General features: G+C 60.4%; 78 protein-coding genes and 10 pseudogenes. 36 read left to right on the forward strand and 52 right to left on the reverse strand.

Features of this window, described 5'->3' with window-relative positions:
• The first annotated feature begins 888 nt into the window (after nucleotides 1–888).
• Entirely contained in the window at nucleotides 889–1,200 is a 312-nt protein-coding gene (locus NKH93_RS24800) for a DUF736 domain-containing protein (RefSeq protein ID WP_352922510.1), read from the forward strand.
• An 86-nt stretch (nucleotides 1,201–1,286) separates the two neighbouring features.
• Here NKH93_RS24800 and NKH93_RS24805 read toward each other — a convergent pair whose 3' ends face one another.
• The 3 genes from NKH93_RS24805 to NKH93_RS24815 form a co-directional block, all read right to left on the reverse strand.
• The gene (locus tag NKH93_RS24805; protein WP_352542837.1) at nucleotides 1,287–1,820 is read right to left on the reverse strand and encodes a Ros/MucR family transcriptional regulator; all 534 of its coding nucleotides are present in this window, start codon (nucleotides 1,818–1,820) and stop codon (nucleotides 1,287–1,289) included.
• A 324-nt stretch (nucleotides 1,821–2,144) separates the two neighbouring features.
• Entirely contained in the window at nucleotides 2,145–2,915 is a 771-nt protein-coding gene (locus tag NKH93_RS24810; protein WP_502896492.1) for a transposase, read from the reverse strand.
• Nucleotides 2,916–3,007: 92 nt separating this feature from the next.
• The gene (locus NKH93_RS24815) at nucleotides 3,008–3,316 is read right to left on the reverse strand and encodes a hypothetical protein (protein WP_352972464.1); all 309 of its coding nucleotides are present in this window, start codon (nucleotides 3,314–3,316) and stop codon (nucleotides 3,008–3,010) included.
• A 479-nt stretch (nucleotides 3,317–3,795) separates the two neighbouring features.
• On the opposite strand from NKH93_RS24815, the gene NKH93_RS24820 reads away from it, so the two are divergent.
• Complete coding sequence (locus tag NKH93_RS24820; protein WP_352972467.1) at nucleotides 3,796–5,916, forward strand: DUF3363 domain-containing protein; 2,121 nt, start codon at nucleotides 3,796–3,798, stop codon at nucleotides 5,914–5,916.
• A 234-nt stretch (nucleotides 5,917–6,150) separates the two neighbouring features.
• Here the strand turns inward: NKH93_RS24820 and NKH93_RS24825 are convergent, their stop codons facing one another.
• Nucleotides 6,151–6,414 (reverse strand): helix-turn-helix domain-containing protein, encoded by a 264-nt coding sequence (locus NKH93_RS24825; protein WP_352922508.1) that lies wholly within the window; start codon nucleotides 6,412–6,414, stop codon nucleotides 6,151–6,153.
• 124 nt (nucleotides 6,415–6,538) lie between these two features.
• On the opposite strand from NKH93_RS24825, the gene NKH93_RS24830 reads away from it, so the two are divergent.
• A complete protein-coding gene (locus NKH93_RS24830) occupies nucleotides 6,539–7,237 on the forward strand; it encodes a hypothetical protein (protein ID WP_352922506.1) in 699 nt (232 codons plus the stop codon).
• A gap of 94 nt (nucleotides 7,238–7,331) precedes the next feature.
• On the opposite strand, the gene NKH93_RS24835 is transcribed toward NKH93_RS24830, so the two are convergent.
• From NKH93_RS24835 to NKH93_RS24905, 15 genes and pseudogenes are all read right to left on the reverse strand, one after another.
• Complete coding sequence (locus NKH93_RS24835; protein WP_352616336.1) at nucleotides 7,332–8,060, reverse strand: hypothetical protein; 729 nt, start codon at nucleotides 8,058–8,060, stop codon at nucleotides 7,332–7,334.
• 208 nt (nucleotides 8,061–8,268) lie between these two features.
• Nucleotides 8,269–8,463: pseudogene (locus NKH93_RS24840) on the reverse strand (hypothetical protein); the annotation flags it as partial.
• A 127-nt stretch (nucleotides 8,464–8,590) separates the two neighbouring features.
• Nucleotides 8,591–8,936 (reverse strand): annotated as a pseudogene (locus NKH93_RS24845) (ATP-binding cassette domain-containing protein); the annotation flags it as partial.
• A 7-nt stretch (nucleotides 8,937–8,943) separates the two neighbouring features.
• Entirely contained in the window at nucleotides 8,944–9,963 is a 1,020-nt protein-coding gene (locus tag NKH93_RS24850) for an ROK family protein (protein WP_352922502.1), read from the reverse strand.
• Complete coding sequence (locus NKH93_RS24855; protein WP_352922500.1) at nucleotides 9,963–10,685, reverse strand: ribulose-phosphate 3-epimerase; 723 nt, start codon at nucleotides 10,683–10,685, stop codon at nucleotides 9,963–9,965. The genes NKH93_RS24850 and NKH93_RS24855 overlap by 1 nt, the downstream gene beginning before the upstream one ends.
• Entirely contained in the window at nucleotides 10,682–11,509 is an 828-nt protein-coding gene (locus NKH93_RS24860) for an alpha/beta fold hydrolase (protein WP_352922498.1), read from the reverse strand. Before NKH93_RS24860 ends, NKH93_RS24855 begins: the two co-directional genes overlap by 4 nt.
• Nucleotides 11,509–12,327, reverse strand: coding sequence for a sugar phosphate isomerase/epimerase family protein (locus NKH93_RS24865; RefSeq protein ID WP_352685814.1), 819 nt, complete (start codon nucleotides 12,325–12,327; stop codon nucleotides 11,509–11,511). Before NKH93_RS24865 ends, NKH93_RS24860 begins: the two co-directional genes overlap by 1 nt.
• Nucleotides 12,327–13,403: a Gfo/Idh/MocA family protein gene (locus NKH93_RS24870; protein WP_352972473.1), complete on the reverse strand. Its 1,077-nt coding sequence runs from the start codon at nucleotides 13,401–13,403 to the stop codon at nucleotides 12,327–12,329. The genes NKH93_RS24865 and NKH93_RS24870 overlap by 1 nt, the downstream gene beginning before the upstream one ends.
• 4 nt (nucleotides 13,404–13,407) lie before the next feature.
• The gene (locus tag NKH93_RS24875) at nucleotides 13,408–14,229 is read right to left on the reverse strand and encodes a sugar phosphate isomerase/epimerase family protein (RefSeq protein ID WP_352922496.1); all 822 of its coding nucleotides are present in this window, start codon (nucleotides 14,227–14,229) and stop codon (nucleotides 13,408–13,410) included.
• 188 nt (nucleotides 14,230–14,417) lie between these two features.
• Entirely contained in the window at nucleotides 14,418–15,260 is an 843-nt protein-coding gene (locus NKH93_RS24880) for a carbohydrate ABC transporter permease (protein WP_352922494.1), read from the reverse strand.
• A 5-nt stretch (nucleotides 15,261–15,265) separates the two neighbouring features.
• Complete coding sequence (locus NKH93_RS24885; RefSeq protein WP_352922492.1) at nucleotides 15,266–16,162, reverse strand: carbohydrate ABC transporter permease; 897 nt, start codon at nucleotides 16,160–16,162, stop codon at nucleotides 15,266–15,268.
• A gap of 139 nt (nucleotides 16,163–16,301) precedes the next feature.
• Nucleotides 16,302–17,549, reverse strand: a complete 1,248-nt coding sequence (locus NKH93_RS24890; RefSeq protein WP_352922490.1) for an ABC transporter substrate-binding protein — start codon at nucleotides 17,547–17,549, stop codon at nucleotides 16,302–16,304.
• Nucleotides 17,550–17,669: 120 nt separating this feature from the next.
• Nucleotides 17,670–18,815, reverse strand: coding sequence for an ABC transporter ATP-binding protein (locus NKH93_RS24895; RefSeq protein WP_352773594.1), 1,146 nt, complete (start codon nucleotides 18,813–18,815; stop codon nucleotides 17,670–17,672).
• 90 nt (nucleotides 18,816–18,905) lie between these two features.
• On the reverse strand, nucleotides 18,906–19,856 hold the full coding sequence (locus NKH93_RS24900; RefSeq protein WP_352972477.1) for a PfkB family carbohydrate kinase: 951 nt from the start codon (nucleotides 19,854–19,856) through the stop codon (nucleotides 18,906–18,908).
• A 3-nt stretch (nucleotides 19,857–19,859) separates the two neighbouring features.
• Nucleotides 19,860–20,660, reverse strand: a complete 801-nt coding sequence (locus NKH93_RS24905) for a beta/alpha barrel domain-containing protein (RefSeq protein ID WP_352685801.1) — start codon at nucleotides 20,658–20,660, stop codon at nucleotides 19,860–19,862.
• A gap of 162 nt (nucleotides 20,661–20,822) precedes the next feature.
• Between NKH93_RS24905 and NKH93_RS24910 the strand changes: the two genes are divergently transcribed.
• From NKH93_RS24910 to NKH93_RS24920, 3 genes are all read left to right on the forward strand, one after another.
• On the forward strand, nucleotides 20,823–21,584 hold the full coding sequence (locus NKH93_RS24910) for a DeoR/GlpR family DNA-binding transcription regulator (protein WP_352501408.1): 762 nt from the start codon (nucleotides 20,823–20,825) through the stop codon (nucleotides 21,582–21,584).
• 253 nt (nucleotides 21,585–21,837) lie between these two features.
• Nucleotides 21,838–22,986, forward strand: coding sequence for a Gfo/Idh/MocA family protein (locus NKH93_RS24915; RefSeq protein ID WP_352819272.1), 1,149 nt, complete (start codon nucleotides 21,838–21,840; stop codon nucleotides 22,984–22,986).
• A gap of 18 nt (nucleotides 22,987–23,004) precedes the next feature.
• A complete protein-coding gene (locus NKH93_RS24920) occupies nucleotides 23,005–23,991 on the forward strand; it encodes an alpha/beta hydrolase (protein ID WP_352922540.1) in 987 nt (328 codons plus the stop codon).
• Here NKH93_RS24920 and NKH93_RS24925 read toward each other — a convergent pair.
• On the reverse strand, nucleotides 23,979–25,001 hold the full coding sequence (locus NKH93_RS24925) for a LacI family DNA-binding transcriptional regulator (RefSeq protein ID WP_352819297.1): 1,023 nt from the start codon (nucleotides 24,999–25,001) through the stop codon (nucleotides 23,979–23,981). The genes NKH93_RS24920 and NKH93_RS24925 overlap by 13 nt on opposite strands.
• Nucleotides 25,002–25,265: 264 nt before the next feature.
• On the opposite strand from NKH93_RS24925, the gene NKH93_RS24930 reads away from it, so the two are divergent.
• Together NKH93_RS24930 and NKH93_RS24935 are read left to right on the forward strand one after the other, a co-directional pair.
• Nucleotides 25,266–26,216: a sugar kinase gene (locus NKH93_RS24930; RefSeq protein WP_352773587.1), complete on the forward strand. Its 951-nt coding sequence runs from the start codon at nucleotides 25,266–25,268 to the stop codon at nucleotides 26,214–26,216.
• Nucleotides 26,217–26,224: 8 nt separating this feature from the next.
• The gene (locus NKH93_RS24935) at nucleotides 26,225–27,514 is read left to right on the forward strand and encodes a D-tagatose-bisphosphate aldolase, class II, non-catalytic subunit (protein ID WP_352922483.1); all 1,290 of its coding nucleotides are present in this window, start codon (nucleotides 26,225–26,227) and stop codon (nucleotides 27,512–27,514) included.
• Between the two features lie 57 nt (nucleotides 27,515–27,571).
• Here NKH93_RS24935 and NKH93_RS24940 read toward each other — a convergent pair whose 3' ends face one another.
• The gene (locus tag NKH93_RS24940) at nucleotides 27,572–28,948 is read right to left on the reverse strand and encodes a tyrosine-type recombinase/integrase (protein ID WP_352972480.1); all 1,377 of its coding nucleotides are present in this window, start codon (nucleotides 28,946–28,948) and stop codon (nucleotides 27,572–27,574) included.
• Nucleotides 28,949–28,959: 11 nt separating this feature from the next.
• Complete coding sequence (locus NKH93_RS24945; protein WP_352972580.1) at nucleotides 28,960–29,208, reverse strand: hypothetical protein; 249 nt, start codon at nucleotides 29,206–29,208, stop codon at nucleotides 28,960–28,962.
• A gap of 656 nt (nucleotides 29,209–29,864) precedes the next feature.
• On the opposite strand from NKH93_RS24945, the gene NKH93_RS24950 reads away from it, so the two are divergent.
• Nucleotides 29,865–30,086 carry a hypothetical protein gene (locus tag NKH93_RS24950; protein ID WP_352972482.1) on the forward strand — a complete coding sequence of 74 codons (222 nt, stop codon included), beginning with the start codon at nucleotides 29,865–29,867 and terminating at the stop codon, nucleotides 30,084–30,086.
• A gap of 138 nt (nucleotides 30,087–30,224) precedes the next feature.
• Nucleotides 30,225–30,608 (forward strand): hypothetical protein, encoded by a 384-nt coding sequence (locus tag NKH93_RS24955; RefSeq protein ID WP_352972484.1) that lies wholly within the window; start codon nucleotides 30,225–30,227, stop codon nucleotides 30,606–30,608.
• Between the two features lie 218 nt (nucleotides 30,609–30,826).
• On the opposite strand, the pseudogene NKH93_RS24960 reads toward NKH93_RS24955, so the two are convergent.
• The 5 genes and pseudogenes from NKH93_RS24960 to NKH93_RS24980 all read right to left on the reverse strand — a co-directional run.
• Nucleotides 30,827–31,000 (reverse strand): annotated as a pseudogene (locus tag NKH93_RS24960) (transposase domain-containing protein); the annotation flags it as partial.
• Nucleotides 31,001–31,110: 110 nt separating this feature from the next.
• A pseudogene (locus NKH93_RS24965) lies at nucleotides 31,111–34,556 on the reverse strand (type I restriction endonuclease subunit R); the annotation flags it as partial.
• A gap of 276 nt (nucleotides 34,557–34,832) precedes the next feature.
• Nucleotides 34,833–36,035 carry a restriction endonuclease subunit S gene (locus NKH93_RS24970; RefSeq protein ID WP_352972486.1) on the reverse strand — a complete coding sequence of 401 codons (1,203 nt, stop codon included), beginning with the start codon at nucleotides 36,033–36,035 and terminating at the stop codon, nucleotides 34,833–34,835.
• Complete coding sequence (locus NKH93_RS24975; protein ID WP_352972582.1) at nucleotides 36,028–37,476, reverse strand: type I restriction-modification system subunit M; 1,449 nt, start codon at nucleotides 37,474–37,476, stop codon at nucleotides 36,028–36,030. Before NKH93_RS24975 ends, NKH93_RS24970 begins: the two co-directional genes overlap by 8 nt.
• A pseudogene (locus NKH93_RS24980) lies at nucleotides 37,364–37,663 on the reverse strand (N-6 DNA methylase); the annotation flags it as partial. The gene NKH93_RS24975 and the pseudogene NKH93_RS24980, both read right to left, overlap by 113 nt.
• A gap of 23 nt (nucleotides 37,664–37,686) precedes the next feature.
• Between NKH93_RS24980 and NKH93_RS24985 the strand changes: the two are divergent.
• A complete protein-coding gene (locus tag NKH93_RS24985; protein WP_352972585.1) occupies nucleotides 37,687–38,874 on the forward strand; it encodes an MFS transporter in 1,188 nt (395 codons plus the stop codon).
• A 51-nt stretch (nucleotides 38,875–38,925) separates the two neighbouring features.
• Here NKH93_RS24985 and tnpC (NKH93_RS24990) read toward each other — a convergent pair.
• From tnpC (NKH93_RS24990) to NKH93_RS25015, 6 genes and pseudogenes are all read right to left on the reverse strand, one after another.
• A pseudogene (gene tnpC / locus NKH93_RS24990) lies at nucleotides 38,926–40,585 on the reverse strand (IS66 family transposase).
• A gap of 44 nt (nucleotides 40,586–40,629) precedes the next feature.
• Nucleotides 40,630–40,974 carry an IS66 family insertion sequence element accessory protein TnpB gene (gene tnpB / locus NKH93_RS24995; protein WP_352972488.1) on the reverse strand — a complete coding sequence of 115 codons (345 nt, stop codon included), beginning with the start codon at nucleotides 40,972–40,974 and terminating at the stop codon, nucleotides 40,630–40,632.
• Nucleotides 40,971–41,477, reverse strand: a complete 507-nt coding sequence (locus NKH93_RS25000; RefSeq protein WP_352972490.1) for a transposase — start codon at nucleotides 41,475–41,477, stop codon at nucleotides 40,971–40,973. The genes tnpB (NKH93_RS24995) and NKH93_RS25000 overlap by 4 nt, the downstream gene beginning before the upstream one ends.
• A 179-nt stretch (nucleotides 41,478–41,656) precedes the next feature.
• Nucleotides 41,657–42,691 carry an ABC transporter permease gene (locus tag NKH93_RS25005; RefSeq protein WP_352972492.1) on the reverse strand — a complete coding sequence of 345 codons (1,035 nt, stop codon included), beginning with the start codon at nucleotides 42,689–42,691 and terminating at the stop codon, nucleotides 41,657–41,659.
• 13 nt (nucleotides 42,692–42,704) lie between these two features.
• Nucleotides 42,705–44,222, reverse strand: coding sequence for a sugar ABC transporter ATP-binding protein (locus tag NKH93_RS25010; RefSeq protein ID WP_352972494.1), 1,518 nt, complete (start codon nucleotides 44,220–44,222; stop codon nucleotides 42,705–42,707).
• 73 nt (nucleotides 44,223–44,295) lie between these two features.
• On the reverse strand, nucleotides 44,296–45,318 hold the full coding sequence (locus tag NKH93_RS25015; protein ID WP_352972496.1) for a sugar ABC transporter substrate-binding protein: 1,023 nt from the start codon (nucleotides 45,316–45,318) through the stop codon (nucleotides 44,296–44,298).
• 947 nt (nucleotides 45,319–46,265) lie between these two features.
• Between NKH93_RS25015 and NKH93_RS25020 the strand changes: the two are divergent.
• The 3 genes and pseudogenes from NKH93_RS25020 to NKH93_RS25030 all read left to right on the forward strand — a co-directional run bounded on the left by NKH93_RS25020 (nucleotide 46,266) and on the right by NKH93_RS25030 (nucleotide 48,744).
• Nucleotides 46,266–47,418, forward strand: a pseudogene (locus tag NKH93_RS25020) (IS110 family RNA-guided transposase).
• Nucleotides 47,419–47,966: 548 nt separating this feature from the next.
• Nucleotides 47,967–48,293 (forward strand): DUF736 domain-containing protein, encoded by a 327-nt coding sequence (locus NKH93_RS25025; RefSeq protein ID WP_352972499.1) that lies wholly within the window; start codon nucleotides 47,967–47,969, stop codon nucleotides 48,291–48,293.
• A gap of 141 nt (nucleotides 48,294–48,434) precedes the next feature.
• A pseudogene (locus tag NKH93_RS25030) lies at nucleotides 48,435–48,744 on the forward strand (DUF736 domain-containing protein).
• A gap of 9 nt (nucleotides 48,745–48,753) precedes the next feature.
• On the opposite strand, the gene NKH93_RS25035 reads toward NKH93_RS25030, so the two are convergent.
• Nucleotides 48,754–49,290, reverse strand: coding sequence for a Ros/MucR family transcriptional regulator (locus NKH93_RS25035; RefSeq protein ID WP_352972501.1), 537 nt, complete (start codon nucleotides 49,288–49,290; stop codon nucleotides 48,754–48,756).
• 156 nt (nucleotides 49,291–49,446) lie between these two features.
• Here NKH93_RS25035 and NKH93_RS25040 point away from each other — a divergent pair, with 156 nt between their 5' ends.
• Nucleotides 49,447–49,860, forward strand: coding sequence for a hypothetical protein (locus NKH93_RS25040; RefSeq protein ID WP_352972503.1), 414 nt, complete (start codon nucleotides 49,447–49,449; stop codon nucleotides 49,858–49,860).
• Between the two features lie 18 nt (nucleotides 49,861–49,878).
• On the opposite strand, the gene NKH93_RS25045 is transcribed toward NKH93_RS25040, so the two are convergent.
• A complete protein-coding gene (locus tag NKH93_RS25045) occupies nucleotides 49,879–50,790 on the reverse strand; it encodes a LysR family transcriptional regulator (protein ID WP_352972506.1) in 912 nt (303 codons plus the stop codon).
• A 99-nt stretch (nucleotides 50,791–50,889) separates the two neighbouring features.
• Here NKH93_RS25045 and NKH93_RS25050 point away from each other — a divergent pair, with 99 nt between their 5' ends.
• Complete coding sequence (locus NKH93_RS25050) at nucleotides 50,890–51,651, forward strand: SDR family NAD(P)-dependent oxidoreductase (protein ID WP_352972508.1); 762 nt, start codon at nucleotides 50,890–50,892, stop codon at nucleotides 51,649–51,651.
• Here the strand turns inward: NKH93_RS25050 and tnpB (NKH93_RS25055) are convergent.
• The 3 genes from tnpB (NKH93_RS25055) to tnpA (NKH93_RS25065) form a co-directional block, all read right to left on the reverse strand.
• Nucleotides 51,648–51,824: an IS66 family insertion sequence element accessory protein TnpB gene (tnpB, locus tag NKH93_RS25055; protein ID WP_352972510.1), complete on the reverse strand. Its 177-nt coding sequence runs from the start codon at nucleotides 51,822–51,824 to the stop codon at nucleotides 51,648–51,650. The two genes, NKH93_RS25050 and tnpB (NKH93_RS25055), sit on opposite strands and share 4 nt — an antisense overlap.
• 156 nt (nucleotides 51,825–51,980) lie before the next feature.
• A complete protein-coding gene (locus NKH93_RS25060) occupies nucleotides 51,981–52,328 on the reverse strand; it encodes a transposase (RefSeq protein WP_352972513.1) in 348 nt (115 codons plus the stop codon).
• 182 nt (nucleotides 52,329–52,510) lie between these two features.
• The gene (gene tnpA / locus NKH93_RS25065; RefSeq protein WP_352972515.1) at nucleotides 52,511–52,849 is read right to left on the reverse strand and encodes an IS66 family insertion sequence element accessory protein TnpA; all 339 of its coding nucleotides are present in this window, start codon (nucleotides 52,847–52,849) and stop codon (nucleotides 52,511–52,513) included.
• A gap of 373 nt (nucleotides 52,850–53,222) precedes the next feature.
• Between tnpA (NKH93_RS25065) and NKH93_RS25070 the strand changes: the two genes are divergently transcribed.
• Nucleotides 53,223–55,340: a DUF3363 domain-containing protein gene (locus tag NKH93_RS25070; protein ID WP_352972517.1), complete on the forward strand. Its 2,118-nt coding sequence runs from the start codon at nucleotides 53,223–53,225 to the stop codon at nucleotides 55,338–55,340.
• A 271-nt stretch (nucleotides 55,341–55,611) separates the two neighbouring features.
• Here the strand turns inward: NKH93_RS25070 and NKH93_RS25075 are convergent, their stop codons facing one another.
• Entirely contained in the window at nucleotides 55,612–55,860 is a 249-nt protein-coding gene (locus tag NKH93_RS25075; RefSeq protein ID WP_352617894.1) for a helix-turn-helix domain-containing protein, read from the reverse strand.
• 148 nt (nucleotides 55,861–56,008) lie between these two features.
• Here NKH93_RS25075 and NKH93_RS25080 point away from each other — a divergent pair, with 148 nt between their 5' ends.
• From NKH93_RS25080 to NKH93_RS25110, 7 genes are all read left to right on the forward strand, one after another.
• Nucleotides 56,009–56,728 carry a hypothetical protein gene (locus NKH93_RS25080; protein ID WP_352972520.1) on the forward strand — a complete coding sequence of 240 codons (720 nt, stop codon included), beginning with the start codon at nucleotides 56,009–56,011 and terminating at the stop codon, nucleotides 56,726–56,728.
• Nucleotides 56,729–57,162: 434 nt separating this feature from the next.
• On the forward strand, nucleotides 57,163–57,774 hold the full coding sequence (locus tag NKH93_RS25085; RefSeq protein WP_352972522.1) for a DUF6946 family protein: 612 nt from the start codon (nucleotides 57,163–57,165) through the stop codon (nucleotides 57,772–57,774).
• Between the two features lie 6 nt (nucleotides 57,775–57,780).
• Nucleotides 57,781–58,269, forward strand: coding sequence for a hypothetical protein (locus NKH93_RS25090; RefSeq protein WP_352972524.1), 489 nt, complete (start codon nucleotides 57,781–57,783; stop codon nucleotides 58,267–58,269).
• 37 nt (nucleotides 58,270–58,306) lie between these two features.
• Entirely contained in the window at nucleotides 58,307–58,888 is a 582-nt protein-coding gene (locus NKH93_RS25095) for a PH domain-containing protein (protein ID WP_352972526.1), read from the forward strand.
• Nucleotides 58,885–59,367 carry a hypothetical protein gene (locus NKH93_RS25100; RefSeq protein WP_352972529.1) on the forward strand — a complete coding sequence of 161 codons (483 nt, stop codon included), beginning with the start codon at nucleotides 58,885–58,887 and terminating at the stop codon, nucleotides 59,365–59,367. The genes NKH93_RS25095 and NKH93_RS25100 overlap by 4 nt, the downstream gene beginning before the upstream one ends.
• Nucleotides 59,368–59,503: 136 nt before the next feature.
• Nucleotides 59,504–59,731 (forward strand): hypothetical protein, encoded by a 228-nt coding sequence (locus NKH93_RS25105; protein ID WP_352972531.1) that lies wholly within the window; start codon nucleotides 59,504–59,506, stop codon nucleotides 59,729–59,731.
• Nucleotides 59,732–59,778: 47 nt separating this feature from the next.
• Nucleotides 59,779–61,473 (forward strand): RecQ family ATP-dependent DNA helicase, encoded by a 1,695-nt coding sequence (locus tag NKH93_RS25110; protein ID WP_352972533.1) that lies wholly within the window; start codon nucleotides 59,779–59,781, stop codon nucleotides 61,471–61,473.
• 5 nt (nucleotides 61,474–61,478) lie between these two features.
• Here the strand turns inward: NKH93_RS25110 and NKH93_RS25115 are convergent, their stop codons facing one another.
• A complete protein-coding gene (locus tag NKH93_RS25115) occupies nucleotides 61,479–62,024 on the reverse strand; it encodes a hypothetical protein (protein WP_352972535.1) in 546 nt (181 codons plus the stop codon).
• Between the two features lie 248 nt (nucleotides 62,025–62,272).
• Between NKH93_RS25115 and NKH93_RS25120 the strand changes: the two are divergent.
• Both NKH93_RS25120 and NKH93_RS25125 read left to right on the forward strand, forming a co-directional pair.
• Nucleotides 62,273–62,929 (forward strand): annotated as a pseudogene (locus NKH93_RS25120) (pyruvate formate lyase family protein); the annotation flags it as partial.
• Nucleotides 62,929–63,315, forward strand: coding sequence for a hypothetical protein (locus tag NKH93_RS25125; RefSeq protein WP_352972537.1), 387 nt, complete (start codon nucleotides 62,929–62,931; stop codon nucleotides 63,313–63,315). The pseudogene NKH93_RS25120 and the gene NKH93_RS25125, both read left to right, overlap by 1 nt.
• A gap of 155 nt (nucleotides 63,316–63,470) precedes the next feature.
• Here NKH93_RS25125 and NKH93_RS34350 read toward each other — a convergent pair whose 3' ends face one another.
• Nucleotides 63,471–63,638 (reverse strand): phage integrase central domain-containing protein, encoded by a 168-nt coding sequence (locus NKH93_RS34350; RefSeq protein WP_502896493.1) that lies wholly within the window; start codon nucleotides 63,636–63,638, stop codon nucleotides 63,471–63,473.
• Nucleotides 63,639–64,127: 489 nt separating this feature from the next.
• Here NKH93_RS34350 and NKH93_RS25130 point away from each other — a divergent pair, with 489 nt between their 5' ends.
• Nucleotides 64,128–64,985 (forward strand): protein-L-isoaspartate O-methyltransferase family protein, encoded by an 858-nt coding sequence (locus NKH93_RS25130; protein WP_352972539.1) that lies wholly within the window; start codon nucleotides 64,128–64,130, stop codon nucleotides 64,983–64,985.
• Between the two features lie 86 nt (nucleotides 64,986–65,071).
• On the opposite strand, the gene NKH93_RS25135 is transcribed toward NKH93_RS25130, so the two are convergent.
• Nucleotides 65,072–65,404, reverse strand: a complete 333-nt coding sequence (locus NKH93_RS25135) for an SDR family oxidoreductase (protein ID WP_352972596.1) — start codon at nucleotides 65,402–65,404, stop codon at nucleotides 65,072–65,074.
• A gap of 58 nt (nucleotides 65,405–65,462) precedes the next feature.
• On the opposite strand from NKH93_RS25135, the gene NKH93_RS25140 reads away from it, so the two are divergent.
• Nucleotides 65,463–66,032, forward strand: a complete 570-nt coding sequence (locus NKH93_RS25140) for a TetR/AcrR family transcriptional regulator (protein WP_352972541.1) — start codon at nucleotides 65,463–65,465, stop codon at nucleotides 66,030–66,032.
• 48 nt (nucleotides 66,033–66,080) lie between these two features.
• On the forward strand, nucleotides 66,081–66,998 hold the full coding sequence (locus tag NKH93_RS25145) for an oxidoreductase (RefSeq protein ID WP_352972543.1): 918 nt from the start codon (nucleotides 66,081–66,083) through the stop codon (nucleotides 66,996–66,998).
• Nucleotides 66,999–67,679: 681 nt separating this feature from the next.
• On the opposite strand, the gene NKH93_RS25150 is transcribed toward NKH93_RS25145, so the two are convergent.
• The 4 genes from NKH93_RS25150 to NKH93_RS25165 form a co-directional block, all read right to left on the reverse strand.
• Nucleotides 67,680–70,979 carry a UvrD-helicase domain-containing protein gene (locus NKH93_RS25150; RefSeq protein WP_352972546.1) on the reverse strand — a complete coding sequence of 1,100 codons (3,300 nt, stop codon included), beginning with the start codon at nucleotides 70,977–70,979 and terminating at the stop codon, nucleotides 67,680–67,682.
• Nucleotides 70,976–73,663: a PD-(D/E)XK nuclease family protein gene (locus NKH93_RS25155; RefSeq protein ID WP_352972549.1), complete on the reverse strand. Its 2,688-nt coding sequence runs from the start codon at nucleotides 73,661–73,663 to the stop codon at nucleotides 70,976–70,978. Before NKH93_RS25155 ends, NKH93_RS25150 begins: the two co-directional genes overlap by 4 nt.
• A 292-nt stretch (nucleotides 73,664–73,955) precedes the next feature.
• Nucleotides 73,956–74,468, reverse strand: coding sequence for a hypothetical protein (locus tag NKH93_RS25160; RefSeq protein WP_352972552.1), 513 nt, complete (start codon nucleotides 74,466–74,468; stop codon nucleotides 73,956–73,958).
• A gap of 890 nt (nucleotides 74,469–75,358) precedes the next feature.
• Entirely contained in the window at nucleotides 75,359–75,937 is a 579-nt protein-coding gene (locus tag NKH93_RS25165; protein ID WP_352972554.1) for a hypothetical protein, read from the reverse strand.
• A gap of 800 nt (nucleotides 75,938–76,737) precedes the next feature.
• Between NKH93_RS25165 and tnpA (NKH93_RS25170) the strand changes: the two genes are divergently transcribed.
• The 3 genes from tnpA (NKH93_RS25170) to tnpC (NKH93_RS25180) all read left to right on the forward strand — a co-directional run bounded on the left by tnpA (NKH93_RS25170) (nucleotide 76,738) and on the right by tnpC (NKH93_RS25180) (nucleotide 79,093).
• A complete protein-coding gene (gene tnpA, locus NKH93_RS25170; protein ID WP_352614538.1) occupies nucleotides 76,738–77,139 on the forward strand; it encodes an IS66-like element accessory protein TnpA in 402 nt (133 codons plus the stop codon).
• Entirely contained in the window at nucleotides 77,136–77,492 is a 357-nt protein-coding gene (gene tnpB, locus NKH93_RS25175; protein WP_352614510.1) for an IS66 family insertion sequence element accessory protein TnpB, read from the forward strand. Before tnpA (NKH93_RS25170) ends, tnpB (NKH93_RS25175) begins: the two co-directional genes overlap by 4 nt.
• A gap of 68 nt (nucleotides 77,493–77,560) precedes the next feature.
• Nucleotides 77,561–79,093, forward strand: coding sequence for an IS66 family transposase (tnpC, locus tag NKH93_RS25180; RefSeq protein WP_352614508.1), 1,533 nt, complete (start codon nucleotides 77,561–77,563; stop codon nucleotides 79,091–79,093).
• Between the two features lie 291 nt (nucleotides 79,094–79,384).
• On the opposite strand, the pseudogene NKH93_RS25185 reads toward tnpC (NKH93_RS25180), so the two are convergent.
• A pseudogene (locus NKH93_RS25185) lies at nucleotides 79,385–80,017 on the reverse strand (IS110 family RNA-guided transposase); the annotation flags it as partial.
• 150 nt (nucleotides 80,018–80,167) lie between these two features.
• Here NKH93_RS25185 and tnpA (NKH93_RS25190) point away from each other — a divergent pair.
• From tnpA (NKH93_RS25190) to NKH93_RS25205, 4 genes are all read left to right on the forward strand, one after another.
• On the forward strand, nucleotides 80,168–80,536 hold the full coding sequence (tnpA, locus tag NKH93_RS25190; protein ID WP_352614506.1) for an IS66-like element accessory protein TnpA: 369 nt from the start codon (nucleotides 80,168–80,170) through the stop codon (nucleotides 80,534–80,536).
• Nucleotides 80,533–81,567, forward strand: coding sequence for an IS66 family transposase (gene tnpC, locus NKH93_RS25195; protein WP_352972558.1), 1,035 nt, complete (start codon nucleotides 80,533–80,535; stop codon nucleotides 81,565–81,567). The genes tnpA (NKH93_RS25190) and tnpC (NKH93_RS25195) overlap by 4 nt, the downstream gene beginning before the upstream one ends.
• Nucleotides 81,522–81,863, forward strand: a complete 342-nt coding sequence (locus tag NKH93_RS25200; protein ID WP_352972560.1) for an IS66 family transposase — start codon at nucleotides 81,522–81,524, stop codon at nucleotides 81,861–81,863. The genes tnpC (NKH93_RS25195) and NKH93_RS25200 overlap by 46 nt, the downstream gene beginning before the upstream one ends.
• 67 nt (nucleotides 81,864–81,930) lie before the next feature.
• Nucleotides 81,931–82,407 carry a YcxB family protein gene (locus NKH93_RS25205; protein ID WP_352972562.1) on the forward strand — a complete coding sequence of 159 codons (477 nt, stop codon included), beginning with the start codon at nucleotides 81,931–81,933 and terminating at the stop codon, nucleotides 82,405–82,407.
• A gap of 87 nt (nucleotides 82,408–82,494) precedes the next feature.
• Here the strand turns inward: NKH93_RS25205 and NKH93_RS25210 are convergent, their stop codons facing one another.
• The 5 genes from NKH93_RS25210 to NKH93_RS25230 form a co-directional block, all read right to left on the reverse strand.
• On the reverse strand, nucleotides 82,495–87,684 hold the full coding sequence (locus tag NKH93_RS25210) for a hypothetical protein (RefSeq protein ID WP_352972564.1): 5,190 nt from the start codon (nucleotides 87,682–87,684) through the stop codon (nucleotides 82,495–82,497).
• On the reverse strand, nucleotides 87,681–95,417 hold the full coding sequence (locus NKH93_RS25215; RefSeq protein ID WP_352972567.1) for a hypothetical protein: 7,737 nt from the start codon (nucleotides 95,415–95,417) through the stop codon (nucleotides 87,681–87,683). Before NKH93_RS25215 ends, NKH93_RS25210 begins: the two co-directional genes overlap by 4 nt.
• Nucleotides 95,418–95,460: 43 nt before the next feature.
• Entirely contained in the window at nucleotides 95,461–97,173 is a 1,713-nt protein-coding gene (locus NKH93_RS25220; RefSeq protein WP_352972569.1) for an ABC transporter substrate-binding protein, read from the reverse strand.
• Between the two features lie 572 nt (nucleotides 97,174–97,745).
• Entirely contained in the window at nucleotides 97,746–98,324 is a 579-nt protein-coding gene (locus NKH93_RS25225; protein WP_352972571.1) for a DUF922 domain-containing protein, read from the reverse strand.
• Between the two features lie 86 nt (nucleotides 98,325–98,410).
• A complete protein-coding gene (locus NKH93_RS25230) occupies nucleotides 98,411–99,010 on the reverse strand; it encodes a M35 family metallo-endopeptidase (protein WP_352972573.1) in 600 nt (199 codons plus the stop codon).
• Nucleotides 99,011–99,602: the final 592 nt, after the last annotated feature.

Below are 99,602 nucleotides of genomic sequence, written 5' to 3' on the forward strand. Positions count from 1 at the left end.
GCCATGCTCTGCTCGAGCCGAACGACGCTCAACGCGAGCGCGACGACCGGTTCTTGATCTCTACCTCAACCGCAGGCGCCCCTCCCGCGCAGCGGGTTCGTTCTCCGGCCCCAAAATATCGAGACGTTCGTACATCGGCGCACTGCGTCAGCAAGTGGCGCGTTGTGCCGTTTGGAATGGATGCCTTGGGGCAAGATCGCTGATCAATATAGGGTCAAGCAGCATAGGATTGCAGTCTGGAACGCGGATTTCGGATCATTGACGAAGCATAAGGCAAATGAGCCGCCGATGGAGAAATGGCTTTGGCCATCGCTCGCACAAATACAATCTGTACCAGAGCGTGGCCGCCCACTCGCAATGGAGCGCGTCACCCACCTCCTGAACTGAACTGAACTGATCCGGTCCGCCCAGCTTCACGGCGCGGCCCAGCTCCGCTCGCCGGCCATCTTGGCGCGGGTACCTGGAGCGGCATCATCATTCTCATGGTTGAGGTGTGGGTTAGCTGTATTGACCGCCAAAGCGCTCATGACAGGGCTGGGAAGCGGGTGACTGATCGCGGTCGCCGTTGTGACTGTCTGTCCATCCTAGCTACGCCCATGGCGCCCTCGAATGGATTGGGTCTGACCGAAGACCGTTTTCGCTTGGCTCAACCTCGATCGTCTTCCCGCAACGACGGCGCTTCGTTTTCTTCCCCTGGCCGTACCACCCCACCCGGCACACCTGGCGGGGACCCCGGTTTGCGTCCATTCCTCGCGGCCCAAGAAAGTCTCGCGGCGCCGTCTTCCACTTCGTTTCAGCTGCTTTGGGTGCGGCCCGATCGCCCCCGGTCTCAAGACCACCATCGAGGCCGCGATAGGCGCGGCCCGAGAAACAGAAGGAACCATCACAATGGCGACGATCGGCACATTCTCCCGCACCGCGAACGGCTTCTCCGGCTCAGTCAAAACCCTGAACCTCAACGTCAAGTCGGTGACGTTCACGCCAGCCGAAGGCGACAATGAAAAAGGTCCGGACTTCCGCATCTTCGCCGGCGCCATCGAGTTCGGGGCGGCATGGAAGAAGACCTCGCGCGAGGGCCGCGACTACCACTCGGTCAAGCTCGACGATCCGAGCTTCCCCGCTCCGATCTATGCGAGCCTGGTCGAGACCGCCACCGAGGGCGAGTTGTCGCTCATCTGGTCCCGCCGCACCGCACAGTGATCCGACTAAACACGCAGCCCCGCGCAAGGCGGGGCTTCGCCATGGTTCAGGTCCTACAGCGTGGCACGTCCGCCAGCTGCAGCACGCTACGCTTTGACGGGTGTCTTGCGCGCCTTCTTCACCGGCGACTTGACTGCCCTTGCGGCTGTTGTCGCTGCTGCCGCGCGAGCAGCTCGTTTTGGTTTTTCTGCCGCAGCTGTTTCTGGCGCTGCCGCCTTGCGTCCCAGGCCTATTGATTTCGCCAGGGCCGAGCGGGTGGCCGCGTAGTTCGGCGCTACCATCGGATAGTCGGAGGGCAGGTTCCATTTCTGCCGGTATTCGTCCGGACTCAGATTGTAATGCGTTCCGATATGCCGCTTCAAGGATTTGAACTTTTTCCCGTCTTCCAGGCATATGATGAAATCAGGTGACACTGACTTCTTGATCGACACCGCCGGCTCCAGCTTGGCTGCGGTCGCAGCCACAGGTCTGCCGATCCCTTGCAAAGCGACATAGACATCCCCGATCAACTTCGACAACTCGCCGACCGGCAGCGGATTGTTCGAAACGTAGGCGGAAACGATGTCGGCGGTGATTGATACGAGATCAGCCTGGTCGCTTGGGTCTGGAGAAACGGTCATCGAGTTTTCCTCTTGTCTGACGGCTCTAATAGCGCGCGTTGAAACGGATGGGCTGTTTATTGCCAATCAGGCAAATAATTCGTTTTTCCGCAACAAACCTCATTCGTCGCAAATATCAAGCCGGCAAGCTTTCGCTTCCATCGTTCTGCCCGGCTGCGGACAGAGTTGCTGATAAACCGGTGAAAGCTGCTGCACCGCAGATCGAGCGATGAACATGCGCGTACAATCTTTATCCTCTCGGCACTTGGCGGCGCGGTCCTCCTCGCGGCGGCGGCGGTGAATTGGAGCTTCGGGCGCAATTCATCTGGAACGCGTCGGCGACGTTCAAGTTGCCTGAACCTGTTCGGGCCAACGGGTCCGGCAGGCACATTTCGGGCGGCGTGGCGCTACATCTAAACCGCGCCTGGGTATAGTCGAGGATCTCGCTAATGCTCTCGCAGATGCTGGGCAGGGTGCCGCCGCAACAACGCGCGGCGGATGATCGGGCAGCGGCCCGCGCTTTGGTTGCGCTTTTCCGGGTTCGCTACGGCGCGGAGTGATGGTCGCGCCTTCGCTGATATCGCGTTCGATGTGGTCGGGGTCCATTGCGCTCGGAATCCGAGAAGGGATCCATCTTTCAGCTGCTCCTGGATCAGTATGGCGAGCCCGTCGAGCCTCTTGACGGTCGGTATGACCGAGCGCCAGATGCATCTTCACACCCGCCGCAACGACGATCATGATGCGTTCTCCCTTACCGCGAGATGCCGCTTGACTGCATCCGCATTGCTGCCGACGGACGCAAAGACGCGCCGCCCGTTGTCCAGTCGGACTGCCACCATGCCGTCCGGCGGCCGCACGAGATTGCACAGGGGAGCCGTCGCCGGCGTTCGTTTTTTCGCCCCATGGATGAGCGCAACAGTTGCCAATTGCGGCGTCTTGCGAGCGGTCAGGCCGAAACTCGACACGCCAGCGGAAGGCCGTGCTGGTGGCGACTCCATGGCGGCGGCAAACCTCCGCCACACTGACGCCGGGCTTCTCCGTCTCCTGCACAATCGCCTGCTTCTGCGCGTCGCTGAAGCGGCGCCGGTCCGACCGCCCGTCAACCCGCAGTCTCAAGCGATTGGCGCCGCACGCAATCAGCGCTGCTTAATTGAGCCCGGGCACTCGGATGCAACAGAGATCGCCAGTCCACTTCGAATTCGAATTCCTCAAGACGAGCGCGCCATTTGCGCAGCGCATGGGGGCGAAAGCCCGAGCGCCACGGCATATTCGGCAGGCCCCAATCCGCTCCAGTTCATCGCCTCCACATGCATGCCCCAGAACGCCTGCAGGGCAAATCGGATCGTGTCCGTACGCACGCTGTAGCAGTAGCGGCGCGGGCTCTTGCGTCGCTTCGGCGGCCCTTTCTTGCCCCGCTTTTGCGGCTTTCCCCGGCGCAATTTCCGCAGATATTCCGCACGTTTGCGCCGATCTTCCGCGCTCACCAGATGACGCACCCACAGCTTGAAAGTCGTCATCGAAAGCTTGCGCCGGCGGCAATATTCCTCCACCTCAAAACGGCCCCCGATACCAGGTCGCGACATGCGTCGACCAGTACGAGTTGTCGGCCTTGTCCCAGGAACGTCGAGGCACCGCCGAAGATCCTCCTCGATAAGAAGGAACCCCACACGTTGCGAGATTGCACTAGGTGTGCAGGATCCGGACGGTTACAGAGTGCGGAGAGGGCAGCAAGATAAAGCGAGCTGGCGCTCGCCTCGCTTCGCTCGTAAGTGCTTGTCTGCACATTGTTTTTCCTGCCCGTGCCGACCTCAGGCAGAATGACGTGAGGTGCGGGGCTGACAGGCTATGGCTATGCTGTTGATCCGAAACGCAAAACTATCGTGCCGCAGCGATGTGCGATCCGCCATTCTTCGCCGCAGCAAGTCTTTGCGCGCCGTAGCACGCTCTGCGCTCCGGCCATCTTGAAGCACCAAATCCGACTCCCGATGCTGTCGTCATGGCAGCTCGTGACAGCGACAGATTCGAGGTTCGCACCGGCCGGATGCGGCATGGTGGCGCGCCGGTCAATTCACGGACGCTGCCCTTCGTACGCCAGGTCGAGATTGCCATCCGCAAGCAAGGCGGCAATCCCAATCGCATCGGCGCAAGCAGGAGCGACGGAAAGGGGAGTGGCCGCTTCAACGCCCGGGGCCGCGGCGGCAAGGTGGCGGCAGATTTGCCAAAGGCCAGCGGCGGCTGGCGGCAGGACGAGAGCGGGGTCCGTTTTCGCTCCCGCCGCGTCGTGGTGAAGGCGCGCGTCGTCAAGTTGCCAGGACGAGGCAAGGGGACCACCGGGCGCGGCCAAAAGTTTGTGACGACGAGCAAGGCCGTCGATGCGCATCTGCGCTATCTCCAGCGCGACGGCGTGACCAGGGATGGCGAGAAGGGCAGGGTGTACTCGGCCTTCGACGACGAGCCCGACGGCAAGGCCTTCGTCGAGCGCGGGCGCGGCGACCGACATCAATTCCGTTTCATCGTCGCACCGGAGGATGCCGCCGAGATGGAAGACCTGCGCTCCTTCACCCGCGATCTCATGCGGCAGATGGAAGCCGACCTCAACACGCGACTCGACTGGATCGCCGTCGACCATCACAACACCGGCCATCCACACACCCACATCCTGGTGCGCGGCATCACCGGCGACGGCAAGATCCTGAACATCGCCGGCGACTACATCGCCCATGGCATCCGCCATCGGGCAACCGAGCTGGTGGAACGGGAACTCGGGCTGCAAAGCGAGATCGAAGTCGCCCGCAAGCTGGCCAACGAGGTGGACGCAGAACGGCTGACAAGACTCGACCGCATGCTGATCGCCGAACAGCAGGAGCACGATCTTGTCGACCTCCGTCCCAATGCCAGCGACAGCTACACCATTTCCAGCAACCGCTATCTGCTGATCGATAGGGCGAAGACACTGCAACACTTCGGCCTGGCCAACGAGATCGAGCCCGGCCGATGGGTGATCTCTGACCGAGCCGAAAGCACGCTGCGGGCACTTGGCGAGCGCAACGACATCATCAAGACCATGCACCGGGCACTCGAGGAGCACGGCCTCGCCGATGAGCGGGGCGCGGCTCAATATGTCATGCACCGGCAGACCATCACCGAACCGGTCGTCGGCCGTGTGCTCGCCAAGGGCCTTGCCGGCGACGAGATGAGCGATAAGCTGTCGCTCGTCATCGATGGCGTCGACGGACGCACCCATTATGTCGAGACCGCGGATGCGGCAAAGCTGGAAGACATTCAGCGCGGCCATATCGTGGCACTCGAACCGATCCTGCCGAAGGAGGGGCCGCGTGCGGCCGACCGCAACATCAGTGTCGTGGCGGGCGAGGATGGCATCTATCGCCCGAGCAGACATCTGGAGGCAATCCGCGAGGCATTTTTGGAGCAGGGCAAGGACCCGGAAGCCTTCGTCCGCTTCCATGTCCGCCGTCTCGAAGCGCTGCGCCGGGCCGGCCATGTCGAGCGCATCGACGACGACCACTGGCGCATTCCGGAAAACTTGCCCGAGCGCGGCATCGCCTATGATGCCCGCAGCCGCGGAAAGGACTTCTCCGTCCGCGTGCTTTCGACGCTCGATCTTGACGCGCAGATCGGCAGCGACGGCGCCACCTGGCTCGACCGGGAGCTTGTGGCCAAAACCCCTGTGCCGCTGGTCCGGTCAGGCTTCGGTTTCGACGCCGACAACGCCCTCGACAGACGGGCCACCCAGCTCGTCAGGATGGGCCATGCCGAACGCGACGCGGCGAGCGGGACGATCACCTTCTCGCGCGACCTTGTAGCCACGCTGGCGCGCCAGGAGGTCGCGCGCGTCGGCAAGGAAATGGCCGCTGCGCGCGGCCTTACCTTCGTGCCCGTACAGCCCGGCAACCATATCGGCGGCACGCTGCTTGGCTCGGTCGGTCTTGCCAGCGGGCGCTTCGCCATGCTGGACGATGGTCTCGGGTTTCAGCTCGTTCCGTGGCAGCCAATGCTGGAGAAGCGCATCGGCCAGCACATCACCGGGCTCGTGCAAAACAGCGGCGGCATCGACTGGAGCTTCGGCAGAAAACGCGGGGTCGGAATCGGGATGTGAGGAATGCTCGCGCCGCAAAATGCGCAGGTGGGGCGAGAGCCGTAATTCAGATCTGCCGGAGAATGAACTGTGTCTCGACCGCGCGTGCGTCGATTGTTCCCAACTTGGGCACTCACTCGTATCAGGTCTCCCGCGACGACCCACAAACGCGCCGCTCCATAGGGCGGACACATCTGCGCCACTTTCCCTGTCCCTGTACGCCTTTGCGAAAGGGAGCCGGTCCATACAAAAGGATCACAGTTTGCCTTTTGCATCGTCTGATCGACGCGCCAGGCGAACGCCAGCACCGCCGCCGTTTTCCGGAATGAATTCGACACCGGCAGCTTCTAATGCTGCAGTTAGCGCCTCTAGAGTGGTCTGCCTCGAAGCCGTTTGGGCATTCTCAATTCTGACGAGCGTGCGAACGTTTATCCCGGATGCGTTGGCCAGATCCTCTCTCGTCCAGTCAATTAAGGCTCTCGCTGCACGAAGCTGGTGGGCCGATATGTCCTTTTTCATGACATTCTTCTTGTTTAAAGTCACAAAAAGTGACATATCAGGAGGGCAACAGAGTCGGCCGCACGAGGTGCTGGTAACACCCTGAGCGGCCTGACCACCACCCAAGCTGATTGGAGCTCGGATCATGGCTGATTCCGACAATACCACGACTCTGCCGTTCGTCACCCGCAGGAGAGTGCTTGCGGGAACAGTGGCGGCAACCACCGCGTGGACCCTTGAAGGGAACGCGTTTGCTGGCGAGGCCAGGATGACGAATGTGCCCCCCGACCCAGCGCTGGCGCTTTGGCGGGAATGGGAGACAACCCACAAGCTGACCGAGCGGCTTTGCCGCAAGCAGCAGCGCCTGGAGACGAGGCTTGTCTCGAACGTCGGCTTTCCTTGCGCAACCGTGTGCCTGCCCGAGGGTGAGGATGTGACGGTCCACTCGATCGAGGCGCTCAATGAAGTGCTCGGCAAGCGCCCGGACACAGCGGATCTCCGGGAAAAGGCCGAAGCTGACCTCGCGGCGCATAAGGCACGCTGGGACACGGCTGCGGAGGAGGGCGGCTATGCTGCGGCCCTTCGAGCTGAGCGCGAGGCTGCCAATCGGGCGCAGGATCTGATGCAAGCGCTCTCAACGACGCCTGCCACGAGTGTCGCTGGCGTGGCGGGCAAGCTCGATGCCGTGTTGCGCGAGGGTGAGGCCTGGGTGGAATGCTCCGAGTTCCCTGGCCGCAAATCCGTTCGGCGCTCAGCGATCTGGTACGGATCGCCCAGCAGACGACTGACGACGAACCGCCCGCACCTGGCGGGCTGGCACCCGTCTCCGCGAGAAACGGCTTAAGAGCCGGTTGGCCTCGTAACGGCGGCTTGCTTGACTGAGATACGCGGCTGATCTCTTCCGGTCGAGTGGCTGCGCGGAAATAAGCCACCCATTTTCATGACTTACGTCGTGGCAGGCCATTTTGTTTTGGGACGCAATTCTCGGGGAGCGGCTGTCTTTTGCAGAATTGGGGATCGGTGAAATCCAACTCTTCGACTGAGCCGGTGATCAAGCCCCAACTGCGCTGCCGATCGATCGGGACTTCATAAAAGTCGTCGCCGCCATGCTTGAAAGCCTCATCCTCCAGCGCGACGGCTACGCCCATTTCCCGGAGATATTGCTTCTTCTCCAGGTGAGCATTGGCTAGAACTTTGGCAACCCTCTTGGCGGACTTTATTTGAGTGAAGGTCCTGTCGCCATTTGAGTACAGGACGGCTTGTCCCTTGTGGACCGCGATAAAGTTGCGGTCGCTGTTGAGCCTTTTGACGCCACCAGCAAGGAACAAGGGGCAGGCAGACAGGCAGTTGGCTTCTTCGAATCGACCTTGGCCGTCAATCTCTGGCATCGTGCGACAGACCGAGGCTTTGTCTTTGCAAACTACCGGTGAAGTCCCAATAGCGATTGTCAGCTTGTTCTTTCTCGCGATCCTGCCGAGTTCCTGGGCGGACTGACGGTCACCACCATTCGATGCCAAGACGATGGGCAGGTGAACTGCGCCGAGGCTCTTCAGCAGCTTGCGCAAAGCCGATGGGGACGAGGTTTCAATCGAACCTGCAGCGTAGATCCACGCAGGGCAGGTTGGTTCACATGCGGGGTCCGAGTTCCGGATCACCTGGAAGGTCATGACAGTATCCGGGGCCCATGCCAGTGCCGGCATCTTCGGCAGTGCTGCAAAAAAGGCCACAGTCAAGAGCACAGCACGGCAGAGAGATCGAAAGAAAAGCAAAGCCGCCCCCCGGAAGCATTGTTAGAGAGCAATGAGGTGAACGTTGCACGATGTCAACTCGGTCGATTCATCCGTCGCTCGCGCGCCGTTTTTCCGAGCCAAAGGAAGCTGTGATTGCGGCGGCATATATGCCGGTGTTGACATTCGTGTCGCCCGCCTCGACCCGTTGCAGGGTCGAGCGCGAGGTACAGGCGCGCTCGCCACCCGCGCCATTGGGAGCCGCCGCCGGGCATCGTGGATATTCGCTCCCAGCCTGTGCAGGGCGTCTGACCGCGGCCGGAGGATTGTTGGGAGTGGGCATTGACACCTTTGCACTACTGATTACGCCTTAAGACTCTTGAGATGGACATTCTCGCAAACGGCTACCGATCCGCGCGTTGTCGATCCTCCGCAGAGCGCAGGCTGCGGTCAGGAGCCACCATTCCGGATACGTCGGCCGCCTCCTTCACCTTGCGCTCCCGCTCCTGCGGCGGCACCCCAGCGATCTTCAGTGCGAAGCCCCCTATTCTCGGCCAAGCTCATATGCGGATAGGCCGCATAGGAATGGAACACCATGGCCAGCCCACGCGCGGACGGGTCGATGTCGTTGGCGCGCACGCCGTCGATCATGAGGTCGCCTGCGCTGATCCTTTCCAGCCCGGCGATCATGCGCGGCAGCGTGGACTTCCCTCAACCGGACGGGTCGACGAAGACGATGAATTCGCGGTCCTCGACGTCGAGGTCGATGCCCTTGATGATCTCGGCGGCTCCATAGGATTTGCGCGCGCCGCGCAGCTTGAGCTCAGCCTTGGCTTGCCTCCCTGGCGCCGGTTGTCGTCTCCTCGTTCTGCACCATCGCCAGCGCCGTGCCGGGCTCGCCCTCCCATAGGATCAGGCTCGCCGCGCCGACTAGGCCCGCCCGGTCGCCAAGTTCGGCCGGAACGATCGGCACGTCGCGATAGGCTTGCATGGCGCGGTGCTCGACGGTCGCCCTGATGGTCGGTGCCAGGAGGTCGAAGCCGTTGGAAAGGCCGCCGCCCATGACGATCAGGTCGGGCGAGTAGAGATGCAGGAGGTTGGTGAAGCCGATGCCCAGCCACCGCGCCTCGGCCTCGACCAGTGGGCGAGCCGCCACATCACCCGCCCGCGCGGCCTCGACGACGTGTCGCGCCGAGACGTCGCCATTGTTGGACAGCCGCCGGAGCAGCGAGCCGTCGCCCGGCGCGGTCAGCCGTGTCGCCCGGCGTCCGAGCGCCGTACCGGAGGCGACCGCCTCGAAGCAGCCGACGGCGCCGCAGAAGCAGCGGTCGCCTTCGCCGGTGATGGTCATGTGGCCGATCTCGGCCGCCAGCCCGCGCCTGCCGTGATAGATGTGGCCGTCGGCGATGACGCCGCCGCCAATGCCGGTCGACACGGTCACGAATACCAGCGATCCGGTGCCGCGGCCGGCGCCGAAGCGCCATTCGCCGAGGGCCGCCGCATTGGCGTCGTTCTCCAGCCGCACCGGCAGGCCGAACTGCCGGCTGAGGATGTCGATCAGCGGCACATTGTGCCAGCCGGCCAGGGTCGGCGGCCCGATGACGATGCCCGCCTTGGGATCGAGCGGCCCCGGCGCGCACATGCCGATGCCGACCACCTTTGCCCGCGGATGCTCCGCCAGCAGGGTGCCTGCCAGCGCGATGATCTGGCCGATCACCGCCTCCGATCCCGCGGCTGCCATCGTCGGTGCCGAAACCCGGGCGATGACATCACCGCTGCGTTCGACGAGCGCGCCGCGCAGCTCCGTGCCGCCGAGATCGAAGGCAAGCGCAAGCGTGCTCATCAGGCGGCGACCTTCAGTCCGTGCAGCCAGGCCATGCGCTGCGCAAGGTCGGGATCGCCGAAGGCAAGCGAGCCCAGCACAACCGTCTCGGCGCCGGCGGCGCGCAGCAGCGGCACTGTCTCGTGGCGGATGCCGCCATCGGCGGCAAGCACGATGTCGGCCTCACGGCCGGCCTTCCGCATCAGCGCGCGTGCCTCGATCAGGCGCGGGCAGGCCTGATCGGACAGGCTCTGCCCTTTGACGCCGATGGAGGTGCCGAGCAGCGTCACGAACGCCACTTCAGGCAGGAAAGGCGTGACGACGCTGACAGGCGTTTCCAGCCTGAGCACCACGCCGGCTTCGGCGCCAAGCTCATGCGCCAGCCGCACGGCGCGAAGCCCCGCTTCACCATTCTCGGCATGCACGCTGATCAGGTCGGCGCCGGCCTCGATGAGCTGCCGCGTCTGCTCCTCGACGATTTCGGCCTCGACCATCAGATGAACATGGATCGGCCTGGTCGTCAGCTTGGCGATTCGTGCCACCAGATCCGGAAAGAACAGGAAGCCGGGGGTGAAGCGGGCGTCGGCGACGTCGACGTGATGCAGATCGGCATGGGCCTCGATGCGCTTCAGGTCGCGCTCCATATTGGCGAGATCGGCCGACCACAGCGAGAATTCGCCGAGCAGCCGGTTGCGCGGCAGAGCGGCTATCGCGGCGGGGCCTGAGAGAGATTTGCTGGTCATGACGGAATGAGGCTCCGGACGTTCGAGTGGGCGTGAAGGAAGGCCGAGATCTCGGCGTGTAATTCGGTGAAATGGCTGGCGCTGTCGAGCGCCTTGGGGGTGATCTCGGCGAAGATCGCATTGGGGATGACTGCGGCGAGCGTATAGGCGGCCGACAGCGGGTGGACCGCGTCGCTGGCGTTGCCAATGGCCAGCGTCGGGATGCGCAGGGCGGCGGCGTCGCGCTCGGAAATCCCGGGCCCGTCGGCGGCGATGTTGGCGAGCACCTGCGCAAAGGCGTGGGCGTCCGGCCGGTCGAAATAGCCGAACAGCGAGGACAGGTTGTCGGGCGCCTCGCGGTAAAGCCGCGTCGCCGTCTCGGATTGCGCGAAGATACTCCGCGCGCTCTCGGCGCCACGGTCGAGGATGAGTTCGGCGACCTCGGTTATAGGCTGCATGTTCACCGGTGCTGCCGTGAACGTCCACGCCGGCCGCACCAGCACCATCGCGGCGACGCGGTCGGGATGGCGGCAGGCGAGGCGGAGCGCGATCGCGGCACCCATCGAGACGCCGCCGGCAACGAAGCGGTCGAGGCCGGCCTGGTCGGCGGCCGCGAGCACATCGTCGGCGAACATCTCGAACGAAAATGGCCGTCGCTCGCCAAGGCCGGAGCCGCCATGGCCGCGGCATTCGAGCGTGATGCGACGAAAGCCTGTGGGGAAGGTCTGCGCAACCTGCGCCTCGCCGCCACCCAGCCCGTGCTGAACGACGACCGCCAGCCCGTCGCCCGTATCGGAAACCCGAAGCGCGGCGCCATCGCGGAGCAGGATCGTCGGGCGCGCCATCACAGCAGCCCCTTGAGGAAACGGGCGACGCCGGGCGCTTCCCCGGCCGAAAGCCCATGCGTCACCAACGGCCCGTCGAAACCTGTCGCCTTCAGCCGGGCGATGAAGTCGGCGAAGTCGACGACGCCTTGCCCGGCGGTGGCAAACCGGCCGTCGGCGAAACGGTCCTTGGCATGGGCCATGGCGACATGGCTTGCCGTGCGCTCGACTGCAGCCGCAACCATGGCGCGCGCCTGCGCGGCATCCGCCTGTTCGAACAGGTTTGCCGGATCGAGCACGATGCGCAGCCGCTTCGAACCCATCTCGGCGATGAGCCGCATCGCGTCAGGAGCGGAGGTGACGATATTGGTCTGTTCGGGCTCGATCCCAAGATTGACACCGTGACGCTCGGCGAGTTCGAGCGCCTTTTCCATCTCGACCGCCATGTCGGTCCATGCCGAGGGATCGGCATTGTCAGGATGGTGCGCCCATTGGTCGTCACGATTGCGCGTTCCGGTGCAGAGCGTGACGAGCGGCGTGGAAAGCCTTGCGGCGGCTTCGATCACCATCGCCAGCCGACGCAAGCCATCGTCGCGTACCTGCTTGTCCGGATGCGCCATGTTGTAGGTGCCGGACAGCGCCACGAGACCGACGCCGGAGCTGTCGACTGCGGCATTGATTGCCCAGATCGCCGCTGCGGGAACATCATCCGGCATCGATGGCAGGCCGGCGCATGCGAGATTGAATTGGGTGACCGCAAAACCCGCGTCACGGACCGACGCCAGCACGCCGGCCGGCTCGCTGCCCGGGAAGGTCTTGGCGAACACCCCGATCTGCATCAGACCGCTCCCGTCACGCCAGCAATCTCGACGCGTTCGCCGCTCTCGACCGAGCGCGCGATCGCCACCATGGCGCGGATTGAGGCGAGCCCGTCGTCGACATTGGCGCCGGGCATCGGCTTGCCGTCGAGCACCGTCTCAGCGAGGCCTTCGAGCTGGCGGCGGAAGAAATGGCCGTCTGCGCCAAGCGGCTTGCGCGACGTCGCATCCTTCTCATGGAAGATGTCGACCTCGCTTGCGCGGAAATACCAGGGATTGAAGGTCTTCGCGATCACCGAGCCGTTTTCGCCATAGAGCTGGAAACCTTCATGCCAGTCCATGCGCACGGCAACCGTGAGGTCGAGATGGCCGAGCGCGCCATTGGCGAACTCGGTCTCGACGAACCAGCAATAGGCGCCGAATTTCTCGTTGAGGCGGGCTCGTACAGCGGTGATCTCGCCGCACAGGAAGCGCGCCGTGTCGACGAGATGCGAGCCATGCGCCAGCATGAAGTATTGCCTGAGATCGGCCTTCGGATTGCCGGCCGGCTTCCTCGCCAGCTTGCTGGTAATGGGCAGAGGTTGGATCGCGTCGGTGTTGGTGTAGCGATGGGTGGAATCGCAATACCAGGCCTTCAGCGCCAGGATCTCGCCCATCTCGTCGCGCACGAAATCGCGCGCCGCTTCGAGAGCCGGGTCGAAGCGCTTCATGTGGCCGACCTGCAGCACCTTGCCGGAGCGCTTGACCGCGTCGGCAAGCTTCTGGCCTTCCTCGACCGAGACGCCGATCGGCTTTTCGCAGAGAACGTGCTTGCCCGCCTCGAGCGCCTTGATCGACATCGGCACGTGATAGGCGTCCGAGGTGGCGACGATCACCGCCTCCAGCGCAGGGTCGGCGAGCATCGCGTCATAGTCGCCATACATCTTCTGCGGCTCGTAGGTCGCGCCCATACGTGCAAGCAGATCGGGTGCTGCGTCGCAGATCGCGTAGAGATCGGCATTGCTCGCCTTCACGCAGGATTCCAGATGCGCGAATTGAGCGATCGGCCCGCAGCCGAGCACACCGACACGAAGACGACGGTCTTTCTTGCGGATCATCGTCTCAGGCTCCGTAGCCGCGCATGGTCTGGCGGTTGGTCTTGACCGCGCCGGCCGGATCGGCGGCGGCGGTCTCGGACTCTTCCTCCAGCACCAGCCAGCCATTGAAGTTGGGTGCCGCACTGGCGATCTCGATCACCTTCGCGGTGTCGCAGACGCCCTTGCCGAGCATCGCCCAGGTGCCGCTCGCATCGACATCCTTCAGGTGCACGTAGCAGATGCGATCGCGATAGGTGGTGAGCGTGTCGGCCATATCCTTGTGGCCGCGCAGGATGTGACCGGTGTCCGGCACCCAGCCGACCAGCGAGGCATCGAGCAGCCCGAAGATGCGGTCGCAATCGGGGCGGTCGTAGAGCAGCGTGCTGTGATGCGAGCTCGGGTGCACCGCGACCTGGACGCCGGCCCTGCGGCCGAGTTCACCAGCCTTGTTGTAGACCTCGGCCGCAATGGCGAACTTGTCGTCGCGCGGACCGTCCGACACGACGGTGGCCGAGCCCATGGACACCATCGCGCCCGGAAAGGCGGCGGCGAAATCGATCCAGCGCTTGGCGGTCTCGAGGTCGGCGCCGATCTTCTCCTTGAGTGTGAAGCCGCTGTCCGAACCGAACGCGAAGGAGACCAGCGTCAGGCCGGATGTCTTCAGCGCCGCAGCGAACTCCGCCGGCTTGCCGGCATAGCGGCCGATCATCGTATCGGTGATCTCGATGCCGGCATAGCCGCCATCGGCGATCGCTTTGAGCAGGTCGTCGGGGCCGCCGGCAAAACGGTCTCCGAGCATTTCCCAGGTGAAGGTCTGGCAGCCGACTTTGAGGTCTTTCACGTTCATCCTTTCATTCCTTGATTCCACCTGCATAGGCCCTTCGATGATGTGGCGCTGGAAGAACGGCTCCAGCACGATCAGCGGCGCTATGACGACGCTTGAGGCCGCGGCGATATCGCCTGCCAGCAGAGAAGGTCCAATCCATCGATTTCGATGCGCGGCCTACTCCATCAGTTCTCTGTGGGAGGGACATCCTACTTGACCGAGCCGGCGGTCATACCGGCGAGGAAGAACCTCTGGGCAACGAGGTAGATGAGCAAGAGCGGTAGCGAGCCGAGCACGCTCATCGCCATCATCTGGTTCCATTCGAAGGCGTGCTGCCCCATCAACAGCTGGATGCCGATCGGGACGGTGCGCATGGACGTTGACTTCGTCAGCGTCAGCGCAAACAGAAATTCGTTCCAGCACAACAGGAAGGTGTAGACCGACGTCGCCACGATACCAGGCAGTGAAATCGGGACGATCACCCGCCAGAGCGCCGTCCAGCTGCTGCCGCCGTCGACAGCCACCGCTTCATCGAGATCGCGGGGCAAGGTGTTCAGATATCCCGTCATCAGCAGGATCGCGTAGGGCAGCGTAAATACCAGGTAAGTCAGGATAAGTGCGACGTAGGTGTCGAAGATGCCATACGAGACGACAAGCCCGAAGAAGGGGATCAAAAGCGTGATCGGCGGGATCGTCTGCGTGCTGATGATGAGCGTGTTGAGGCTGCCCTTGCCGCGGAAATTGAAACGGCTGAATCCATAGGCCGCCAGCAAGGCGATCAGCACCGTCAGCACTGTCACCGCTCCGGCCACGAAGTAGCTGTTGAAGAAGAAGCGCAGCTTTACCGGGTCGCCAAGGATGGCCGCATATGCTTCCAGCGTGAAGGCCTTCGGCAGGACGGTTGGTGGCAGGGCAAAGATTTCGGTATTCGACTTGAACGAGCTGCTCAGCATCCAGTAGATCGGGAAGGCCGCGAAAAAGAGCCCTGCAGCAAGCGCAACATGGAGCGCGACGGTGATCAGCCTGTCTTTCGGCGAGTGCCTTTTCCTCATGGTGACTACCGAGCCTTTTGATAGCGGATGTAGAACAGCGTCAGGCCGAGGGAGATCAGCAGGATGACCACGGCGCTCGCCGAAGCCTGCGACAGGTTGTAGCTCGAAAACGCCAGCTTGTACGTGTAGGTGCTGAGGACCTCGGTCGAATAGATCGGACCGCCGCCCGTCGTTATCCAGATCAATGGAAAGACCTGCATGGTCCAGATGAAGTCGAGCAGCGAGATGCTGATGATGATCGGCATCAGCTGCGGGATCGTGATGAAGATCAGCTTCTGGTAGGCCTTCGCCCCGTCGATATCGGCGGCCTCGTAGAAATCCTTGGGAATGCCCTGCAAGCCTGCGAGCAGGCTGACCATGAAAAGCGGGTAGCCCGCCCAGATATTGGCGAAGGTGACGGCGTGCAGCGCGGTCTCGGGCGAGGAAAACCACTCGACCTTGGAACCGATGATGCCCATCTGCATGAGAACGCTGTTCACGACACCGTTCGGCTCGAGCAGGAGGCGCCAGATCACGGCGATAATCACCGCGGTGAACAGCCAGGGCAGAATGTAGAGCACGCGCAGGATATTGCGCAGCGTCGGATTGACGCGGTCGCTGTTCAGCATGAGCGCGAAGATCATGCCGATGGTCATGTGGAAAACCACACTCATGCATGTGAAGTAGAACGTGTGCCACAGCGAAGCCCAGAACACGGGGTCGTCGAAGATCGCCTGGTAGTGTTTCAGTCCGGCAAAGGACGGGTCACGACGCAGCACCGCGCTGTTCTGGAACGAGTAGGCAATCACCGTCACCATCGGCAGCAGCATCAGAAGCCCGATTATGAGCAGCGAGGGCGACAGATAGAGGTAGGGTGCGACCGCTCGTTTCAGCTTGTGGTGGGAGCGCTTTTGCCGGGTCATGTGCCAACCTTGGGATAGGCCTTCAGCGAGAAGGTAAGCTTCGGAAACAGGTCCATCTCAAATTGCCGATCCGTTGTTGCCGGGTGGCCTGCCCGAAGTCAGGCCACCCGGTCGAACATAGCAAACGGGAACAGGCCGATCAGAATTTCGCCATCCAGCCCTTCTGAGCGGTGGCTGCAGCTTGTTCCGGAGACTGCTCGCCGGCGAGCATCTTCTGGGCTTGAACGTCGAACTGGGTCATCAGGTCTTCAGCCACCGGCAGGCCCGTGAACTCATTGGCGAGATAACCGGTCTTGAAGATTTCGAAAGCCTTGCCGAAAGCTTTGTCCGAGGTCACGAAATCGGGTTTGGCGTTGACGTTGCCCGGGAAGGCGTTTGCAAGCGACACGAGCTTGGCGTTCACCTTTTCACTCATTAGATATTGAACGAGTTTCCAGGCTTCCTCCTGATGTTTCGAGGCAGCAGAGATACCGATGCCCCAGGAGGCATAGGGAAGGCCGCGCTTGCCGGTATAGTTTTCTACGACCGGGACCGGGATGAGGTCGAAATTCAGCTTGGGGTTGCGTTTGCGGATGAGGTTCACATGCGCGAGCGAGTCGATCATCATCCCGACGCGGTCGTTGACGAATTCCTCGACCTTTTCCTGCTCGGTCTTGGTGGCGATGCCGGGCGAGACGGTGCCGGCGTCGTTCAGTGATTTGACGAAGGTGAGCATATCCACCACCGGCTTGCCCTCGAGAGCGGGCTTGCCGTTCGCCATCATCGACTGACCCGAAGCCCAAACCCAAGACATCATGTCGTTCTGGACGCCGGATGGCGTTTGCAGCGACAGGGGCAACACCCAGCCATACTGGTTCTTGTCGGCGTGCGTCATCTTCTTGGCGGCTTCGAGAAACTCCGCACGGGTCGACGGCAGCTTGGTCACGCCTGCCTGGGCGGCGAGGTCCAAATTCACGAAGACCGGATAGACGAAGGAAGCCACGGGAAACATCACCGCCTTGCCGTCCACCTTGATGATGTCCGCGACCTGGCTCTTGTCGAAACCACTCGCATCCATCATCGGATTCATGTCGGCGAGTGCGTTCTGCGCATTCAGATTGTTCACCCAGGCGCCGTCGAGACCGACGACGTCGCTGAGCGTTCCGGTTGCGGCACCCACCGAGATCTGGTCTCGCGTGGTCGCGTAGGGGCCGCTGACCAATGTCACCTTGATTCCGGGGTTTGCGGCCTCGAAGTCATCCATGATTGCCCTGAGCGAGCCAGCCGGCAATTCAGGCTCCCACCATTGGGTGAATTCCAGCGTTGTGTCCGCCATGGCGCTGGTTGCGCCAAGCAACCATGCGGCCGCGGCTATTTTCAGCATCGCGGGTTGTATCCGAAACATCATTTTCTCCTCCTTCTACAAGATCGACCGCACAATGCGGACGATCGTCTGGTTTATTCAGAAGCCTTCTTGCGAGTATCTTTCGCAGGCGCCTCCCTCTCGCCTACGGTCTGCTGCAGATATTCAGATCGCCAGATGCGTCTCGGGATCGAAGAAATGGAACTTGGCATCATCCACGGCCAACCGGATTTCCGAGTCGGAGTGGATGGCGCTGGCCGGTTCGAATCTCGCCACCGCGTTCGATGCCAGGCCAAAATCCTCCGCTGCGTCCGGATCGCCGGAGTCCACCCGGACCGCGTCGATGTTCAGGTGGACGATATGTTCAGAGCCGAGCTCTTCGATCGAAGTCACCTTTGCGGGTATCGTCTGATAATTGCGGCCGGACTCGAGGCTGCTGTCATAAAGATCCTCGGGCCGTATGCCGAACACGATCTTGCGCCCCTCATAGGACCTCAGAGCGGGCCTGCCGACGAACGCTGCATCCTGCAATCGGATGGCGAAGTCGCGAAAACCGAGCTCGCCGCCCTTTAGGTTCGCTTCGAAAAGGTTCATCGACGGAGAACCGATGAAGCCGGCGACGAAGGCATTCACCGGCGACTCATACAGTCTCTTGGGTGTGTCGACCTGCTGCAGCACGCCGCCCTTCAACACCGCGACCCTGTCGCCCATCGTCATCGCTTCGATTTGGTCGTGGGTCACGTATATGGTCGTTACGCCGAGCTGCTTTTGCAGGCTGGTGATTTCGGCGCGCATTTGAACACGCAGTTTCGCATCGAGGTTGGAAAGGGGTTCGTCCATGAGAAAGGCGGCCGGCTCGCGTACCATGGCGCGGCCCATGGCAACCCGTTGGCGCTGTCCGCCTGACAGGTTCGCGGGTTTGCTGTCCAGCAAAGACGTCAGCTGAAGGGTTTTGGCGATCTCGTCCACGCGCTTCTTGCGCTCGGCCTTCGGCTTGCCTGCCAGCCGCATCGAAAAGGCGATGTTTTCGAACACCGTCATATGCGGGTAGAGCGCGTAGCTCTGGAAGACCATCGCGATGTCGCGGTCCTTGGGCGGCATGTCGACGACGTCGACTCCGCCGATCCGAAGGCTGCCGCTGGTGATGTCCTCCAATCCCGCGATCATTCGCAACGCGGTGGATTTGCCGCAGCCGGACGGCCCGACGAGAATCAAGAACTCGCCGTCCTCGACCGATAGGTTCAATTGGTCGATTGCGCGAAAATTGTTCCCGTAAGTTTTGCAGATATTCTCTAGAATGACTTCTGCCATCTTCCTCCCTCCACAAGTATAAGCCAATGATTCTTATAATTTTCCTCGGCTTGTGTTCACCTGCGAAATGTTTCCTCGGATAGTTTCAGGCTATGTTCCAGTATCGACATATGCATTTTTCAGTTCGACTGCTGACGGCGCGTTCGTCGATGCCAGGAGTTCCGTGACCTGGTCGTCGGTCGGAAGCGCCTCGCGCCCGCCACGCCCCGTTATCGAAAGGGCCGCCGCCGCGGCCGCGAATGCCACCCGGCCTGCGGTGTCGGCTCCGCGCATCAACGCATGCGCGTAGGCGCCATGAAAGCAGTCACCCGCGCCGGTCGAGTCGACGACCACAACCCGGTGCGGGGGCAGATGCCAGAGACCTGTCTCTTCACGCCCGCGATAGTACACGCCCCTGCCGCCATCGGTCAGAACCACGGCGGACCGCGACGGCGACCACAATGCATCGAGCATCTCGGCGGGCGATCGGCGCCCTGTGGCAGTCCGTGCAAAGCCGAGGGGAAGAATGAGATGGTCGCAGAGCGCGATCAGCCGCTCCGTGGCTGGGCCGCAGCTCCATTCGATATCGCCGAGGATCGCAAGGCCGAGATCGCGAGCGCGAGCCACGACATCCAGCGACCGGATCGCGTAGCTATCGACGATCAGGACAGTCGCGCGGCTGAGGACCTCGTCCGGGAAGTCCGACGCGGTGCCCAGCATCGCGTCGTCGTCATACGCGATGAACCGTTCCCCGTCCGAGCCGACGGTAATGCGCGAGCGCACCGGGCGCGCGTCCGGGTGGCGCGGCGCGAATTCGGTTTCAACTCCGTTCGCAACGAGATCGCGCAGCACGGCGTCGTCAGCGGCGCTGCCCAGCCATCCGACGAACCCGGGGCTTCCGCCGAGCCGCGCGACGGCGGCTAGCGCCGTCGCGACATTTCCCCCGAAAGACCGGGCACTATGCAGAACCTTCCCCTTGCCCGCCGACAACGGCTGATCGACATAGACGATGTCGTCGATCGCAATAGCGCCGAAGCCGAGGATTGAAGGGACGGTGGGCATCGTTCAGGCACCCGCCTTTGCCAGGGCGTCTTGCGCCGAAAGGCCGTCATGGATGACGCCCCGAAAGGCAAGCGCAGCCTTCTCCGGATCGCCATGCCCCCAGAGATTGCGGCCTACCACGGCACCGCGTGCGCCGGCACGGATGGCGTCCGCCGTCTGCTTAAGCGCGCCGAGCAGCGTATCGGTTTTCGGACCACCCGCGATCACAACCGGCACCGGGCAGGTCCGGACGGTCTCTCGGAACGACTCGAAATCGCCCGTGTAGCCGATCTTGATGACGTCGACGCCGGACTCGTAGCCGATGCGCGCCGCATAGGCGATCTCGTCGGGGGTGAAGACGATTTTTGCTCCGTCGGTGAAATCGCGTGGGTAGATGTGCGCCACCACAGGCATGCCGTAGCGCGCCGCCGCATTTACCGAATCGGTGAGCCAGCGTATGTATTTGCCCTCGGTCGCGCCGCGCACCGGAATGGCCACGGCCAACGCATCGGCCCCGGCGCGCACCGCATCCTCGGGCGTTGCGATCAACTCGCTGATGCGATCGTCCGGAGTGAAGCAGCCCGCCTGAATCACCAGGGAAGCCTTGCCCGCATATTGCGGCCACAGATGGCGCGCGGTGCCAGGCTGGATGCTGACGTAGTCGGGTTTGCCCGCCATGACGCGGGCAAGCGCACCCGGCAGGTCGGCAAGGCCGCCTTTGCGCACGTCGCCATAGCCGACGAAGTGGTCGACGGCGCCGCCAAAAAGGTTCCCCGATGGATGCGAGAAGAGGCGCGCAAGACGCACCTTGGTTCCTAGGCTCATGAGTGCAAAATTCCCCAATCGTTTGATTTCAAAATCCTGGACCCAGTGTTTCCGAAAGAAATAAGAAAAACAATCTTTCGAAAGCTTTCGAATTTGCGTATTTTTGCTAAGCTGAGCCGAGGCCAGAGCGGTTGCTTGGCGTAGGGAGGCAAGGGCAGGGCAATGTTGTCGGAGCAGAGACGCCAATCGATCCTGGGTGAGGTGCAACGCAGCGGACAGGTTCGCACGAAGGACCTGTCAGATGGGTTTGGCGTGTCGGAAGTCACGGTGCGCTCCGACCTCGAGATACTGGACCGAAAGGGACTACTGACCAAGACCCGTGGAGGGGCGGTGACCCGTACCACCGATTCGACTACGGCCGCGTTCGCCCGGCGGATGCAAGCGAACCTCGACGCAAAGAAGCGCATCGCCCGGGCGGCGGTAGACCTCTTCGAGGACAACCAATCGGTCATCTTCGACGGCGGCTCGACATTGATGCAGCTTGCCATGCAGTTACCGCCGCTCAGCAATGTCGTGGTCGCGGCCACGGCCATGAATATCGTGCAGCACCTTATGCATCGTCCCGGGCTCGACGTTCATATGATCGGCGGCCGGGTCTATCCCGACACGGTGAGCACACTGATCACCGATGCCGATACGGCTCTCGGCGGCTTGGTAGCGCATCAGGTCTTTGTTGGAGCGCATGCGATAGACTCGTCACTGGATGTGGTCGACGTGAACGAAGACATGGCGCGAACGAAGCGAAACCTCGTTCGCATGGCCCGGCGCGTTGTCCTCCTCGCCGATTCGAGCAAATGGGGCGTCAGCGGGACCTCCAAGGCATTTTCGCTGTCGGCCGTCGATGTGGTGATCACCGACGATGGCCTGCCCGGTCCAATACGCAGCCAGCTTGATAGGATCAGGGCCAAGGTGATCTATGCCTGAACCCGTCTCGGTTCCTACCGCGACGGAAAGATCCAGTGCGCGCATGACTCACGGGATTCGCATCGGCCGTTGGCCGTTTTTCATGTCAGTCATGTTCTCCTCCTCAAGGCTGGCGGCCTCCAATGCTGCGCCAGCGTTTTCACATGCTCTATAAAAATTTTACGCGCGTCAAGATTTAAAATGTTATATAGCGGCTTTCGACTATGAACCTTGCCGTAGCCAGGCCATGACCGCGTTAGAGGTACGATCTGAAATGCACAGAAAATCAAAGACAAAGCTCGGCGTCGGCGTCATCGGATGCGGCAACATCTCGATGACCTATTTGCGCAATGCGGCTCTGTTCGGCGGGGTAGAGCTCAGCGCCTGCGCCGACATTTCGGCCGATATGGCTGCGCTGCGCGCCAGGGAGCATGGCATCCGCGCACTCGGCGTCGACGCGCTGCTGGCCGACCCGGACATCGATCTTGTTCTCAATTTGACGATACCGGCGGCGCATTTCGACATTTCGCTTTCGGCGCTTTCGGCGGGAAAGCACGTCTTTACCGAAAAGCCTTTGGCGACATCGGCCGCCGACGGCCGCCGGCTGGTCGAGGAGGCGAGGGCGCGCCGGTTGCAGCTCGGCTCGGCTCCCGACACCTTCCTCGGCGCTGCCGGCCGGCGGGCGCGCCGGCTGATGGATGAGGGTGCGATCGGCCGCGCTGTGACCGGCACCGCCTTCATGATGGGGCGCGGCATGGAGCACTGGCATCCCAATCCGCAATTCTACTATCAGCCAGGCGGCGGCCCGGTCTTCGACATGGGCCCTTACTACCTGACGATGCTGGTCAACCTGCTCGGCCCGGTCGAGCGCGTCATGGCGATGGCGACGCGCGGTCAGGAGGAACGTCTGATATCAGCCGAAGGTCCTTACAAGAACACCAGCTTCAAGGTCGGCACGCCGACCACCATCCTGTCCCTGCTGGAGTTCCGCTCTGGCGCCACCGTCACCTTCGGCGCGTCCTGGGACGTGTTCAAGCACTCCAACCATCCGATCGAACTGCACGGCACCGAAGGCTCGCTGCGATTGCCCGATCCCGACACATTCGGCGGCACAGTTTCGCTCTCGGCGCGCGGCGACGACTGGGCCGATTTCGCCAGCGAGGCCGAACTCTACGGTGCGCGCAACTGGCCCTATGTCGCACCCGACCGCGCCAACTACCGCATGCTAGGCGTCGCCGATCTTGCGCGGGCGCTGGCCGATGGGCGCAAGCCCCGCGCCTCCGGCGATCTGGCGCTGCATGTTCTGGAGATCATGGAGGCGATCCTGGCTTCGGGCGAAAGCCGCGGCTCAATTGCCGTCAATGGGACCGTCGACCAGCCGCCGCTGCTCGGCGAGGACGAGGCGGCAGGTCTGCTTGCCTGATGGGGAGGGAGATCCATGATGACATCGCCTTCAGCGCCGTCCCTGTCCCCACTCGACCCGGAAGCCCGGCATGTGCTCGAGCTCGGCCGGCAGGCCGACGCCTTGCCATTCGAGACCGGTACACCGCAACAGGCACGCTGTGCCTACGAAGAAGGCCTTCCGGACCAGCAGGGTGAGCGCGAGCCGGTGGCTTCGGTCACTGAGCGCGCCATCCTTGGACCCGGCGGTTCGCTGACGCTCAGGATCTATCGCGGGCAGGACGCGCCTGATGCAACTGCCCCGGCGCTGCTTTACCTGCATGGCGGCGGCTGGGTGATCGGCAATCTCGATTCCCATGACGAGATCTGCCGCTGGTTCGCCAATATGGCGGCTTGCGTCGTCGTTTCGCCCGCCTACCGGCTGGCGCCGGAGCACAAATTCCCGGCCGCGGTCAAGGATTGCCGCGCCGTGCTCTCCTTCATACAAGAGGCACCTGGCGATCTCGGCATCGACGCTCTGCGCATTGCCGTTGCCGGCGACAGCGCCGGCGGCAATCTCGCCACGGTGCTTAGTCTTCTCGCGCGGGGCGATCCTATTCCGTTGACCGCGCAGCTGCTGTTCTATCCCAACACTGATGCCGCGCAGACGGCGGACAGCTATCGCCGCTTCGCCGAAGGTTTTGGCCTGACCGCCTCGACCATGGCCTGGTTTCGCGATCACTATGTCCGCTATGCCGCCGACATCGACGACTGGCGCGCCTCGCCACTCAGGGCGGAAAGCCTCGCGGGCGCGGCGCCAGCCTTCGTCGCCATCGCGGGTCACGACATCCTCGCTGATGAAGGCGAGGCCTACGCCGGGCGTCTGCAAGATAACGGTGTGCCGGTCGTGCTGCGGCGTTGGCCAGGCCAGATCCATGGTTTTGTTTCCATGGGCCGCCATGGCACGGCAGCGCGACAGGCCGTTGGCGCTGCGGTCGCCGCATGGCGCGGCTTCGATTCGGCTTTTGGGAAAGATCAGGCCGACTGACGCATCACCAGCGTCGCATCGAGACTGACTTTGGGTGGGATCGCCGTGTCGTCCTCCTCAAGCACCGCCAGCAGCATCTCGACGCTGCGCCCGGCCATCGAGGCGAAGTCCTGCGCCATGGTGGTGAGACCGGGGCAGGTGTAGCGGCTGAGTGGATGATCGTCATGGGCGGCTACCCGCAGGTCGCAATCGCCCTTGCGGCCGATCTTGAGTCCGCGCGCATAGGCGGCGGCCATCACGCCAAAGGCCAAGCGGTCATTGTTGCACAGGATGGTCTTTCCCGCCAGGCCGCCATTGTCGAGCATCGTTTCCGTCTGCTCGTAGCCGATCCGTTCGAAATCCCAAGTGTAGTCCTCGGTGTTGCCGATGACGACCGGCTCATGCCCGAGCCGCTTCATCGAGGCGACATAGCTCTCCAGCCGTTCCGGCGAGTTGTGGTTGACATGCGGGATGTCGAAATAGACCGGGGCGCCGCCGGACCGGCAAAGATAATCGACGATGGTCGAGACGCTCTGTGCGTTGTTGTTGCCGACGAACGGCGTCCCGCCTTCGAGATAGGTGTCGAAATAGACGACCGGGATCGCCTTCGTCAGCTTTTCCAGCGTGCGGTGGTCCGAGCGCACGCCGAGCGGTGCGATCAGCGCGCCGGAGACTTTCAGCGACAGGATCGTTCGCGTTGCCTCCACTTCGAGTTCGCGCGAGCCGTGCGAGGAGATCACGATCGGCCAGTAGCCCTCGTCGCGCAGCCTGAGTTCTATGCGGCTGACCATCTCCGAATAGAAGGGATCGGCCACCGTCGGCACCATGATGCCGATGCTGCGGGTACGCTTGCGGTTGAGGTTGCGCGCGAACAAATTGGGCTGGTAGTCGGACGAGCGCAGCGCTTCCTCGATGCGCTTTCGCGTCGCCGGCTTGACGCTGGTCGGATCGTCGAAATATTTCGACAAGGTCGGCCTGGAGACGCCACAGGAGCGGGCGAAATCCTCCATCGTCTTGTGCTTCATCGCCAGCGATTCCCCGCCTTCCGGAAACCTCGTTCCTTGTGCTGTCCGGCACCTACTTACGGTGCGCCGGCGTGCAACCGCAAGGCAAAATTTTACAGAAAACTGTAGCTATTTTAACGCGTATAACAAAATTATTCCACGCGTGAATTTATTAATTGGCGCAAAAAGTGCAAGCCGTATTGACTCTGGATGTCGGTTGCCGCCAGGCACAATTGTGCGCGACTGAAGTCCGCAGTCGGACTAGAGCGAGACGCCGGGAGGAATTCCGCGATGAAGAAGCTGGTCTCAGCCGGCGAGATCCTCGTCGAGATCATGGCCGAGCGTATCGGCCAGAGCTTTCTCGAACCGGGCCCGCTGCTGGGGCCTTATCCGTCCGGCGCGCCCGCCATCTTCATCGGCCAGGCCGCAGCGCTCGGCCAACCCGCCGGCCTGATCGGCGCGGTCGGCGAGGACGATTTCGGCCAGTTGAACATCGAGCGGCTGCGGACCCTGGGAGCTGACGTGTCGGCGATCGCGGTTCACAAGGGCCACGCGACGGGCACCGCCTTCGTCACCTACCGGGCGGATGGCAGCCGGCACTTTGTCTTCAACATCCGCAACAGCGCCGCCGGCCTGGTCGGGATCGATGCCGCTGCGACAAGCATGCTGGCCGGCGCCGACCATGTCCATATCATGGGCTCGTCACTGTTCTCCGACCGCGCCACCGATGTCGCGTTGTCGGCGATCCAAACGGTGAAGGCCAAGGGCGGGACGGTGTCCTTCGACCCCAACATTCGCCGCGAGATCATGCAGGCCTCCGGCATGCGCGAAGCGCTCGACCAAGTGCTCAAGCAAACCGATGTCTTCCTGCCGAGCGGCAACGAACTGTTCCTGTTTTCGTCGGCCGGCGACGAAAAGGGCGCGGTCGACGATCTCCTGCAGCGCGGCGTTTCCTGCGTCGTCCTCAAGAAGGGCGCCGACGGCGCCGCCTTCCACGACCGTCACGGCACGGTGGCCTTGCCGGGCTTTGCCATCAACGAGGTCGATCCGACCGGCGCCGGTGACTGTTTCGGCGCTGCCTTCGTCTCATTCTGGCTTCGTGGTGCGGCACCCGCCCAGGCGCTCATGATCGCCAATGCGTGTGGCGCGCTAGCCGTTACTCGCAAGGGGCCAATGGAAGGTATCTTTCCGCTGGCCGAGGTTGAGGCTTTCGCAACCACCGCCGGGAGGGGCCGGCCGTGAGGGCCGCGATGCAGAGATTTGCCAGCATCGCGGTGAAGCGCGCCGCGGGTGAGAAAGGCGGCATCGCCTCGATCTGTTCGGCGCATCCGCTGGTGATCGAGGCCGCGCTCCGCCACGGCGCGTCGCGCGGTTCCGATGTGCTGATCGAGGCGACCTGCAACCAGGTCAATCACGAGGGCGGCTACACCGGCATGACGCCCGCCGGCTTCCGCAGCTTCGTCGAGGGCCATGCGCAAAGGGCCGGCTTTCCGCTCGATCGCCTGATCCTCGGCGGCGACCATCTCGGTCCCAATCCGTGGAAGCATCTTCCTTCCGCCGAGGCGATGACGAAGGCGAAGGCGATGATCGACGCCTACGCCGGCGCCGGCTTCACCAAGCTGCATCTCGACACCAGCATGGCTTGCGCCGACGATCCAGCCGCGCTTGCCGACGAGGCCATCGCTGCACGCGCCGCCGCGCTTGCGGCCGTCGCCGAGGCGGCGGTCGAACGCATTGGCGGCGAGAAACCGGTCTACATCATCGGCACCGAAGTTCCGGTGCCGGGCGGCGCGCTCGAAGCGCTCGATCATATGCATGTCACCGAACCCGATGACGCCCTGCGCACCGTCGAGATCCACCGACAGGCATTTTCGCGCGCCGGCCTCGATGCTGCCTTTGCGCGTGCGGTCGGCGTCGTCGTCCAGCCGGGCGTCGAATTCGGTAATGCCGAGATCATCGCCTACGCGCCGCGGAAGGCGACGCAGCTGGTCGCCGTGCTCGGGCGCATGCCGCAATTCGTCTTCGAGGCGCATTCGACCGACTACCAGCCAAACGAGGCCCTTGGGGCTCTGGTGCGCGACGGCTTCGCCATCCTCAAGGTTGGACCCTGGCTCACCTTCGCGCTGCGCGAGGCGTTGTACGGGCTGAGCCACATCGCCGACGTGCTTGCGCCAGACCCGTCTCGTGAAAGCCTACCGGCGGCGATGGAGCGCGTCATGCTTGCCTCGCCGGACAATTGGCAGAAATACTATCCGGGTACGCCGGACGAGCAGCGCGTGCAGCGGCACTTCTCCTTCAGCGACCGCATCCGTTACTACTGGCCGACGCCCGACGCACAGCACGCGGCACAGACGCTGCTGGATTTTCTGGGCGACAGGGACATTCCCCGCCCTTTGATCAGCCAGTATCTGGGGCAACTCGATGCCGAGGTTGCGGCAGGTCGGATCGAGCCCGTCGCGTATGACCTGCTGATTGGCAGCATCACCCGTGTCCTCGATTCCTATGGGCGTGCGACGTTACAGCAGCGCGGATCGTCCTAGATTCGCCGTTGCAGGGCCGAGCCGCGCCGGAGGACGTGCGTGATCTAAGATGTGCGCTCAGCCGACACACGCGGAGGCTATGCCGGACCTTCGAAGTTGGGCTGCTGTTGGACTAATATAAGCAGGGCACGGCCAATTCGATGGTGAGAGCATCGCGGAACCATACGGAACGATACGGGAATACTTCTGATTTTGGCCCACGAAAAACCCAATCAAATTGACGTTTCTAGCACATCCTCCGGGCCCACCATTATCGTTATTTGTCAATGCTTTATTGACCGGTTCGCCACGAGGTTCGCCAACAGGTTCGCCAAGCAGTGGTTTGCGCGTTACCAGCCGCACGACTCGGTCCATGCCCTGCACAGCCAAACGCACCTGCGACGCTTCCCTGGAATAGAGCTCGGCATGGTCGATGTCGTCGTGGCCGAGAACATCCATCATCTGCCTGGTGGATGCTTCCGCTTCGGCGAGATAGACCCCGAGTGACTTCCTCAAACCGTGCAGCGTAAGGCCCTTCGGCAATCCGGCGAGAGCGCACCAGTGTGCCATGGCACCGGTCAGCGATTTCGCCGAGAAAGGCTGGCCATATCCCGTGACTAGGACTGTTTCGCCGCGCCGGTCCGCGGCGTCCAGGATCTCAGCGAGCATGGGAGTTACTGGAACGAAAAGCCGCTTGCCGCCGGTCCTTCCCTTGTTCTTGGCCTGAACAATATCAAAGCCGTCGAATTGGCGCTCGACACCATCGATCAGAACGCGGTGGGTTACGCGCTGGTCCCATCGCAAGCCTGCGACATCGCCTCGACGATTGCCAAGCCAAAGAGCAAGCCCGTAGCACGTGCGCGCGGAAGTGCCGACTGGCCAGCGCCGTTCAAATTGTTCCATTGCTTCGCGAGACCACGCCTTCCACCCGGTATAGGCAGGCCGCCATTCAACCGAGGCGGTAGGGTCTGTCTCGATCCAATCCTGGCGCATCCCGACATAGACCAATTTGCGAATTGCGACCAACAGGTGCTTCGCCTTGTGAGGCGTAGCGATGAAACGGCCCAGAAGTTCTTCGACATGGGCACGCCTGAGATTCTTGACCGGCACGTCGCGCCAGGTAAGCGAATGGTCAGGCACTACCCGCAGGTCCAGGAACTCATCGATTAGACGAGTGTTCTTGCGTCTTGTCGCTTCGTCGTGGGCCAGCCATTTCACCGATACTTTTAGCCTCTGGGTGGCCGCGCCGAACGTGCCGGGCAGGGCAGCGCCCGGCATCCTGACGACGGGCGCCTTAGGGGCCTTTCGGCCTTCGACGGCAGCTTGATAAGCCTCCTTGAATCCCCGCTGATCAGGTGCAGGCAGACTGACCACGCGCTCCTTGGTTCGATAGCGCCAGCGAACTTTGCCATGGCGATCGGTGTAGGAGGAAAGGCCTGGATATTTATCCGTCATCGCAAACGAATCTATTCCTTTCTATGATTCCCCTGCAACAGGAAGTCGACAATATTCTCTTCATCGTCGCCAGGCAGGTCGGCAAACGCCGCCTCAAGTTTGATACGATCCCAAATCACTCGACCGTCCACCTTCTTTGGCTTCGGCATGCGACGGTCCGAAACCATCTGGTCGAATTTGGTGATCCCGACGCCGATGTACCGGGCCGCTTCCTCGCGAGAGAGACCGCGCGGGGGATAGGACAGAGGATCGCTCTTCACCGCTTCATCCAAGGGTTTTATGCCTACGACTGACCTTGGCTAGCCCCCAATTGTCGTAGAAGGAAGAGAGGTGATCTGATCGTTCGGCAAATCGCGGTCGCGACCTGTAAATAGGATAGTCGCCTTCAGCCCATGCTTCGCCGATCGTGAGAGTCGGGGGTTCGAGTCGGGAGACCGCTACATCCCGACACCTGTACGGCCCGGATGTAGCGGGAACTTGAGTTCTGCATTTTTGCCGGGATTTTTGCATCTTCGGCATTTAAAAATTTGCATCACCGCATGGAGAGCGTCGTCTGCCCTCCCGCAAAGACAGTCAAACGACGGTTCCCAACCATTGTGTATATAGAAGCTGAATTTGGCAGCAAACCAGCAATGTTGATCAGCCTCGCCGGAATTGGGCTGCAATCCGCAGGGTTCCTGTAAGCATCTGCTGAAGTCGGATGGTTAGGTGCGTTTCAACTACGTGGCGTCGCCTTGGAGAGGCTCTCCCACGCCAGTAGGTTCGTTCTTTGGCGCGAACTAGACGGGCCCTAGCCCTCCCGGCTGTCTGGAAAGGTTTGCGCACTAGCGCTGCAAAAGCATCCAAGGCTCACACCGACCAAACTGCTTCCGGCCGGGCAGATAAATGGCCAGATCAAGGCTCGCGAAAGGCGCAGGTGAAAACCGTTCGCTCTGCGCCCTGGTATGTTAATAAAGCGAGCTTTGTCGGCGACCTGATCGATCAAGTCACTATCTATGTTTTGCTCGGGAAGGAAGACGGCATCCCCACGCTTTCCTATGACAACGATGCACTCACACCGCTGACACACGTAGAGGTCGCCGAGCAGCGCTTGCTGCCTGATGCCGAATGGGCCGCGCCATCGTGGGTCGTGGTATAGCTTCGGCTTCCGGTGAGCGAGGATATTGTTTCGGGACTTGGTGCATCAACATATAAACTCGCCCATCATTCTATTGCCACATAGCCGCACGTCTGGTCTTCTGCATGTGAGATCAAACATGTTTGATAGGGGGAAAGATTGGCGGCATTAGAAACCATAGCAAGTCTGTCGGCCGTTGTGAGCGCTCTCGCTGATGTCTACAGCATCGGTCGGGACACATTCGACAATTACCTAGCCAAGCGCCGAGCTGAAATTACTCCTGATATCGTCAATGACTCTACGTTTGAGTTTTTTTCCAGCTACGACGACCGCGAGGTGAAGGCCATTGAGAGGCGACTTCTCGATTGCCGCAGCCGTTTCATCAGAGACGGCTCGGGTCGCGATCGAAAGAGCTGTCTATGCAGCATCTTGAAAGAGGTCCAGTCGGGAAACAATGGGCTGCCACCCGGTGTTTGGTCTGACCTTGCTCATACACTCGGTTGTTTCAAGGGCGCTCTTGAGAAGCTAAATTTCGACCGTTGAGCGACCTGCCAGACTGCCCCGCTCAACCACCATGACTCGCGGCGAACGGTAGGAACGGGCAACTACCGTCGCGGGACACGCGCCGATAGGTTCTTTCAAACGTCTCCCGCGGAGTTTCTCTTTTCCCAAGGTGATTGTGGGCCAGGAGAAACGTAGAGTGCCAGAGATTTGGTGTAAGCGCTGTTCTCAGGCCACGGCCTTGAGTTCGAGCTTGTTGAGTAGGCCCAGGGCAGGAGATCGTCGATCTGCCTGTTAGGATGGCCGTTGACGATCCTGGTGAGGACATCGGCGACATAGCCGAGCGGCTCAACGCTGTTGAGCTTGCAGGTTTCGATCAGCGAGGCGATGACGGCCTAGTGTTCGGCGCCGCCGTCAAGGCGTACGAAGGTCGCTGGGATATCCTGTTTGAGGCACGACACTACCCGCCCGTCGCCAGCGGACATCGTTGATGGCGAAAAACCATCGGCACGGATCGGCCGGGGAAAGCTTATTTTGCTGCCGACTAATAGTACTCTCGAATGTAGCCGTAGGCCTTCTCGAAAAGTTCTGCGTCCTGGTGCAGCTTGTAGCGGAAGAGCGTCTGGCGAAGCGCCTTCTTCACCTCGCGCTCGCCAGCATGCGTGGCCTGCCAGCCATCGAACCTGACGGCGCGCACGATTTCGTCGATATCGTCCACGACGCGCTTGATCATTACCGGCGTGTCCCCGTTCCTGGCCTCCTCAAACAGTGCAGTGAGCGCTGCCTTCCCGCGATCGATTTCCTCTTCCTCAGGTATCTCGCGTTCGCTTTGAACGACCTCTTTCGCCAGCGCCAAGAGTTCCTTCAGAAAGTCGATCGAGAGCAGCAGGCCCTGCTGGTGTCGGTTCTTGAGGTCTTCAAGACGCTCTCCCAGCGCTTTGAACTTTGGATTTCCCGCATGTTTCCGCAGGCGTCCGGCCAGCTTGATGGAGATTTCCTTGGCTTTCTTTTCCGGGTCGGGATTGCCGAGGACTGCCTCGAGCAGTTCGGCATCGAGGACCAGCGTGTCGAGATCGTCGCGCACCGCGTCGACATGGACGTTCTCGTGGATCAGTTCGATGGTCTTGGCACCCAGCCGGTGCCACAGGAGCCGGCCTGTCCCACTGGAGGGTTTCAAGGATTCGTAGACCTGTGCCAACCAGCGATAGTCGCTCTCGTATTGCGTCAGCACCGGGTCGGGTGAAAGCGCCTCCCAGATACGCGCCAATACGCTGAAATCGGCTGCGAAGGAATCGCGCACGACATTGTCCGGGATGCAATCCTGTGCGGCGATCAGACCCTCGTACCCGGTCAGGCCGCGGTCCACGTCCGCGAAATAGGCAAGGCACTTCTGCAGGGCGGTCGGCAAGACGGTGATCAACTCGGCGATGTTCGACACCGCCTTCTGCACCCCTTCCTCGTCGAATTTCAGCGCCTGTGCGACATCATCGAATACGCCGAGGTAATCGACGATCAGCCCGTGCGTCTTCTGCTCGCCGTAGGGTCGGTTGGTGCGGCAGATGGCCTGCAGGAGCGTATGGTCGCGCAGCGGCTTGTCGAGGTACATCGTCTGCAGGATCGGCGCGTCGAAGCCGGTCAGCAGCTTCGACGTCACGATGATGATCTTCAGCGGGTCCTTGGGATCGCGGAAGCGGTCGAGCAGCTTTTCCTCGGCATCCCGGTCGCGCTTGTAGGGCGCGTATTCCGGCTCACCGCTGTTGACCGAGATCACCACATCCGAAACCTCGGGCGGCAGGTGCTGGTCGAGTTCCTGCTTGTAGAGCAGACAGCTTTCGCGATCGAAGGTCACCACCTGCGCGCCGAAACCGTTCGGCGCGACCTTCTCCTGGAAGTGCTTGGCGATATCACCGCAGATGGCGCGGATCCGCTCGGGCGCCTTAACCAGGATCGACATCTTGGCCGCGGCCTTGCCCAGCCGATCCTTGTCCTCGTCGGTCAGGCCCTGCGTCAGCTCGGCGTAGGCTTCCTCGATGGCCTTCTGGTCGATGTGGAGGTCCACCAGGCGCGGCTCGAAATGAAGCTCCTTCGTCGCGCCGTCGCGGATCGAGTCGTTCAGGCCGTAGCGGCTCATGTAGCCGCCCTCGTCGGTCTCCGCGCCGAAGGCGTAGAAGGTGTTCCTATCGGCGCGGTTGATCGGTGTGCCGGTCAGGCCGAACAGGAATGCGTTCGGCAGCGCGTCGCGCATCTTGCGCCCGAGATCGCCTTCCTGCGTGCGGTGCGCCTCGTCCACCAACACGATGATGTTGTCGCCTTCGTTCAGCACGCCGTCAGCCTCGGCGAATTTATGGATCGTGGTGATCACGACCTTGCGCGTGTCCTTGGCCAGTAGCTCGGCCAACTCCTTGTGTTGGGCATGTCGGCGGCGTAGAAGGTGCCGGAAATCTGACTATCGAGATCGAGGCGGTCGACCACAACGAGCACGGTCGGGTTCTTCAAAGCAGGATGCAGCCGCAGCTTGCGGGCGGCGAACAGCATCAAAAGCGACTTGCCCGATCCCTGGAAATGCCAAATGAGGCCTTTTCGCGGCTTGCCGGCCACCACGCGCGCGACAATCTTGTTGACGCCGTCGACCTGCTGATAGCGCGCGATGATCTTGATGCGGTGCTTGCCCTTCTGCGTCGCGAAAGCCGTGAAGCTGTCGAGCATGTCTAGGACCATTGCTGGCCGAAGCATCGAGCTTGCGGCTTTCTCGACCTCGCCGAGTGACTGCTTGCCATCGCCCTCGCGCCACGGACCCCACATATCGACCGGCATCCGGACAGACCCGTATCGGAGTTCTTTCCCTTCGGTTGCGACCGAAAACACGTTCGGCACGAAAAGCTCAGGCACATTGCGTTCGTAATCGTCATGCACCTGCAGGGCGGCGTCGAGCCAGCTTTGGCTTGATCGCACGGGTGTCTTGGCTTCGATCAGCACTAGCGGAATGCCATTGACCAGCAGCATGAGATCGGCGCGCTTCTCGGTTTTCCCGGCGCGGATGGTGAACTGCTGGGTGACGACGAAGCTGTTCTTTCCGATATCCTCGAAATCGATCAGGCGGATGGTGACGTGTTCGCCGTTCGCACCGAAGGGCATCGAGCGTTCGCCCAAGAGCCACGCCGCAAATTCCTCGTTTGCCTTCACCAGCCCGTCCGACCGCGCACCCATGACGATCGCGCGCAGGCGATACAGAACCTCATCGACACGACCGGGGTTTGCGGCAATCTCGGGGTTCAGGCGGATTAGTGCATCACGCAAATAAAGTTCAACGAGCACTTCTTGCGGCTGATGCGGTAGGTCGGCCGGAGCGACATAGTGCCAACCTAGGCCGCTCAGCCTGCTGCCGGCACGGGCAAGGCCGGATGAAAACTCGCGGGGACGGGTAGCTGGCAGCCCAGCCAGAATATCGCGCAGATGGGCTTCGACCGTGTTTCCTTCATTGAAGCTGGCGATCCGGCGGGCGCGTTCGTCCGGATACGACGCGCTTTCTGCTCCCGGTTCGATCCCGACGAGCTTGATTGGATCAAGAAGCGCCTGCAACTTGGACTGGGTCTCCTCGGAATGCAGCAGCCGGCCCGCTCCATCTGCGGGAACCGCAACTGTCAGAAGAACGCTTCCCTGTTTCACAGACACAGTGAGCACGTCCTTTGGCGAGGCGTCGATGACCGCGGCGATTGCGGCAAGCACGCGCATTTTGTCTGGTTCAAAATCGTGCTTCGTCGTGTCCAGCGTCAACGTTACAAGTTGTTTTGGGCCCAAGTCAGACGGGATGCCCTTGTACCGGGCCACCCACGGTTTCTTCTTGTAAAGTTCCAGCGTCTTCGCATCCCATTTCTGATCATGGGACAGTTTGTGACAAACGCTGCATAGGACCAGCAGATTCTCGAAGCAGTGATCTTTGCTGGCTGCCCAGGGAATGATGTGCGCCTTCTCTAGTGAAACTGTCTCGCCGCAGGCGCAGCAGCGATGGCCGCACTCGACCATGAGATCGCGCTGGATTGTTGCGGGCATTGACGGGCGAGGCGACATTACATTTGCCTCCCGAGACCCATAACCGAACTAGACCGAATACCGAAGAGGTGTAGTTCGACGGGGGCGACATAGTGCCGGCCGAGGCCCGCGATGCGATTGCCACCCATGCGGGCGAGGCGGAGCGAGAACTGCGCCGGGCGGGCCGAGGCGTCGCCCGCGAGAAGGTCGCGCGGTTGGGCTTCGACGGTATTGGATTCAGTGAAGGTCATCGAACCAGATACCATTTCGGATTAGTGATTTAACCGCACTTAGCCTACGCAATATGCTTCTCGATCCGTCTGAAATCTTTGATTGAGCTGCAATCAAGGTCTGCTGCTCGGAAATCGGTGGGATTGGGATGAACACCTTCTTGAACCGAACCGCAGTTAGATGAGCTACAGAAGTGGTCTTGACCGCAATCTTTGCGAACTGCCCTGAATAGAGCATGTGTTGAAAGAATAGTTGTGCGAACTCCGGCAACAGTCCATCGCCGCATCGAAAGCGAACGAGTGTTTTCTGGAAGCAGCAACCAGGAATTTCACCGCGATAAATTGCAGACCGGCCGACAAGATCCAAGCTTTGCCCTTCGTTCAATAGTATATCTCTGGGCTTTAGCTCAAATTTGCCTAGTTCATCCTCAGGGAAGTGCATCTTATTGATGTCACCGAAATCGATGAAATCATCGTATACATTTGCGACGCGAAGATATGGGCGGACGTTCGACCCGTCGTTGAACTTTGGATGTCGCTGTTGTCCCAACTGAACATCGCCGGCTAGTTCCGCTTCAAGCATCGTCCAATGCGGCGGGAATGCGTCCCGCGTCCCTCCGCGTGGACGAAACGCTGACAGCAATATTGCTCGTTTCAAATTGGTGGCGGCGTCGTTTGCCCCATTGAGGCCCTCCTTAAACGATCGTTGTGCCGAGAGCACTTCCACCAGCCGCGCCTGTTCCTGGATCGGCGGCAGAAGGAACTCGAACGCTTCGAGGTCCGAGAAGTTGATGTAGGGGTTCACTGAGCCTTTCGAGTGCTTGATCGAATAGCTGTGGAACGCCTCGGTCTGCATGAGGAAGGGCAGCAGTTCCGGCATTAGTGCGGCAGGGTCTTTGGCTTCGAGCACGAAGGTCGTGTTCGCCGTAATGCCCTCGAAATCTGCCAAGGCGACCTTGCGCAGATAGGTCCGTCGCGAGCCATAAAGAACATGGCCGGGTTTGAACCGCATGTGGAACGCAGGCCCAAGGTAATCCTCGCCGATTAGGCCCCAGCGGCGGATGCGCAGATCGTCGGTGTCCATATGTTCCCCGGCGACATAGCGTTCCAGCCCCGACTCCCACGGATCAACCTTGTCGTTGACCTTGCGGACCACGTCGCCAAAGGCCGCGCGCGTCCACCCCGCCTTTGAGATCGGCCGCTCAAGCATCGGCATCCTCCGCAGGCCTCAGACCATCGAGCATGTCCACCAGAGCGTCCATGCCCGACCAGAAATCGCGTCCGTCCTCATCGAAGTCTGCCCAAGTCCCCGCCAGCGTGGCGGTCCCCGCCGCCGTTGCCACCTTGGGCCGCTTCACATAGCGAGCAATCGACAGGTTTCCTTCACCCGCCAGCACATCCGCCACGCTCGCCACCGCGGCAAAGCCGGGTTCATCGGCAAAGGCCTGATAGGCCGACAATATCCGCGCCTGATGTTCGGGCCGCAGGAAGCTCTGCGCCCGTTCGCGCGCGATCTCGGCGACCGCGCCGATGAACAGGATGCGCCCCTGCCGTTCAGCCGGTTTACGCGACCGGCAGATCACCACGCAGGCCTCCATCGGCGAATTGTAGAACAGCCCCGGCCCTAGCCCCAGCACGCATTCAACCCGGTCGGATTCAACCAGCCGGCGCCGCATCTCGGCCTCTTCGTTGCGAAACAGCACGCCATGTGGGAACAGGATCGCGCAGCGCCCGGTCTTCGCGTCCATCGACGACAGGATGTGCTGGAAGAAGGCGTAGTCCGCCCGCCCCTGCGGCGGGGTACCAAGGAGGTTGCGGCCCCACTGATCCTGCTCCCACGCGCCGCGTTTCCATTTCTTGATAGAATAGGGCGGATTGGCGAGGACCACGTCGAAGGTGCGCAGGCGATCCCCCTGCACGAAGGCAGGAGACGCGAGGCTGTTGCCGCTGGCGATGTGGAAGTCGTCGACGCCGTGGATGACTAAGTTCATCCGGGCGATGGCCGCGGTGATGGTGATCAGTTCCTGTCCGAAGAGACCCGTGGTGCGGATGTCGCCCCCGCGCCGCTTCACCTCGGCCAGACACGAGATCAGCATGCCGCCGGTGCCGCAGGTCGGGTCATAGATGCTTTCCCCCAGCTGCGGCTCCAGCATCTGGGCCATCAGATGGACAAGAGTGCGGTTGGTGTAGAACTCCTGTGCGGTGTGACCGCTGTCATCGGCAAACTTCTTGATCAGGTATTCGTAGCCGTTGCCAAGCTCGTCCTCCGGCACGGCGGCGAGGGTCAGGTCGTGCTTGGAGAAATGCTCGATCAGGTTCTTCAGCGTGCTGTCGGGCATCTGGGCCTTGTCGGTCCAGTTGGCATTTCCAAAAACGCCCTGCAGGCGTTCGGGGTTCGCTGCCTCAATAGCGAGGAAAGCTGACAGCAGCGCCCGCCCCACATCGCGCGGCGCGGCGCGCACGTCGTTCCAGTGCGCGCCTTCGGGGATCACGAAGCGGTCATTGGCGGTGTCGGTGGCATAGCCCTCGTCGCCGGTTTCATCGAGCGCCTGCCGGTACTCCTCGTCCCAGACGTCCGACAGACGTTTGAAGAACATCAGCGGGAAAATGTACTGCTTGTAGTCGCTGGCATCGATGAGGCCGCGCAGCAGGGTGGCGGCAGACCGCCTCGGACAGAGGCGGAATGTCCTGGCCTATAGGTGGGAGGACGTAACGGGAAATGTTGAGTGTCCAGCCTTCCTTCTTGATCTCGTCCAACGTCGCGACCTTGACGCGATCTTCGACATCCTGGAAGGCGCGGTACCAGGCGACGATCTGGTCGCTGTGCTCATGATCGAGGAAGTTCTGCGCCGCAAGGTCTGATCGGAGTCACAGTCAGCGTTTCAACCATCGCGGGGCCGTTCCTCGGCGGCCTCCTGACCGACCAGCTTAGTTGGCGATGGATATTCCTGATCAACCTTCCACTCGGCTTGGCGGCAATCACGCTTCTCGCCATGTTCTTTCCGAAGCCGGGCCGCCCGCCGGCGCGCCCGTCGATGGACTATGTCGGCGCAGTCCTTCTCGTCGGTGGCCTCATCGGCCTTGTTTTCTGCCTTGCAGGAAATGTCGACCGTGTAATTGCCATGCCCGTTATGTGGTGCGTCGCGCTGTTCAGCCTCGCGCTGCTCGCCGCGTTCGTAGCCAATGAGGCCATTGCGAGCGAGCCGATACTGCCGCTCGCGTTGTTTCGAGCGCCCGTGGTTGGGGTTGCATCGGCTCTCAGCTTCCTTCTGGGAATTGGCCTGTTCGGCAGCGTAACATATCTGCCGCTCTACCTTCAGGTTGCCAATGGAATGAGCGCCTCTGCTTCTGGCCTAATCCTGGTGCCCATGGCCGCAGGAACCCTGTTCGCATCGTTCGCGAGCGGGGCGTCGTTCAGCCGGACGGGCCGCTATCGAATCTTCCCAATTGTCGGCTCCGGGTTGACGTGCGTCGCTCTGACGACCCTCGCGATACTTAATGCGACCGTGTCGCCGGCAGTAGCCCCGGTGATCGCGGTTGCCCTTGGAATCGGCGCAGGCATCACGATTCAGGTTCTGGTCCTGGCGGTGCAGAATGCCGCGCCGAGGGAGCAAGTCGGCGTTGCCACATCGACCGCATCCCTGTTCAGAGCGGTCGGGGCGACGATCGGCGTGTCGGCGTTCTGGGCGATACTGACCATCCACTCGCCGAGCGAGCTTTCATCGATCGGATCCGCTTTTAAGCTTGGCCGCGATGACCGGGAAGGTGTCCGACAGGTCATCGAGTCGCTGCATTTGGTATTCGGCTCTGCCGCTGTCCTCACCGCGCTGGCATTTTGCTTGAGCTGGTTTCTGCCCGACCCGTCGAAGCTGGAGGCTGCCGAAGCCCGCTGTCGCGACCGGACCCGCGGTCGATCCGAACGCCAAGACCAGGCCGCCGACACCGCCGATCACGCAGCTCGCAACATAGAGGCGACCGAGCCATCGGTGAGTGGCCGGAGACCGACGGCGCAATACGGAAATGGTACGCATACGACGAAGGCCGCATGATTGGCACGCGCGCGTGGGCGCGGCGGGCTCTATGATGGCGATGCGTGAAGGTCAGGCGGCCTGCTGATCGGCCTTGTCGGCTTCGCGCAGGCGCTTCCATTCCCAAGGCAGTAGTTCGTGCAGACGCGAGGCGGGAAGATCGGCAATGCGGGCCAGGACATCGGCGAGCCAGGCTTTTGGGTCGACGTCGTTGAGGCATAACGGCGGCGCGGTCGGCGCCGCGCTGGGAACGGGCGAAGGTCCAGTTGCGCCTTCCCAGAGCAATGCCACGCAGCGCTCTTTCGGCCGCGTTGTTGCTGAGGCAGATTCTGCCGTCGTCGATGAAGCGGGCGAAGTCGGCCCAGCGCCTGAGCGTGTAATTGATTGGCTTCAGGACCTCGGAAGAGCGCGAGAGGGTATCGCGCTCGCGGAGCAGCCAGGCGTGCATGTCGTCGAGAAGTGGTTTGCTCTTCTCCTGCCGCACGGCATACCGCTCGGCAGCGCTGCGGCCGTTGATGGCGCGCTCGATCTCGAACAGTGCGTCGAGGCGCTTGACCACCTCCAGCGCGATCGGGGAGATCGGTTTGCCCTTCTTGCCATCCCGGGCCTTTTTCGCGATGTCGGCCAATTCGAAGAATCCTCGCCGCGCATGGGCGTAGCAAAAGGCCGGCGTGATCGGCTGCTCCTTCCGCTGCGGATCAAACAGCGGCTCGAAGCCACTGTAACAGTCGCACTGAAGGATGCCGGCGAATCCGGCCAGATGCTTCTGAGGACGCTCGCCGCGCCGGTCGCTCGAGGCGTAATAGATCGCCGCCGGCGGCGCAGGCCCGGCGAAGGGACGGTCGTCGCGCGTATAGGTCCATATCCGCCCGGTCGCGCACTTGTCCTTCGCCAGGATGCGAATGGTGGTGTCGTCGCCATGAAGGCGCTCGGCCGCGAGCACATGGCGTTCAATCAGCTGGAAGAGCGGCATGACGGCGAAGGTTCCGTGGCCGACCTGATCGGCCAGCGTCGACAGCGGCAGCTCGATCCCCTCGGCCTTGAAGCGCGCGCTCTGGCGGTTGAGTGGAGCATGCATGCCGAACTTGTCGAACAAGATTGTCGCCAGCAGTTGGGGACCGATGAAGCCGCGCGGCGTGGCATGGAACGGCGCCGGCGGCTGGGTGATCTTCTCGCAGTCGCGGCAGGTGAACTTTTCGCGCACCGTCTCGATCCGCTTGAACCGGCGCGGGATCTCTTCCAGCGTCTCGGTCACATCCTCGCCCAGCTTGGACAGCCGGGATCCGCCGCAACAGGCACAGGTGCTGGGTGGCTCGATGACGATACGCTCGCGTTCGATATTCTCTGGCCATGGCTTGCGCACCGGCCGTTTGGGCGTGAAGGGGCGCACCGTCTGCGTCTTCACCGCCGCGGCCTGCGCGGCAAGCTCATCCTCGGTCGCCGAGGTGACGAGGTCTTCGAGCTCCAATTCCAACTGCTCGATCAGCCGCGCCGTGCGCTCGGAGCGCTGCCCGTACAGTGCGCGTTTCAGCTTCTCGATGCGCAACCCGAGATGCGCAATCCGCGCCTCGGTGTCGGACAGCATGGCCTGCGCGTTGGCGGCTTCAGCCCGCAAGTTGGCAGCATCCGCGACCGCCATATCGCGTTCAGCCTGCAACGCCTCACGTTCAGCCAGCAGCGCCACGTAGGCGCTGGCAAGATCCGAGGGGAGCTCAACCGGCTTCGAAGTCATGCGCCGATTGAATCACATTCCATCGTATTTTCAATAAAAAAATGCTACCCAACCCGAGCTGGACGCCACGTTTCCTGATGGTTGCGCCAGTCTATCCCAGACAAGAGATAACTTAGCTGCGCAGGAGATACTGTCACAGCTCCACCCTCAACTGTCGGCCATATGAAGCGGCCGCGCTCGAGTCTTTTTGTGAACAGGCATGCTCCTTGGCCATCATGCCAAATGACCTTCAACAAATTTCCGCGCTTCCCCCTGAAGCAAAACAGGTTGCCCCCAAGGGGATTATGTTTGAGGACCTCCTGCACCCGTAGCGCCAAGGATGGAAAGCCACATCTCATGTCGGTGTAGCCTGTGGCAAGCCACACACGCACGCCTTCTGTCGGGATCATCGCAGCATTTCCAGCCCCTGCAAGATCCGCAACAGGACACTGACGTCGACAGTGCGGTCGACGATCACACACCGACTGTTGGCCCCGACGATTTCCATCCGGCCACCGGTAGACACCGCTTGGCTGGTCGTAGCTGGTACTTCAGAGTGCGATCGCGCAGGAGCCGACTCTTCCGGCTCTACATCGTGCAGGCTGGGACCGACAACACCCATGTCAATGAAGGCGATCGGTGGGGTCTCGGGCACCGGGTTGGCTCGGCCCAATCGCCCTTGCTGGGCTTGCTTCATCCAGATGAACAAGTGGTTCTCGTTCATATCGTGACGCCGCGCCACAACCGACACGGGATCACCGGTCTCCTGCACCTCACGCACGATCGCCAGCTTCTGGTCGACCGTCCAGGAGCGGCGCGTCCGCTGTCGGCCCGCACCCGGCGGCAGCGGCAGACCCGCGGACGTGCTCGCATCAACCGTCGACGGCGGCTCCATAGCCAGATCATTCGCCAAGCGTCCACTTAATCTAAGCGGACACTAACGCCTCAAGGTACGCGTCAGTAGGCGGCCTTCGTCGTATGCGTACTATGAAACGGCATTCTGACAGCTCGCGAGAAAGACATGAAGTTAGTTCCAATCAGCGGGGACTCCCACCGATTTATCGTGCGGATCCCTAAATTATATTAGACGGATCAGTCCAGACTCTCGATTTGCGAGGCCCGCAGGTTCTGCGCGTAGACGTTGATGATCAGGGCGGCAAGCAAGATAAGGCCGCGGATCAGAACCTTCAGGAAGCTGTCGATCTCGACATGATCGAGGCCGTTGTTGAGCACGCCGAGGACAAACAGTCCGATGATCGTATTGCCTATCCCGCCGCGGCCGCCGAAGAGGCTTGTGCCGCCCACGACGACGGCGGCGATCGCATCGAGCAGGTAGCCGTCGAACTCGTTTTGCTGGGCACTGCCGAAATGCGCGACGCCAAGCATGCCGGCAACGCCAGAACAGACAGCGGAGATGACCAGAACCGCCGCAAGCACGCGCTTGACGTTGATGCCGGAATATTCCGCCGCCTCGCGGTTGCCTCCGACCATATAGACGTAGCGTCCGAAGCGCGTGTAGGTTAGCACCACGTGACCGACGAGCAGGAAGACGGCGAGCACGATGACGATCCAGGGGACACCGCCGATCGCGCCGGAGCCAAGCGTCATGACGATGTCCGGAACGGCATAGACGATCTGACCGCGCACCAGGAGCGCGCAGATGCCCGCTCCGATTTGCATCATCGCGAGCGTCATGATGAAGGACGGGATGCCGATGATCGTCAGGCCGAACGCGTTGATCAGACCGAGAACCGTGCAGATGAGAAGCGATAACACGATCGCCGCCCACCCCGGCAGCGGCAGGTTGGTTACATTGACGTAGGATTCCTGCACTGTGAAATACGCGACCGCAATGCCGGTCGCGTTGGCGATCGCCGCGAACGACAGGTCGATCTCGGCACACAGGATGACGAAGGTGAGGCCGACCGCCATGATGCCGGCCACCGAAATCTGCGTCAGGACGTTGTAGGCATTGTCCAGGGTGGCGAAGGATGGGCTGGCGATGCTGAAGAAGGCCAGCAGCGCGATCAGCGTGGCGAAGGGTGCGATATTGCGCATCTGGTGGCGCAGGAAGATTCTGGCTCGCGAGGGCGCCTGCTTCACAGAGAGATGTTGCGACATGTTCATCCGACAATTCCTCTCAGGCAGCCGCGAGCAGCCGGTCCTTGCTGATGGTTTCGTTAGCGAACTCGCGCACGATCCGGCCTTTCTTCATCACCACGATGCGGTCGGCAAGCGAGAGCACCGTCTCCGGCTCCGCCGACACCACAATGATGGCAAGCCCCTGATCGCGAAGAGCGCGAACGATCTTCACCACGTCGTCCTTTGCGCCAACGTCCATGCCGCGCGTCGGCTCGCTGAGAACGAGCACCTTGGGCGGATAGGTCAACCATTTCGCCAGCGCCACCTTCTGCTGGTTGCCGCCGGAAAGACTGCCAAGCAGTGTCTTCACATTCGGCGGTTTGATGTTCAGCGCGTCGCACTGCCGTCGAGCTATGTCGCGCTCGACGCCCGGCTTGAGCAGGACGCGCGAGATCCGACCAAGCACGCTGATCGACACGTTCTTGAATACCGGCTCTTGGTAGAAAAGCATCGAGCGGCGGCTTTCGGGGACGAAAGCGACGCCCGCCCTCCGCGCTTCGGCAGTATTGCGAAAGCGGACGATCTTGCCGTCGATCGACAGGTTGCCGGCCTTCGGCTTGAACTTGCCGAAGAGTGCGCGGGCGAGTTCGATTTGGCCGCAACCCATGAAGCCATATACGCCGAGCACCTCGCCGGCACGTACCTTCAGTGATACTTCGGAAAAGGCCCGGCCCGCTCCAAGCTGCCGTGTTTCGAGGACGATGCGTGCGGAGGGGTCGCTCTCGAGCGCTATGGCTCCCGTATAGGTCTCTTCCAGATCCTCGTGGCCGCTGCCGATCATGCGCTCGATGACCCACATTTTATCAATGCTTGCGGCTTTCCCGGTGATGACCCGCCTTCCATTGCGGAAGATGGTCACGGTATCGGAGATCGACAGGATGTCATCGAGGAAATGCGAGATGAAAACGACCGAGCGGCCGCTCGCGCGAACGCCTTTCAGCACCTCGAACAGGCGATGGACCTCAGGCGGCGACAGTGCGGAGGTCGGCTCGTCGAGGATGACGATGCGAGCGCCGGAGAACAGCACCCGCGCCAATTCGATCAGTTGCTGCATGCCGATCGGCAGCAATCCCATAAGCGCTTTCGGATCGACGTCGATGCCGAGGCTTTGCAGTTGCGCACGAGCCTCCCTCTCCATTGTCTTCCAGTCGACGAACCCGCTTTTGATGGGTTGTTGTCCGAGGAAGACGTTCTCGGCGACGGAAAGGTCGGGAACGATGCTGAGTTCCTGATGGACCATTCCGATGCCCGCCCTCAGCGCGTCCCGCGTCGAGCGGAACCGCACCTCCTGCCCCTCGAGGAGCATTCGCCCCTGGTATTCGGTGTGGACGCCGGCAATGATCTTCATGAGGGTGGATTTGCCGGCCCCGTTTTCGCCGACGAGCCCGTGCACCTGCCCTTTCTGGAGTTCGAAATCCACATCCCGGAGCGCCGCGACCCCGCCGAAAGATTTCGAGATGCCTTCCATGCGAAGACGCGGTGCGCCTCGCGAGATTGCCTCGTCCTCATTTTCCATGCTGCTCACCGGTCTGGCGCAAGAAACCGGCCGGGGGCGCCGTTTTGCGCTCCCAGCCATACGGATCGAAGGATCAGATGAGAAAGTGGTCCTCCATCCAGAGCATCCCGGCGGCGTTCGCCTTGGTGACGACCGGCCCGTCGGTGACGACGCTCTTGGGAATGCCACCTTTACCCGTCTTCTCACCGCCGGTGACGGCCGCGACGCCGGCAATGATCGCGCCGCCATGGATGCGGCAGGATGGATTGCGCACGGTGGCGAACATCCGACCATCGGCGACCGCCGCGATGGCGGGCGGCATGGCATCGCAACCACCGATCTTGATATCGGTGCGGTTATGCGCCTTCATGACATTGAAGGCGGCGAGCGCCATGTCGTCGTTGTGAAAGTAGGCCGCGTCGATCTGCGGGTACTTGGTCAGGTAAGTCTCCCACAGCCGCGCTACTTTCGAGACATCCCAGTCCGCGGGCTGGCTATCCAGCACTTCGATGTCGGGGTGCTGCTTGACGACCGATTCGAAGCCTTTCGCCCGGCCCTGCGCGCCGGTATGGCCGAGCGCGCCCTGGGTCATGATCATCTTGCCCTTGCCGCCGATCGCGCCGACCAGCGCCTGGGTCACCGACGCGCCCATGAACTCATTGTCGGGCGCGAGGAAGGAATGGATGTCGATCTGGTCGAGCGGAGCGATCAGCGTATCCATGTCGATGACCGGGATGCCGGCGTCGATCATCTTTTTGACCGGCTGCGTCAGCGTGCCGATGCCGAAGGCCTGAATGGCGACGAAGTCCCATTTCTGCGACGCCATGTTGTCGATCGCCGCGCGCTGCTTGACCGCGTCGAGTTGGCCGTCGAACCATGTCACCTCGACATTATAGAGCTTGCCCCAGTATTCGGCCGCCTGCTTGCCCTGGGCGCACCAGGTCGCCTGGAGACCGGCATTCGAAAATGCCGCCTTGAGCGGCTTTTCCGACCGCCCTGCCGCCATTCCCGCGGCAAGTGCTTCACTGATTCCAAAACCGCCGAAAAGCGCCGCGGCTCCTCCCGCCGACGCGCCCGCTAGGAAACCGCGCCGACTTGTGCCTGATACATCTGCCATCACTTCCTCCCATGCAACTTGCCTATGTCGGCAAGGCGGCAGAGTATGGCAGTCGTTTGAGTGTGCGACAATATTAACCGCCATTTGCTCGCTCAGAACCTTATAGGGCGTGCCGAGAGGAGGAGCCACGAAGAAGCGCTAAGCCGCCGACCGACATCGGGTCAAAGTCGCATAAAATGCGGACTGGAACTCGGATCATTGGACCAAGCATAAAATGATTGCTTGGGTCGATTCCTTCTTCGGGCTTGCCTATCCTGGTGCCCTTGCCCGGCTGGTGACGTGTCTCCCAACGGTGATTGCCACAAATGGTGACGTCGTAGAGCTGCGGCCACGGATGGGGGAAAGATGGTCTTGGCCATCTCGCTCCGCGAATGCCGCCTGGACCAGAGCGTGGCCATCCGCTCCCAAGGAGGCGGCATGACCATCACCTTCTGAGCTGATCCGGTCTGCCCCGCTCCACGCGCAGCCAGCTCCGCTCGCCGGCCATTTGGCTGTCGCCGGTACAGGCTTGGGAGCGGCGATCTTCATCCTCATGGTTGCGGGTGCAGGTTAGCTGTCTTGGCCGGCAAAGCGATCATGGTGGGGATGAGAAAGCCTGTGACCGATCGCAATCGCCGTCGTGGCGGTTCCTGCCTGTCTGTTCGTTTTGAGCCACACCTACCGCGTCCTCGAATGGATTGCGTCTGACCGAGGACCGTCTTCGCTTCGCTGCGCCTCGATCGTCTTGCCGCAACGCCGCGGCTGCGTTTTCATCCCCTGTCCGCTGCGCGTCCATTGCTCGCGATCCAAGAAAGCCTCGCACCGCCGTCTTCCACTTCGTTTCAGCCCCTTCGGGATGCGCACCGATCGTCCCCGGTCTCACGACCACCATCGAGATCCTATGAGTAATGGCTACAACCTGCTCTGATGCAGCAGGCATTGTTGGCCGTTGCGGAAAGGAGCAGGAGATGACGCAGGACGGTATTCAAGAAAATGCGGCGCACAGGGAGCTTGATGCGATCTTCGTGTCGGTGGAGTTGAGCAAGAAGACCTGGTTGATCACCTCGATCTCGCCGGGAGCTGGCGAGAAGCTATCGCGCCATTCCATCCCCGGCGGGGATATTGCTGGGCTTCTTGGCCGCCTCGCTCTTTTGAAGCGAAAGGCTCGTAGCCGAACCGGCCGCGACTATCCGTTCGTCATCATTCAAGAGGCCGGCCTTGATGGCTTCTGGGTCCACCGGGTTCTGGAAGCAGAAGGCCACGACACTCATGTCGTTGACGCAGCATCCATAGCAACGTCTCGGCGCAAGCGGCGGGTGAAGACGGATAGGCTCGACGGCGAGACCCTTATCCGGGCGCTGCTGGCGTTCAAGCGTGGCGAACCGCGAGTCTGCTCCATGCTACGCGTGCCGACCCCTGATGAGGAGGATCGCCGCCGCATCGTCCGGGAGCGCAAGGTATTGATGGAAGAACGCATCCGGCACAGCAACCGGATCAAGGGTCTGCTCTTCTCACAGGGCATCACCGGCTACGATCCTCTACGGCGTGATCGTCGCGATCGGCTGGAGACACTTCGCACAGGCGATGGACGGGATCTGCCCGAACATATGAAGCGCCAGGTTCTGCGCGAGGTCGACCGAATGGAAATGCTGCTCGATCAGATCAAGGCAGTCGAGGCGGAACGGGACGCCATGCTCGCCGAAGAACGCCGATCGGCGCGTGAAGTGGTTATGCTGTCGAAAGTCGTCGGTATCGGACCAGAGTTTGCGGCCGTGCTGTGGGGAGAGGGCTTGTTCCCGGTGCTTCGCCAATCGCCGGCAGGTGGCGGCCTATGCCGGCCTTGCGCCGACGCCATGGCAAAGCGGGTCGATCGACCGGGAGCAGGGGATCGGAAAATCCGGAAATCCGCGCCTGCGATCGACGCTCCTGGAAATGGCGTGGCTCTGGTTGCGGCACCAGCCCGCCTCAGCGCTCAGCCGCTGGTTCAACGAACGAGTCGCCCAGAATGGCGGACGCTTCAAGAAGGTGATGATCACCGCATTGGCCCGCAAGCTGGTCGTGGCTCTATGGAAATACGTCAGCGCCGGCGTGGTGATCGAAGGGGCGTTTGTCAGACCATGACGATCTGACCGCATTCCAGTTCGGCCAGGGCCTGATCAGCCCGCCGGAACCGGGTGGACGACCGCATTGCGGCATGGCTTGAACGCCGTCATCGAGACTGGTCTCGTCCTCCTGAGCCCTTGCCGCGCGGGCGGGATTATGGTGCAGCCGCTCGAGCGGCGACCGGATGTGAGGTTGATACGTGCAAACGCGCGGATCAGGAAACGGGCTCAGACCTCAGGTTCATGTGCGGTTGGGATCGCGCTGCTTGTGCCGATGCATGGCTGAAGGGCCCGTTGGCCAGCATCGTTCTCGTGGGACTGATGCTGGAATCCTCCTTGTGCGGCCTCTCTACTGGCTGTCGGGCGCCGGTCGGGCCTCTGACTGCAACGGCTTCGCCGACCTTGTTCCCCTGCGGCTTTGCCGCATTCCTCGCGGGACAACAAGCTCGGCTGCCGCCGTCCTCCGCTCACGCTGCGGTCCACAGGATGCAGTCGGCCCGATCGTCGCCTCACGACCGCTATCGAGGCCGCACAAAGCAGCTTCGGCAACCAGTCAGGAGAACGACAATGGCTACCATCGGCAACTTCCAGCAATCGGATAACAACGAGTTCAGCGGCGAGATCGTCACCCTCTCGCTCCAGGCCAAGAACGTCCGCATCGTCCCCGATACACGCGCCAGCGGCGAAAACGCTCCCAGCCACCGGGTCTTCGTCGGCCGCATCGAAATCGGGGCCGCCTGGTCCAAGCAGTCCAACGAGGGTCGCAGCTACCTCGGTCTCAAGCTCGACGACCCGAGCTTCACCGCTCCGATCTACGCCAACCTCGTCGAGGGTGAGGACGGCCAGGGCTACAGCCTCATCTGGTCACGTCCGAACCGCCGCAACGGCGACTGAGCACCCTAGGACGCCTCGCACCCGGCGGGGCGTCGTCCAGAAACTGACCACTCAGCAGCTCAGAGCCACAGCTTGACGAGAGGTCCCTCATGTGCAGGCCGCGATGGGCGCGGCCCGAGAAAAGCAGAAGGAACCACCACAATGACTACGATCGGCACTTTCTCCCGCACCGCGAACGGCTTCTCCGGCTCGGTCAAGACCCTCAACCTCAACGTCAAGACGGTGACGTTCTCTCCGGCCGATGGCGAAAACGAAAAGGGTCCCGACTTCCGCATTCGCCGGCGCCACCGAGTTCGGGGCGGCATGGAAGAAGACCTCGCGCGAGGGACGCGACTACCACTCCGTCAAGCTCGACGATCCCAGCTTCCCAGCTCCGATCTATGCGAGCCTGGTCGAGACCGACACCGAGGACGAATTCTCACTCACCTGGTCCCGCCGCACCGCAGAGTGATGCAGCGCACTAGCCCTTGGCCGGTGTCTTGCGCGCCTTCTTCACTGGTGACTTGATGGCTGCCGCGGTCGTCGTCGTGGCTGCTGCTGCGCGAGCAGCCCGTTTCGCTTTTTCCGCCGTGGCAGGAGGGGGCGCAGCCGCCTTACGCCCGAGCCCTATTGATTTCGCCAGGGCCGAGCGGGTGGCCGCGTAATTTGGCGCCACCATCGGATAGTCGGAGGGCAGGTTCCATTTTTGACGGTATTCGTCCGGACTCAGATTGTAATGCGTTCCGATATGCCGCTTCAAGGATTTGAACTTTTTCCCGTCTTCCAGGCAGATGATGAAATCAGGTGACACTGACTTCTTGATCGACACCGCCGGCTCCAGTTTGGCCGCGATCGGAGCCACAGGTGTGCCGATCCCTTGCAAAGCGACATAGACATCCTCGATCAGCTTCGACAACTCGCCGACCGGCAGCGGATTGTTCGAAACGTAGGCGGAAACGATGTCGGCGGTGACTGATACGAGATCAGCCTGGTCGCTTGGGTCTGGAGAAACGGTCATCGAATTTCCTCTTGTCCAAAGGGCGCTTTGAAAACGGATGGTCTGTCTATTCGCCAATCAGGCAAATAATTCGCTACTCCGCCAACAAACCTCATTCCGTGCAAATATCAAGCAGGCAAGTGTCGCTGCGATCGTTCGGTCCGGCGGCAGACGAAATTGCCGATCGCGTCGGGGAAGCAGGAAGGCTTTCCCGCTCGCTTCTCCGAGCGCCAAGCGTGCAGCCCAACGCAAGCCAGCGCCATGAACCATGGCTCCTGCGTCGCAGGGTTGAGCCGTGAACATCCGCCCAACAGTGATCGTCGCGGCACGCTGTGGCGCGGTCCTCGTCGTCGGGCCGGCCGCGCGGAAGATGATCAGGCAAGGCGTGCGTTTTCTGCAGAGCCTTTTCGGGTACTGCCACGCGCACCGGACGGCTGTCAGTCGCCCGAGTTAAGCGATTTCCGCACCGCTGAATTCACGAACCTTTTCGGTTTCCAGGATCCCCGGATTATGCCTGATTGGCCGGACCCAAAAGCAATCGCCGTTTGCCGGATCTGCCCGATCTTGGGTGTCATGATCGCCCATGGCTGAGGGCGCCAAGAGCGGACGCTAGGAATGAGGATTTTCCCGCCGTTCGGATGTCGCACCGAATTCTGAAATGGCAAACGAGATGACGCTGCGCAGGCGCGGCGTCATGCGGCGGTCGCGATGATAGACAAGTGACATCGATCGTTCTCGTAGATGCCAGTCTGGAAAGAGTTGAACGAGCAGGCCTGCCTGGATATCCGAACTCAGTAGAATGGACGGCTGCATGATCAGTCCCAGGCCAGCGCGTGCAGTCATGCGGACGGCCTGACCGCTATTGACGGTGATCGGCATTCGCGGACTAACTTCGACCGTATCGTCACCTTTCGCCAGCTTCCATGGCGACCGCGCTGCCGGGGTAAAGCCGATGGCATCGTGGTTGGCTAGATCATTAGGATGGTCTGGATTGCCCCTTCGTGCAAGGTAATCCGGCGCGGCACAGATCATCATCCGGTAAGGGGCAAGACGGCGCGCAATCAAGCGGCTATCCGGCAACTCGCCGATACGGAAAGCAATATCGAACCCTTCGTCGACGATATCGACGTTGCGATCGGTCAAGGTGACATCCAGCGTGACGTCCGGGGCAAGCTCGCGGTAGCGCTGCAATCTCGGCATCAAGACCTCTGCGCCAAAAGTCGTCGGCGCCGTAACCTTCAGCTTGCCGCGAGGCTCTGCTTGCAATGCCTCGGCATCTTGATCCGCGATGGCAACGCGCTCCAGAATATCTCGGCATTGTTCGACGTAGCTGGCGCCGAAATCTGTCAAGCTCTGACGGCGCGTGGTCCTGTTCAGAAGACGCGTTCCGAGCCGCTCCTCCAGTGCCGCCACGTGCTGCCCGACCATTGCTGGCGACATCCCGAGCTTGCCCGAGGCGGCGCTCATCGAGCCCTCTTGCACCGTCGTCACGAACACTTGCATGGAACGAAATAGGCTCATTCGATAGTTTGTCTTTTAAATGAAGATATAATTTTTGCAATTATCCATATTAATCAGTGAAATTACAACTGCCGTGACGCTGCAATCAAGGAACACGACATGGCACAGAACAGATTCACGGGCAAAACGATCCTCATTACGGGGGCGGGAACTGGCATGGGGCGGGCCGCCGCTCTTCGATTGGTCGAAGAGGGTGGGCAAGTCGCTCTCGTCGGACGCCGGCCCGAGCCTATCAGCCAATTGCAGTCGGAGATCGAGACCGCCGGCGGCACCGCGATCGCGATTGCCTGCGATATCGCCGACAACGAGGCGGTTGCCGCGGCTTTGCAGACGACGATAACCCGCTTCGGAAAACTGGATGCCCTGTTCGCCAACGCCGGCGTACTGGGCGAGTTCAAGCCTTTGGCCGTCACGGAAGCGGATGAATTCGACGCTCTGATCGCTACCAACCTGCGCGGCACCTTCTTCACCATCAAGCAATGCCTGCCGTTTCTGGCCGATGGCAGCATTCTCATCAACGCCTCATGGACGGCTGGTGGAGTGATGCCCGGCGCCGGAGCCTATGCCGGCACGAAGGGCGCCCTACAGGCAATGATGCGCACGCTTGCGGTAGAGCAAGGCCCACGGAACATCCGCGTCAACGCCATAAATCCGGGCATCATCCTGACGCCGATGGCCGATGATGTCATAGACCCTGTCTTCGCCGCGCGCCTCGCCAGCCACACACCCCTTCGCCGCAACGGCAGATCGGAAGACGTCGCGGGCACCGTGGCCTGGTTGCTTTCGGACGACGCCAGTTTTGTTACCGGGCAGGAGATCACCGTCGACGGCGGCTTCACAATAGGCGGCATACGGCTTTAGTCCGATCCAATCGTATCCGTCAGTGAACTGACCGCAAGCATCTCGCCAGGCTCGGCCAGACGCGGCCACACAAACCGTCCGTGATCGATGCGCTTGGTGAACAGGCACAGCTCCGTTCCGTCCCAGAACAGGATCTTCAGAAGCGAGGCATTCTTGCCGCGGAAGACGAACAAATGACCCGGAACGGCTCCTTCTTGAGCTGTTCCTGGATCAAGTAGCGAGACCATCGAGACCTGTGCGCATGTCGGTGTAGGCGAGCGCCAGATGCACTTTCACGCCCGCTGGAAATGACAATCATGATGCCTTCTCCTTGCCGGCGAGCTGCCGCTTCACCGCAGCCGCAGTGGCGCCCGCCGGCACGAACACGCGCCGTCATCATCCCGTTCGATCGCCACCATGCCGTCCGGTGGCCGCACGAGATCGCGCAAGGCGGCCAGCGCCGACGGCTCGTCTTCGCCTCCATCGGCGAGCTCGACCGTCGTCAGTTCCAGCGCGTTACGAGCGGTCAGGCCGAACTCTTCTCGCCAGCGGAAGGCCATGCTGGTGGCAACGCCATGGCGGCGGCGAACCTGCGCCACGGCGACACCGGGCTTCTCCGTCTCCCGCACGATCGCCAACTTCTGCTCGTCGCTGAACCGGCGCCGGTTCGAGCGCCCACCCACCGCTTCCGGCGTCAAGCGGTGTTGGCGCCGCGTGCAATTAGCAGCGCTGCTTAATTGGGCTCGGGCACTCGGATGAAGCAGCGATCGCCAGTCCATTTCGTCGCCGGATTCTTACAGGCGATCGCGCCAGATCCGCAACGCATGCCGCGAAAGCCCGAGCGCCGCCGCATACTCTGCATGATCCATGCCACTCCAATTCATCGCCTCGACATGCATGCTCCAGAACGCGCGAAGGGCGGTTGGGCCGCTGTCCGTGCGGTTGCCGTAGCGATAGCGGGCCTCCTCTGGGGGCGCTTCGGCTGCTGCGTCTTGCCCTGACGTCCAGCCTTCTTTCGGCGCAAATTCTGCAGCTTTTCCGCACGCTTGCGCAGGTCTTCGCTGTTCACCAGATGGCGCATCCACAGCTCGAACGTGGTGATCGAAAGATCGCGCTGGCGACCGTATTCCAGCGCATCCTGATTGCTGCGGTACCAACTCGCAATGTGCGACGACCAGTAAGGACTGTTGGCCTTGGCCCAGGAGCGGCGAGGCGCCATCGGAAATCCTCCACATGACGAAGGAACCCGACATGACGCGAGATTGCACTACTCAATCTGGGTGCAGAGACCGGACGCTTACGGGGGACGGGGAGGGACGGCAAGATAAAGCGAGCTGGCGCTCGCCCTCGCTTTGCTCGTAAGTCTCTGTCTGCACATTGTTTTTTCCTGCTCGTGCCGACGCCAGGCGGAATCGCGCGAGGTGCGGATGGCGCCGGCTGGTTCGCTATCCTGTTGATCTGAAAAGCAAAGGTGTGATGCCCTACCGATGTGCGATCCGCCGTTTTACGCCGCAGCAAGTCTTTGCGCGCCATAGCGCGCTCGGCGCTCCGGCCATCTTGAAGCACCAAATCTGACCCCCGATGCTGTCGTTATGGCAGATCGTGACAGCGACAGGTTCCAGGTTCGCACCGGCCGGATGCGGCATGGCGGCGCGCCGGTCAATTCACGGACGCTGCCCTTTGTGCGCCAGGTCGAGATTGCCATCCGCAAGCAGGGCGGCAATCCCCATCGCATCGGCGCAAGCAGGAGCGACGGAAAGGGGAGTGGCCGCTTCAATGCCCGCGGCCGCGGCGGCAAGATGGCGGCAGGGTTGCCAAAGGATGGTGGCGGGTGGAAGCAGGACTCCAATGGCGTCCGCTTTCGCTCGCGCCGCGTCGTGGTGAAGGCCCGCGTCGTCAAGTTGGCGACGCACGGGAAGGGGACCGGGCGCGGCCAAAAGTTCGTGACGACGAGCAAGGCTGTCGATGCGCATCTGCGCTATCTCCAGCGAGACGGCGTGACCAGGGACGGCGAGAAGGGAAGGGTGTACTCGGGCTTCGACGACGAGGCCGACGGCAAGGCGTTCATCGAGCGCGGACGCGGCGACCGGCACCAGTTCCGCTTCATCGTAGCGCCGGAGGATGCCGCCGAGATGGAAGACCTGCGCTCCTTCACCCGCGATCTCATGCGGCAGATGGAGACCGACCTCGACACGCGCCTCGACTGGATCGCTGTCGACCACCACAACACCGGTCATCCCCATACCCATGTCCTGGTGCGCGGCGTCACCGATGACGGCAAGATCCTGAATATCGCTGGCGACTACATCGCCCATGGCATCCGTCATCGGGCAGGCGAGCTGGTGGAACGGGAACTCGGGTTGCAAAGCGAGATCGAGGTCGCCCGCAAGCTGGCCAATGAAGTCGGGGCCGAACGGCTGACCCGCCTCGACCGCATGCTGATCGACGAACAGCAGGAGCACGATCTTGTCGACCTGCGTCCCAATGCCAGCGACAGCTACACCATTTCCAGCAACCGCTATCTTCTGATCGATCGGGCAAAGAAGCTGGAGCATTTCGGCCTGGCGAACGAGATCGAGCCCGGGCGATGGGTGATCTCCGACAGAGCCGAAAGCACGCTGCGGGCACTTGGCGAGCGCAACGACATCATCAAGACCATGCACCGGGCGCTGGAGGAGCACGGCCTCGCCGATGAACGGGGCGCGGCGCAATATGTCATGCACCGCCAGACCATCACCGAGCCGGTCGTCGGCCGTGTGCTCGCCAAGGGCCTTGCCGGCGACGAGATGTGCGACCGGCTGTCGCTCGTCATCGATGGCGTCGACGGGCGCACCCACTACGTCGAGACGGCGGATGCGGCAAAGTTCGACGACATTCAGCGCGGCCATATCGTGGCGCTCGATCCCATCCTGCCGAACGAGCAGCCGCGTGCGGCCGACCGCAACATCGGCGTCGCAGCCGGCGAGGACGGCGCCTATCGGCCGAGCAGGCACCTGGAGGCAATCCGCGAGACATTTTTGGAGCAGGGCAAGGACCCGGAGGCCTTTGTCCGTTTCCATGTCCGCCGTCTCGAAGCGCTGCGCCGGGCCGGCCATGTCGAACGCATCGACGAAGACCACTGGCGTGTTCCAAAAGACCTGTCCGAGCGCGGCATCGCCTACGATGCCCGCGACCGCGCAAAGGACTTCTCTGTTCGCGTGCTTTCGACGCTCGATCTTGACGCGCAGGTCGGCAGCGACGGCGCCACCTGGCTCGATCGGGAGCTTACGGCCAGGACCCCTGTGTCGCTGGTCCGGTCAGGCTTTGGTCTCGACGTCGACAACGCTCTCGACAGACGGGCTGCCCAGCTCGTCGGGATGGGTCATGCCGAACGCTATGCGACTACCGGGACTATCACCTTCTCGCGCGATCTTGTTGCCACGCTGGAGCGCCAGGAAGTCACGAGGGTCGGCAAGGAAATGGCCGCTGCGCGCGGCCTCACCTACGCGCCCGTGCAGCCAGGCAGTCATGTTAGCGGCACACTCCTTGGCTCGGTCCGTCTTGCCAGCGGGCGCTTTGCCATGCTGGACGATGGTCTCGGCTTCCGGCTCGTTCCATGGCAACCGCTGCTCGACAAGCGCATCGGCCAGCACATCACCGGCCTCGTGCAAGACAGCGGCGGCATCGACTGGAGCTTCGGCAGAAAGCGCGGGCTGGGGATCGGGATGTGAGGGTCGGTCCATCCGAAACTCACTTCAGGTCGCTGCCGTTCTATACGATGAATTCTGTTCCTGCATCTGTCAGGCACTCACGGCGCCCTCCAGAGCGGAGCCGTCTTCGGCCTCCTGACGAGATATGTTGGATCAGAATCGAAGCGTGGCGCGCTAAGTCTGCCCGAGATCGCCCCAGCATCGCGCGTCCGCTCCACAGGCCGAACACCTATGTGCGACTTCCGCTCTCCCTGCACGCCTCATGCGAAAGGTAGCCGGTCAATCCAAAGGGTCACAGTTTGCCCTTTGTCCCGTCAGATCGACGCGCCAGGCGAACACCAGCACCGCCTCCGTTCTCCGGGATGAATTCGATCCCGGCCGCTTCGAAGACTGCACGAATTTCGGCGAGGGTTGAATTCTTTAACTGCTCGCCTCTTTCTAACCGGGCGATGGTATCAGGAGATACGTTTGCGTTTATGGCTAGTTCTCGAGTTCCCCAGCCCAATGCGACGCGTGCCATCTTGCATTGAACTGCATTCATTTCGTAACCGTGATACGATTCTTGTTGATCCATCGTGACATTTTCATTATCGTACCGCTGATACGATTTTTGCTTGAAAGCGGCTGCCGTTGGTGTGCAACCACCCTCAGCAGCCTGACCACAACCAAGCTGTTCAGGAGCTCGGATCATGGCTGATTCCGACAATAGCATGACTCTGCCTTTGGTCACTCGCCGACAAATGCTTACGGGAGGAATGATCACGTCCACCGCTTTGATGCTTGAGAAGAATGCGCTTCCCGGGGATGTAGCAGCAACCAGCATGCCCTCCGACCCTTCGATGGCGCTTTGGCGCGAATGGGAGATGACCCGCGAGTCGGCCGAGCGGCATTGCCGCCGGCAGCAGCGCCTGGAAACAAAGCTTGTCGAGAGCGTCGGCTTTCCTCGTGTGAAGGTCCGCCTGCCCAACGGTCAGGACGTCACGGTCCACGCGATCGAGACGCTCAACGAAGTGCTCGGCAAAGGGCCGGATACGGCGGCTCTCCGGCAGAAGGCCCAAGCTGGTTTCGCGGCACATCAGGCCCGCTGGGAGGCGGCTGCCGAGGAGGGCGGCTACACCGCCGCGCTCAGAGCCGAGCGCGAGGCTGGCGAGCGGGCAGGGGATCTGCTGGAAGCGTTCTCAGCCACCCCCGCCACGACGCTTGCCGGTGTGGCGGGCAAGCTCGACGCTATATTGCGCGAGGGCGAAGCCTGGGAGGAATCCTCCGAATTCCCCTGGCCGCAAATCCGCTCGGCGCTCAGTGATCTAGTGCGCATCGGGCATGTGCTGAGGCCGGGCCTATTCATGCCCGGCTGCCGCCAATCAAGGAGCTTAGAGGTATCCAAGAATTTGAAACACGGTCGAGGCTGATGCAACGTTCATCGTAAATACTCGGCCTCCCGAGAGCTGGAAGAACGTCGGACGAGCTCAACGTACGCAGTTCGTGCCGTCAAGCCTTTCAGCATGTTCGTTCGAACGTTCCGAGTCAGTAACCTGCCACACTTCGCGGTCGGTCTCTGATTGTGGGAGGATGCGCCAGGCGCGCAACATGCTTGTGACGATGCCGCCGCTAGGTTAGACCCCAGTCAGCCTGCTGAAGTGGGATTGCAAGCACGGTCGCTCCTTCGCTGCCCTGCAAATGTCCGACCTCAAGCCTACGTGCTGGCCAAAGTCTCCAATTTTACAGATCCGATCAACTGAGTTGTGATCTGACCATGATAGCCCTGCCTCAGGTAGTTCGGAGGCTTCTCGGTATGTCGCGTGTTTACGTTCCCAGCTCGGGGCCGGATAGTTGGCAGGCGTTCTTGGCTGATCCCGCCAAGCATTGGCGAATAGGCTATTCGGCGCGAACACTTGCGCATAGCTGGGAACAGGCGAGCGGCCTTCCTTCCGAAGTCGCTGCAATGTTCGACAAACCAGCTGAATTGCTTGTTGCGCTTCCCGAACACAAGGTCCCGTTAGCTGGTGGGGGCCGCGACAGCCAAAGCGACGTTTTTGCCTTAATACGCTTTGGCGAAGAGACATGCGCCGCCGCGATCGAGGGCAAGGTCAATGAACCATTTGGGCCAACAGTCGGCGAGTGGTTCGCAGAACCCTCTGATGGCAAGCGCCTTCGCATGCTTCAAATATGCGATCTGTTGGGCCTGGACACGGTCCCCCCGTCTGACGTGCGCTATCAGCTGTTGCATCGGACCGCATCGGCATTGCTGGAGGCAAAGCGGTTCAAGACCGACGAAGCGGCGATGATCGTACAATCGTTCTCCATCTCCCGGATGTGGTTCGCTGACTTCGAACGGTTTGTCAGTCTTTTCGGCATCTTGGCTCGACCAGACCAATCCATCGTCACGGTTCTAAAGAGCGCTCAACGGCTTCGGCTAGGTTGGGCCACCGGAAATCCAGAACATCTCTCGCACTGAAGGCCCATGAGTTTGGAACCGAGACCCTACACGTCTAAGCAGATGGGCGATGCCTGCGAGATGGTCGTTGCAGCCGAACTGACACTTGCCGGCGTGCCGGCGCTTAAAGTTCCTGACAACTGGCCTGGCTATGACGTCATCGCTCAGCCGGTCGGATATCCGCCGCAACGGGTTTCTATAAAGTCTCGAACGTTCAAGCAGGGGCCGGCCTACGTGACGTACTACGACTTCGATCAGTTCGATTGGCTTGCCATCGTCATTTTGCTTCCCGCTTCGCCAAACGGCAGGGCCGTTTACCTGATCCCGAGGGGTGTCTCCGACGAGCTTGCCCGCCGGGACAAACCGACCAGCAAGACGGCGGCCGAGCGGTATTTCCGGGTCGATCAGGTTGAGCGTTTGTTCCTGCGTTACCGAGACAACTACCGCCTGAGCAGAGACGGTGATGCAAATGCGGTTCCTGTCACGGATGAGCCGGCAGGTACGCCAATCTTTTAAAACGCTTGCCTGTGAACTGAAAGATTGAAGGTCCGACATGCGGCACATCGATTACTTTCGAATGAAGAAATCCCAGCCTGGCGAGATCGTTTCAGCGCATCTCGACGGGTGGATAGGCAAGACAATGGGTAAGGGGGATGGCCGCAGGCGTAACGGGACGCTTGTAGTCACCAACCATCGTGCGGCGTTCTTGCACAAAGGAATATTTGGTGAAATTTTTGAAACTATCCCCATCGAGAAAATCAGCTCTGTCGAGACGCGCAGCGTATTGGGATATCGACTGCTGAAAATCCACACGTCTCATGACCACCTGACGTTCAAGACCTTCGCTGATCACGAGGCCTTTGGTCACGCCGTGGCAATGATTAAGACGACAGGGCGCGGGGCCGAAGTTCGACGTACCTCGGATCAAACGAGCCTGCACCTGGCAAGCGAGCTTAAGGAATTGGCTGCGCTTCGCACAGCTGGGGCACTGTCCGGCGAGGAATACGAACTCGCAAAAGGCCACGTGTTGCGCTTTGGGTCGCTGCACAACATAACGCCGCGGACCGCTCCGTGCCTGACATCACAATGCGAGGCACCGAACGGCCTTTCCAGGTCAACAAACGCGGCGGCTTGACCGGCTGGCTGATGGTTGCGCTTATTGGAATGTGTTGCGCCATCTGGTTTAGAGGATCGATCATCTCCGCTCAGCCGCCCGCAGCGAATGGTGCGATGACCTCGGCAGCTGGGACGTCAAGCTCATCAAGGGGGCAATCATCCTTGATGAGTGGCCAGCACTGGCCGGATGAGGCCATATGCAGTGCCGGGGTTCACACCTACTTTTACATGAAGTTGCCGCCCGAATACGTGCGGCAGCAGAGTCAATGGTTCTCATTTAGAAGCGAGTTAGGACAAATCTACAATTGCTCGGTCGGCAATGGCCGGATTTCGCTGAACTGGGTCAACAGAGACGGTGCAACGATGCAGTCCAATTCGGCGACATTCACAATCGCCAATGATGTGCTGACAGTCTCCGACGCGCTCCAGGAAGAGACGTTTGATCTGTCTTCTTCACCGTGGCGACTGTTGTCCCAAAGATACACGGACCCGGGCTGAGATGATCCACAACCCCCGTCTCGCCCATCGGGGTCGCCCAACTTGGCCGTTGTGGTAATGGCGGGTAAACGAAGATCTCTCGGCGAGCGGCATAAAGGGACTGACAACGACACGATCCGTCACACGAGGTTTAATCGTGGGTGCCAAGCTGTTAGCCTACTCGGAACGGCTGGCGGATTTTGGAGCTCTTGGCCGCGCCGAAATCAACCCCATGGTGAGTAGCTGGGGCAATGTCCCGATCTTTGTCTTGCCCCACTTGGCGCAGCTACAGCCCGAGCAAAGCAGAAAGCCCGACAAGGCCGCTCGGTTCGTCCGCATTCTCTGCGAACGCTTCAAGGTATTTCAAACAAGTCTTAGTAGTTGAAATCGAAAGGTCGTCGCGGCTACGCGCCGCCCGATGTCTAAGGTGTTTTGGAGAAAGCCCTGAACGTCGCGTCAAACCAGTGGCAGATCGTCCGAAATCAGGTCTTGGAGCGCGACGGCTATCGTTGCGTGTCGTGTGGTGTTGCGTTGCGCTCTGCGGACGCCGACATTCATCACCTGCTCCCCCGATCCATGGGCGGCGCTGACGAAATGTCGAACTTGGTCTGCCTATGCGACGGCTGTCATGCGCGCCACCATCCGACCTTAGCTGGCGGGTTGGCGCGCCGCGCGATGGAGCGGTGGGCTGTGCGGCTGGCGCGATGGCTCGACCGCGAAGGTGTCGTCAGCGAAGCCGCGGGAAGCTTCGGCCCCGTCTTGCGCCTGTTTGGTTTGGAGCGTTTTCGGCACGGCCAGTTGCCGATCATCCTCGCGGCGCTGTCAGGGAAATCTGTTCTGGTTGTCAGTCCGACCGGCTCCGGTAAGACCCTCTGCTTTCAACTCCCGGCGCTCCTCCGACGCGGCGTGGCAATTGTCGTGTCGCCCCTCAAGACGCTGATGTCCGAGCAGGTATCAGACCTCCTCGGCAAGAAAATACCGGCAACCTTCATCAACAGCGATTTGAGCCGGGAGGAAAAGGAGACGCGGTTCGCTCTCCTGACACGCAATGCGATCAAGCTTCTGTACATCGCACCCGAACGCTTTTTCGTGCGCAGCGAGGACGAGCGCAGCCGTTTGAAGCGCAGTCAGCCATCGTTTCTGGTCATCGATGAAGCGCATTGCGTTGATCAATGGGGACAGGACTTCCGGCGCGAATACGGGCGTTTGCGGGAGGTCCGCGAAAAGCTTGGCTCACCTCCGGTGTTGGCCTTTACGGCAACCGCCGGGAAAGAAATGCAGGATCGTATTCTGGCGTCGCTCGGCATCCCCGATGCGAAGATCTTCGTTCGTGATGTAGACCGCCCCAACATTGCATTGTTGCGTTGGCGTTGCAGTCCCGAGCGCCGGGCGCAAGAAATAGCGTCGATGCTGCTATTGCCCCAGTTGGAGGGGCAGAAGGTCATGATCTTTGTGCCATCGGCGAAAGTCGGCGACGAGCTAAAGAGCAACCTTGCAGCCTTGGGCTTGGATGCCCCGTTTTATCATTCGAGACTGGGCACGCCTTGGGAACGGCAGGAACTCGTGAAACGCTTTCTCGGCCAGAGCCGCCCGGTGGTCGATCACATCATTTGCACGAACGCCTTTGGCATGGGTCTAGATGTTCCGAACGTGCGGCTCGTCGTTCATTGGCAGCAGTCTGCATCAGCCGAAGACCTGTTGCAGGAGCTGGGTCGGGCAGGGCGAGACAGAAAGCCATCCGCGTCGGTGATCTTCCATGACGGGCCGGGTCGTAGCGACACCGGGCGGCTCAAGTTCATGGCCGAGAAAACTGTCGAGGCCGCCCCACTAGATGAGCATCAGAAGGCCACCATGCTGGAGCAGCGGTCGCGGCGGATTGATCAGGTTGCGGCGATGCTCCGCTCCTCATCCTGTTTTCGAGCTTCGGTCCGTGGCTATTTCGGTGACGGGAACGCTCCGCAGAAACTCAGCCCTGCCCTGCGCATTCTTGAGTGGGTGTTCGGAACACACGCGCCGTCAACACAACGCATGGCTTGTTGCGACCACTGTGACGCCGAACTGGTCAAGAAACATGGCGCATTGACCTATCTGGCTTGGATAGTGGGCGGCAAGAGCGCTCAATTATGACAAGCCTACATGAACAATCCGGCCAAAGCCCCGACAGCAGTGGACGTGTGTTGCTTTACGAACCTGATGCCCGACTTTATCCGTCTGTGCCGTTTGATGGCTTCCGTTATGTCGGAACGATACTCTTGCGGGTCTGAGCGACCATCGCGGTAGTGATCCACCACAATGTCGGCCATGCTGCCGATCAAGGCGATTGTCTCGTCCTCGGAAAGGCCCGCAAGCGAAACATAGAAGTAGTCGTCCTCGCCCTCGTAGTTCTCAAACAGGATGATGGGCAGTTCCCCCGACCCGATCCCTTGCTGATCAATCACGTGGCGGGACAAGTCGATACCGTATCCGTCCTTCGAAAGCGGAAGGTCGATTGCATAGCCGCCGCCCTTATAGGGGATCAGCATGTGCCAAGCACTGCCAACATGTCGGTCAAATCCGCGTTTCGCTCCCAAGACAAGTTCGATGTTCTTGGTTGTGTATCCGCTATCGAGAAACCACGTCACAAGCGCACGTTGTTTCTTGAAAGCCTCCAATTGTTTGACGCTGGAAATCGTCAGCATCGCATCCCCTCCGCTCGACCATTCGTAAGCAAGACACTCCCGAAGAACGCTGCCTGCGTCAAGCTCTTGGGGCCGGGCGCATTCCAAAGTTCTCCCGTCAGCGGTGACCGGCGCGCGGAGCAGCAAAACACATTTTGAAGGGGCATTGTCGTCAGGCTCCCCGAGGTTGAAAACGATCAGGAGAGACGGGCAGAAAGATCGGTATCCGTTAGACAGGACGAAATGGTGCCGCTCAAAAGCTTGCCGAATGGTTTCATCTGGGCGGCATGACGTTGCTGCAGCCCCTTGAATATGCGCTCAATCAGGGGCGATCGATCCAGTCGGCCGGGCCTGTCGACTTACTCGGCAAGAACATGTCGTTCCGTTCCAAGCCAGCATCTAAATTCAAGGACTACGACGAACTCGAGGCGGTCTTCCTCAAGCACTTTGAGTGGCTATTTGCCCGGCAAATGGAATCGACTGTCGGTGACTTTGGGCGGATGGAGGACGTGTGCCCGTCGCCGCTCCTCAATCTCTTCATCAACGACTGCCTAGTGAAAGGACAGGACATCTACGCCGGCGGCGCGCGCTATAATGTATTCGGGCTATGTTTCACTTCGCTCGCCAATACCATCAACTCGCTCTGGGCAATTCGCCGCATGTGCTTTGCCGAGGAAACGGCCGTCACCAGCCTCGGTGAGTTGGTTGCGGCGCTGCTCTGCAACTGGGGCGAAAACATCATCGATCCGTTGGTCCATCCCGCCGTCATGGTGACGGATACAGCGAGGACCGAGGAGGCAACAAGGCGCTTCAGGCAATTGCGCGAGATTGCATTGTCGCTCCCGCGCTGGGGCGCTGCGATCCCCAGATCGACCCTTTCGGCAACCGAATCTGCGAGCGGATTGCGACCATTTGCGTTGAGGTAATGACCAAGCCGCGCTCGGGTTTGACTGACCAGTTCAAGAAAGCGGCGCGGCGCTTCGGGACCGAGAAGCAACCTTTTGGCGGTTTTTGCATGCAACCGGGCGTTGGCACTTTTGCGAGCTATGTTGAAAATGGGCTGGGCTGCGCTCCGTCAGCCGATGGCCGGCTATCCGGCCACGCGATCGGCACCGACATGTCGCCGGCTCCTTCTCCCCTCGACGCGCCAGTTTGCCGATGCAGTCAAGGTAGGATGGCGTACGTTCTTCATCGGCGTTCGGTTTTGCTAACGGCGCGCCCAATCGATCTCAATATTGAGGGACGGACGGCCATCGATAGGCTCATCGAGATTCTTTCGGCTTCGTTGACGGTGCCGGGTCCAACATCCTGACGGTGACGACTGCTGATCAGGAGACATTTCTGGTGGCTCCTGGCGCGCCCGAAGCGCATGATCTCCTCAGGGTGCGTATGGGCGGTTGGACGGAGATGTTCGTCGCTATGCATGCCTTTGCATCAAAGGGTTCACCCGCGCAGGCCGTACAGCAGCTAGAGCATTCGACCCTTTTGGGGGCTTGTGATCGCCGCCCGCAGGTCGCCTGTGGAGTCGCGTTCTGCGCGCGTGGTGGCGATGGTAAAGCGGAAAATGCGGCCGAGGACGCTGTGCATCCGGCGCGCACTTTCATAGCGTCCGGTCGCCTCGACCTTGGGATCCACGATCCCCAAAAGAGGGGAGGATCACCCTAACGCAGGGTTCAATTGCTCATGGGTCCAAGGCTTCAAATCACCCTTTGTCTTGATCCTTAGGTTCGCCAGACCATACGAGAGAATACAAAGGAAACGGGTTGGCGAACCACCTGCTAAGATATTGATTTTCTGTGGGAGAATCTGTCCCTCAGCGACTAACATAATCGTTATTCATCAATGAGTTACGAAGTGGTTCGCCCAAATTGATTCAAGAAGCTGATCCAGCCACTCGCTGGCCGCATTCATCTTCTGCCGAAGGGCTGCTTCGCGCCCAATCTCGGTCGTTCGCGAGCCAACCTCCTCGTCCCGAAAGCCGCCCGTCCGCTAAAACATGCCGCGCCGGCAGCAATGGGTGGACAGCGGGCATAGCCAGATCTCCCTTCAATGCGAAGATAGGGGGACCCTTTGCCGTCGTTCGGTTTTCTGAGAAAGTACGCACAATCCGGGAGCCGACGTTTCATGCTGACAAGAACCGACGATAGTGAAGCGCGCCGATGGTTTGCCGAAGATCTACGTGTCTCATCGCCCGTTGTGCACAACCCTGCCATCATCGACGCATTCGCCAAAGTCCCGCGAGAGGAATACCTCGGTAACGGCCCTTGGCGTATCCATTCGCGATTGCAAGTCGGGGCAGTCCATACGAGCCCTTCAGCCGCACTTCATGAGATTTACCACGACGTTTTGGTCTCGCTTGACGAAAGGCGCGGATTGAACAGCGGACTGCCGTCGCTTTGGGCTTTTGTTTTCGACCATCTGAACATGGCTCCCGGCCAGACTATCCTTCAGGTGGGAACTGGTGTTGGCTATTTCACCGCCATTCTCGCCGAGCTGACGGGTTCTGAAGGACGCGTGATCGCGTATGAGATCGACGAAGAACTCGCCCGGCGCGCGCGAAGCAATCTTGCCCACTATGCCCATATCGAGGTGATATCCGGTGACGCCACACAGGCGGCTGATCTGCCAAGCCTTGATGTCGTGGTGGCCTTCGCCGGAGTGACTCATGTGCCGGAGCCGTGGCTTTCAAAGCTATCCGACGCCGGTCGGATGGCGCTGCCTTTCACGGGTGAAGACCAATGGGGCTTCATGATGCTTCTGGAAAGGTGTGGCGATACGTTCCCCGCAAAATCACTTGTGCCTTGCGGTTTCTACCATTGCGGTGGAGCCAGGCGCAGTGACGAAGAAAAAGCTTTGACTACCGCCCTCAAGGCGGCACGAGGCAGGGTCACCGATCTCGGGCAATATCATCGAGGGCCACCAGAAAATGACGCTGACAATGCCTGGCTGGTCACCGACGCATACTGGCTTTCGAAAAGCTAGTGTAGTCGGTCAACTCGAAGCGTCCGATGAGGCGCGCTCCAATTGCCGTGCACTGAGAGCTGCTGCAAGTGCAATCGTCGCAGAGCTCAGCATGACGAGTAGGAGATCGGGCGTTCTCCTCCGTTAGAACAGCGCCCGCGATCGATGACATCGTGGCTCCACCCGTGACCGCAATCGCGCTCGCCAGACCCGCAGCGCTTCCCGTGGAGGCGATAGCCGGCGTTGTTCATGACGATGTCCAGACGTCCGAAATGCGCGTGGGCCTTTGCGACGACATCGGTGATCTGACCGCGGTTGGTCACGTCCAGTGCCAGAGGCAGAGCCCAGCATGCCCGCCGGGCGGCTCTTTGCGGCGTCGCATTCGGGCAGCGTGATAGGCGCGCTCGCTCCGCGCGGCGCGGCCAAGGGGGTTGACCAATCTCATACCATCCCCTATATGATTGAGTATCTACTCACTCAATATCGTTAGACGGAAATATGGCGCGTCCCCTCAGTGAAGAAAAGCGACAGGCGCTGCTCGATGCAGCGGCCGAGTTCGTCGCCAGCCTGGGCACAGGCGCGTCCACGGCCAAGATCGCAAAGGCTGCTGGCGTTTCCGAGGGGACGCTGTTCACCTACTTTCCAACCAAGGACGATCTGCTCAACCAGCTCTTTCTCGAGATCGAGGCCGACTTGGTAGAGATGATGCTGGCGCCATATCCGGCGGACGCCTCCGCCAAAGACCGACTATTCGCGGTCTGGAACCGTCTGATTGACTGGGGACTGGCTCACGCCACGGCGCGCAAGGCCCTTCGTCAGTTGAAGGTCTCGGATCGCGTGACAGCGGAAAGCCGGAACCGGTGTCACGCCATGCAGCGGGATGCACGGACGATGGTGGAGGAGTGTCTCGCCGGCCATGCCGCGCCTGACAGGATTGCCTTCTACATCGATACCATTCTCTTCGACTTGGCCGATATCAGCATCAATGCGGTCACGGCCAGACCCCAGGAAAGCGACGCCATCCGGCAGGCCGGGTTCGACCTGTTCTGGAAGGGGTCTGCCGCCTAAGTTTACCCCATAAATGAGTATGTAGTCACTCATAGATAAGGATCGAAAATGTCGAATTGCAAGGGTTTCACCGAAGCTAACGTTCCCAAGCAGACGGGAAAAAGCTTCATCGTCACGGGCGCCAACGCCGGCGTCGGGTTCGAAATCGCGCGGGTGCTTGCCGCCAGGGGCGCGCGCGTCCTGCTTGGCTGCCGCGAGCAGACCAGGGCGCAGGACGCCATCGCGCGGATCAAGCGGATCACGCCGAATGCCGATCTCGTCTGGTTGCCGCTCGACCTCGGTGACCTGGACAGCGTTCGCACCGCAGCCGAGATCGCGGCGAAGGAGCCACGGATCGATGCACTCATCAACAATGCCGCGATCATGAATCCGCCGCTGACGCGCACGAAGCAGGGGTTCGAATCGCAGTTCGGCGTCAATCATCTCGGCGTGTTCGCGCTCACCTCGCTGCTCCTGCCCAAACTGGCGGAGACGCCGGGATCGCGGGTGGTCGTGACCTCGAGCATCGCGCATCTGAAGGCCAAGATCGACTGGGACGACCTCAGCGCCGACAAGAGCTACATCAAGACCGATCGCTACGGCGGCAGCAAATTGGCGAACGCGCTGTTCTTCTTCGAACTGGATCGTCGCCTGCGCGCGCCGAAGTCGCCCGTCACAGCCATCGGCGTTCACCCTGGCGTCGCCAATACAAGTCTTGGCCGCCACATGGGGATTGTCCAGATCGCAGGCCCAATCGTCGGCCTGCTGCTCAATAGCTCCGACAAGGGCGCGTGGCCAGCACTTTTGGCTGCGACCGGCAAGGTGAAGCCCGGAGGCTATTACGGTCCCACCGGCCTTGGCGGAATCCGCGGTGTAGCCGGCGAAGCAAAGCGCGCGCCGCATGCCGAAGATCCCGCGCTTGCGAAGCGGCTCTGGGACGTCTCCATCGCCATGACCGGCATCGATCCAGGCTTGCCGGCCGCCTGACCTCACGCACCAGATGAACGCTGCGAAGCCGTGGCTTCCAGCGAAAAGCAAAGGAGATGGCATGAATGAGCGGTGATTGGCCTTGGTGCCTGATGCTACGGCGTTGGGCGAGGCGGATAGGTAGCAGGCTGGATTGGCGATTTAGGGCTTTTGACCCTGTAAAGGAGATTACCCGGCGCCTGCCGCCGAACGACCAGCTTGAGGCCCGGATTGCGCCGGTGACCTCGTATAGGAGTTTGGCCGGGCCGTTCACACCCCTTGAGGGTTCCGCCTCACCCAACGAGCGGAAAATAGCCATGTCCTTTGTCGGTGTCGATCTTCAACTGCGGCGGCGCACCACACTTCGCCAAACTGCGCAGCCCAAGACCGGACACTCCGGACGTCAGGAATGGGTCGTCGGAAGCCGTCGAGCCGCAATGCGCCTCATGCCGGTCGTGGAGTTGATCCAGATCCCGCACCAAAAGCAGACGCTACGTCTTTAGAGCCAATGGAGAACTCGAACGGATGGGACGGCCTGCTAGTGACTATATGGTGGCCGAGGTCGCTCGTCAGAAAAGCGTTTGCTATGCCTTCTCGTGACTATGCCGAGCGCAGCAGATTGTCAGTTCTGTTCGCGCACCGATGCTGCAGCTGTCGTTCGCGACCTGTGAGGCAAGGGCTAGCCCACAAATCGCATCGCGGTCATGGGCCTTTGGGCCGAGTGACCGCTATAGCCTCCAGCTCCGTCATATAGAGGATGAAGCCTTGATCTACTCCGGTTGCGTTCAGGTAGAGACGCAGCTGCGTCGCATGCTTCAGTCGCTCGTCAGCGCCTGGAAGGCGATCGCTCTTCCAATCGAACAGGGCCTTGATCTCGCCGTCCTGTAGCGCCATTGCATCAACACGGCCGGCCAGCATGTTGCCTTCTCCTCGGCTTCCCCATACTGGCACCTCTGCGACGAGGGCACCCCGCCATGTTGCCACCGCCGGATGGCGGATGCTGGCGAGCGCGGTGCGGCCCATCTCCTCTGGCAACGGCTGCCCGGCCTGCGGCTCCCGTCCCACGAGTTGCTCGAGCAACACTGCGGCGCGGGTCGCCAAGGCTGTTTCGCTTTCCGCCACCTCGCCGGTGATTAGCTCCTCCATAAGCTTATGGAGGATCAGCCCCCGAACCCGGCCCGCTCCCATCACTGCCGCAGCGAGCTCGACAACCTGAACCTCCGGATTTGGAAGATCGATCGCGACAGAGCGATCGGGATCGGCGCGGCTAGGCTGCAGCCAGGCCAGGGTCGGCGATGCGGCGCGCACCCGCTCCGCCTCTTCGGAGAATGTCGCCCTATCCTGAACGTTGGCCTCTTTCGCCAGAGCTGCGCGCGTGAAAGGCGGCAGCTTGTCTACGGGAAACAGAGGCAGCTCTCCTTGCTTGAGATAGACGAGGCGGGACCAGCTGTCGGGTTTTGCCTGAGGCAAGTGTGGAATAATGAGCAGGTCCCGAGCACGTGTACTGGCCACATAGAACATGCGCTTGCGCTCGAGGCGCAACAGACGCTCCTGTTCGGCTTGCGCCAACGACAACTCCGGCGGCGTGACCTCATCCACGATCCAATGGACCGTGTCGTCTGAAGCGCGATAGAGGAACTGCTTTTCGTGCATGAGCTTGGTGGTCGTGTTGATCAAAATCACGACGGGCCACTCGATGCCCTTGGCGCTGTGCATAGTGACCAGCTCCACCGCCTCGCCGACGGGATCGACGCGCCCCTCGGTCCGTGAGGCGGCGGCGGCCCATTCCTGGTTGAGCCGCTGGACGGCGCCGTCGAGACCTCCGACGTCATCCCGGCGGAGCAGCTCGACAAGCATTGCGAGGTTGGCGAGAGCACGCTGGCTGTGCCCCGGATGCCTGACGGAAAGGATGGCCGCGACGGTCAAAGCTTCAATAGCCTCGGCCAGCAGTAGGCTGGGGGTGGTGAAGCGGCGCCGGCGATGAAGTCGCTGCAAGATAGGCAAGATCGCCGCAGCTTGTGCATTGTGGATGGTGTCAGCGGGAGTAAGTAGCCCAAAGCGGCGGGGCTTCTCGCCCGCGGGGGTCGACATCAGCAGCGCATGGTCGATATCGAGGAGTTCCTCGTCGGTGAGGCCGCAAAGCGGGCCACGCATCAGCGCCATAAACGCCAGCCTGTCGGTGGGGTCGGCGAGGGTCCGCAACAGCGCGAGTACGTCCTGGACTTCCTGTCGCCGGAACAAGCCCTTGCCCGCCTGCGAGGCGACCACGAGGCCTACGCCCTCGAGGGCGCGCTCGTAGCGCCAAAGCTGGGTGCCGGTGGGCGCGAGGAGCGCGATGTCGCTGGCGACCAACGCGGAAAACTTGCCATCTTTGCGTTCAACTTCGATGGCGCCGATCAGGCGCGAGCAGAGCTCAGCCACCTGTCGCGCTTCCTCGTCGCGATCCTCGGCCGGGGATCCGATCTCGGGCTCGATCAGCAGTCGCGAAATTTCCGGCAGTTCGATGCTGGTGCTCGCACGCGTCGACTTGAGCGCTACGTAGTCCGGTTGTTCTTCACCGTCGAACACCGGGGCGAAAACCGAGTTCACGTGCTCGACGATGCGCGGGTGAGAGCGAAAGCTGTCGGTGATCTGAACCACGCGTCCGCCCGGTTGCGCCGCAATCATCTTCCGCGCCTCGCGGTAACATTCGATGTCGGCACCGCGGAACGAATAGATGCCCTGCTTGGGATCGCCCACCGCGAAGAGGGCACCGGGACGAAGCCGTGCGGCCTGCCAGCTCTCGGGTTGCGAACTCGCTGCGATCGAGAAGATGATCTCCGATTGTTCTTTATCGGTGTCCTGGAACTCGTCGATCAAAATCGCCGCGTAGCGCTGGCTGAGTTCCTCGCGGATCCGCGGATTGCGTACAAGCTTGAGCCCGTGCCGCAACAGATCAGCGAAATCGAGGCTTGCCGCCTGGTGTTTGCGCTCAGTGTAGTTGCTGATTGCGACATCCAATTGTTTCGATAGCTTTTCGACCAGTGCGTTCGCCAACTCGCCGCGAAGCGTCCGATAGGCGTGATCGACGGTTTCGTAATGCCGAGTGGCCACGTCGTTGAGCTCCGCGCCACGCTCGGGGTCCGCCTTAACCCAGGATGTCTTGCGCCGATATGCCTTCAGCCGCGTCGTGTCGGCGACCATGCTAACCGACAGTCGCTGGGGATGGACGAGGATCCAGAGCCGCTTAAAGTCGGGCGGGTCCGCAAGGCACTCGTCATAAAAGACCGACAGCCTCTCAAGTTCCTGAAGGATGTCGGCAGTCTGCCTCTCGATAGGGGCACCGGCGAACCAGCTCGAGAACGCCCTGATCGCTTCGACCAGCTCGCGGTCCGGCCGTGCGGCAAAGGAAGGCGCCACCGTCTCGGCTTCTGGGTGATCGCGTTTGAACTCCGCCAGCTTCTTGATGCGCGTCAGCACTCCGGCAGGGTTTTCGCTTGCAAGAACGGCGATAGGATCGTCGGTGCTCGGTGCCTTCGACAAGCACTCCACCAGCCAGCCGTTGAGCACGTCTTCGAACAACAGCTCCGCCGTCGTCCGGTCCATGATACGGGCGCCCGGGTCGATGCCGATGTCGACCGCATATTGGGTGACCAGTTGATGGCAGAAGCCGTGAATGGTCGAGGCCGTCAGTTGATCGATTTCCTGCCTCTTCTCCCGGAGCGTTCGGCGCATCTCATCGGGCACGATCTCATCGGGGAGTGCCGGCAGCATGGCCTTGGGCACCTCGCCGGCGATGAGCCGATCGACATAATCGCAGATGCGCTCGGCAAGTTCCCCGGCCGCCGGTTCGGTAAAAGTCACTGCCGCAATTTGAGCGGGTCGAAGATCGGTCGCGAGCAGCATCGCCACGCGCCCTGCAATGAGGGCGGTCTTGCCTGTGCCGGCGGCGGCCTCCACAAGCAACGTGTCGCCGAGATCGATGAGCACGGAACGGCGGTCAGCTTCATCGGAGAGCTTCATGGGCCAGCCCATAGAGGCAGGAGACCCGAGGCAGCCCGTTCGAAGCCTTCATGCTTGCGCGCGAGGTAGCGATCGAGGTCGGCAGGCAACAGCAGCCGCAACTCGTTGTAACTTTCAACCGCATCCGGTCCAGGCGGCGCTTCGCCGGCCTCGAGGATCAACGCAGCCGTCGCGACGCGCGCCGTTAGTTCGGCCTCCGCGCGTGCAAGCCGGTCGCCGGACAGGGCTGCAGTGGTGACGTCCCGATCGAGATAGACCAGGCGAGAAACCACGCCCATATCATTGCCCAATAGTTGCCGGACGACCATGGCATAAAGCGTGCGCTGGATTTCGCGTCCGCCATCTAGGACGACACTCCGAACTGAAGACGGCACCGCACCGGTCTTGTAGTCTGATAGAATGACCATTCGTTGGTCAGCGCTAAGATCGAGCCGGTCGATGCGGCCCTCGAGTTTGATCCGGTAATCCCTGATCGCAAGCCCGACCGCTGCTATGCCCTTCCAGGGCGCGTCCTGGGCAGGAACGTTGTCGCCGAACGCCAACTCACTCCATGTGTGCGTGCCGAGTCCCGAGCCCTCTTCGTCAGAGGGGTTGGGTGTGAGCGCCCGCTTCGTGCGCCGCACGGCATCTTCGAGCGTATAGCGCCAGAGCGTCGGCGGCGGCACGGGGCGCGTGAGCGGCCACTGGTCCTGGAGAAAGCGGGCAGCATCGCGAATGGCGTCACGCAACTGCTCGTCACTTGCGCGGGTTAAGCCTGGAACAGGTTGAAGACGGCCGATCGTCTCCTTGATCATCTCGTGAACGAGCTCCCCGACAACAGCGGGTTCAAGTTCGAGCGGGCGGGTGGCCCAGCGGGGCCGATACAACTCGAGGCCATATTTCCAGATGAACGCGAGCGGATCGCGCAATAGGCGGCGCAAAGAAGTCGACGAATGCGGTCGCGAGAAGGTCCGGGCGACAACGGGATGGTGTAGCCGCAGGCGCCCATCATGCGCCGTGACCTCGCGCCGGTTCCAGTTCGTCCAGGCGAGTTGCGCCGCGGCGATGCGCAGATCGCTTCGCGCCTCCGCAGAACGCGCCAGCAGGCGATCAGCCTCGTTGGCGGCATGCGCCGGTATCCTGGTCCGCGGCAGGTGTATGGCTTCTGGTGTTTTGGCGGGCCAGAGCGGGCTCGGCGAGAGCAGCGTCCCTTCTGCGGAGCGGGAAGAGCGAGAAATGACGCAAGCACCGCTCGCAGCCGACACGAGGATCGAAAAATGCTGCCGGTCCAGCGACGTGACTGATTGCCGGTCGGGTCGCAGTGGAGCAGTGCGCGCCGGCAAAATGGGATCGTCCGCATCTGCACGTGGCCAGCTGCGGGCACTCACACCCATCAGCCTCATATATTTTCGCGGCGCGCTGGCGAGTTCGGCCGCCGGCCCCCAGACAACGCTATTGCCCGGCTCGAAATCGTCGGCGACCCTGAGGGTCTTCAGTGTCATCGTCAGCGCGGCAGCCGGCGCCTGGCGCAGAGCGTCCCGCCAGAGCGCGCGGCTCTTGAAGGCGAGGAGACGCTCCCCAGCCTCAGCGGCTTTACCGACGCCTCCCTCAAGCAGGTCGAGGATCGGTCCAAGCACCTCCATGGCTCTCATCGACGACTCGTCGCCCAGCGCTTCGAGCGCGCGACGCCATTGTGCCACCGAAAAGAGCCCCGCATCTGGTTTGAGGCCGCGCAACAAGCGTAGCGGCAGTTCCTTGCGCAGATATGGAGAGAGTCGTTGCAGGCGTCGTACGCGATCCTGGCTCAGGCCGTGCAGCAGAACATCGGCGAGTGCCGCGCAAGCCTGACCGGGCGCAGTTCCGAGGGCAGGCCGGCCATGGCAGAAGTGGATGTTGACCGTTCCTGCGGAGAACACCTGCAGATGCTCGTCCCAGGCCGATGGCGAGGCGGCCACCAGCGCAATGTCAGATGCCTGCACGTGGCCCGAACTCAGCAGCGAGCGTACCCAGCGCAGAGCTTCGATCGCTTCGGAACGCGGATCAGCGCAGATTTCGGCAGCACTAATCACTCCGCTCCCTGAAGCGATCTCCAGCGGCCCACCTTGGAACCAACTGCGATCAGTCGTGCCGATGGCAAGCCAACTGACCGGCAGGCGCCCGGTGATAGCGGCGAGCAGGGGGCGCCACACCGGATCAACGTCCAGTAAGCGCTTGAGCACGACGCTGTCGAAGAGCTTTACACTAAGATCCGCGTTGGCGATTGCAACAGCCGCTAGGTCGGGTGGCGCGAGCATTCCGCTTGGCAAATTTGCGCGCACATCTCTGTCCAAACGGTGAAGATCCGCAGCCCGGTCGGAGGATCTCGCTAGATCGGCTAGCGGCATCGCTTCACGCCACGCAGCGGCGAGCGATCTCACGACCGCTCGTGCCATTCCGGGTAGGCGGCGCACTGAATGCAGCTCTATCAACTCCGCGCCGACGAGCCCGACGTTGACCGCGCCATAGATATTGGCCCGGTCGGCTGGACGCACGAAGCCTCCCGCCAGCCTGGCAGCCAACAGCGACAGGGTAAGGATTTCGACGCCATGCTGTCCCGCTTTCGCCGCCTCGAGGCGAGCCATCCGCATGGCGAGCAGTGTGTCAACGATGACCAATCGGCGACGCAGCAAATCCTCGTTTACCTTCAGTTGAACCAGTCCGGACATCCAGCGGCAAGCGCTCCTAGTTTGCCCCTCGTATCGATGAAAGCAAGACGACTGGACGCCTCATTTCATAGTGCCCGGCGGCTTTGAGAGAAACAGTTCCCAATCGGTATTGAGACGAGCGAATCAGTGGCAGATGCGTCCGCTCATCCCGGAGAGCGTTGCCGTCCAATCTGCCAGTGCCTTGGCTCTTTGCCGCGGCGGGGCCGCCAAGGCTCAATGGCTGACTGGCGTTGGTCGAACTGCGCCGCCAGATAGAAAGCGCCGTTCGGGAACCGTCCTTTTCGGGAGGCGATTACTGATACGAGGTGAAATCCGCGCTTAAAGCGTCGTCGCTCTTGATCACCGCTTCGAGTATGACCAGCCCGTGCGAAATCAGCAAGTTATCCCTATCCCAAGTCTGCTCATCACTCTTCCAGCCTTTGCCGCCATGGAAAAGGTTATTTCTGGCTTGGGCGAGCCGCCGCAGCAGGATACAGGGGAACGTGTCATTGTATTCTATATCAGCCCAGTCTGGTTCTGTACCGTTCCAAACCTGGCCTTTAGGCGGGATTTTTTGATAGTATGCGACAGCATCACTAAGCGATTTATTGTTCTGAATGGCCATATGAAATTTTTCTTTGATCTTGTCGGCTACGTCTTGCAGATTGATCTTTAATTCTGGAAGGTTGTTACTTTGAACAGGCGGCTTATAAACATATCGCGCTACTTTGGCGGCGTATTCATATCGGGCATAGACGACGAAAAACTCAAAAGCCGCATCGGTTTTGATGTGCAAATTGCCGATTGCATCATCAGCTAGCGACACGCCGAAAATCCTTTGTCCCCGAAAACAGTGATGTTAGCGGAAACAGGATGCGCTTGCATCGGCTAACATTCGTTCACACAGCATAAAAAGGGGCGGTTTGTCTGTCGTACGGCCTCTCGAAAAGCGGCGCGCATTTTTGCGTTTACCCCTCTATGGAGTATGGAGAAAGGAAATTTCGGTCCATTGGACGGGGAGCGTAGACGGCCGTAAGACGTAAGTTCGAGCCGCGGTTTCGACCTCAGAGGCCGTCTGGGTCGAACGGCAGTTTCTCCCTTATCTCTCGTCCAAAAGCTGTCGGTCGGCTGACGGCCCCAATTTCAGTCATCCCGATCGCGGGCCAGTGGGGCCATTTCTGAGAGCGAGCGGCGATTGCCGATATCTCCGGCGCTCAGCAGGTTCGTCAAAGGGTGCAGTGACGCGAAATCGACGCTGCGTTGTGGGGCAGGGAAGGGCGCATGTCTTGCGCCGACAACGCCCTCGCATGTCGCTGGCTATATTTGCGATCTATCACCCGTCGCACGACGGTTGGGCAAATCGCAAATCTATGATTTCAGGGGAAATTGGATCGAAGCGAGACCAACCGTGATCCACAATGGTCGTAGGGTATCGAGCGGGATCGTTGTGGACCACCCCATCGAAATTGCTATCTATCTGAAAAGACAAAATAATTGTATGATTTGAAATCCGGTTGGGATAGATTTTTGGGATCGGCGGTTCTGCCGATCCCTGCGTTTGTCATCGTTGATCCCCCCTTTCATTCCCGGGTCTGTCTCCCGCACGACACGTCACGATATTTTTCTGATCCCACGCCTCGAGTTCATTGAGGGGATTAAGCCTTGGGCCTGGCATGCGGCTTCACCCAAGTGCCCGATTTCGACCGCTAGCGACTACTATGGCTTTGGACCCAGGCTGCCGGCATTCAAGGCATCGGTGATGTAAGTGCCGTAGTCCGACCGCCAATCACTTCGCAAAAAAGGACCCAACTTTAGCGAAAGCGAACTGGCCAATTCAGTATTTGAGGCTTGTAGTTCCTGGAGTGGAGTTTCGATTGGACTCGGGGCTAGCAATGCCCAAACGGCAACGGCTACAGTTGTTTCAGGGAGCGCAAGTATGGCCGCTAGCTGGGGAAAAAATCTCGCAATGGCCAGATCCAATGCTATGTTTTCCGGGCTGGTAAATTTCTCTATTTTCGCTCCTATTTCACCTTCGAACCGATCAAGGTCACTAGGAGGAACCGGTGCGCCCTGCATACTTCTATACGCATTTTCGTAGACTTGGGACCAGATCCCCCAAGCCTCCAACGCTTCCTCGGCCGTCGCAGCATTGTCGATCGCATTCTTAATCTTGGTTGCACAACCAAGAGCATTGATGCCTTCGCAACTCGGCGGAGGCACAACATTTGCACTAGCAACCGATCCGAGGCAGCTGTAACTTCCAGCAATTGCTAAGAGTGCTATGCGTCTATTCATGTCGCACGTCCTTATTTGAGGGAAACAACAAGCCACAACAATCCCATGCGGCACGGCGGTCAATCAACCGGCCGACCTGGGAACACTTTAGCATGACAAGGCGCGAGCCAAAGAGGCAATACGCTCCTTCTGAAGGCGTTCTATTTTTCCGATCCAACAGTGGTCATTCTGGGATATTCTAATAGTTGGCGGCACTATGCAATCATTTTGCCATCACTTAAGCTGGCAGGGTTCGGAGGTTCGGCGTGGGTTCTCCCGTCGTAATAAGAACTGAGATTGTAGTCGTCACGCGTCGTCGAATTCATGAACTCTGTGGAGAGCGGCGCAAGGCGAGCTTTCAACAATGGCTTCTTCTGCAACAGAGAGCGATGACTAAACTAGAATTACCGATGCAACGTAGGCTCTTTACCCCCCAGAATTTGGTCCATATAACTATTAGCTATCCTCACCACAATCATAACTATTAGCTATCCTCACCACAATCGCACCCCACCAATCGAAGCCCCACCTGTTCCTACCGATACAGGTCCGAGGTTGACAGTTACTGAGCCGGGTCCAATTGAGACACTTACGCCACCCGGGCCTGTCGGAATTGTGATAGCGTCTCCGTCTAACTGGGGAACCCACCCCTCTTCCCACCTTACCAGAGATTGCGTCGAGACAAACGACCGTTCTGTTGTAAGCGATGTTCCGACGGCACCTTTCGGGGATCGGCGTGAAGGACGATGTTCGGAGCCCTTTGAGGGCTTCGACATATGACGATTTCAGAGCTTACGCTTAAGTCGAACGACTTGGAGCCGGTGCGCCGGTTCGAGGTGTTCACGGGCTCCGGCCGGCGACGCGAATGGCCTCCAGAGGAGAAGGCGCGGATCGTTGCGGAGAGCTACGAGGCTGGCGAGACGGTTTGTGCTGTAGCTCGCCGATATGCGCTTTCCCCGCAGCAATTGTTTGCTTGGCGCCGGGCTGCGCGTCAGCCCTCGGCGGAGGCGCCGGCATCAGAATCCCTGTTCGTTCCTGCGGCGGTTGCGGCGTCCTTGCCGGAACCGGTGGCGCAGCGCCCAGCACGACCACGGAAGCAGAAGGCGGTCCGCGACGCTGGCGTGATCGAGCTTGAGATCGACGGAGTCGCCATGCGCGTTGGCCGCGGCGCCGACACCAAAACGGTGGCTGCTATAATCCGCGCGCTTAAGGCAACGACGTGATCGGGCCGACGGGTGCGGTCAAGGTAATGGTGGCGACAAAGCCAGTCGACTTCCGCAAGGGTGCGGAGGGGCTGGCGGCGCTGGTGCGCGAGACGATGGGCGCCGATCCGTTCAGCGGCGCCGTCTACGTCTTCCGGGCGAAGCGCATCGACCGGATCAAGCTGATCTTCTGGGATGGCACCGGCGTCTGCCTCTATGCCAAGCGCCTGGAGGGGGGCGAGTTCCGCTGGCCGAAAGTGCAGGACGGCGTGATGCGGCTGACGGCCGCGCAACTATCGGCGCTATTGGAAGGACTGGACTGGCGGCGGGTCCACGAGGCGCGCCGGACCCGCGTTCCGGTTCAGGCGGGCTGACCGCGACGAAGTGAATCAGGCTGGATTCCGCTGTCGCGGGCTGTCGGCGAATATGGTCTGATCCGGTCATGACGATGACGGCTGACCAGCTTCCCGACGATCCGGACGCGCTGAAGGCGATGGTCCTGGCGCGCGACGTCGAGAACGCCCGTCTGATCCAGATCATCAAGGAATTGCAGCGTCATCGCTTCGGCCGAAAAGCTGAGACGCTCCCCGAGGATCAGTTGCTGCTGGGACTCGAAGAGGCCGAACAGATCGAGGCTGCCGGTGACGAAGAGCAGGCACAGACTGCTCTTGGCGAACGTCAGGCGCGTGTCGCCAAGCGCCGGGCGAACCGCGGTGCGTTGCCGCCCCATCTGCCGCGCACGGAGATGGTCGTCGACATCGAGGACCATACCTGCCCGTGCTGTCGCAATGGCCTGCACCGGATCGGTGAGGATGTGAGCGAGCGGCTCGATATCGTTCCGGCGCAGCTGCGTGTGATCGTCGTGCGCCGGCCCAAATATGCCTGCCGCGCCTGTGAGGATGTGGTCGTTCAGGCTCCCGCGCCGGCCCGGCTGATCGAGGGTGGTCTTCCGACCGAGGCAACGGTCGCCCAGGTGCTGGTCTCCAAATACGCCGATCACGTGCCGCTCTATCGTCAGGCGCAGATCTATGCCCGGCAAGGCATCAATCTCGATCGTTCCACGCTCGCCGACTGGGTCGGCCGCGCCGCCTGGCATCTGCGTCCGGTGCATGAGCGGCTGCTTGGCAAGCTGAAGTCCTCTCCAAAACTCTTCGCCGACGAGACAACCGCGCCGGTGCTCGATCCGGGCCGCGGCAAGACGAAGACGGGCCAACTCTGGGCCTATGCCCGCGATGACCGACCATGGGAGGGAAGCGATCCGCCGGGCGTCGCCTATGTCTATGCGCCGGACCGAAAGGCCGAGCGTCCGATCGCTCATCTCGCAGGCTTCACCGGAATCCTGCAGGTCGATGGCTATGGCGGCTATCGGGTGCTGGCCGACAAGAGCGGCGTGACGCTCGCCTTCTGCTGGGCGCATGTCCGCCGGCGATTCTATGAGCTGGCAGCAGCCGGTCCCGCGCCGATTGCCAGCGAGGCGCTCAGACGGATCGCCGAACTCTACAAGATCGAGGACGCCATCCGCGGCCGATCGGCCGACGAACGCCTTGCCGCACGTCAGGAGAAGAGTACTCCAATCGTAGCTGCATTCGACCCATGGCTGCGTGAGAAGCTCGGCCTGATCAGTCAGAAGACCAAGCTCGCAGAGGCGATCCGCTACACGCTCTCACGCTGGGAAGGCCTCTCGCGCTTCCTCGAAGACGGCCGCATCGAGATCGACAGCAACGTGGTCGAGCGCTCCATCCGTCCCATCGCGCTCAACCGCAAGAATGCGCTCTTCGCAGGCTCCGACGGCGGCGCCGAACACTGGGCCGTTGTCGCCTCGCTGATTGAAACCTGCAAGCTCAACGGCGTTGAGCCGCTGGGCTATCTCGACGATGTCCTCACCAGGATCGTCAACGGCCACCCTAACAGCCAGATCGACGATCTCCTGCCCTGGGCCTACATCAACAAGCTCGAGCTCAAAGCCGTGGCCTGAGAACAGCGCTCTGATGTCCGCTGTCAAGGTTTGGAACGCAGGAGGTCGCCCGATCCGAGGAACGGCTGCTCATTCTGATGATCGCGCATGGGTGGAGGCGGAACTGAAGGACGTCGGTGATCAAGCTCTGATGCGCGGGTTGGCTACCGCATTCCCGATTGTGCGTCCGGGGCTGTTCCTATCTTACTGCGGGCGTCGGCGGTTCGCCGGCCACAAAGCGTCTGACGGGCATTCCCCTGCCGTGGTCCCGCCTCCGCCCATGCGCGAGATGTGCGCCGTCGCGGCGAGCGATCAGGTGATGCGCGCCTCCCTTGCGACTGCCCACATGAAGCCGACCAGTTCACGGGCGATAGCAGTGCAGACGACCGTTGTCCGTTTGCCCCGAGCGCTCAGCATGCGGTAGCGGGCTGTCAGGCGGGACTGCGCCTTCCAGGCGATCTCATGCACCTTCGGTGGCGCCTGCTCCAATCGGTATAGCTTCGCCTTCCCGACCTTGGGCGGATGTCGATAGGTCCAGGCGCTCTCGACCAACATGTGGCGAACCCGACCGTTGCCTGCCTTTGTGATGCCGCCGCGCCGGACTGTCTCCCCGGTTGAGCGCTCGCCGGGAACCAGACCGAGATATCCCATGAGCTGGCGTGGGCTTTCGAACCGGCTGACGTCGCCGACTTCGGTGACGAACGTCACGGCGACAATCAGGTCTACCCCACGCAATGTCTGAAGCGCCCACACGATCGGTGCCAGCGACCAGGCCGGGACGAACTCTTCGATCACACGCTCCAGCCGCTCGACCCGCTCCTTCGAGACGCGCACCGCCTCGACCATCTCCTGGAGTGCGATCTGATGCGCGGGATGATCGAACCGCTGTTCCTGAAGCCAGCGTAGATAGCGCATCGTCCAGCTCTTCTTTCGCGGATAGCTACGGCGTAAGCGAGGTCTGCCGGCCGCCTTGCACGCCGGGTCTTCGCCGGGATGATTGCCGCTCTTTGAACGGGGTGGCCGGTGTCGAGCAAGATCGAGGATTCAGCGAGCAGCGCATCGAGCTCTCATATAAGTAATCGTATGAGTAGTCGGATGGAGGTCGTTGCCCGGGTGTCCGGTCGGCGGCGCTGGACGGTGGAACAAAAGCTGGTCGTGCTGCGGGATGCATTCGGCCCCGACGGTTGCGTGCGGACGGCCTGTGAGCGCCACGACGTCGGCAGCGGCTCGATCTATACCTGGCGGCGGCAAGCGATGTCCGGTGAGCTTGCCGGGGTTCGCAAGCTGGCCGAGCCAGCCTTCGCCGAGGTCCACATCAGCGAGCCGCCCGCGTTGCCTGCTCCCATTGCACCGTTGGTCCCCGGCTTGATCGGGATCGAGCTGCCTTCGGGGATCAGGGTGACCGTGGACGCCACGGTCGATGCCGATGCCCTGTCGCGGGTGATCGGCGCGCTGGCACGATGATCCCGCTGCCGCCATCGACGCGGATATTCCTGGCTTGCGGCGCGACGGACATGCGCAAGGGTTTCGACGGCCTTGCTGTGATGACGCAGCAGGTTCTGGAGCAGAGCCCGCATTCCGGTGCGCTGTTCGCTTTCATCCGGCAGCCGTCGATCGGCCATCGCCGGTTCGGGCGCTTCCCGCCCATCTGCCGCGCGAGGAACAGCGGATCGAGCCTGAGCAGGGCAACTGCACTTGTCCCGACTGTGGCGGCGCGCTGCGGCCAGGCGCAAGCGCCCGTGAAGGCGATTGCCCGGGGCAAGGCGACCTTCGGCACGCTGGCCCATGTCGTCGTCTCCAAGTTCGACCATCATCTGCCGCTGTACCGTCAGGCCGAGATCATGGCTGCGCAGGGCATCGAGATCGACCGATCGACGCTGGCAGGCTGGGTCGGCCAGGCATCTGTCTTGCTCGATCCGATCATCAGCCGCATCCGCGAGGTCGGGCTGACAGCCTCGAAGATCCATACCGACGGTACGCCGGTCCCCATGCTCGATCCGGGACGTGGCAAGACGGCAACCGGCAGGCTTTGGGCCTATGCGGTCGATGATCGGGGCTCTGGTGCCACGACGCCGCCACTGGTCTGGTACGAGTTCACCACCGACCGGACCGGCGCACATCTCCAACGGCAGCTGGCCAGCTTCACCGGCTATCTCCAGGCCGATGGCTACGCCGGATATGACAAGCTCTACGACACCAACCGTGTCACCGAGGTCGCGTGCTGGGCACATTTTCGCCGGAAGCTATTCGATATCCACGCCACCAAGCCGACACCGCTGACCACAGACCTGCTGGAGCGCATTGGCCAACTTTATGAGATCGAGGCCGAGGTTCGCGGCCAGCAACCCGATGTCCGGCGACGAAGTCGGCAGGACCGCACTTTGCCATTGATCCAGGAATTCAGCAGGCTCTCGACGATGCCCTGCGGCGCCTCTCGCCCAAATCCGAGATGGCCAAGGCGATTGCATATGGCCACAAACGCTGGATCTCGCTGACACGTTTCCTTGCTGATGGCCGCCTGGAGATCGACAACAACATTGCCGAACGCGCCATGCGCTGTGTGGCTCTGGGCCGCAAGAATTGGCTGTTTGCCGGATCGAAGGCTGGTGGCGATCGTGCAGCCGCCATCTACACAGTTATCGAGACGGCAAAGCTCAACGGACTCGAGCCGCAGGCCTACATCGCCGATGTCATCGCCAAGATCGCTGGCGACTGGCCAGCAGCGCGGTGGGATGAGCTCTTGCCCTGGAACTGGCGGCCGACAGTGCACAATGTAGCTGAAGCTGCATAATCCAAGCGGGGCGATTTGCGCGGTTGGATCGTTGCCCAACAATCCAAACTGTTGCACATATTGCGCTATGAGCATTTCAATCAACTACGCCTCTCAGCGCAACGAAGTTTGGCAGTGGTATTGGCGTACTTGGCGTCACAGCCTCTGGAAGACACACTGCAGCATTTTCATCGCAGTAATTGTAGCGGCCTCTCTCGGAATTTTTGGCGGCGTGCCGACTGGATGGACGGGCCTCGCTCTGGTTGGCGCCATCGGTATCTTGCCGTTAGCGGGCTTCGTGTTGTTTCCAATGCTCAAATTCAAACCGGAAGTGCGGACCCTTGCGGTCGATGGCGAAGGTATAGCCACCACCATAGGCAAACGCAGCGCTACTATACCTTGGGCAGAAATAGCCGATGTTCGAGAAGACGGCGATGCCCTCATAATCCAGCGGCGCAACCTCAACGCATTTATTGTCCCGGCCCGCGCGTTTCAGTCAGCAGAAGCCAAGCTGCAATTCCGAGATTTCGTGAAGGCAAAGGTCCTCTCTACCACCGATAGCTAAGCGAGACCCAGCCAGTGCAAAAATTTCGACGGTCTTCAGGCCACGCTTACGTTCTGTTTAACCGCGCCGCCACTAATTCTGCAACGGCTAAGCTCGCAACGGAATATCCGCAACAAAATTGGGGCCGGTCTTGCCAACTTTCTTTCCAGTTTTGCTGGCGCGCGCGATTTCTCTGCTCTCTCGTACCGCGATCGAATAGTTGTCTTCGTCGGTGAATTTGTTGACTGTGAACATGCACGTCCAACTGTAGCCGTCTCGAAGCGATCTAAACAACCCAGTGGAAGAGCTGTCGCTATCGCTGGTCGACCACGTTGAGCACACCGCCGGCTGCCAATCCTTGTCCGTTACGATTTCCTCCTGATCGATACCGTTGATCTTCCAGCGGTGGATCAGTTCGACAATCATGTGCGGACGAACTGGCGCGCGATCCTTCACTTCGATTTGCCAGACAGCAGATGGGCCGTCCACAATGACTGTGACATCGGTGAATCCGTCCGCGCGATGGTGACAGTTTGCTGTAGCTCGCCGTCCAGGTAACGGCTTTACCCACTCTACAACCGGCGTCGAAACTCGAAGTCGTACCGGTTCGGTACCTTCTAGCGGAACGTTATCCTCCCGGGCATTGGCTTGATATCGCACAAGCCCCAGTCTGACGCGCGGGAAAGACAGCGGATCGGTCTTAAGGGCGACATTGAAATACCATAGTTCCTCGACGGGATCGAAGCGTGGTTCGAAAGCCTGCAATGCGACGGCAAGATACGTGGAAGGAGGCTGATCTGTCGAGTGAGCACCGCCGGAAGGCGGGCCAGACCCCGCGCCAGCCTCGGTTGGCTGGGTAGCAATAGGAGCAGCGGCAGGAGGTGTGCTGTCCTTGGATGGATCGTGCGGCGCCCAGTTCTGGTCTGATACCGGCACCGGCATGTAGGCGCGAGAGACGCGCACGCCGTCTGGAGAAAATCTCGATGGATCTACCAGCGGTCCAGTCGGGTAATCCTTGGTGGCAACTGTTTCTCCCGTCAACGGGTCAGCTCCCCACCTCGTAATGTACCTTCCTCCCGGACCAAGATCTTCGTCATAGAACTCTGGCCCCTCTGCCGAGTCGGGAGGAGAAGTAAATAATAGAGGAATGCCCTCATCATCCTTCTCGACGCCTCGAACAAAAAGGCCTGGTGGCCAGAAAACGAGCGCCAACTTCTCGCCCTCGCCTGAACTGAAAAATGGACGAGAATGATAAACAGTCAGGATGGTGGCTTGCTCAATCCCAACGGTGAATGAAGTCGGTCCGGTCATCGGCTCTAGTGATTTGACGGACAAAGCTACGCTGACGTGGTCGATGACCGGGGGTGCCGGCCGCGTTGTGGACGGCAACCAAATCTGAAATGGATCTTCTTTCTTCGGCCAATTCTCGACCGGCCTGTTCGACCGCTTGCCGAGTTGGAGAAGCAGGCCGTTGTGTCGGTTGATGGGGAGGGCTCTCAACCAAAGTCGCCGCGCACCGGTCCCACCAAAAACTGCGGGGAGCGCCGCGCGTAGGGCTTTTCCAAGCGGGTGGGCATCTCCCCAAGCTGCTGCCATCAGATCTTCGAGCGAATATCTACGCATTCCGGCGCGGCCGTCCGCCGGCAGCGGGAGTCCATCCAATTTCAGCGCCGTTACCTTCTTGAGAGGAAATTCAATGTTTCGATTCTTGTCGATCTTGAACCCGTAAAACTTGGGGTCCTCGAGATCAAAATTCTCAGGCCACTGATTGTTAAGCCTCTGGCCAGGTGTGCGTCCTGTTCCTGGGTCAAGTGCGTCTCCGAATGGGGCCGCGCAGGCCACTTCTATGTTGAGACCTGCCGTGCTCGCCGGATCGAAGTTTATCTCGCCGCCAATCAAGAAATTTGTTGCCCCTTCCTGACTACTGCCAAGACCCCAATCGATGATTGGAGTCTTGGTTAGAAAGTCCGCCGGGGTTTCCGCGGCGACCGACGGTGCTGTGCGGGACGGATCAACTGGTGTCGAGCCATCTCCAGGGCTGCCGCCGCTGAATATCCGGCGGATCACGGCAAGTTGGTTGCCAAATCGTGGCTTCGGAATGAGCTTATCATCTAGCGCATGGTTCAGACGCATCGTCTGCGGCGTCGATAGCGCTGCGATTGGACGCAGAAGCAACTCGCGATAGACAAGACCGGCCAGCATCCGGATGGTCTGTTTTGGTGGCGCTGCCAAACCACCAGCACCCGAGCACGCGGTTATACTTGCCTTTGCAATCGCATCAGCGCCAAGCTTGACGTCCAAAAGTCTCTGAAGCGCTGCAATGCAAGCAGAGTGCGGGTCGCCCGAGAATTGAACATCATTTGATCCATCGTTCAAAGCGAGCACCCCCGCTGCTTCAATTGCGTCAAACCACTCAGCCAGTTGATTGATTGTAGGACAGAGCCAAGCCTGTAGCAGGAGACTCTCTCCGGGACGCAGATGAACTTCCGCAGCCTGTACTAGGACGGCCCCCTCCTGGGCTTTGGAAACAAGCTTCTCTTTGCCGACCAGCCAGCGCGGTCCAAGCGGTACGATCCTAGGCCTTTTCTCATTGCCTGGAGCCGTCTCCCTCTTGAGTTCGATGTGAACGGGAAGAATATCCGGCCACTTGGGCATGTCCCGCAGTCCAGTATCTGCCCAGGTACTTGCTCCTATCGCGATGGGTAATGGCTGCTCGACGAACGGGAGTTCGGCCAAACCAGTCTCGGCCTGGAGTTTTAGGCCAAGCATGAGAGTGCTCGCTGCCGGATCCGGATAATATGGGGGTCGTTGGGAGTCTTCGATCCTTGCACTCCCGACGCGAACTCGGCTTGGCAGGTTGTCGTCGTGCTTGCCGAGAAGGGAAAGGCCGTTCAACCCCTGACGTGGAACCGTTACGTTGGGGCCGAGATCGCGTAGAACGTCGTGCAGCATTGCGAACTGCAGGGGGACCGGGGGAGGCACGATCAGGCGCCGGCTCCGGATGACATTTGCCTTTCCGTCCGAGGTGGTTCGGACATACATGTCCGCGCCCCGCTGCGGCGGCTGCATCTTGTCGAGTTCGTTGAAGTCGCTTTCTAGGATGAGCACCATAGGTGCGTTTAAGCGCTCATGGCGCAGAAAGCGCCGGCCCCCTTCATCCTTGACAGGAGGCAGTGCCAACTCACGATTTTGGTCGACAATCACACCAATTTGGCGCGCCGGGACGCTTCCGCCGCCATCAAACACGGGTGCGACGACAGCAAAATACGGCCATCCAAAACGCAAGGACGGGCTCAAAGCCTCCGACGGATCGCCGTTGCGGGCGCTGGGCGCTCTGAAGTGTCGGGTGACGTCTAGTTCCTGGACGACCGCAATTTTCTTTCTGGTGATGACCCTGCCGTCCTTACCGACTTCCGGTGGCGAAACACCGGCCGGATCGCTTCCCCATAGTGCAATGGTGTTGTCGACAATGATCTTGATCGCCTGCCTGGTGACGGGGTCGCGATCATCGTCGCCATCGCTGGGTGGAGACGTCATGGTATTGTCGAGACACATCTGCACTACTGACACGGTGGTGACTGCATCTAGCTCGATCCGACGCTGCTCGCCGGAGGAGTGGAACCGGCGTGCAAGTTCCGTTTCGACCCAATCCTTCGGATTGTTCGCCGCGGGATCCTCGAAGCGAACGATCCGGTAATCGGGACTCCGCCAAAGTACACCGCGTCTGGTCTTCAGACCGATCATCAGCCGGTCCCCCACCTTCAACGCGTTGGCGTCCTGAACGGCCACGACGTGATGCCCTTCGCTCAATGCCAGCACTTGCGCGGCGCAGCTGTCTGGCAACTCAACAACGCGGAAACCTCCATTATGCAGGACAGGAACACCGTCGCTGGCCGGGGCGATCGCGGCTCCTTCGTCAGTGCCGCGGGCGGCGTGATTAATGTTGCTCTCGGTAGCAAGCGGAGGATCAATCGTGATTATGTCATATCGCGGATGGCTCGTGTCATCCAGTTCGCCAAGATTGCGCAGCCCCGTGACGATCGACGATGACATTTTCCCGCCAAGTTCGTCCCACGAAGCCGGCAAGAACAGCGATTTTGAATCACTCCGATCCGGCTGGTATCGGGCCAAAGTCCAGCTGAAGCTATTTCCGGTGACGGGAGCTAGGATAACGAATGGGGATGGAACAGACACAATCGGGCGCATTTTGGCCAGTGCTGCCTGAATCTTCTGATCTTCGATAAGGAGATCAAAAGCAAAACTGAATAGCCGCTGGAGCGTCGGTAGGCTCAGTAGTGCACCGAGCCGGCGCTGAACAATAGCCAGTTCTTGCTCTGGCGTAGCGCAAAACAACGATTCGTTGCCTTCAGGTGTCGTTAAATGGTGCGCCGCATGAACCTGTTCAACGAACTCGGCGGCCGCCTGACCGCCGGCGAGGACGGCATCCGCGATGGTTCGCGGTGTAGGCCAGTAACTTTGTTTTGCGTCGCCTGCCAGCAGTGCCGCGGTGCTCCTGCGGTACGGTGTCATCCAGTATTCTTCTTCCTCGGGGGAAGCTTCCCTGGTCGACGCGAAGCCGATACTGGAATCGAGGCTCGCAACTTTGATCTGAGGGGGTCGCTGGTACCACGGCCTGTCCAGGCTGGCCTCTTTGGCGCGCTCTCTGTTTGCCAGGGGGGATGCTGGTCCCGCAAGAGAGTCCAGCACCATTTTTCCGCGGGACAACGAAAAGGCGAGGGCAGCCGCATGATGCGGTGTAGGCAGCACGGCACTCGGCTTGTCAGCCGGGGCTGGTTTGATTGCCTCGACCAACAAATGCCAGAATGAACGGTCGCCGGCTGTGGACTCGGGGTTCATTGTCGATTGCCAGAACCGATCAATCTTCATGGAAGTAGCTGGATCTAGACCCCAGTGGACATAGGCGTCGATCTCTTCTGCACCGACATCGCCGGCGAAGCTTTCAATCTCGGCCGCAGTCGTGTCCTTTGAGAGCCCATTCGGAATCGGCAGAATCCGTACCTTTGTTTTCATCCGGTCGGGGCCGGATGAGGCAAAATGCTTCTCGATTATCTTGGAGGGCCAGACCGCTGGGTCGACATCAGTGCTCTGAATTGTTGCGTCCTTAGGCGCCACCGGGCGCGCCACAAGCGTGGCGCGTGCATAACGAGTGTCCGACACTTCCACAAATCCATCCGCGACCACACAGCTGGCAATCGCAACCGTTGCTCCAGAAGCAACCTCGTCAGAAGGGATGCCTGCGTCAGTGTCTGGCTCAGTCGAAATCGGAAGGTCGCTCATGTCTCAAACTCTGGTTGAAACTGCATGTCAAACTGTGCAGCGAAGGTCGACCATGTCTCGCCGGGGCTGTAGCTCTCTGTCCAGATCTCGGCTTTCTGTTCAAACGGATAGCAATCGGGGAGGAAACCATCGAGAGCTGCGAGTCGCACACCGGAATGGGGCAAAGTATTGAACGCGGCCTGCTGCCCGCCGCCACCGAAGCCCGCCTGCATCGTGCGGGCCACCCGGATCGTGTAGTGCACCTTTGCAAAGGATACAGAGAAGGTGAATGTCAGCTGTGCCTCGCCCTGGACCGAGCTATCACCGTCACTTTTCTTAAGACGCAACGTGAATGCAGCGCTGATCCCAAAACACGCGATGTGCGCACAAAAGCCCGCGGAAAACAGGGCGGCAAACGTGCAGCCGCTGCCTTTCGCGGTGCGAACATAGGCGCCGGTGGTCACGTAGGCTGTGCCCTGCAATGGGCCATAGCCGATTGAGGCGATACCGCCGAATTCGAAACTTGCCTCGAAGAGCTCGATGCCTTGAGGACTGGCTTCGAAACCCATGAAACCGGACCCGCCATAGATTCCGACTGAAATCATGAACGGAGAATCGAGAGAGCCCAGGGCCATACGCAGGCGAGCAGCACCGGATGTGAATGGGAGAACGACCGCGCCTGCAAAATGGATGTTCGTGAATGTCACGCCGAGCGTGATGACAGGAATGCCGATACGGTAACCCGCCTCAATGGCGGGACTGTCGATGTGGATGATCGAATAGGGTCCATCGCCATCCCCTCCGAATCCGAGCGAGCGACTCAGTTCGGCGAGGAAAGACAGCTTGTCGCCGAATTGAATATCCTCTGCACCTAGTCGAGCGGTCACTTCGCCACGGCCGTCTTTCGGCCCCTTGATGTACCTGATGCCGTCACGGAAACTGAACGTCATGATCGAGAGTATTTCGAGCTCGAAGGGTGACACGATGCCCTTCAGGTCGGTTTCGGGAGCTCCGGCATGGAGAAGGTCAACGGTAGCGGTGGTATCGAGCGTGAGGGTGCCCTCGCCACCTATCGGACGGAACGTGCCGATCCCGACGGATGTTGTTGAAAGTGGCAGTGACAGCTTGCTCTTCAGCGTTCGGCGGGTAGGGATCGCCCGCGCGAGGGCATCGAGGATCGTTTGTCGAAGCTGTTCGACATCAAACACTCTTAGAATGGCTGCACGCACGCCTAGCTTTGCGAAATGGTCGACGTGATACAGAAGTTTCTGCGGAGCAGACTTTCCATCCGCCCAGCGTTTGAGGATCGAAACCAGCGTATCCTTTGTGCCGGCGTTCAACTCGTCCCGCTCGTCGGTCAGCGCATCTTTCTGCGGGCTGCATACATTGGACTGACCACGCACTAAGAAGATGTAATCGCGCCAGTCATCGAGGCATCCATCGTCTCCGACGAGTTCCTGCGTCGGTTGCCCGAAAAGATCGCGAGTGAGCTTCATTCCATCATCGCCGAGTGCGTCTTGCACGGCTTGGTAGGCCTTTCCTCGAATCTCAATGAGAGTGCCATAGAACACTCCAATTCCGTCCAGGACTCCTTTCGCGTAATTATTCAGCTGTGGCTCAATCTCTTTCAGCTGTCTTCCTGATGCCGCCCGGATAGCACCGTCTAAAAGCGGTTTTTCGAGCTTCTTGAGTGCATTAGTGTCGATACCGCGGGCAGCTGCGATGAGGTCGAGAGCCCGTTTCTGGGCACTGGCTGCATCGCCCGTGGAGGGATTGGGCCAGGTTGCGAGCACGTCCTGGAAGTTTTTGCCGACTTTTTTTACCTCGGCGTCGAGATCCGCGTATGCTTTGATAAGATCCGGATCCTGCGGCAGGTGGGAACGTGCACTGCTCCAGGCTTGCTGGCCCGCGTGTAGGGGGTATAGCACCAGAAAGTTAATCGCATCACTGATTGTCGATTTGACGACGCTCTCGATCTGGTCGCGAACCTGTTGTGAGAGGGCCGTAATGGTCGCATTGGCCTCCGGCCAAAGTGCTGGAAGAGGTGTATTGGGAAACTTGTTTGCGGTGCTGATCCAAGCATCCAGCAAGTTCAGGCGAGCCACACGCAGTCTGGCGACCGCTCTCGCAGATTCGATAGCGAACTGAACGCAGCTTTGAGAGCTTGTGGCGTTGTCGACGATCTTGCGAACGTCCGAAGCGGCCGTGAACAAAACCTTTAGGTCGTCGATAACCTGGGTGCTAAGTGCGTTCAACCAGCCGTCCAGGAACGCCTTAAGTTTTGCAAGGTAATCGATCGATGGCTGAGCCGCAGGCCCGAGGTTGCTGATCTCGGTTGCAATGTCGTGGCGGAGTTTGTCGATGTCGCTACGGGCTTGCATCAGCGCCTTGGCGGCGTTGTCTGCTATCCCGCTGTCAAATTTGGGGACGGCTGCTTGAAGGAGGTCGTTGATGGCAGCTACGCTGTTGTTGCAAATTGTCAGGTCGAGGCTGGCAAGCGTGTGGAACTTGTCATAAAGGGCTTGCGCCTTTTCAACAGCATCGGTCGCCCACTTCATCGCATCCGTCAGGGAAGAAAACTGGAAATCTTTCACCTGCTGTCGGAGTATCGCCAGCAGGTCGTTCACCAATGGGTAGAGTGGGCCCTCGACAAGGATGTCTTCGAGCTTTCCGACCGTCGGTGGCGGCCCGACATCTCTGATCTTATCGATAATCGCGGCGAACGGCTCCTTGTTCGGATCACGCCAGACGCTCGGCGATTCAACGGCAACCTTGATTGCCGACGCGAGCTTCCCGGACAGATCTGGGTCGGTGAATGTCACCATCCCGTCCGGAATTTTCGCTGCCGTTTCAGCGACGAGTGTCGCAAGCTGGAGTTGGACGTCATTCCAGGGAGCGAAGCGGTTCTGGAAAATATCGACGATCTGCCCCTGGCTGTCGACGAGATAGGCGCGCAGCCGCTCGGCGATATTGCCGATCGGGGTTCGGGCTATTGCGTCAAGTTCTTTAGCGACCTGCTGTCCGAGGGCCCAGATTTGAGTCGCAATTTCGATCTCCTCCTCTGTGGTCAGAGGCGGCAGGCCCTGGACCGGGGCGGCCCTGTCCAGAACGCAGTCGAGTTCGGCAAGGGTTACTGAAAAATTTGGGAAGATGACATCGCCGGCCTTGGCCTTGAGTTGGGCGATCAGATCCTTCACTGGTTGGCGAAGCGCGTTAGTAACCTCAAGGAACGCCTGGTCGGAGAAGTTGGTTATCTCTTCCAGGGCCGGAATATTGCTTGACGAGATTTTGTCGCCTGCGATTGCGATGATGAAATCGCGCAGCTTCAGAAGGCCTAGGAATGTGGCATTTTCTGCTAAATGGCCGACCGCCAAATCCTTGTTCAGAATTGTGTCTGGATCCTTTGACGACTGTTCGCAGCCAAGACGAACCGGGGTAGCAGGCTGAAGCGAAGCAAGTTTCGACATCGGCCCCAAGAGCGCCCCGGTCGTCTGATAGTCAGGTAAGAGGCTGCCGGTCTTCTGAGGAGGCGTCGTGGGCCCGCATGCGGTGCAAGAGGGAATGGGTGGGCCTGCAAGACCGAAGCGCCGGTTCAGTCCACAAATCTCCATGGCCTTTCGGGCGACAGTACCGCCTTGGTCTCCGTGCGATCCCATATCAAGCATGACACGGGGATTGTTGTTTACCACTAGGTAAGTGTCAGCGTCGGGGATCTGGCATTCTATTGGAGGGGTGAAGCCATAACTCACGTAGTCACAGGCGTATGAAACTTGGAGAGCCGGAGCCGTCGACCCGGTGAGGCCCTGAATCTGCTGTGGACGCACCTGGGCTGAAAGCATCTGCGGATAGAACGGCGGTTGCTCTGCAGCGAGCAAGGCGGCGTCGAGGTTGAACGAGGTTGCTCCGCCGACGGCCTCAATGTCCTGCCAATCGGTGGCAAAGGTGCATTGGCCCTTGCGCTGTTCTTCCGCATAGGCGCGCATTGCGCCGAAATGGTTGACCCGTTTCCAGTCTTTCGGCTTGTCGCTGTCGTTGCTCCTCCCACCCTTATAGTAGTCGCACAGGGCCTTCATGGTGGCCGGGTCACTTGCTGCCCGATGATCCACGAACATCAGCGGCATCGAGATGGGCGTTGATTCTCCATCGACTTGCATGCGGAAACAGACCGTTCCCTTAGTTCCTTTCTCAGTGCGGGGCCAAAAGACAATTCCAACGAGGCGTCCAGGCAGTGCTTCTCCTGGCTTTGCGCTGGAATCTATCCACCCGCGAACTGCGCCATGTGGACCTGCGATGAGCGGTTGCTGAAGCGCGCCACTGATGGCTGCGGCGCGTTCCTGTGGAGTGCCGGTAAAATTCTGCTCAGGTGGCTGTTTATCATCGGCCGGATCGATCAGATCCGGTGTACGGAGCGTTAGGAGCTTGACCTCGCGCGCCTGGTAATCGCGCGCGTCATGCAGTTGTCCGACGGCTGCATATTGGTGCGACGCGCGAGTCACTTCAATGTAGGTTCGTGTCGCTTGCTCTACCGAGTAGCCGGCTGAGGGCCGCAAAGGATCTATCGGCCGCAGCCGAGGCTCAGTAACTTTCACCAGCGAAGCCTTGTGCCCGAGAGGAAACAGGTATCCTGCGCGCACAACCACTGTGATGGAATCGCTGCCGTCATTGATCAAAGTTCGCCAGCGCTGCAAGCTGAAGCTGTCGTAAAGTGGGTGACCGCTTTTCATCCGGACTGCCGTGACCAGCGGAAAGGTCGTATCTAGATCCAGCATCGCACCGGTCGATCCGAGGGCCAGGCGCCGGGCCTGCAGAGGCACGGGCATAAAGACCGCAGGCTCGCTTACTGCATCTGTTACATAGCGTTCGGGCGCCTTTACCTGACTGCTCTTGCCCTGATCATTAGACGCAACAACAGGTAGGCCATATATCGATGAAAGTGCCACCAACTCCGCTCTATCCGCCGGACTCATCGCCGTTCGGTAGGGCTTGTTGTCGTCCGGTGCGGTCCAAATGTCAGATGGCCCGTTCCCTTTGTCCGTTTCGTTGAATTTTCTTATGACTTGGTCAAATTCGTCCGACCAGATGGCTCTAAGCGACGGAATCCTTTGTGCCTCGACCAGGCGAGCCTGCCATACCGGCCTAGGCAGGTGCCCAGAAAGGGCAGCGACCTTGTCTGGTAGGTTCCTTCTCGGCGTGATCCAGCGGGCATCCTGCGCCGGAGAAAGCGTGAGCCCTGTTGGAATCTCCAGAGCCGTATCATGTTGTTGCGGGCGCAGTAGCGTTTTGACGATTTCGTTCATGCGCTCCTGCCCGGAAGCAGCTTGGCCCCAGGAAATTCCCTGTTCCTTCAATATGATTTCCGGATTGCCCTCGGGGATCGGCGCGTGTTTCTTGTCCTTAATCTCCTTATATTTGCGCCTGGCACGCTGGACGACCCGAAGCTGGTACGAACTCCAGTTCGTGAGACTGTCGATATTGAGATGAATGGCATCCTCGCCCACGGCAAAGGCAACCCGTGACGGATCGGATATCCACGCCTGAACAGGCCGGCGGAAAGCCTCCTTCGCCTTCTCGGCTTCCTCATCGTTGTGGGCTGTGTCCAAGGTGGCGGCCAACTCTGCCTCGACGAGATTCTGAACAGCAATCTTCATCTGCGGGACGTTGACCACAGGAGCAGTCCGACCTGCGAAGACAAAATCCTTGTCTTTCTGAGTGAATGGCCACTCCGGGAGCAGTACAAATTGCGACTCGGACGGTGGGTTACTTGCCTTGCCTGAAGGAAATGCTTTCTTCTTGACCTCGGCAAAATCGTCCGACCGTCGGCCGGCCTCGTTGATCAGTTTCTTAAAGTCGTCGAGATGCTCGTCTTCAGGAGCCGTTAGGCGCTCGCCGCGGTCCAAACTCTCCAGCCAAGCCCTTGCTTCGGCTCGGCCCAGTGGAAGAGTCGGAAGAGCGAGCGCATTGACAGCTGTTGGAAAATCCGTGCTGTCGAAGGATCCATCGTCCAATTTCTTCTTCAATTTGTCCAATGCGTCTGTCCGGCGCGACTCGGAGAGCCGGCGCGCGGCGCGCCGCGCCTCGATTGAGAATAGTCCGGCAGGACCAACCCACGGCCCAAATGGTTTGGTTAGTTGCGCTTCATCCCATGCCTTTGCAAACTCAGCGAATATATAGGGTCCGTCTGGATTGTCCCTCTGCTCGCGGCAGTACTTTTCGTTCCGAATATTGTACCGGATGACATTGGCGTCAGTCGTGTCTGCCTCGGCCAGGAGCATCCTCTCTTTGTCAGCTGCGCAGGAATAGGCGGGCGCAGCAATGTTCGAGGGCCTAGATCCGTTCCTCTGCGCGGAGGCTTCCAGTCGCTGCAGTAGCCGGAGCCTTGCGGGGGCAATCTCAACCTCGACATCGGGAAGCAGGGTAGTCTGCCTGAGGAACGTCCGCTCCATAATATGCTGGGGAGGAAATTCGGCAATCAGAAGCGCTTCGCCGGGTTCGTCGGCAGCGGGGTCGGCGATCGGCATTGGGACAAGCGCCGTCGTCTTTCCAATCGATAGCCCCACGTTCCGGAAACGAAATGTGAGGGAGAAAAGATCCTGTCCGCGCCAAACACGTAAAGCCGCATGATCAAGGTTAACCTTAAACGGCGTTTCTGGTTTCGACAGGGCAAAAGTGGGCTTCAGCGGGAGTTTGGGTTGGTTTCCATTGACCGACTTGGCTGCCGGTGGTCCAATCAGCGCCAGGTGTAGGGGACTGGCCAGGTCGAACCGGGTCCGATCGGCGTCTGCCACGGCCAGAGTTGTAGAATGGACGGTCAAATCGGCGTCGATGGTCGCAAGGATATCGCCCGAACCAATTGATAGTCCAAGTGGATGCGAGATTTCGGCGGAGTCGGTTTTTTGAACTTCGACTTCAAGGACCGTGAACGGTGTAGTGAGCCGCCATGGCTTGTCGATGGTGTTAAACAGCCAAGAGCGGTACGCTTTTTGCGAAGCTATCAGAGCCCGGTTACAGGGAATATCAGCGATCTGATCTTTTCCATTTCTGAGCACCAGATTGAACTGCCCAGATAGCGAAAGACGCTTTTTGGCATCAAACCCGGCTTTCAGTAGATCGGTCGGACTCAACCAAGCGCTGACGCCTGCTTTCTTGCCGATGACGAATTTCTGCGACCGCAGTTCATCAACCAATTCTGCCGTTGTCTCTCCACGAGTTGAAAGCACAAGCTGACGTCCGGCGAGATGCCCGTTGAGGACCGAGAAGCGACCTCGGCCGGCGTCAAGCCAGGCAGAGGTCTTGTTCAATCGCAATGCGCAACGGCTTGGAGCCCTCAAGTCGTGGCTTGCCACCAGATCGAGCAATCGTTTTAGTGACTGGCCACGGATATCTGTGATGAGTTCAACCGCGATGTGCGGCCGCAGAGCTACAGGCTTGCTCGAGACGCGCACCCCGATTTCCGAGAAATTCCAGTTCGAGTAGAACGACCATCTATCCCCAGTTTGATCTATGATCAGTTCGACGATAGTGCCAAGCTTGCCGGCAATCGTCGCATGGCGTGATGAAACCGACGATTGAAGCAGGCCGCCGAGAGCGGCGGAGATCGGACTGACCGAGAAGAGCGTGCTGCCGCCCATCTTCAACAGGATGAGGTCATTGTCCTGAACAAATTGGGGTTCGGAATCGTTTCCATATGCGCATGTCGGGCCGAGTACTGAAGCGCCAGCACCTACCAGGAATTCCCGTCGGGAGATCTTGTTCATGCGAACCTCGGGACTGACGATTGGCGGGTAGGTTGAATTCGACTCACCGGTGAAGCGAGAGCGGATAGCGGGTGAAATTATCGATGACGCCGACCTGCATTGGGATGCCGGTCTTCGTGGTGACCTGGACGGTTTCCTCCAGCAGGAAAAGATACGGACCTTCAATCCGCAGCGTGTGGTCGAGATTCAGGTATAGATCAGTCCGCTTAGCAGGGTCGGGCTCGACCGCTGCTGCGAGTGCTTGTTCGACTATCGTTGGATTCTGCCATTGACAGTACCAAGCCGGAGTGCGAGCGCGATCATCGCTGACACAGAATGCATAGGCGTTTGAATAAGGATCTAGATAGTCGGAACTCCAGCTAAAGAGTGCCAATTGGTGATTCCGCTCGGCTAATCCCCGGAAAAACGCGCGTCCTGACACAGAGGGTTGGAGATCAATCGCAATACCGACGGTGGCAAGTTGTTTTGCCAGGGAGCTGACTACGCTCGACAAGGCTGCTCCTTCAGCATAGGCGAGCGAAAGCGTAGCCGTGCCGTCCAGAAGCGTCTTGGCACGCGTTCGATCGGCGGCTAGGTCATCTGACTGATCCGTGGGGAGGGGCAGTAGCGGAGAGGGGCAGAAATGCTGCTGTGGCGACCAGCGCGAGGCGTTTTGCCTACTCACCAACTTTGTTCGATCAATGGAAATCTTGATCGCCTCCCTTACCTTTGGATCGCTGAGAGAGGCATCAGCTATGTTCATGCCGAGCACTAGGAGATTTGCCCTTGGCACCCGGATGTCACGAAGCTTCTGGTTAGATTGCGTCTGCTTCCTTGAGAGTACTTTTCTTGAATTTGCGACCAAAGGGTCGGGTCTTTCTGCATTCCACCCGGCATCCAACTTACCCTTTTCCAGCAGGCGAATTTGTTCTCGACCGTCCGGTATGTCGCGAACGACAATGCGATGCGCCTTGGCATGGCTCGGGTGATAGCAGTTCGTTTGCAGCACGATCTCGTCGGAGCGAACTGCATTGATGAGGCGGAACGGACCGGATCCCGCGCTTGAAGACTTGAGCCAGCCCGCGCCCCGATCGAAGCGCGGGTCCAGCCAGTCGAATTCTTTCACAGGCGGACTGGATGGGTCGACCAATAGGCGAGATTTTACCTCGTTGATATCCAGAATGCTTCCTGCCGCTGCGGCCAGGAATGGAAAGAGAAGGTGGGTGGCGGCGCCAGTTGGCAGCGAAATGGTCAATTGGTTCGGTGCAATGAACGTTACGCTTTTCTCGATGTTCTCGGAAGTCAAACCGAGTGGGGCAAGAGCAGATGCCGGAGCTTTCCCTATTATGAAGAGGCGCTTGAAACTATAGATGATGTCGTTAGGGCTTACCGGATTTCCCGTTGAAAACACGTGGCCAGGGGACAGGTAAAAATCCCAATTCAGATTGTCCTTCGACGGATTCCCCCATTTATTCGCAAGACCAGGAGAATAGGTGGTGCCATCCCAGGTGATGAGAGTTTCGTAAAGATTTCCGATGATCTCGGCGGCGGTGGACGACGAGTTTTCATGAGGATCGAAAGTCAAAATGTCATCTGTTCGTTTGCCGATGATGATGTCGGCTTTCGGAACAGGGGGGCGGCAAGCGGTTGGATGTTTGTGGTTTTGTTGCGGAGGTGCGGCGCCGCCAATCAAAAAAGGTGAAAACAAACCCGTCGTCGCGATGGACAATAGCACCCTTCGGCGATTAAAGGGCGGCACCGTTACCTGCTTGGACATGCACTTTACCCCCCCGACAATCACGTGACACCGCTTAGGCACAACGAGATAATGCTTAGGTCGAGGCAATCGATCCAAGTTGCAGATCTTATGTTATCTTGAAAAGTCAGAACTTCTCATGCAGACCCCACAATGATCGCACTATACTGAACTTAACCGTGTCGTCAATCACCCCGTTCTAATTTAGCGTGGGACAAACGCACGCGCTGAAGAAGCTGCACAGGTACTGCAAGAACGAACAAGCTGCTCGGCTTTGTCGGCCAAGCTCCCGAAGAACTCGAGGATCAGTCGGCGACGTTTGGAGACGATTTGAATATCCGCACAGCCCCATTTTTTTCGAGGAGATCCTTCCGGGAAAATGCCGATTCAGGGAAACCGAAATTGTTGGCACCCTCCCGACTGGACGTGCCGTTAAGATAAACAAGGTGATACGCTTACCGAATTGCCATACCTTACATCTGGGCCAAAGTATACGATCAATAAAATCTCTTGGCGCGGTTACACCAATTGCCTGCTAGGGCTGCTGCCCTTGCCTTCACGAGATGTCGCAAAATATAAGGGTGCGTCAAGTTTTATGGGCAAGAGTTCAATGTTACAGGGTCTTTTGGATCGCTCTTGCCATGGTCCGTATCAGAATCAAGTTTGTCTTGAGCTGTGTTGTTTGTTTCTATTATAGGCTGCATTGTCGCGTCTGACAGGGCAGTCAAATCGTCTTGAGTTGATGATGACGGTTGTGGCGGCAGTGCGAGAATCGCATTTTTTATTTTATCATCCACGCCCTGCGCGATCTTCATATGCTGCTGTTCGTGATTCTGCAGGCTCTTGTACATCTTGTCCCAGCTAGACTTCATACATTTGGACGCCGCTGAATACCCAGGCCAACTCGGCATCGTTATTGTTGTTTCTATTTTCACCGAAACCTTGCTAACTTTGAGTTGATCCCCATCTATCACCCATTTCGTTTCGTAAGACCATTGATTTTTTGTTTCACCCCAACCTCCATCAGGACCACTTGCATTGAGGGAGGACGCCAACTCCTCAATAGTCAATCCAGAAACATTGTAGGACTTTTTAGTAGGTGCAGCGACAACTGCAAAAGTTGTTAAGAGAATGAATATCAGGGGCGTTGAGCCTATCAATGTATAGCGCATGTCTTTTCCCTCCAATCAGGTTGTCCATATATCGAGCAAATTTGAAGACCGCGAGCGTCGCCTAACCACCTGAGGTAACAAGCGGCTCAGGGCTGCACCTCCTCGACGTAATACTCGTAGTTACCAGCGCTTACGATAGCATGATCCGGCAGCGCTGCCAAACTTTGACGGTTCGTGAATGAACTGCATTCGTCGATAGTATCGGCTACGTTATCAAAGTGCGACATCTCGTGTATGACAATGCCTGGCCGCGAATCAAAGCCAATATCGGGCGTCGCTCCCGCAAAAAATTTATTACAGAAGTAGACATTATATGGCGTTTTCTTTATCCCATGATTGGGACTGTCCACAAGCGCGTAGTCATGGTCTGTGTCAGCCGAAGCGGGGCACTGGCAATGTGCCGAGATCACGCCGATCAGCAGGTGCGATCGTATTGTTTGCAGATTTGTTTTAACTGTAGAGAGGTTGCTATCCGTATAAGAGCCGAACCATTTCGCATATGTCCCATTAGGTTGCGGGAGCGCAATGTTGGCCAACGCGTTGTCGATCCAGGCGTGCGAGCTGTCTATGGCGCTTTGAACTATCGGCTGTTGGTCCGCGGAGCAGTCTACAAAGTCAACCCATGCGTTTGCCGACAGTGCAAGCGTGAAACACAGTGTCGCGGCAAACAGAGTTGTCATTTTCATTGTGTTGCCTCCGAATGGCAGACCCAGCCGCAGCCACATTTTACACAACGTTCTTCGCGCGACGAGAAGATTCTGTCGGGCACTGGCGCTCCTGACGGCTCAGGGCTAGCGGTTGAGTATATTCGGCAAGGGCATAGTTGATGAAGGTCTTATCTACAACCTTGATCGGCGGCTTCATCCAGCCATGCACGATCCAGCGCTCCAAGATGGTAGAGGCGGGCATGGCTACAACATGGCCAAGAATATAGGCGCCGTCTAACGTTGTGAACCAGCATGCCAGTGGGGTATCGAGCGGGATTGTTATGCATTCAAAATACTATGATCAGATTCGTCATATCTATCAAAGGCTTGCATGGCCATGCTGACGAGGCGGGGCCGTTAACTGGGGCGTGTGTCGATTGACCACTGGTGATCTTCCACGCTTGGGCATGATCGCAGTTGCTCAGTACTCTGACGTCCCGATCGACCACGGATTCCGAACGCTTATCTATCTAGCCGCCTTGATGCACGGCGATAAGCTTTTGACGGCCTGAAGCGACGCTGTGGTCGCCGTTGCGGTGCTTTTCCACGCGCCTGGTCAGGCGCCGGGATT

The organism is Mesorhizobium sp. M0954, from assembly GCF_040319155.1.
Classification (GTDB): domain Bacteria; phylum Pseudomonadota; class Alphaproteobacteria; order Rhizobiales; family Rhizobiaceae; genus Mesorhizobium.

Coding starts and splice junctions, on each gene's coding strand:
- NKH93_RS24895 (WP_352773594.1), bottom strand. CDS start 18,815: ATGGCAGAAGTCATTCTAGAGAATATCTGCAAAACTTACGGGAACAAT.
- NKH93_RS25205 (WP_352972562.1), top strand. CDS start 81,931: ATGAGCATTTCAATCAACTACGCCTCTCAGCGCAACGAAGTTTGGCAG.
- NKH93_RS25210 (WP_352972564.1), bottom strand. CDS start 87,684: ATGAGCGACCTTCCGATTTCGACTGAGCCAGACACTGACGCAGGCATC.
- NKH93_RS24915 (WP_352819272.1), top strand. CDS start 21,838: ATGCACAGAAAATCAAAGACAAAGCTCGGCGTCGGCGTCATCGGATGC.
- NKH93_RS25080 (WP_352972520.1), top strand. CDS start 56,009: ATGGCTGATTCCGACAATAGCATGACTCTGCCTTTGGTCACTCGCCGA.
- NKH93_RS25005 (WP_352972492.1), bottom strand. CDS start 42,691: ATGAACATGTCGCAACATCTCTCTGTGAAGCAGGCGCCCTCGCGAGCC.
- NKH93_RS24910 (WP_352501408.1), top strand. CDS start 20,823: ATGTTGTCGGAGCAGAGACGCCAATCGATCCTGGGTGAGGTGCAACGC.
- NKH93_RS24885 (WP_352922492.1), bottom strand. CDS start 16,162: ATGACCCGGCAAAAGCGCTCCCACCACAAGCTGAAACGAGCGGTCGCA.
- NKH93_RS25010 (WP_352972494.1), bottom strand. CDS start 44,222: ATGGAAAATGAGGACGAGGCAATCTCGCGAGGCGCACCGCGTCTTCGC.
- NKH93_RS25050 (WP_352972508.1), top strand. CDS start 50,890: ATGGCACAGAACAGATTCACGGGCAAAACGATCCTCATTACGGGGGCG.
- NKH93_RS24905 (WP_352685801.1), bottom strand. CDS start 20,660: ATGAGCCTAGGAACCAAGGTGCGTCTTGCGCGCCTCTTCTCGCATCCA.
- NKH93_RS24820 (WP_352972467.1), top strand. CDS start 3,796: ATGGCAGCTCGTGACAGCGACAGATTCGAGGTTCGCACCGGCCGGATG.
- NKH93_RS25215 (WP_352972567.1), bottom strand. CDS start 95,417: ATGAACAAGATCTCCCGACGGGAATTCCTGGTAGGTGCTGGCGCTTCA.
- NKH93_RS24940 (WP_352972480.1), bottom strand. CDS start 28,948: ATGACGGATAAATATCCAGGCCTTTCCTCCTACACCGATCGCCATGGC.
- NKH93_RS24900 (WP_352972477.1), bottom strand. CDS start 19,856: ATGCCCACCGTCCCTTCAATCCTCGGCTTCGGCGCTATTGCGATCGAC.
- NKH93_RS24870 (WP_352972473.1), bottom strand. CDS start 13,403: ATGATCCGCAAGAAAGACCGTCGTCTTCGTGTCGGTGTGCTCGGCTGC.
- NKH93_RS25090 (WP_352972524.1), top strand. CDS start 57,781: ATGAGTTTGGAACCGAGACCCTACACGTCTAAGCAGATGGGCGATGCC.
- NKH93_RS24875 (WP_352922496.1), bottom strand. CDS start 14,229: ATGAACGTGAAAGACCTCAAAGTCGGCTGCCAGACCTTCACCTGGGAA.
- NKH93_RS25165 (WP_352972554.1), bottom strand. CDS start 75,937: ATGAATAGACGCATAGCACTCTTAGCAATTGCTGGAAGTTACAGCTGC.
- NKH93_RS24930 (WP_352773587.1), top strand. CDS start 25,266: ATGAAGAAGCTGGTCTCAGCCGGCGAGATCCTCGTCGAGATCATGGCC.
- tnpA (WP_352972515.1), bottom strand. CDS start 52,849: ATGGCGCCTCGCCGCTCCTGGGCCAAGGCCAACAGTCCTTACTGGTCG.
- NKH93_RS25075 (WP_352617894.1), bottom strand. CDS start 55,860: ATGAATGCAGTTCAATGCAAGATGGCACGCGTCGCATTGGGCTGGGGA.
- tnpB (WP_352972488.1), bottom strand. CDS start 40,974: ATGATCCCGACAGAAGGCGTGCGTGTGTGGCTTGCCACAGGCTACACC.
- NKH93_RS25025 (WP_352972499.1), top strand. CDS start 47,967: ATGGCTACCATCGGCAACTTCCAGCAATCGGATAACAACGAGTTCAGC.
- NKH93_RS24880 (WP_352922494.1), bottom strand. CDS start 15,260: ATGAGGAAAAGGCACTCGCCGAAAGACAGGCTGATCACCGTCGCGCTC.
- NKH93_RS24935 (WP_352922483.1), top strand. CDS start 26,225: ATGCAGAGATTTGCCAGCATCGCGGTGAAGCGCGCCGCGGGTGAGAAA.
- NKH93_RS25035 (WP_352972501.1), bottom strand. CDS start 49,290: ATGACCGTTTCTCCAGACCCAAGCGACCAGGCTGATCTCGTATCAGTC.
- NKH93_RS25155 (WP_352972549.1), bottom strand. CDS start 73,663: ATGTCCGGACTGGTTCAACTGAAGGTAAACGAGGATTTGCTGCGTCGC.
- NKH93_RS25220 (WP_352972569.1), bottom strand. CDS start 97,173: ATGTCCAAGCAGGTAACGGTGCCGCCCTTTAATCGCCGAAGGGTGCTA.
- NKH93_RS25225 (WP_352972571.1), bottom strand. CDS start 98,324: ATGCGCTATACATTGATAGGCTCAACGCCCCTGATATTCATTCTCTTA.
- NKH93_RS24825 (WP_352922508.1), bottom strand. CDS start 6,414: ATGAAAAAGGACATATCGGCCCACCAGCTTCGTGCAGCGAGAGCCTTA.
- NKH93_RS24850 (WP_352922502.1), bottom strand. CDS start 9,963: ATGAGCACGCTTGCGCTTGCCTTCGATCTCGGCGGCACGGAGCTGCGC.
- NKH93_RS24830 (WP_352922506.1), top strand. CDS start 6,539: ATGGCTGATTCCGACAATACCACGACTCTGCCGTTCGTCACCCGCAGG.
- NKH93_RS25095 (WP_352972526.1), top strand. CDS start 58,307: ATGCGGCACATCGATTACTTTCGAATGAAGAAATCCCAGCCTGGCGAG.
- NKH93_RS24865 (WP_352685814.1), bottom strand. CDS start 12,327: ATGCAGATCGGGGTGTTCGCCAAGACCTTCCCGGGCAGCGAGCCGGCC.
- NKH93_RS24970 (WP_352972486.1), bottom strand. CDS start 36,035: ATGCTTGAGCGGCCGATCTCAAAGGCGGGGTGGACGCGCGCGGCCTTT.
- tnpA (WP_352614506.1), top strand. CDS start 80,168: ATGGAGGTCGTTGCCCGGGTGTCCGGTCGGCGGCGCTGGACGGTGGAA.
- NKH93_RS24800 (WP_352922510.1), top strand. CDS start 889: ATGGCGACGATCGGCACATTCTCCCGCACCGCGAACGGCTTCTCCGGC.
- NKH93_RS24805 (WP_352542837.1), bottom strand. CDS start 1,820: ATGACCGTTTCTCCAGACCCAAGCGACCAGGCTGATCTCGTATCAATC.
- NKH93_RS25130 (WP_352972539.1), top strand. CDS start 64,128: ATGCTGACAAGAACCGACGATAGTGAAGCGCGCCGATGGTTTGCCGAA.
- NKH93_RS25230 (WP_352972573.1), bottom strand. CDS start 99,010: ATGAAAATGACAACTCTGTTTGCCGCGACACTGTGTTTCACGCTTGCA.
- NKH93_RS24855 (WP_352922500.1), bottom strand. CDS start 10,685: ATGACCAGCAAATCTCTCTCAGGCCCCGCCGCGATAGCCGCTCTGCCG.
- NKH93_RS25200 (WP_352972560.1), top strand. CDS start 81,522: ATGGCCAAGGCGATTGCATATGGCCACAAACGCTGGATCTCGCTGACA.
- NKH93_RS25045 (WP_352972506.1), bottom strand. CDS start 50,790: ATGAGCCTATTTCGTTCCATGCAAGTGTTCGTGACGACGGTGCAAGAG.
- NKH93_RS25145 (WP_352972543.1), top strand. CDS start 66,081: ATGTCGAATTGCAAGGGTTTCACCGAAGCTAACGTTCCCAAGCAGACG.
- NKH93_RS24860 (WP_352922498.1), bottom strand. CDS start 11,509: ATGGCGCGCCCGACGATCCTGCTCCGCGATGGCGCCGCGCTTCGGGTT.
- tnpC (WP_352614508.1), top strand. CDS start 77,561: ATGACGATGACGGCTGACCAGCTTCCCGACGATCCGGACGCGCTGAAG.
- NKH93_RS25115 (WP_352972535.1), bottom strand. CDS start 62,024: ATGCTGACGATTTCCAGCGTCAAACAATTGGAGGCTTTCAAGAAACAA.
- tnpC (WP_352972558.1), top strand. CDS start 80,533: ATGATCCCGCTGCCGCCATCGACGCGGATATTCCTGGCTTGCGGCGCG.
- NKH93_RS25125 (WP_352972537.1), top strand. CDS start 62,929: ATGACCAAGCCGCGCTCGGGTTTGACTGACCAGTTCAAGAAAGCGGCG.
- NKH93_RS25150 (WP_352972546.1), bottom strand. CDS start 70,979: ATGAAGCTCTCCGATGAAGCTGACCGCCGTTCCGTGCTCATCGATCTC.
- NKH93_RS24890 (WP_352922490.1), bottom strand. CDS start 17,549: ATGATGTTTCGGATACAACCCGCGATGCTGAAAATAGCCGCGGCCGCA.
- NKH93_RS25140 (WP_352972541.1), top strand. CDS start 65,463: ATGGCGCGTCCCCTCAGTGAAGAAAAGCGACAGGCGCTGCTCGATGCA.
- NKH93_RS25070 (WP_352972517.1), top strand. CDS start 53,223: ATGGCAGATCGTGACAGCGACAGGTTCCAGGTTCGCACCGGCCGGATG.
- NKH93_RS24920 (WP_352922540.1), top strand. CDS start 23,005: ATGACATCGCCTTCAGCGCCGTCCCTGTCCCCACTCGACCCGGAAGCC.
- NKH93_RS24835 (WP_352616336.1), bottom strand. CDS start 8,060: ATGACCTTCCAGGTGATCCGGAACTCGGACCCCGCATGTGAACCAACC.
- NKH93_RS24815 (WP_352972464.1), bottom strand. CDS start 3,316: ATGACGACTTTCAAGCTGTGGGTGCGTCATCTGGTGAGCGCGGAAGAT.
- NKH93_RS25015 (WP_352972496.1), bottom strand. CDS start 45,318: ATGGCAGATGTATCAGGCACAAGTCGGCGCGGTTTCCTAGCGGGCGCG.